The following is a 111,566-nucleotide window of genomic DNA, read 5'->3' on the forward strand; positions in this document are numbered from 1 at the left end:
GTCGGGAAGCGGGAAAAACCGGGCGCGAGTCGATGATGAATTTGCTAGTGTTGCGTGAAAGCGAGTCGATATAAGGTTAGTAACAGCATGATAAATATATTGTTTATGGCTGCTTCCTGGCAGTTTGAACCCCCGGCCCCCCCGGTGAGCGACAAGTTTCCCTCAGTGGTGATCGAGCAGCCGGCGGGTGAGGCGAAGGGGCTGCGTGAGCAGGTGCAGTCCGGTCTGGCGCTGGCCGAGGAGCCCTTCCCGCTGCAATTTTCGGCGCCGCCCCGCTATGAGGGGGAGTCCCCTCTGGTGCGCCATCTTAACGAGAAAGGAGGCGACAACTGGCAACTTCAGTTGGGAAACTAGCCCTTCTGCCGGCCAAAGGCCTGGATGCCGCGTAGCAGCACCAGCAGGCTGAGCCCGAGAAAGGGGAGGGCGGGCAGCAGGATTTGCCACCAGGGGGCCAACGCAGCCCCCTGATTGATAAATTCGATCCAGGCGGCCACCAGGGTCAGCATGCCGGCTATCTGAAAGCGGCGGCGCAGCACCACCTCGACCCCCAGATTGGCGAGGTAGAGGGTCAGCAATATGCCCGCCAGGGCGGTGAGCTGACCGGTGCCGTAGAGCTCCCGATCGGCGTCAAACAGCAGGGCCAGCAGGGGCACAAACCCCTGCTCGGTCGGGAGCAGGGTCAGCAACCAGCTGGCGATGAGCAGCAGGGCCGTCTTCACCGGGCGGGTTTGACCAGGGTGAGGTAGTTGGCGTCCATGGTGAGGAAGACGCCGAGCAGACGGGCGCAGGCACCGTAGAAGCCAAACGCGTCCTTGGCGCGGCATTCGGCCTCGAAGGCGGGCACCCAGGCCAGCAGGTGTTCGTGCAGCAGGCTCTCCTGCTCATCCAGCCACTGCTCGCGGCCGTCGGCGTCCCCCGCCTCGGCGGCGCGAATGATGAGGTTGCCCATCAGATCCAGCTCGATGGCCAGGTGATCGGCCGGCTCCTTGTACTTGTCGCTTACCGAGATGCCAAGGCGTGCCAGACGCGCCTCCATGCGGGCGGTGGGGGCCTGCATCAGCAGCCGCTGGTCACCGCAGAAGAGTGACTCGTAGGGCGGCACCCCCAGCTTGGCGTCGCCGAGGAAGAGGGCGGCGAAGTCGGCGGCCAGCTCCAGTTGGCGGTCGGGGCGCACCAGCAGGCGGGCGATGGCATCGTTGAGTTCGGTGACGGCCTCGCGCATGGGATCCAGGGTGGCGAGGCTTTTCAGGAAGCTGCGCACGTCGTAGCTGTCGTATTCGGCGATCTGCTCGTCGCTCAGTTCGCTGGCAAACAGGGTGGAGAACCACCAGTAGAGTTCGGCCCGGCGTTCGCTGGTGGCCAGAAATTCCTGCATTACTCCTCCGTAGATGCTAATTCGGGAGCCTAGTTGGCTCCCGATTCTAACTGCTTTCCAGGTAAAGGAAACCGTTGCTGGCTTACATGGCGGGGAAGAGGGGATCGATCCCCGCCACCGACTCCGGTGCCCCGAAGGCGGTCACGGCCGGCGCTTGGCCCTTGAACTTCTCCACCTGCACCAGGGCGGTGTGGGCCGTGGTGGCCTGGGAGAGGCGTGAGGCACCGATGTCGGCGGTCAGCACGTTGGGGTCCCCGTAAGTACAGAGCGTCCCCACCTTGCCCCCCTCCTCGGGGCCGTACCAGGCTCCCTCCTGCAGACGGATGACGCCGGGGGCGTAATCCTCGCTCACCACCAGGCCGGCTATCACCTGGCCGCGGTCGTTGAACACCCGCACCAGATCCCCGTCGTTGAGGCCGCGCGCCTTGGCGTCTTGCGGGCTCATGTAGAGCGGCTCGCGCCCCTGCACCGTGTAGCTGGCCCGGTATTGATCCGAGGAGCAGAGCTGGCTGTGCAGCCGCTTGTCCGGATGGCACGACTGCAGATGCAACGGGAAGCGCGCGCTGCCGCGGCCGCCATGGGAGCGCTCGTAGGGCTCCATCCAGACCGGGTGCCCCGGGCAGTCGGCGTAGCCGAAGCCGGCGATGGTCTTGGAGTAGATCTCGATGAGGCCGGAAGGCGTGCCGAGCGGCTCCAGATCCGGCTCGTCGCGAAACGCCTGGTGGCGTACCCAGGATTGGCCGGTCGGGAAGGTGACGAACCCCTCGCCGCTCCAGAACTGGCTGAAACGTGGCAGACGCACCCCGATGCCGCGCCCCTGCAGGCGGGCGTCGTCGTAGATGCTCTGGATCCAGGCCATCTTGCTCTTGCCCCCGGAGAAGGACTCCTCGCGACCGAAGCGGCGGCAGAGATCGGCGAAGATGTCGTAGTCATCGCGCGCCTCGAACAGGGGCTCGATCACCTTGTACATGGCCAGGATGCCGGCGTTGGAGTGGGAGCCCCACTGCTCGATGTCGTCGCGCTCATAGGTGGTGGTGGCCGGCAGGACGATGTCGGCGAAGCGGCAGGTGGCTGTCCACTGGTGATCGACGCTCACCACCGTCTCCAGCTTGCGCCAGGCCGCCACCATCTTGTTGCGATCCTGCTGGTGGTGGAACGGGTTGTTGCCGCAGAAGAGGGCCATCTTCATCTCGGGGAAGACGATCTTCTGGCCGTTGAAGTCGATGGTCTCGCCCGGGTTAAGGATGCAGTCGACGAAGCGGGCCACCGGGATGAATCTGGAGTAGCCCTTGAAGCTGCCGTCGTGGATCGGCTTGACGCCGGGCACCACAGAGCTGAAGCCCGACATGATGGGGCCGGCCGAGGTGATGGTGCCGGCGCCGTTGTAGTGCCAGCCAAACCCGAAGCCGCCGCCGGGCAGGCCAATCTGGCCCAGCATGGCCGCCAGCACCACCAGCATCCAGGCGTACTGCTCACCGTGGTGCATACGCTGCACGCACCAGCCACCGATGATCTGGGTGCGACCGCCGGCCATGGTGCGCGCCAGCTCGCGAATGGTCTCGGCGGGCACGCCACAGATGGCAGAGGCCCACTTCGCGTCTTTCACCTGACCGTCCTGAGTGCCCAGCAGGTAGGGGAGGAACTGATCGAAGCCCGTGGTGTAGTTCTTCAGGAACTTCTCGTCGTGCCGCTTCTCGCTGTAGAGGGTGTGGGCTATCCCCAGCATCAGGGGGAGATCGGTCTGGGGGTAGAGGGCGACCTGCTCACAGCCGAGGAAGTTCTGGGTCTTGGACTTGACCGGATCGACGCTGATGACCCGGATCTGGCCGGCCGCCACCTTCTCCTTGAGCTGCTGCCAGTAGCCGTAGACGCTGTGATCCGGCACCAACCAGCCCACCTGCAGGTTCTTGATGGGATCCGAGCCCCAGATCACCACTGTCTTGCTGTGCTCCAGCACCAGGGGCCAGGAGGTCTGCTGCTCGTACACCTCCATGGCGCCCGCCACGTGGGGCAGGATCACCTGGGCCGCGCCGGTGGAGTAGTCACCGGCCTTGGCCAGGTAGGTGCCGTGCAGGTTCATGGCGCGCCCCAGCATGGCGCCGGCGGAGTGCAGCTTGCCCACCGACTGCCAGCCGGAGTGGCCCGCATAGAGGGCACTCGGGCCATGGGTTTTCTGCACTCGCTCCAGCTCGTGGTAGACGAAGTCCAGTGCCTGGGACCACTTGACCCGCACGAAGCGGTTCTGGCCGCGCTCGCGGGTGTCGGAGCGGTAGCCCTTGCGCAGCCAGTCCAGCCGCACCATGGGGTAGCGCACCCGGGAGGGGTTGTAGACCACCTCGTGCAGCCCCTTGAGCATGTCGTTAGGGTGCTTGTCGTGTTCAAACGGCAGGGTCTCGACCCAGCGGCCATTCACCACCCGGGCGCGGAAGGCGCCCCAGTGAGAGCCCGACTGCACCAGCTTCTCGCCCGATTCGGCGGCCATGGCGGCCCTCCCCAACAGGGAGGGACCGATCAGGGTGGCGGCACTACCGGCCAGCAGGCCACCCAGGAAACCACGACGGGATACGTTGATCATTGTGTTGTTCCTCTCTCAATGGGGTTTCAGTGGTGACCCTGACCACCGGTGTCGGCGGCGTGGCTCTGCAGGTACTTGAGCAGGGTGCGCTCCTCTTCCTTGCTGAGGCGGTAATAGGCGGACATGGCCTTGAGACCCGAGATCCAGCCGTTGGCGCTGAAGTGGGCGGGATCCGGGGCCGCGTGGCAGGAGTTGCAGGTGGACTTGTACATCTCGCCGGCGTAGTCCCAGATGGGTTTGAGGCTGGTCTCGAGCCCCTGGCCGTCGGTCCAGGCGGTCACCTTCACCTGCTGCCACTGGATGTGGGTGGCGCTGTCGGTCTGCTCGCCGAGCAGGGTCTCGGTGGCCTTGAGCTCATCGCGCACGGTGGCGACGAAGACCCGTTTGCCCATGTACTCGCTCAGCACCCGACCGGTACCCTGAGTCTCGCGCCACCCCTCGATGGCCACCTGCAGGCGCTCCCCGTCGCGCTCGAGCACGCTCACCTTGCTGGCGGGCAGCAGCTTGCCCACTGGCTCTGTGCTCGTGGCCGAGGCGAACAGGTCCTTCTCACCCAGGGTGTAGAGGGTCTCGGCCTCGGGGGCCGTCTTGGCCTCGCTCTTGAGCTTGCCGAAGGTGGCGCGAAAGCCGCCGGCCATGTTGGGCAGCTCGTGGGCGATCCCCTTGTGGCACTCGATGCAGTTCATGTTGTTGGCAGCCGCTTCCGTCATCGCCTTGGCGGCGGCGGGGGATTGCTTGGCGTGATCCATGGCGCTGTAGTCGTGGCAAGACTTGCAGGTCTTGGAGCCCTGGCTGCTCATGCGATTCCACACCCGTTCGGCCAGGTGCAGGCGACGCTCCTCAAACTTCTCCTGGGTATCGATGCTGTGGCCTATGTACTGCTGATAGAGGTCGTTGGCCGCCTCCATCTTGCGCGCCACCTTGCCGACGAAGTCTTTCGGCTGGTGGCAGTCGGCACACACGGCGCGCACGCCGGAGGCGTTCTGGTAGTGCACCGACTCCTTGTACTCCTGGTAGACGGTGTCTTTCATGGTGTGACAGGAGATACAGAACTCGAGAGAGCTGGTCTTCTCAAAGCCATAGTGCAGGCCTACGGAGCCGGCCAGGGTCACGGCAACCCCGGCCAGAACCAGCGCCAGCACCGACCAGCGGCGGCTGGGAGTGCGCAGGAAGTGCCACAGTTTCTTCATCGGATGGGTCTCGCATCGCTATTTTGATGGAGGCCATGGTAGGGAGGGGGTGTGAACAGGGCTGCCCCTGGCTATTAACGAATAAGGGGTAATTATGAAAGAATGTGAATAGAATACCCCCCTTCACCGTGCACGAGGTCCCCCATGTCCCATCACATCCTGGTCGTCGAGGACGACATCGTCACTCGCGAGCGTCTCTTGGGCTATTTCGAGCGGGAAGGCTACCGGGTGACGGCGGTGGAGGATGGCGCGGCCATGCGTGAGGTACTGGCGCGCGAGCCGGTCTCCCTCATCATGCTCGACATCAACCTGCCGGGAGAGGATGGCCTGCTGCTAACCCGCGAGCTGCGGGCCCGCAGTACCGTGGGGATCATACTGGTGACCGGGCGCAGCGATGCGGTGGACAGGATAGTCGGCCTCGAGATGGGGGCCGACGACTATGTCACCAAGCCATTCGAGCTGCGCGAGCTGCTGGTGCGGGTCAAGAACCTGTTGTGGCGCATCTCCCTGGCGCAGCAGGCACCGGCTCCCGCTGACGAGGACGATGCCATTGGTTTTGGCCCCTGGCGCTTCGACATCCCCCGTCGCCAGCTCAGTAAGGGCGGGGTGCCGGTGCGCCTGACCAAGGCCGAGTACGAGGTGCTGGTGGCCTTCGTCGCCCACCCGGGGCGGGTGCTCAGCCGCGAGCGATTGCTCTCTCTCATCAGCCACAGGGGCGATGGCCCGAGCGATCGCACCATCGATGTGCTGATCCGCCGCCTGCGCGGCAAGATGGAAGAGGATCCCCGCGATCCGCAGCTGTTCGTCACTGTGCACGGGGAGGGCTATCTGTTCGCCGGGGCCGTTAGCGGTTAGGGCGCTCGAGAACGTGAGGCAGGTCGGCGCCTGTCTCATGCCTCTGAGGCTCTCTATGGTCAGTTCTTTTTGGGTGAGATACGGTAGACGGGGCGAAAGTCCCCGTCGGAGAGGCTGTCCCGGGTGTCGGGTAACGCCTTCTCCAGGGTCAATATGGGGGGGGCGAGGTGGCGTGGGCAGCGCGCCTCACTGGTGTCGGGTTGATTGAGCAGGCAGACCGCCTGGGCCACGGCGAGGCGTCCCTGCAGACGCATCTGATCGCTGTTGGCCACCAGGATGCGCCCGCGCAGCAGCCCCCGCTGCACCCCGTGACTGAAGTAGGTCGCGGCGATGGCGGGTCGGGAGCGGCCGGAGAGCTCGCTCATGGCCACCTCGGCGGCGATGGCGCCCCCCACCAGATAGTCCAAATCCGGATGTTGGCGCAGCACCTGCTGCACCAGGGTGCGCTGAATCTCCCGGCTGTTGTCGCCGCGTCGTGTCGTCACCAGCGTGACCGCGCTCCCCGCGATGGCCTCGGCGAAGGCCGGCTCCACCAGGTTGTTGCCCCCTCGCGCGGCGGGTCCCGGGAAGAGGGCGACCCGCACCGCCGGGCTGCCGGCCGGGTGGCGCCGCGCCAGCCACTGACCGATGCGCGCCCCCATCTCGGCCCAGTCTACCCCTACCTCGGCGACCGCCAGGCCCGGTGCCAGGGCGTTGACCACTCCGAAGACAGGCAACCGGCTGGCGCGGATGGTGCTGGTCAGGGCGTCCGGTGTGACGCTGCCGAGCAGGATGGCATCGGCCCCCTGCGCCTGGCAGCCGGCAATCTGCCGCTCCTGCTCCCCTTGCGCCTCATAGCCCCCTGCCTCCTGCACCTCGAGGTGAACCCCGAGCCGGCGCGCCTCCTCCACCATGCCCTGATTGACCGAGAGCCAGTAGGCGTCGCGCAGGTGCGGGTAGAGGGCGCAGAGTCGATAGGGGCGCGCCGCCCGCTCGGGCGGGGTCCATCCCGCAGAGGCGGGCACGGCCCGGGTGGGGCCCGGCAGCAGGGCGAGCGAGGCGGCAAGCAGGGTCAGCAGGTTTCGGCTTCGCATGGCGGGGGCTTTTGGTAGAGTGTGGGGAGTCATTATCCCCATTCTGTCGACATCGACAATCAAGGTGTGCGTATGTCCCTGCTCTCCAGCCTGCGTGGTCGGCTGCTGATCGCCTTCTCCCTGATGGCGCTGCTCACCCTGGGGGCTAGCCTGCTCGGCTGGCTGGGGCTTGGCCATATCGCCACCCTGGCCCAGCGCATGGAGCGCACCCTGCCGGCCCTCGACAGCGCCCGCGAGCTGGCCCGGGTCGGGGGCGACATCCTCGCCACCTCGCGCCTGCTGGTGGCGTCTGACAGCGAGGCGGAACGTACCCGTCAGGGGCAGCGACTGACCCTGGAGGGGCGTCGCCTGGTGGCCCTGGTGGCGAGTCTGGATCGGGAGGGGGACGAGGCGCGTCGGGTACGGCTCGAGCAGTTGCAGCTCGCCCTCATCGGTAACCTGGGTCGGCAGGGGCTGCTGGTGGGGGAGCGGCTCGATCTGGATCTGCGTGGCAGGCGCCTGCGTGAGTCGCTGGTGCAGGACGCCGGCGAGGTGGCCGAGCTGGCACGCAGCCAGATGGAGAATGCCCAGAGCCTGCTGGTGGCGGGGATGGGGGAGCTCTACGGCCTCTCTGGCGCCGCGGCCAGGGCCCGTCTCGACAGCCTGCTCGACCGGGATCTCGACTGGCTCGAGCAGATGACGGAGCTGCGCCATCGCGCCCTCGCCCTGCAGCAGCGGATCGAGGAGACGGGGCGCGCCGCCAGTGGCGACGAGGTGACCGCCCTGATGGGGTTGATAGACCAGGATCTGGCGGTGATGGGTTTGCGCGCCGATGCCCTGGCCGACCCCGAGCGGCGGGGGGCAGCCCGGGCCGCCCTGACGCGACTGGTACAGGCCGAACGTCTCGGTCGGGTACGCGGTCAGTGGCTCGATACCGAGCGGATGATCGGGGAGCTGAGTGGGCGCAACCAGCAGCTGATGGCGACCATGAATGGTGAGGTGGCCGAGCTGGTGGCGCAGGAGCGTGCCCGACTCGGTGAACGGCAACACCTGCTGGCCGAGCGGCTGCGCCTGCTTACCCGGGCGCTGGCCCTGATCGGCCTCATCTCGCTCGCGCTGATGGGCATACTGATGGGTCGGGTGGTGCAGCGCGGCATTCTGGTGCCACTGCGTGCGGCCACCGGCGCCATCGAGCGCCTCGCTCGCGGCGAGCTGGATGTCACCTTGCCCAATCCGGCCAGGAGCGATGAGCTGGCCGCCATGGGGGCGGCACTGGAGGTGTTTCGGCGCAACGCCATCGAGCTGCGCGGTTATCAGGCCGAGCTGGAGCAGAGGGTCAGTGAGCGCACGCAGGCCCTCAACGAGGCCAACGACCGCCTCGCCCTGGAGGTGGATCGCCAGAAAGAGGCGCGCGCCGAGGCCGAGCAGGCCAACCGGGCCAAGTCGGTCTTTCTCGCCACCATGAGCCACGAGATCCGCACCCCCATGAACGGCATCCTGGGTGGACTCTCCCTGCTCGAAGGCACCCCGCTCGATAGCGAGCAACGCCGTTATCTGGGCGCGGTGGAGCACAGCGGCGAGTCCCTGCTCGAGATCCTCAACGACATCCTCGACTACTCCAAAATCGAGGCGGGTCACCTGGAGGCGCGCCGCGTCCCCTTCAACCTGCACGCCCTGCTCGAGGATCTGGTCGCCCTGTTTGCCCCCAAGGCCGAGGGGCGCGGGTTGTCACTGACGCTCAACTGTGCCGCCACTGTCTCAACCGTGGTGGAGGGGGATGCCGGCAAGCTGCGTCAGGTGCTTGCCAACCTGATCGGCAATGCCATCAAGTTCACCCGCCACGGCGGCGTGACCCTGACGGTGGGGCCGCTCGAGTGCGCCGGCCCCTGTCTGCAACCCTGCCTGCGCTTCACGGTCAGCGACACCGGGCCCGGCATTCCGGCGGGCGAGCAGGAGGCGGTCTTCGAGGCGTTTCGCCAGCGTGGCCGTGATGCGGGTCATCTGGGGGGCACAGGGCTGGGGCTGGCCATCAGTCGTCGTCTGGTACAGGCCATGGGGGGCTTTCTGGCTCTGGAGAGCCAGCCGGGGGAGGGATGCCGCTTCTCGTTTTCCCTGTCGCTCCAGCCGGCCGAGCTGCTGGCGCCCGAGCCGGTGACCCTGCACGTCGGGGGGGCCCACCTGTTGCTGGTGGAGGACAACCCGATCAACCGACTGGTGGCCGAAGGGATGCTGCGCCGCCTCGGCCACCGAGTCACCCTGGCCGAGGATGGGCGCAGCGCCCTGACCTTGGTGACCGAGCGCCCCTTCGATCTGGCGCTCATCGATCTCAACCTGCCCGACACGGATGGCATCACGCTGCGCGAGGATCTCGCGGAGATCAGCCTGGAGGAGCACGGCCGTCCGCTGCCGGCCCTGGCGGTCACGGCCCAGATGTACCCGGAGGATGTGCAGCGCTGCCTCGACGCCGGCTTTGCCGGCTTCGTCGGCAAGCCATTGCGCCTGGCGACGCTCGGTGCGGCGATTGCCGCCCACTGGCAGGGCCCTCTAACGGGGCAGGAGGAGGGGCCCACCTCCCCTCGGCAGGGGTTGGCGAGGGACAGGGCCCTGCTCGGTGAGGAGAGGGGGGCGCGGCTGCTGACCCTGTTCCAGGAGCAGGGGGAGCAACTGGTCGGCGAGCTGCTGGCGAGCGAGCCCGGTGAGGCGCGCCGCCAGCTGGCTCATCGCTTGAGGGGCAGTGCCCTGAGCCTGGAGGTGACCCCCCTGGCGGAGTTGTGTCTGGCCATCGAGCGCGGTGAGAGCGGGATCGAGGGATTGGCCGCGTGTTGGCGCCAGACGCTGGCCGCCCTGAAGTGACTCAAGAAAGGGGCAGGGTCAGCAGCTGGCCGCGGGCGTCGGGGGCGCCGACCGGCTGCCAGCCCAGACGCGCGTAGAAGCTGACCGCCGGCAGGTTGCTCGGCGAGACCCGCAGCCCCGCCCGTTGACTGCCCACGGCGCGGATCCGCGCCAGCGCCTGATCGTGCAACCAGCGGCCGGCCCCCAGACCGCGCCAGTGCGGGCAGAGATAGAGCAGGTAGATGTAGCCCTCTTGCACGCCATCGGGGCGCACCAGGGCCGGGCTGAGCTCGAGCTGGCCGATGATCTCGTCTTCATGCCACAGGTGATGCAGGCGACCGAGCTCCTGCAGGCGGGCGAGCCAGGAGAGGGTGTCTTGTTCATCGAAGGTGTCGAGCTGGCCGAAGCTGATGCGCCAGGCGTCGCGGCGAAACGGCAGGCAGTGGCTCACGTGGGTGGCCGGATCGGCGGGAAGCAGCAGGTACATAGGCACTCCTGAGGGCTGAGGCCGCCATGGTAACCAAGTTGCGCCATGCGACACAATTTACAATTTATAAACAAATTTTTAAGTGGTCGGGCTGTCCCTTTGATCCCGGTCACGTTACAATGCGTTCGCCTTGATTTCACCCACGCGCAAACGATTTTCAGGAGAGAAACGGATGTTGAAACGTGACATGACCATTGCCGGCTATGATCCAGAGCTGTGGCAGGCCATCACAGACGAGACCCGTCGTCAGGAAGAGCATATCGAGCTGATTGCGTCCGAGAACTACACCAGCCCCCGCGTCATGGAAGCCCAGGGCTCCCAGCTGACCAACAAGTACGCCGAAGGTTACCCGGCCAAGCGCTACTACGGTGGTTGCGAGTATGTGGATGTGGTTGAAACCCTGGCTATCGAGCGTGCCAAAGAGCTGTTCGGTGCCACCTACGCCAACGTGCAGCCGCACTCCGGCTCCCAGGCCAACAGCGCCGTCTACATGGCCCTGCTGCAACCGGGCGACACCGTGCTGGGTATGAACCTGGCTCACGGCGGTCACCTGACCCACGGCTCCCCGGTCAACTTCTCCGGCAAGCTGTACAACATCATTCCCTACGGCATCGACGAATCCGGCAAGATCGACTACGACGAGATGGAGCGTCTGGCCGTTGAGCACAAGCCGAAGATGATGATCGGCGGCTTCTCCGCTTACTCTGGCGTTGTCGACTGGGCTCGCATGCGCGAGATCGCCGACAAGATCGGCGCCTGGCTGTTCGTCGACATGGCCCACGTGGCTGGCCTCATCGCCGCCGGTGTCTACCCGAACCCGGTTCCCCACGCTCACGTGGTCACCTCCACCACTCACAAGACCCTGGCCGGTCCGCGCGGTGGTCTGATCCTCTCCGCCGCCGACGACGAAGATCTGTACAAGAAGCTCAACTCCGCCGTCTTCCCGGGTGGTCAGGGTGGCCCGCTGATGCACGTCATCGCCGGCAAGGCCGTTGCCTTCAAAGAGGCGCTGGAGCCCGAGTTCAAGACCTATCAGGCCCAGGTCGTGAAAAACGCCAAGGCAATGGCTGCCACCTTCATCGAGCGCGGCTACAAGATCGTCTCCGGCGGTACCGACAACCATCTGATGCTGGTTGACCTGATTGGCCGCGAGCTGACCGGTAAGGACGCCGATGCTGCGCTCGGCAAAGCCAACATCACCGTCAACAAGAACTCTGTGCCGAACGACCCGCGCTCCCCGTTCGTGACCTCAGGTGTGCGGATCGGCACTCCGGCCATCACCCGCCGCGGCTTCAAGGAAGCCGAGTCCATCCAGCTGACCCACTGGATCTGCGACGTGCTGGACAACCACGACAACGACGAAGTGCTGGCCAACACCCGCGAGAAGGTGCTGGATATCTGCCGCCGCTTCCCGGTCTATGCCTGATAACGGCATTCACCCGGTCTGATACCAATGCCACCTTCGGGTGGCATTGTTTTTTCTGGATTTTCGCGCCCGTGCTACACTGGCGCTCATTTCGTTACAGCCTGCTGCGGAGGCGTCATGCATTGCCCGTTTTGTAGTGCCGTGGATACCAAGGTGATCGACTCCCGGCTGGTGGCCGAGGGGCACCAGGTGAGGCGGCGACGCGAGTGCCTGCAATGCCGCGAGCGATTCACCACCTTCGAGATGGCCGAGCTGGTGATGCCGCGGGTCATCAAGAGCAACGGCTCGCGTGAGCCCTTCAACGAAGACAAGCTGCGCGCCGGCATCCTGCGGGCGCTGGAGAAACGCCCGGTGAGCATTGAGGCGATCGAGCAGGGCATCAACCGCATCAAGTCCTCCCTGCGTGCCACCGGCGAGCGGGAGGTGCCGAGCAAGCTGGTCGGCAACCTGGTGATGGAGGAGCTCAAGGCACTCGACAAGGTGGCCTATATCCGCTTTGCCTCCGTTTACCGCAGCTTCGAAGACATTCGTGAATTTGGCGAAGAGATCGCCAAGCTGGAGAAGTGATGTTTAGCCAAGACGATCATCGCTGGATGAGCCGTGCCCTCGAGCTGGCGCGGCGCGGCGTCTATACCACTGCCCCCAACCCCTGCGTCGGCTGCGTGCTGGTCAACGACGGTGAGGTGGTGGGTGAGGGGTATCATCAGCGCGCCGGCGAACCCCATGCCGAGGTGCACGCCCTGCGGGCGGCGGGTGAACTGGCCCGTGGCGCCACCGCCTACGTGACCCTGGAGCCTTGCTCCCACTTTGGCCGTACCCCCCCCTGCGCCAACGCCCTGATCGAGGCCGGTGTGGCCCGGGTGGTGGCCGCCATGGTCGACCCTAATCCCCAGGTGGGGGGGCGCGGCCTGCGCCTGCTCGCCGAGGCGGGCATAGAGACGGCTCACGGCCTGCTGGCGGCCGAGGCCGAGGCGCTCAACCCGGGCTTCTTCAAGCGCATGCGCACCGGCTTCCCGCGAGTGACCCTGAAGATGGGGGCGAGCCTGGACGGGCGTACCGCCATGGCCAGCGGCGAGAGTCAGTGGATCACCTCCCCCGAGGCGCGCCGCGACGTGCAGCGCCTGCGTGCGCGCCACGATGCCGTGCTCTCCACCGCCACCACAGTGCTGGCGGATGACGCCTCGCTCACCGTGCGCTGGGACGAGCTGCCCGAGAGCGTCAAGGCCCTCTACCCCAAGGAGAGCCTGCGCCAACCGGTGCGTATCCTGATCGACTCGAAAAACCGCCTCACCCCGGCCCAGTCCCTGTTTGGCACGGGCGGCGAGGTGTGGCTGGCGCGCCACACCGCTGATGGCTCGTGGCCCACGTCGGTGCGCGAGACTCTGGTGCCGCGTCTTGGGGAGGGGCTCGATCTGGTGAGTCTCTTCATGGTGCTGGCCAGGCAGAACATCAACTCTGTGCTGGTGGAGGCGGGCGCCTCGCTCGCCGGCGCCCTCATCAATGCCGGCCTGGTCGACGAGCTGGTGCTCTATCAGGCGCCGACGCTCTTGGGCGACGCCGGCCGTGGCCTGTGCCACCTGCCGGGGCTTGAGAAGCTCTCGCGTGCCCCCAAACTCGAGCTGACCGACGTGCGCCGTGTCGGCCCGGATATCCGCATCACAGCCAAGGTGGTTTGACATGTTTACCGGCATCATTGAAGCGGTCGGCACCCTGACCGCCCTGCAGCGCCAGGGGGATGACGTCACCCTGACCGTACACGCCCCCGGGCTCGATTTTTCCGACGTGAAACTCGGCGACTCCATCGCCACCAACGGGGTCTGCCTCACCGTCGTGAGCCTGGGAGAGCGCAGCTACAGCGCCGACGTCTCCCTCGAGACCCTCAATCGCAGCCGCTTCGCCGACGCCAGGGTTGGCGATCGGGTCAACCTGGAGAAGGCGCTGTTGCCCACCACCCGCCTCGGCGGCCACCTGGTCTCGGGCCACGTAGATGGTGTCGGGGTGGTGAAGAGCACCTCATCCAGCGGCCGCGCCATCGAGTACTGGATTGCGGCCCCTGACAGCCTGGCCCGCTACATCGCCGAGAAGGGCTCGATCGCGGTGGACGGCATCAGCCTCACGGTCAACGCCGTAAAGGGGAGCGAGTTTCGCCTGACCATAGTGCCGCACACGGCCCAGGAGACCACCATAGCCCAGTGGAAGCCGGGCACCCGGGTTAACCTGGAGGTGGATCAGATTGCCCGCTACCTGGAGCGCTTGATGCAAGGGGAGCGGGGCACCCAGAGTTCCCTGACCCTGGAGAAGCTGGCCCAATCCGGTTTTTTGTGACCAAGACGGCATTGAAACGCCCCGGTCTGCCCTCATCTTGACCGGGTACCCCGAACGATTCTGGAGAAGCACATGGCACTGAGCAGCACCGCCGAGATTATCGCCGACATCAAGGCCGGCAAGATGGTGATCCTGATGGACGACGAGGACAGGGAGAACGAAGGGGACCTCATCATGGCCGCCTCCTGCGTGCGGCCCGAGGACATCAACTTCATGGCCCGCTATGGCCGTGGCCTCATCTGCCTGACCCTGACCCGGGATCGCTGCAAGCAGCTGGCCCTGCCCCTGATGGTGGACCGCAACAACGCCCAGTTCTCCACTGCCTTCACCGTCTCCATTGAGGCGGCAGAAGGGGTCACCACCGGCATCTCGGCCGCCGATCGCGCCGTCACCGTGCTGGCCGCCGTGGCGCCGGATGCCAAGGCCGCCGATCTGGTGCAGCCGGGCCACATCTTCCCGCTGATGGCCCAGGACGGGGGCGTGTTGACCCGCGCCGGTCACACCGAGGCCGGTTGCGATCTGGCCCGGCTGGCGGGTCATGAGCCGGCGGCTGTCATCGTCGAGATCCTCAACGAAGACGGCACCATGGCGCGCCGCCCGGATCTCGAGCTGTTCGCCGCCGAGCACGGCATCAAGCTCGGCACCATCGCGGATCTTATCGAGTATCGTAACCAGAACGAGACCACGGTGGAGCAGGTGGCCGCGTGCAAGCTGCCGACCGAGTTCGGGGAGTTTGACCTCATCACCTTCCGCGACACCGTCGACAACCAGGTCCACTTCGCCCTCAAGAAAGGGGAGGTGACGAGCGACACGCCGACCCTGGTGCGGGTGCACCTGCACGACGTACTGAGCGATCTGCTGCTGACCGATCGTCATGCGGCGCGCAGCTGGCCGCTGGCCAAGTCGATGGCGCGCATCGCCAGCGAGGGCGGCGTGCTGGTGATTCTGGGGGCCGAGGCGAGTGGCCAGGAGATCATCAACCGGGTGCGCCAGTTCGAGGCGGTGGACAAGGGCGAGCAGCCGGAATGCGCCAAGTGGCAGGGCACCTCGCGCCGGGTCGGCGTCGGCTCCCAGATCCTCAAGGCCTTGGGCGTGCGTCAGATGCGCCTGCTCAGCACCCCGAAGAAGTACCACGCCCTCGGCGGTTTCGGCCTGGAAGTGGTGGAGTACGTCAGCGAATAAACCGGTTTGGCAGGCAATAAAAAGGGCTGACGCCACGGCGCCAGCCCTTTTCTATTGGTTGAACTCGATTCAGGTGCGGCGGCGCAACCAGGCGAGGGGCAGCAGAAGCAGGCCTGCCAGACCGAAGGCACCACCACCGCCACCACCACTGGAGGTCGCTACGGGCTGGGGCTCAGGCTGCGGTTGCGGCTGAGGGGTGGGTTCCGGTGTCACGACCTGCTCTTCTTGCGTCGTGGTACCGACCAGTGCGGCCTCGAGTACAGTGTCACGCCCTGCCTGGGTACTTGTGATACTGACAAACTCTGTTTTCATCGAGTCGACGGCGTAGTTGCCATCGAAGCGCACCCGAATCGTGCAGCCCCGACCCGGTTTCAGTTCGGTTTCACAGTCGCTGGTGGCATCTGGCGCTGTCGTCCACAACCCACTCAGGGTAGTTGGTTGCATGGTTCGGTTCACCAACCGGTACTCTGCCCAGCGGCTCTGTTTAGCGGGGACTTCCAGACCGCGTAGTGACGTCATGGTGACGCTACTCTTTTGTTCATTAATCCAGTCGAGCAGTGCGGGGGCATAGGTATATCCCCCAGCAATGCCTGAGGCACAGGGGAATGCGCCATAGCTGGTGATGCCGACCAGTTCTCCGCCATAGACCAATGGGCCACCGCTATCGCCTTTGCAGCTGTCTTGCCCTACTGTATTGCCGGCAAAAATATGGCTCAGTGCCGGGTCGCCATACCATGTGTCCCTGTTGCCCTGATAGGGCAGCTCTATGGTCTGGAGCACAGGAGAATCAAGGGTTGCGTCAGGATTGATACCACCATAACCATAGGCCCTCAACAGAGTACTTCCGGTACTCCAGGTATCCCTGACGCCTATGGCCGCCATTTTAATCGGGGCTTGGGTGACAGGGTATGCCAGATGCAGCAGCGCGATATCTTTTTCGAAGGTTGGGATCTCTTCCCCGAGCGATCTCAGTCGGTTGATGAGGTACTCGGTATTCATCAACACTTGGTCCACTGAGGGACGGAAGTGGGGCTGAGTGAGATCTGAGACCCCAATGGACACTTCCATCTTGCCCATTTGAGCATCCTCGACACAGTGGGCCGCGGTCACGACCCACTCCTTGTCGATTAGGGTGCCACCGCAATAGTTGATCCACTCGCCGTTGACGCGCTCACCGACCGCGACCATCCAGCTGGGGGCCTTGACTGCATTGCCTCCTATGATGCGGGGGGTTGCTTCATTAGCTGCCGCCGGAAGGGCGGCCAGGCAGGCGAGGGCTATCGCACTTTGTTTAAACAATGACATGCTGAACTCCAAACGATACTCATTATTGATATTTGACGGAGTAGTATGAGGCTTGCTCTTGTTTGATTTAAATGTCAATAAGGGTTCCGTCGGTGCCGAATGACGGAAGTGTTATCTGTCTCTCATGAGAAACGCTTGAGAGAAAGCCAAGGGGTAAGGGATTAAAGGGGGCGAGTGCCCAATACAGGCAAGTCGTTATGCCGGTTTTGGTCCCTGACCCTTTGTGCTAGAATGTGCCCCACTTTGACTCAAGGCCTCTATCACAGGACTGCCCATGAAGGTTATCGAAGGGAATATTGCCGCCCCCGAGGCGCGTGTCGCCATCGTCGTGGCTCGTTTCAACAGCTTCATCAATGACAGCCTGGTAGAAGGCGCCCTTGATGTGCTCAAGCGTCAGGGTCAGATCGCCGATCACAACATCACCCTGGTCAAGGTACCGGGTGCTGTCGAGATCCCGCTGGCGATCAAAAAGCTGGCCAAGAGCGGCCAGTACAACGCCATTGTGGCGCTGGGCACCGTGATCCGTGGTGGTACCTACCACTTCGATCTGGTCGCCAATGAGAACAGCAAGGGCATGGCCCAGGTGATGATGGAGTTCGAGATCCCCGTCGCCTTCGGCGTGCTGACCACAGAGAATATTGAACAAGCCATCGAGCGTGCCGGTACCAAGGCGGGTAACAAGGGTGCAGAGGCTGCACTGAGTGCGCTCGAAATGATCAACGTCCTGAAGCAACTGGACGTGTAACGAGGAGAGAGAGATTGAAACCGTCTGAGCGCCGCAAAGCCCGCCATTTCGCCACCCAGGCCATCTATCAGTGGCAGATGACCAAAGATAACGTGGGCGATATCGAGGAGCAGTTCAAGGTCGAGCAGGATACCAAGGGCGTGGATCTCGCCTACTTCCGCGATCTGCTGTTTGGCGTGTCGCTGTACTGCAACGATCTGGACAAGGTCTTCTCGCCCTTCCTCTCCCGTCCGCTGGAAGAGGTGGACCTGGTGGACAAGGCGATCCTGCGCCTGGCTACCTACGAGCTGACCCGTCGTGACGATGTGCCGCCGCGCGTGGCCATCAACGAGGCGATCGAACTGGCCAAGGCCTTCGCCGCCGAAGACAGCCACAAGTTCGTCAACGGTGTGCTGGATAAGGTCGTCAAATCCCTGGGCAAGCAGTAAGCGCGGCCCGAAACCGAATAAGAGAGGAGCCAGCGCAAGCTGGCTTTTTATTGCATGGGTGAATTCGAGCTGATCGACAAGTACTTCAAGGTGGCCCACCACCGTAAGGATGTGGTGCTGGGGCCGGGGGACGACTGTGCCCTGCTGACCCTGCCGCCCGATACCCAGCTGGCGGTGAGTACCGATACGCTGGTGAGCGGGGTGCACTTCCTGCCCGAGATGGACCCGGTGGATCTCGGCTACAAGGCGCTGGCGGTGAACCTCTCGGATCTGGCCGCCATGGGCGCCGAGCCGCGCTGGGTCTCCCTGGCGCTGACCCTGCCCGCCATCAACGAGAGCTGGGTCGCCGGCTTCGCCGAGGGCTTCCTGGAGCTCGCCGAGTACTACAACGTGGCCCTGGTCGGCGGTGACATGACCCGTGGCCCGCTCTCCATCACTGTCTCGGTCAAGGGGTCTGTGCCCAGCGGCAAGGCGCTGCTGCGCAGCGGGGCCAAGGCCGGTGACGGCATCTATGTCACCGGGACGCTCGGTGACGCCGCCCTGGCCCTGAGCCATCTGTTGGCCAGACGCACCCTGAACGAGAACCAGCTGGCGGCCGTGTTGCCTCGGCTCGATCATCCGCATCCCCGCATACTGGCCGGTCAGGCTCTGCGTGGCATCGCCAACGCGGCGCTCGATCTCTCCGACGGACTGGCTTCGGATCTGGGCCACGTGCTGCGGGCCTCGGGCGTGCGCGCCCAGATCGATCTGGACGCCTTGCCCCTGTCGCCGGTGCTGCAGGATGCGGTCTCCCCCGAGGAGGCGTGGCAACTGGCCCTGGCCGGTGGCGACGACTACGAGCTGCTGTTTACCGTCCCCGAGGAGCACCGCGGCGTGCTCGACACCGCCCTGGCCCACAGCGGGGTCAAGTTCACCCGCATCGGCCGCATTCTGGCGGGTGAGCCGGGGATCGAGTGGCTGCTGGCCGACAAGCCGGTCAGCTTGACCCTCAAGGGATGGGATCACTTCGCATGATCAAACCCGAGCTGAAACGGCTGAACCTGGCCAACCCTCTCCACCTGCTGGCGGTGGGGTTTGGCTCCGGCCTCTCTACCAAGGCGCCCGGCACCATGGGGACCCTGGCCGCCATTCCGCTTTATCTGTGGGTGAGTGGGCTGCCTACGCCCTGGTTTATCGCCTTGCTGGTGTTCGGCTTTGTGGCCGGCATTTATATCTGCCAGGCGGCCACCGATGCCATCGGCATGGCCGATCACGGGGGGATCGTCTGGGACGAGATCATCGGCTTTGGCGTCACCATGATAGCGGCGCCGGCCGGCTGGGTCTGGGTTGTGGTCGGATTCGCCCTGTTTCGCCTCTTCGATGTCCTCAAACCCTGGCCCATCTCCTGGTTCGATCGGCGCATCCACGGTGGGCTCGGCATCATGCTCGACGATCTCATCGCCGGTCTCTTCGCCCTGGCCTGTATGCAATTGCTGGCCCACTGGTGGGGATAGACGAGTCGAGACCATGAGGGGACGCCGAGGCGTCCCCTATTTTTTTCTGATTAATTGTTAATCAGCGAGAGATAGTGCGGTTGAAAAGAATGAGTGAATAAAAATTCACTGCTTAGTCTCGTGGGAATCCGTTTGTGAAAAAAGAGTAAGGTTCTGATTGTTGTGGCAGTGTTGAGCTCAACGTCTATGAATTTGTGATTATGTCGGTATATATCACTGGTTTTGTGCTGTATATATCATTTATACGCTGTTGTCGTGTGCCTTATCACCATCCAGGTGATGGAATTGTATAAATCCATCATTTACACGGAGGGGGGAAACGGTTTAGGTTACAGGCGGGTTATTCCAAAAAAATGCAAAAAACCCGCGCGGATTGCTGGTTTGTCTGTCTCACGGAGTGAGCCTGCCGAGGCTCGAGACCAACCCGGCATCTGCGGATCATTTATGGACGAATTTGTTTGGGACGGATGTCCCCCGCAGAGGTAACCATGTCCTTGCTCGAAGTAAAGAACCTGCGGATCGAGTACCCCTCCCGCTACGGGGTGCACGCCGCGGTAAAGGATCTCTCTTTCTCCATCGAGAAAGGGGAAATTGTCGGTGTGGTCGGTGAGTCCGGCGCCGGTAAGTCCACCATAGGCAATGCCATTATCGATCTTTTGAGTCCACCGGGGCGCATCGCCCGGGGGGATATCTATCTCAATGGTGAGCTCATCTCGGGCCTTGGCCAGGGAGAGATGCGCGCCATCCGCGGATCGCGCATCGGTTTCATCTTCCAGGATCCCATGACCTCTCTGAACCCCCTGTTCACGGTGGAGCAGCAGCTGGTCGAGACCATACTCGCCAACACCGACCTGACCCGCCAGCAGGCTTTCGACAAGGCGCTCGGTCTGATGCAGGCGGTGGGGATCCCAAGCCCCGAGCTGCGTATCAAGCAGTACCCGCACCAGTTCTCGGGCGGCATGCGTCAGCGGGTGGTGATCGCCATCGCCCTGTCGTGCGACCCCGAGCTCATCATCGCTGACGAGCCGACCACGGCGCTGGATGTCTCCATTCAGGATCAAATCCTCCAGCTCATTCGCACCCTGTGCAAGGAGCGTCAGGTGGGCTGCATGCTGGTCACCCACGACATGGGGGTGGTCTCCAATGTCACCGACAAGGTGGTGGTGATGTACCGTGGGGAACTGGTGGAGTTCGGCACCACTGAGCAGGTGCTGGGGGCGCCCGAGCACCCCTATACGCGCAGCCTCATCTCGGCGGTGCCGCGCTCCGACGTCAAGCTGGTGCGTTTCCCGCAGGTCTCCTACATCGAGGACGCCAGCGCTCCCGATACCAGCATCGATCTCAAGACCCACTGGCTTGGTCAGAGTCAGGACGAGCGTCCCTATGAGGGGGCTCTGCTGCGGGTCGAGCACATGGATCTGAAGTTTGTCACCAAGGACTCCCTGTTCCCGAGCCGCCGCCAATATGTGCAGGCGTGCAGCGACATCAGCTTCGAGATCTTCGAAGGGGAGACCTTCGGCCTGGTGGGTGAGTCGGGCTCTGGCAAGTCCACCATAGCCCGGGCCATCACGGGCCTCTATCCGCCCGATGCCGGCAAGATAGTGTTTGAGGGGGTCGATCTCACCGCCCTCAAGGGAGAGCACGAGCGCCGTCCCCTGCGCCGCCAGATGCAGATGGTGTTCCAGAACCCCTACTCGTCGATGAACCCGCGCATGAAGGTGCGTGACATCATCGCCGAGCCGATCCGCTTCCACCGCCTCGCCCAGAGCGAGCGCCAGATTGAGCAGATCGTCGGGGACCTGCTCGATCACGTGGGGCTCGGTCGCGGCGCCGGGGTCAAGTATCCCCACGAGTTTTCCGGCGGCCAGCGCCAGCGCATCTCGATTGCCCGCGCGCTCGCCACCCGCCCGCGTTTCCTCATCTGCGACGAGCCGACCTCGGCGCTGGATGTGTCGGTGCAAGCCCAGATCCTCAACCTGCTCAAGGACTTGCAGCAGGAGCTGGGCCTCACCATGTTGTTTATCAGTCACGATCTGCCGGTCATTCGCCAGATGTGTGATCGCATCGGGGTGATGAAACACGGTCATCTGGTCGAGGTGGCCGAGACCGAGAAGCTGTTTACCAATGCCGAGCATGAGTACAGCCGCAAGCTGATCTCGCTGATGCCGGAGTTCAAGGGAATGTCCCGCGAGGGGCTGGAAATCGCAAGCTAAAACAAAGAGATACGCATGGAGAACAAGATGAAGAAAGGAATGTCCAAGGTTGCAATGGCGCTGCTGGCCGCTGGCCTGGCCTTCAATGTCTCTGCCGCCGATATCAAGGTGGCCGTGGCCTCCGACCCGACCTCGTTGGATCCCCAGGAGCAGCTCTCCGGCCAGACCCTGGAGATGTCCCATTTGGTGTTCGATCCCCTGGTGCGCTGGACGCAAGATCTGCAGTTTGAGCCGCGCCTGGCCGAGAAGTATGAGCGCATCGACGACAAGACAGTCCGTTTCCACCTGCGCAAGGGCGTCAAGTTCCACTCCGGCAATGACTTCACCGCGGACGACGTGGTGTGGACCGTCAACCGCCTGAAGGCCTCTCCGGACTTCAAGGCGATCTTCGATCCCATCGCCGAGGCCAAGAAGGTCGACGACCACACCGTCGATCTGGTCACAGTGAACCCCTATCCGCTGATCCTGCAGACCGTCACCTACATCTTCCCGATGGACTCCAAGTTCTACACCGGCAAGACCGAGGACGGTAAGGACAAGGCCGAGATCATCAAAAATGGCGCCTCCTACGCCTCGACCAATGTCTCCGGCACCGGCCCGTTCACCGTCAAGTTCCGCGAGCAGGGTGTGAAGCTCGACTACGCTCGCAACCCCAACTACTGGGACAAGGGCTCCAAGGGTAACGTGCAGAACCTGACCCTGGTGCCGATCAAGGAAGACGCGACCCGCGTGGCGGCCCTGCTGGGCGGCGACGTGGATGTCATCTACCCGGTCGCCCCGAACGATCTGGACCGTGTCGAGAAGGGGGCCAACACCCAGCTGGTGACCCTGTCCGGGACCCGCGCCATCATCATCGAGCTGAACCAGAACACCAACCCGGCCCTGAAGGACAAGCGCGTGCGTCAGGCCATCGACTACGCCATCAACCAGGTGGGTATCGTCGAGAAGATCAACAAGGGCTTCGGCACCCCGGCAGGGCAATTGAGCCCGAAGGGCTACGCCGGCTATAACGAGGCGTTGACCCCGCGTTACGACCTGACCAAGGCCAAGGCGCTGATGAAGGAAGCGGGCTACGAGAAGGGCTTCAAGCTGACCTTCATCTCCCCGGCCGCCCGCTACGTGAACGACGTGAAGATCGCCCAGGCCGTCTCCGCCATGCTCTCCAAGATCAACATCAAGGTGGATCTGAAGACCATGCCGGTGGCCCAGTACTGGCCGGAGTTTGACAAGTGCGCCGCCGACATGCAGCTGATTGGCTGGCACTCCGACACCGAGGACAGCGCCAACTTCTATGAGTTCCTGACCTTCAGCAAGGACGCCAAGACCGGCATGGGTCAGTACAACTGCTCCGGTTATGCCAACGCCGAGGCCGACAAGCTGGTGACCCAGGCCAACGCCGAAACCGATCCGGCCAAGCGTGCCGCCATGCTGCAGAAGGTCGAGGCCATCCTGGCCGAGGACGCCCCCTTCGTGCCCCTGCACTGGGAAAACCTGGCCTATGGCGCCAAGAAGAACGCCGACATCAAGCCGGTGGTCAACGTGATGAACTTCCCGTACTTCGGCGATCTGGTCATCAAGCAGTAAGGCCGTCAGCCACCAAGGACCCGGCGGGGGCGCGAGCCCCCGCCTTGATCAAAAAGCCTGCACTCATAAAGCAGGCCACGTAGAAGGACCAGCATGTTTACATTTCTCCTCAAGCGGCTCTACCAGGCGATCATAGTGATGTTCGTCATCAGCCTGGTGGCCTTCTCGATCCAGAACAATCTGGGCGACCCCCTGCGCGAGATGGTAGGCCAGTCGGTCTCCGAGGCGCAGCGCCAGATCCTGCGCGATCAGATGGGGCTCAACGATCCCTTCCTGGTCAAATACGCCCGCTTCCTCAAGGGGGCGATACACGGGGATCTCGGTACCTCCTACTTCTTCAAACGCCCGGCCCTCGAGGTGATCCTCGACAAGCTGGTGGCGACCCTGGAGCTGGTGTTCGGTGCCACCCTTATCATCGTCTTCGTCTCTATCCCGCTCGGCGTCTATTCCGCGATTCGCCCGCGCAGCATATTGACCAAGGTCATCATGGGGGCGAGCAGCATCGGCATCTCTATCCCTGTGTTCCTCACCGCCATCCTGTTGATGTACCTCTTCTCGATCCAGCTGGGCTGGCTGCCCGCCTATGGCCGTGGCGAGACCGCCAACCTGCTGGGATGGGACTCCGGTTTCTTCACCCTGGATGGCATCTTGCACCTGATCCTGCCGAGCATTGCGCTCTCCTCGATCATGCTGCCCCTGTTCATCCGGCTGGTGCGCTCCGAGATGCTCGAGCAGCTCTCCTCCGAATACGTGAAGTTCGCCCGCGCCAAGGGGCTCGACGACAATAAGGTCTACTACCGCCATGCGCTCAAGAACACCATGCTGCCCGTGGTCACTGTGGGTGGCGTGCAGATAGGCACCATGGTGGCCTACACCATATTGACCGAGAAAGTGTTCCAGTGGCCGGGAACCGGGTTCCTGTTCCTCGAGGCCATCGATCGGGTCGATACACCGCTCATCACCGCCTACGTCATCTTTGTCGGGCTCATCTTCGTGGTGACCAACACCCTGGTGGATCTCCTCTATGGGTTCATCAACCCGACCGTTAACCTGACAGCCAAGGGGTAAGCATGACTCACGCCGTGACGGCGAGCCGCTGGGCTCGCTTTAAGAACTCTGACTTCGTCTACTACTTCCTGCGCGACAAGGTGGCGATGTTCAGCTTCGTGGTGTTCCTTATCTATGTGGTGGCCGCCCTGCTGGCCCCCTGGATAGCGCCGCACAACGTCTACGATCAGACCAGCTTCGATCTGATGGATGCCGAGCTGCCGCCTTCCTGGCGCGAGGGGGGAGACCCGCGTTTCTGGCTCGGTACCGATAACCAGGGGCGCGACATCTGGAGCACCATCCTCTATGGCTCGCGCATCTCGCTCACCATAGGCCTGTTCGCCGTGGGTCTGCAGATGACCCTGGGGGTGGTGATTGGGCTGCTGGCCGGCTATTTCGGCGGCCGGCTCGATAATCTGCTGATGCGCTTTGCCGACGTGCAGTTGTCGTTCTCCACCATGATGGTGGCCATCATAGTCTCGGCCATCTTCCAGGCGGCCTTTGGCTCAGAGTTCTTCTCCCAATACGCCATCCTGATGCTGGTGGTGATCATCGGGGTGGCCGAGTGGCCCCAGTATGCCCGTACCGTGCGCGCCTCTGTGCTGGCCGAGAAGAAGAAGGAGTATGTGGAAGCGGCCAAGGTGATGGGCTTTCGTGCCCCGCGCATCATGTTCCGCCACATCCTGCCCAACTGCCTGTCGCCGATCCTGGTGATCTCGACCGTGCAGGTGGCCAACGCCATCATGAGCGAGGCGGCCCTCTCCTTCCTCGGTCTCGGTATGCCGGTGGATCAGCCATCGCTTGGGTCGCTTATCAGCGTGGGCTTTAACTACATCTTCTCCGGTTCATGGTGGATCACCGCCTTCCCGGGCATCTGTCTGGTGCTGCTGGTGCTGGTCATCAACCTGCTCGGTGACTGGTTGCGAGACGTATTCAACCCCAAGATCTACAAGGGGTAATGCTTCCAACAGGGCCTGCGGGCCCTGTTATTTTTCTGTCATCTTGAGCGGGTAAGGTGCCTGCCAGCTCCATGACAGAAGGATGTCACCATGAAACGTTCCCTGGCCGTGTTCTGCCTCACTGCCCTCTGCACCGCTCCCGTCCTGGCCGAGGTGCGCCTCACTCTTCCCGATGACGTGGTGCTGCTCAGCGCCGCTCAAGGCCACGCAGAGGGACAGAGCGTGACCCTGCCGGACGGCGTCAATCAGCTGCTGGTGCGCTACGACGGGGTAGAGGAGAGCCGCAGTTCGAGCGAGAGCGATCGCCACTACCGCTCCCGTCCCCAGGTGTTGCGCTTCGAGGCGAGCAACACCAGCCTGCAACTGACGGGATTGCCGGATGGGCGGGGCGACAAGGCGCGCTTCGCCGAGCATCCCACACTGACCCTGCAAGATAGCGCTGGCCGTTCGCTGACCCTGGTGCAAGACGAGATGGCCGTGAGCGGCCTGCAGATCGGGGTGGACTGGAGCGACAAGCTTGCCACCTACAACCGTGGTGCCGGCAAGGCCGCCCTGGTCGCCAGCGTCGCGGCCGCCACACCCTCTGCCACGCTGCCCGCCAGCGCCCTGGAGGCCGAGTTGCAGCGCCTCTTCCTCGGCGCCGATCCGGCGCTCAAACGCCGCTTCATCGGCTGGGCCGCCAATCAGCTTTGAGTTCCCTCATCCTTGGAGTAAGGTGGGCGCAGTCTTGTGTCCACCGGAGTCCTCTCCATGTTTGAACTGCATCCCCGCCTCGCCGCCGATACCCGGGTACTGGGCGATCTCCCCCTCTGCCGCGTGTTGCTGTCGCGCGACAGCCACTACCCCTGGCTTATCCTGGTGCCGCGCATTGCCAACCTGCGCGAGGTGCACCACCTGGATGAAGTCGACCAGCAGCAGCTGATGCGCGAGTCGTGCGCGGTGGCGGCCCTGATGGAGGCGAGCCTGCAGCCGGACAAGATCAACCTGGGGGCCTTGGGCAACCTGGTGCCCCAGTTGCATCTTCACCATGTGGCGCGTTTCACCAGTGACGCCGCCTGGCCTGGCCCCATCTGGGGTGCCAAACCGGCGCAGCCTTACTCCGAGGGGGCGCTCGATGAGCAGGTCGCCTTGTGGCGGGGGCGCTTGGCCGATGTCGCCGGATTCGTGCCGGCCGCTTAATTGATTCAGGTCTCAACTGGGAGCCAGGTCTCGGCCTGCCGATGATCTCGCTCCTGACAAAGCGGGACTATGTTATAGATAGTCCCACCGCAACGTGTTCAGGATGTCACATGATGTTTAACCAAGATGAAGAGTCCCGGGTATTGACCACAGAGGACGTACTGCTCAGTCTCTGCCACTCGGTGACCGATGTACTCAGTGCCGCCACCCAGAGCCAGGTCCGCTTCTCCGGCATGGTGCAACGCATCAGCAAGACGTGCCTCAAGCCCGATATCGGCTGCTTCGTGTTGTTTGACGGGGGCTTCTCCGGGCTGGTGGTGATCAACTTCTCCGCCGCCGCCGCCATGGAGCTCTATCAGAACTACATGTTGAGCATGGGACTCTCCAAGGAGGACCTGGCCATCTCTCACACCTCGGACGAGGTGAGCAACGTGATGGGCGAGCTGATGAACCAGATCGTCGGCAGCTTCACCGGTAAGGTCGGGCGCGAGTTGCAGACCCACATCACCCAGAACCAGCCCAAGATGCTGGCTCTCAACAAGCAGGTGATGCTGAGCGTCGACACCAACCTCGACAACCCCGAGTCGCGGCGCGTCACCTTCTTCACCGGTAGCAACAACATCTTCTATCTCGAGCTGGCCATGGATCGTACCGAGTTCATCAAGATCCACGATGGCGAGGTGCACGAAGAGATCGATCCGGACGAATTGATTGCGCAGGCCAACCTGAGCAAGCCGGCCGCCCCGGCACCGGCCGTCACCAGCGGCAATGACCACGACGATCTGCTCGACTCCCTCGGCATCTGAGCCGCGCACCAGAGAGCAAAAGGCCACCCCAGGGTGGCCTTTTTCATGGAGAGTCGCCTCAGGGGGTGGGGTAGAGTGCACCGAGCACGGCGGCTCTGCTGGCGCCGGTCACGGCCGGCAGGTTGCCGGGTTCGCGTATCAGGAAGCGGTGCGCCAGCCAGGCAAACGCCGCCCCCTCGACCCAGTCAGGATGGATGCCGAGGGCGCTCGTATCGGCCACCCTCCAGGCCGGTAGCAGGGCCGTGAGGCGCGCCATCAGGAGTGGATTGTGGGCGCCGCCGCCGCAGACGAAGAGCGAGCCGGCTTGCCACGGCAGTACATCGGCGATGGAGCGGGCAGTCAGCTCCAGCAGGGTACGCTGCACATCGGCCGGCGCCGAGTCGGGGTGACGGGCGAGCACTTGCTCGAGCCAGGCCAGGGTGAAGGTCTCGCGTCCGGTACTCTTGGGGTGAGGCTGGGCGAAGTAGGGATGGGCGAGCAGCTCCCCAAGCAGCGCCTCCTGCACCTCGCCCTGGGCGGCCCAGGCGCCGCCGGCGTCGAAGCTGCCCCCGCGATGGCGGCGATGCCAGGCGTCGAGCAGGGTGTTGCCTGGGCCTGTGTCGAAGCCGTAGACCCCCTCAGGGGCACCCGGCAGCACCGAGAGGTTGGCGATGCCGCCGATGTTGAGGACCACGCGAGGCTCGGTTGGACTGGCTAGGCAGGCCTGGTGAAAGGCGGGCACCAGGGGCGCCCCCTGGCCACCCAGGGCCATGTCCATGGTGCGAAAATCGGCCACCACGTCGATACCGGTCAGGGCTGCCAGCCGATGACCGCTGCCAATCTGCAGGGTGAAGCCGAGCTCGGGGCGATGGCGTACCGTCTGGCCGTGGGAGCCGATGGCGCTGATCTGGCCGGGGGCCAAGTCTGCCTTGGTCAGCAGAGCCCGGGTGGCGGCGGCGAACTCGTCGGCCACCAGGTTATCGGCAACCCCGAGCCTGTCTATCTCGTTCTCTCCCGGGGTGCACAGGGCGTGCAGGCGGACCACCACCGACTCGGGCCAGGGGTGGCACAGGGCGCACTCCACTGCCCAGCCGGTGGGATCGCGTCGTATCAACACCGCATCGATACCATCCATGCTGGTGCCGGACATGAGTCCGATATAGCGCTCTGTCATGGTTTCTTCCGGTTCATGGCCAAACGATCGTCGTCCGGGCTGTCGAGACGAGCGAGCAGAGGGGCGCTGCTGGCACGAAACGCCGTGAGATCGCGCCCGGTGAGGGCCTCGGCCTTGGGCAGCGCCACGGTGCGCGGGTTCTTGTGAATACCGGCCACCAGGAACTCATAGTGCAGGTGCGGGCCTGTGACGCGTCCGGTGCCGCCCAGCAGTCCGATGGTCTCACCCTGTTTTACCCTCTGTCCCTTGTTGACCATGCGCTTGGAGAGGTGCAGATACTTGGTGACATAGGTGCTGTCGTGACGGATGAAGACGTAGTTGCCGTTGAACTGATTGTAGCCGGCGGCCACCACGCTGCCGGAGCCGGAGGCCAGGATGGGAGTACCAACCGGCGCCACATAGTCGATGCCGTTGTGGGGACGGACCCTACCGGTCACCGGGTGCAGGCGGCGTGGGTTGAAATTGGAGCTGATGTAGCGGAAGTTGACCGGCGCGCGCAGGAAGCTCTTGCGCATCGCCTTGCCCTCCGGGGTGTAGTAGGTGCCATCCTCCCCCAGGATGGCACGATAGCGCTCCCCCTGATTGACGAACTCGGCGGCCAGTATGTCGCCGGCGGCGACCCGCTCGTCATCCCGGTACTTGTCCTGATAGATGACGGTGAAGCGATCATGGGGCTGCAGATCCTGGGCAAAGTCGATATCCCAGCCGAAGATGGTGGCGAGATCCATGATCTGTTGTTCGTCCAGGCCCGCCGCGACGGCGGATCCCCAGAAGCTGGAGCTAATCTCCCCTTGCGTCACTATCTCTCTGGTATCGAGATCGACCTTGAGGTTCCGCGCCGCGAAGCTCTCCCCATCCCGGCTCACCCTGAGGGTCTGATCCAGGCTGTGGGGATAGTAGAGGCTGTGCAGTGTCCCCTTGGCGGTCAACTTGAAGGTGAGCTCGTCGCCGGGTTGCAGACGGCGCAGTGGCTCGGCGGCCGCCAGCTGATCGATGAGGTGCAGATCGGCGGTATCGAGACCCAGGCGTTGGAAGATGACCCCCATGTTATCGCCACGGCGCACGGTGACATTGCGGGTGACCAACTTGGGTTTCGCAGCCGTGGTGGCCTGTTCGGGGGGGACCAGCAGCGGGGGCGGCTCGGCCGCGACCCGCACAGCTTCGGCCTGTTCACCGGGCCAGGCGGCCAGCATCATGGTCAGAATTCCCACGATCAGCACCATTCGGCGGTGCCAATGGGGTAGGTTAATAAAGGCGTTCCAGATAGCCATGAAAAAGGGGGGACAAACGAGCACAATGCCGCGATTTTACAGGCTTTCCAATTGTCCCGCCATTCCAGTAAGATGAGCGGTCTTGTGGAAACGTGATTGGAGAGTCAAAACATGTCCCAGCTCGAGATGGCGCTGGCCGAGATCAAACGCGGAGCGGAAGAGATCCTGGTTGAAGAGGAACTGGTTGCCAAGTTGAAGGAAGGGCGCCCGCTGCGCATCAAGCTGGGGATGGATCCGACCGCCCCGGACATTCACCTGGGCCACACCGTCATCCTCAACAAGCTGAAGACTTTCCAGGACTTGGGCCATGAGGTGATCCTGCTGATCGGCGACTTCACCGCCCTGGTGGGCGACCCCTCCGGCAAGAATGCCACCCGTCCGCCGCTCTCCGAAGAGGCGATCAAGCACAACGCCATGACCTACGCCGAGCAGGCGTTCAAGATCCTCGACCCGGCCAAGACCCGCATCGAGTACAACTCCAGCTGGCTCAAGGAGCTGGGGGCGACCGGCATGATCAAGCTGGCGGCCAAGCAGACCGTGGCCCGCATGCTCGAGCGCGACGACTTCAAGAAGCGCTACGCCGGTGGCCAGTCCATCGCCATCCACGAGTTCCTCTATCCGCTGCTGCAAGGCTATGACTCTGTGGCCCTCAAGGCCGACGTCGAGCTGGGCGGTACCGACCAGAAGTTCAACCTGCTGATGGGGCGCGAGCTGCAAAAGGACGCCGGCATGGCGACCCAGTGCGTGCTGATGATGCCGCTCTTGGTGGGGCTGGACGGGGTCAAGAAGATGTCCAAGTCGGCCAATAACTACATCGGTGTGCACGATGCCCCGAACGAGATGTTCGGCAAGATCATGTCCATCAGCGACACCCTGATGTGGAACTACTACGAGCTGCTCTCCTTCCGTCCCCTGAGCGACATCGAGGGGTTCAAGGCAGGCATCGAGGCCGGTACCCTCAACCCGCGCGACGTGAAGATCTGGCTGGCCAAGGAGATCATCGCCCGTTACCACGACGAAGCAGCGGCCGAGGCGGCCCACGAGGACTTCACCCAGCGCTTCTCCAAGAACGCCATCCCGGACGAGATGCCTGAGCTGACCCTGGCCCTGGAAGGGGAGGGCATGCCGGTCGCCAACCTGCTCAAGGAGGCCGGCCTGGTGGAGACCACCTCCGAGGCCCTGCGCATGATCAAGCAGGGAGCGGTCAAGATCGACGGCGAGAAGCTGGACGACGGCAAGGCGCTGCTGGGTGCCGGCACCGCCGTCTATCAGGTGGGCAAGCGCAAGTTCGCGCGCATCACCCTGGCGTAAGCGACGCTTACCTTGCCAAGAGGCCTCCTTCGGGAGGCCTTTTTTGTATCTGAAGAATGAGCCGGCGCAGGGCCGCGCTGCGCGGGTGGGGGCGGGTGGCGAGGCTCACCTCTGTGGTAAGGCCGCCCCCCAGCACGGGGTGGTAGCTCACCCCTTCCGGGTGCAGGGCCGCCACCGAGCGCGGCACTAGCGTGACGCCAAACCCTGCCTGCACCATGCCCACCGTCGAGATCACCTGGGGGCACTCGTGGCCGAGGCGCGGCACAAAGCCGGCCCCCTGGCACAGACCGATCACCCCGTCGTAGAGGCCGGGGCCTATGTCGCGCGGGAACAGGATGAAGGTCTCATCGCGCAGCTGGTTCATGGCCAGGGCGTCGGCGCCGGCCAGGGGATGCTGTGCGGGCAGGGCGATCACCAGCGGCTCGCGCTCGATCAGGTGATGCTCGAAACCGGCGCTGGCGCTGCACGGCAGTCGCAGGATCGCGGCATCGAGCCGCTCCCCGTGCAGGGCGGCCACCAGGGCTGGCATGTTGCCCTCCTGGGGGGTGAGGATCACCTCGGGGTGGCGCTCGCGGAAGTCGTGCAGCAGGGTCAGTACCGCCGGGTGCAGCACGGTGGAGCCGGCGAAGCCGATGCGCAGTGCCCCCACCTCGCCGCGGGCGATGCGCTCGACCCGCTGGCGTGCCCCTTCCGCCAAGGACAGGATGCGGGCCGCATCTTGATAGAGGCTCTCGCCCGCCTCGGTGAGCTCGACGCTACGGGTCAGGCGGCGCAGCAGGGGGGTGCCGAGGCCGTCCTCCAGCTTGCGGATTTGTTGGCTCAGGGGCGGTTGTGCCATGCCGAGCCGCTCGGCGGCACGGGTGAAGCTGCGTAGCTCCGCCACCGCCATGAAGTATCTGAGGGTTCGCAGTTCCATATCGAAGCCGTCTCGAAGCCGTGAGTCAGGGGTATTGGTCACCAGAGTGTGATCTGGGTCACCATTGACGCCGAACAGTAACAGGATGAGATCGAGAGGTGAAATCCAAATGGAACAGATTGCAGCATCTGACAGTCACGGCGACTGCGCCCTCGAGGTGGGCCGGCAGTTCGCCCGCTGGCGCGAGCAGCAGGGGGGCGGGGAGATCTACCAGAGCTCCCTGATGAGCGCCCTGCTGGCCGGTGTCTATGAGGGGGAGACCACCATGAACGAGCTGCTGCGCCACGGCGACTTCGGACTCGGCACCTTCAATCACCTCGACGGGGAGCTGATCGCCTTCGAGCGGCAGATCCACCAGCTCAAGGCCGATGGCTCAGCGCGCCGGGCCGATCCCTGGCAGAAGACCCCGTTCGCGGTGATGACCCAGTTTCGTCCCTGCCTGGAGCGGCGCTTCGATCACCCCTTGAGTCGGGACGAAATCCACCAGTGGGTCGATCGCCTGGTGGGGTCGGACAACGTCTTCGTGGCCCTGCGTCTGGACGGGCGCTTCGAGTCGGCCGAGGTGCGTACAGTGCCGCGCCAGAGCCCACCCTATAAGCCCATGCTGGAGGCCATCGAGACGCAGCCGGTGTTTCGTTTCGCCGACGTGGAGGGGACCCTGATCGGCTTTCGCTGTCCCCCCTTCGTGCAGGGGATCAATGTGGCGGGATTTCACGAGCACATGATCACCGCGGATCGCAGCGGCGGCGGCCACCTGCTCGACTACACCATGGCGCACGGCACGCTGCGCCTCTCCGTGGTGCGCCATCTCAACCTGGCACTGCCGTCTGACACCGCCTTTCGGGGCGCCGATCTCTGCCCGGCCGATCTGGATCGGGTGATCCGCGCCGCCGAAGGCTGACACACAAGGAGCGATTTGATGGAAAACACACAGTGGCAGTGTGGCGCCCAGTTGGTGGTGCGCCACCTCGAGGCGCAAGGGGTCAGGCAGGTGTTCGGCATCCCGGGCGCCAAGATTGACCGGGTGTTCGACGCCCTGGAGGACTCGCCCATCGAGACCATAGTGGTGCGCCACGAGGCCAACGCGGCCTTCATGGCGGCAGCGGTGGGGCGGCTGACCGGCAAGGCGGGGGTGGCGCTGGTCACCTCGGGACCGGGCTGTACCAACCTGGTGACCGGCCTCGCCACCGCCACCTCGGAGGGGGATCCCGTGGTCGCCCTGGGGGGCGCGGTGCGCCGTGCCGACGGCCTCAAACTCACCCACCAGAGCCTCGATACGATCAACCTGTGCCGGCCGGTCACCAAGTTCAGTGCCCAGGTCAACAGCGGTGCGGCGCTCTGTGAGGTGATGGCCAATGCGTTTCGCGCCGCCGAGCTGGGGCGACCGGGGGCGGCCTTTGTCAGCCTGCCGATGGACATCATCAACAAGCCGGTGCAGGGGCGGGTGCTGGTGCCGCGCGAGGTGCCCGAGCCTGGCTGCGCCGACGAGTGCAACCTGGAGCAGGCGCTCGCCCTCATCAGTGAAGCGGACAATCCGGTGGTGCTGCTTGGCCTGATGGCGAGCCGGCCTTCGACCGCCGAGGCGGTGCGCGCCTTCCTCGATAAGGTGCGTTTGCCGGTCACCGGCACTTACCAGGCGGCCGGGGTGGTCGACAGCGAGCACTTCGACGATTTTGCCGGCCGGGTCGGCCTGTTTAACAACCAACCCGGTGATCAGTTACTGGCGGGGGCGGATCTGGTGATCTGCATCGGGTACAGCCCCATCGAATACGATCCCGTGCTGTGGAACGGGGATCGTTCGCGGCGCATCCTGCACATCGATGTGCTGCCGGCCGAGATCGACAGCTGTTACTGCCCGAGTTGCGAGCTGGTGGGGTCGATCCGCGCCAACCTGCTGCGCCTGGCGCGTACCCTGGGTCACCCCAAGGAGCGCACCACCGAGGTGCAGCGCCTGCTGCACAATGTGCGGCAGCAGCGGCTGCGGTTGGCCCTGCGCGCCGACGATCTGCACGGCATGCCGGTGCACCCCTTGCGCATCGTGCGCGAGTTGCAGGATCTGGTGCGCGGCGACATGACCCTATGCGTCGACATGGGCAGCTTCCACATCTGGATAGCCCGTTACCTCTATAGCTTCCGGGCCCGCCAGGTGCTCATCTCCAACGGTCAGCAGACCATGGGGGTGGCGCTGCCCTGGGCCATAGGTGCGGCCATGGTGCGGCCGGGAGAGAAGGTGGTGTCGGTGTCGGGGGACGGCAGTTTCATGCAGTCGAGCATGGAGCTGGAGACTGCGGTGCGCCTTGGCAGCAACATCTTGCACATCATCTGGGTCGACAACGGCTACAACATGGTGGCGATGCAGGAGGAGCAGAAATATCGGCGCACCTCGGGGGTGGCGTTTGGTCCCATCGACTTCAAGCGCTATGCCGAGTCGTTCGGGGCGGCGGGGTTCGCGGTGAGTTCGGCCGACACCCTGCGCGCCACCCTGAGGGCGGCGCTGGAGGTCGATGGGCCGGCCGTGGTGGCCATTCCGGTGGACTACTCGGACAACCCGAGCCTGATGGCCCAGCTGCGTCCCGAGGTGATGGCCTAGACCACCATGGGGGCGGCGACCCGGCGCGCCAGGTCGTCTCCTCCCAGCTCGGCGAGGATGGCCAGGGCAAACTCAAGGCTGGTGCCCGGCCCCTGGCTGGTGATGAGGCGATGCGTCCGATCGACGACCACCCTATCTGTGCTCAGCTGGGCGGCAGGCAGCCGCTCCTGAAAGCCGGGATGGCAGGTGGCGCGGGCGGCGCCGATCAGATCGTGTTCGACCAGCACCAGGGCCGGCGCGGCACACAGGGCGGCGCGCCAGCGCCCCGCCGCGGCCTGGCGGCGCAGCAGGGCGATAGCTTCCTTGCTATCGCGGATGGCCTCGCTGCCGGGCACACCGCCCGGCACCGCCACCAGATCCCAGGGCTCATCGGGCAGATCGCGCACATGGCCATCGGTCACTATCTTCACCCCGCGCGAGGCGGTGAGGGTGAGCGCACCATCGTGGGCGCAGGAGGCGAGCGTCACCGCCACGCCGCCACGAACCAGCACATCGACCAGGGTCACGGTCTCGATCTCCTCCGAGCCCGGCCCCATCAGGACCACTGCCTTCATCCCTGCCTCCCAGGCGTCAGCCTGCCTTTTGTGAAATCGCCTCAAACAGGCTGCGGTTGACCGGCACGGCGATGCCGTGATGCTCGGCGCGCGCCAGCAGATAACCGGTGATCGCCTCGATCTCGGTGCTGCGGCCTGCCTCTCTGTCTTGCAACATGGAAGAGCTGTTGTCGGCGGTCAGCTCGGCCACCGTCAGGGCGCGTCGCAGCAGCTCGTCGGCCGTGACCGCCATCCCCTCGGCCTGCATCACGTCCGCCAGCTCGACCGAGAGTTGGGTCAGGGCGTCGCTGAAGCGGGGGGTGGAGAGCTCACCATTTTTGACCCGGTAGAGGGCCGTCAGTGGATTGATCATGCAATTGATGGCGAGCTTTTGCCACTGACGGACCGGGATCTGCTCGTCCCACTCGGCTTGTCCCAACGCCTTGGCCAGATCCAGGGCGATCTGGGCATGCTCGCGGCCGGCCTCGTTGAAGGGGCCGATCCAGGTCTCCCCTTTGCCGGTGTGGCGGAAGGTATAGTGACCGCCACGCATGGCGCCATGGCTGGTGACGCCGACGAGCAGAGGATTATCGGGAAACAGCGCGGCGACACGCTCGGCGATCCCCATGCCATTGTGCAGCAGCACTATGGGCACCTCGCGTCCGAGCAGGCCCTGTAGTGGGCGCAGCGCCTCGACCACCTGGCCGGCCTTGGTCATCACCAGCAGGCGTTTGGTGGTGGCGGCGTCGCTGGCGAAGCAGCGCGGGATGGCAAGCAGATGAGCCGTCCCGTCCAGAGCGGTAAAGTCTATCGCCGGATGCAGGCGTGAGCGTTGGGTATCGCGCACCATGAGGCGCACCCCCTGACCGCTTTGGGTGAGCAGGCTGGCGAAGACACCGCCGAGGGCACCGGCTCCTAGCAGGGTCCAGAGTGGGGGGAGCATATTGCAGCGTGGCATCGAATTCTCGTTATGCTGGCGGGGACTCGACTCCTGCCGAGCGCCCGCCTTGTGGTGGTTCCAAAGAGTGAGCAACGGCCCTGTATGAGGCTTATCCATCGTGCTCCGGGCTCGCATTCTAGCAAGGGGATAAAGTGGGGTCAGCTTTTTTGGCCGGATTTTGGTAGAGTGTGCCCCCTGCGATTCAGATTAGATGAGGAGGCCCAGATGCCGTCATTCGATATTGTTTCCGAAGTCCAGATGAACGAGGTGTTGAACGCGGTGGACAACGCCAACCGCGAACTCTCGACCCGCTTCGATTTCCGTGGCGTCGAGGCCTCGTTCACCCTCAACAAGGAAGTGGTCAAGCTGGAAGCCGATGCCGATTTTCAGCTCAAGCAGATGGTCGACATCCTGCGTGAGAAGCTGATCAAGCGGGGCATAGATACCAACTCCATGACGGTGGGTGATTCTGTGCACTCCGGCAAGCGCTTCTCCCTTGAGGTCAACTTCAAGCAGGGGATCGAGAAGGAGACCGCCAAGAAGCTGGTGAAGCTGATCAAGGACTCCAAGATCAAGGTGCAGGCTGCCATTCAGGGCGATGAGGTGCGCGTCACCGGCAAGAAGCGTGACGATCTGCAGGAGGCCATCGCGCTCATTCGCGGTGCCGAGTTGGAGCAGCCCTTCCAGTTCCAGAACTTCCGCGACTGATGTCGGGCCGCGCGGCCTGCCAGTGATGAGAAAACCGGGGCCTGTGTCCCGGTTTTTTGTCTCGGTTTGCCGCCTTTGGGCATAAAAAAACCGGAGCAGATGCCCCGGTTTTTTCGTACCCGACGGTTCGATTAGAACTTGTAGGTAACGGAGAAGTAGTGACCGAAACCGGTGGTCTTCAGTTGACCGCCCGGGAAGATCTCCAGATTGTTCTGGATACCGTACACGTCGTTGAAGTACTTCAGGCCGTAACCGACGGCGTAGCGGTCGGAGTGCCAGTAGATACCGTGGAAGGTGGCAGTACCATCAGTGGAGGTATCCTTGGCATCAAACAGGTGATCCAGGTAACCCTGATAGGACAGGAAAGAACCGTTGGAGAAGAAGTAGAAGGGCTTGAACCAGTTCATGGAGAACTGATAGCCGTTCCAGCCTTGCTCACCAGTACCTTCGTTCACGTGGCGGGCATACAGGTTCATGCCAACCTTGCCAAACCAGGGAACTTCCACATCAGAACCCAGACCGACCATGGACTCGAAGAGGCCATTCGGGCCGCCTACGTTGAACAGAGTCGCGGTGTAAACTTCTTTGACCGGGCCGAAGGAGAGGTCCTTACCAGTCAGGGCATCCAGAGACAGACGCGGGGCGAACTTCATGAACAGGTTGTCGCCGTTATGCTTGTCGCTGTGGCGGCTGTCGAAGATATCGAAGACGTCGACATAGCCGTACAGATCGAACAGGCCGGAACGACCACCGAACTCCATTTCGAAATAGGTGTCGTTGTAGCCGTCTTGGGTGCTGGAAACTACGTAGGGCAGCTGATCGATGGTGTGCATGACGTTGAACTGCACCCACTTGTAGTCGTTCTTGTGGATGTCACCGCTGTAGTCGGCGGCGAAGGCGGGGGTAGCGGCGGCGGCCAGCAGGCCGGCGGCGATCAGGGATTTGGTGAACTTGGCCATCTTCTTATCTCTTATGTCCGTAGTTGAGGATTTCCGTAGCCCGCTCCAGCGAGGGAGCGAGTGGATTCTAGGCCAATCATCCCGGAGGATAAATAAATTGTTGGGAACTTTGTAATGAAGTGTGAGTCTAATCACCCCCGTCATTTCGCAAACGATTATCTTGTGACCGCTCTCTCGTGAGCGCTATTGTTCGTTTGGATACGATTGGGATCAGGCAGAGGGCCGGTATTCCCAGTAAGGCGGTGGCGATAAAGAAGTGGCTGTAGCCGATCTGCTCCACCAGGGCCCCCGAAAAGCCAGCCAGAAACTTGGGCAACAGCAGCATGATGGAGCTGAACAGGGCGTACTGAGTGGCGGAAAAGGCGACGTTGGTGAGGCTCGAGAGGTAGGTGACGAAGGCGGCGGTAGCGATGCCGGCGGCCAGGTTATCCAGCGAGATGATGACGGTGAGCAGCCAGATATTGTGGCCGATCTGCCCGAGCAGGGAGAAGAGCAGGTTGGTGCTGGCGGTGAGCAGGGCGCCGACCAACAGGATGCGCAGGGTGCCAAAGCGCATCACCAGCACGCCACCGAGGCTGGCTCCGACCAGCGTCATGATGACGCCGTAGACCTTGGTGATGGTGGCGACCTCGGTCTTGCTGAACTGCAGATCGACATAGAAGCTGTTGGTCATCACGCCCATCACCACGTCCGAGATGCGATAGCAGGCGATGAGCGCCAGGATCAGCAGCGCCGTCTTGCCATAGCGCTCGAAGAAATCGCTGAAGGGGCGCCAGATAGATTCGATACACCAGGCACCCAGAGCGGCCAGGGCGGGTGAGCACCCCTGGTTCATCAGGCGCTGCTTGCAGGCGGCCTGCTCATCGCTCTGGCGTTTCAAATCGGTGTGCGGCTCGTGGCAGAGCAAGGTGGTGATCACGCCGACACTCATACAGGCGGCCATGATGAAATAGGTGAGCTGCCAACCGCGTTGGGAGTACCCAGTGTCGCTGCCAAACCAGGCGGCCAGCGCCAGGGCGCCGGCGCCGGCCAGGATCATCGCGAGCCGATAGCCGGTCATGTAGGCCGCCGCCATGGCGGCCTGCAACCGCTCCGGGGCCGATTCGATGCGAAAGGCGTCGATGACGATGTCCTGAGTGGCCGAGGCAAAGGCAACCAGCAGGGCGAACAGGGCGAGATGGCTCAGACTGAGCCGGGGATCGCTCATCCCCATGCCGACCAGGGCCACCATGACCAGGATCTGTGAGAGCAACATCCAGCTGCGGCGTCGTCCGAGCAGCGCAGAGAGCAGGGGCAGGGGAAGACGATCCACCAGGGGGGACCACAGCCACTTGAAGCCATACGCCAGGGCCACCCAGCTCATGTAGCCAATGTCGGTGAGGCTCACCTCGGCCTCGCGCAACCAGAACGAGAGGGTACCAAAGACCAGTAGCAGGGGCAGTCCGGATGAGAAGCCCAGCGCCAGCAGGGTGAGCACCCTGGGCTCAAGATAGATGGCCATGGCCTGCAGCCAGCCTGACGTGTTGCGCACCTGCGGATCCTCGTGACAAAACGTGAAGGCGGGCACTGGGCCCGCCTGAATGCTTACTTGCTCTTCTTGCCTGCCTGCTGCTCGGGCAGCAGGGTGACATGGCGCAAGATAACGGGGGTGGTCGGCACGTTGTTGGCGCGCAGTATGCTGCTGTATTGGGTCGGCGTCTGGGACAGCTTGTCCAGCACCTCGATACCGCTCACGACCTGGCCAAAGACGGTATACCCGGCCTGACCCACACCATCCAGATTGGTGTTGTTCACCAGATTGAAATAGAACTGGCGGGTGGCGCTGTCGACCGCCTGAGTGCGGGCCATGGCGATAGTACCCCGTTTGTTGGAGAGGCCACCGATGGACTCATTAACCACGGGATCATAGGTGGGCAACTGCTGATACTGTTGGTTGTATCCCCCCCCTTGAACCACGAAGCCTGGCACTATGCGGTGGAACAGGCTGCCGTCATAGCTGCCATCGGCCACATAACGCAGGAAGTTCTTGACCGTCTGCGGCGCCATCTTGGGCGCCAGCTCGACCACGATATTACCGTGGTTGGTCTCAAACTGTACCCTGGGTGCCGCCAGCAGTGCGGTCGGCAACAGGCTGGCGGCCAGCACCAGCACTCTTATCCATGTTCTCATCGTCTCTCCCCCGTTAGCCCGGTTGGCCCTTGAGGTAGCCACGCAGCTGCTGATCCGCGAGGACCTGTTGCAGCAGTCCGCTCAGTTGCTGGTTCAGGGTGGACTCCAGCTCGCTCATGTCGGGTTGACCCGGCCCCTCTTTGGACGAGGAGGCGTTGTACTGCTTGCTGACCCGGTTGCCCTGGAAGTCGGCGGTGGCGCGCAGGCTCACCTTGGACTTGGTGACATAGGTGAAGGTCTTCTCCTCGACGTTCACGGCCGCCTGCAGCACTTCCAACTGGAGGTTGGTGGTGCCCGTGTTGCCCACATTCAGCCCCTGACTGCGCAGCCCTTCGGAGAGCTTGTCGGAAAGGATCTGCCCGAGAGGGGCGTAAGGGTTGACCAGCACGGGGGCCTTCTCTTTCTTCTTGACCGAGATGACGTAGGCCGCCTCGCGGCGATCGATCCCCTCCAGGGTGATGCTATTGCCGGAGTAGTACTGTTGGTTGGCCGGGATGATCTGGGGATTGATGTAGGCCGTTTCGGGCCAACTGGTCGCACAGCCGCCGAGGGCGAGGGCGGCCATCAGGATCAGAGACTTCTTCATCTGGGGTTCCTTTAACGTTTGATGGCTTTCAAGATAACGAATTTTTTATTGCCTGCAACGAGTTGGGCGTTACCAAACAGGCGCTTGAGCTTCAGGTGGTAGTCGAGATGGCGATTGCCGACTACCCAGAGATCCCCACCGCGCGGGAGCACTCGATGAGCATCCTGGAACATCTGCCAGGCGATGTGGTCTGTGATGGCCTGCAGCTGGTGGAAGGGGGGATTGCAGAGGATGCGATCCGCACTGCCGATCTCGACACCGTCGAGACAGTTATTGACCATAAAGTGGGCCCGCCCGACGGCATCGGGCAGGTTCTCCTGCACATTCTCACGGGCCGAGGCGATCGCCATATAAGACTCATCGCAGAAGGTGACCTCCACCTGAGGATCCCGGGCAAGCAGGGAGAGTCCCAGTACGCCATTGCCGCAGCCGAGATCAACAACCTGGCGGGCGCTCATCACCGGCAGATGCTCGAGCATGAAGCGGGCACCGATGTCGAGGCTGGTTCGCGAGAAGACGTTGGCGTGGTTGCGCAGCACCATGTCGGTTCCCTCCAGCGGCCAGACCGTGGGATAGGGGTCGGCGGCCTTGCAGGGCTCGCCGCGCGGCACACAGTGGATGAGGCGTGCCTTCTTCCAGGCCAGCGAGGTGGTGGTGACCCCTAACCACTTCTCGAACAGTTGCAGGGTTGAGGTGTGGATCTCCTTGGCCTTGCCGGCGGCAAGAATGCGGGTCTGCGGCGTGACGACCCGGGAGAGGGCGATCAGCTGCTGCTCGAGCAGGGCCTGGTACTTGGTCACCTTGATGACCACCAGGGCCGGGGCGGCAGGCAGGGGGGCCAGGGCATCTTGCCAGGTGACGCGCTCGGGCTCGAGCCCGTTGCGTCTGAGGTTTTCCTCGGCGCCGCGGCGGCTGACAAAGGAGTCGCTGGCGAAGACGGGGCCATGGCTGTGCAAGAAGGCGGTCAGCGCCCCAAACCCGTCATTCATGATCACCACAGCCCCTGCAGGAATACTTTCCTCGGCCAGGGTGGTGATCAGGTATTCGTCGGCAGCATCCCAGGCTTGCAACGGATCGTTGGCTTGTGGCGGATAGCGCAGCAGCTCAAACTGGCAGTGGGGATGATCGAGACGGGTCAGCATCAGGGCTCCGATAAGGCATAAACGGGCCGCTATTTTAGCGACTCAGCGCCAGAAGTGGGAGGATAAATGAAGGAGGTTAAGCCGGATGGCGCTGCACTGCGCTATTGGCCCACCTGGCTCTCGGAAGATGAGCAGGTGTGGTGGTGGCGCTGGCTGGAGGAGAATCCGTGGCAGCAATATACCCTGCGACTGTTTGGACGGGCCGTGCCACAGCCAAGACTGAGTCTCTGGTATGGGGATCACGCCTACCGCTATTCGGGCCTTATGCTGCCATCAACCCCTTGGCCCGAGCCCTTGGCCCGGTTGCGAGACAGGGTCAGTCTCGCCACCGGTTATGCCTTTAACAGCGTGCTGCTCAATCTCTATCGAGACGGCAGTGACAGCATCGGATGGCACAGTGACGATGAACCCGAGCTGGGGCCGACACCGGCGGTGGCGACCGTCACGCTGGGGGAGTGCCGGCCTCTTCTACTACGGCGCGTGAGTGACCACAGCTGCCGCGAGGCGCGCTGGTTGCAGCCCGGTTCCCTGTTGCTGATGGCCCCCGGTGTCCAGAGCCAGTGGCAGCACAGCCTGCCCAAGACCCGGCGCAGCGTGGGACCGCGCATCAGCCTTACCTTTCGTTTACTCCATCCGGGCCGGTAGAATGGCCCTCATCGTCAGTCAGCGGAGTCTGTTTATGCAGTTACAAGCCCTTATAGAGAAGAAGCTGCGTGAGGCGCTCACCCCGAGCCACCTCGAAGTGATTAACGAGAGTCACATGCATCGTACCGAGCCGGGGGCCGAGAGCCATTTCAAGGTGATCGTCGTGAGCGAATGCTTTGCATCGGAGCGGTTGTTGGCACGTCATCGCAGGGTCAATGGTCTGCTGGCCGAGGAGCTGGCCGGTGGCCTGCATGCGTTGGCCCTGCATACCTACACGCCGGCCGAATGGCTGGGTCGAGGTGAGGCGCCACGGACCCCCTCTTGCGTGGGAAAACCCGGTCTGTGAGCGAACAGAGACATCAAGGGCGGCGTGCCTTGCCGCCACTGCGGGTCTGTCGTGCGCAATCTATTCATTAAATTTTCTTGACCATGACAGGCATCGAATCACTTTATCCCTTTATGGGTATAAGTGGTTTATCTCCTTGTCTTGTCTGAAAAGTCACGCTGGATCATCTATCACAGTTTGTGGGGAGATTTTTGTGATGTTGCGTGAATTTTCCTGTTTTGACATGGCGGGGAGAATCACCGTGATGATAAACTTAGGCGCTTTTTTTGAATTTCCATGGATGTGGTCACTCAAGACCACATCCCGGAGAGTCAATCCGCGGTCGGGAGCCTCTCCCGGCACTTACCAACCTGTCTTCCCGTAACGGTAGTGCAAGTGAGTATGATTACAATTAAAAAAGGACTGGACATCCCCGTGCTGGGTGCGCCAGAGCAAGTAATCTACGATGGCCCCGCCATCACCCGTGTCGCTACACTCGGCGAGGAGTATGTGGGGATGCGTCCCACCATGACCGTCAAGGTCGGGGATCGCGTCAAGAAGGGTCAGGTTCTTTTTGAAGACAAGAAGAATCCTGGCGTGAAATTCACAGCCCCTGCCGCCGGTGTCGTTGCCGAGATTAATCGTGGTGACAAACGTGTTCTGCAATCCGTCGTGATCGATATCGACGGTGACGAGCAGATCACCTTTGCCGCCTTCTCTTCTGCCGAGCTGGCTCAACTCGATCGCGCCAAGGTCCAAGAGACCTTGGTGGAATCCGGTCAGTGGGTCGCCCTGCGTACTCGCCCCTTCAGCAAGGTGCCCGCCGTTGGCAGCACCCCGCGCGCCATTTTCGTCACCGCCATGGATACCAATCCGCTGGCTGCCAGTGCCGAACTGATCATTCGCGAGCAGGCTCAGGCCTTCACCGATGGTCTGGCCGTGCTGAGCCGTCTGACCGATGGCAAGGTGTATGTGTGCAAGGCCGAGGGTAGCCTGCCTCAGTCCTCCCTGCCGCAGGTGCAGGAAGAGGTCTTCGTTGGCCCGCACCCCGCAGGTCTGCCCGGCACCCACATCCACTTCCTGGACTCTGCCAGCGCTCACAAGATCGTGTGGCACATCAACTACCAGGACGTGATCGCCTACGGCAAGCTGTTCACTACCGGCGAGATCTGCACCGACAAGGTGGTCTCTCTGGCCGGTCCGAACGTGCTCAAGCCGCGTCTGCTGCGTACCCGCGTGGGCGCCAGCCTGGCCCAGCTGACCGACAATGAGCTGCGTGCCGACGAAAACCGCATCATCTCCGGCTCTATCCTGAGCGGTGTGCACGCCAAGGGCGAAGTCGCCTACCTCGGGCGCTACCACAACCAGGTCAGCGTGCTGGGCGAAGGGCGTGAGAAGGAGTTCCTCGGCTGGGCCAACCCCAGTGCCGATAAGTACACCATCACTCGCACCACCTTGTCCCACCTCTTCAAGGGCAAGCTGTTCAACTTCACCACCACCACTAACGGTAGTGATCGCTCCATGGTGCCCATTGGCAACTATGAGCGAGTGATGCCTCTGGATGTCCTGCCGACCCTGCTGCTGCGCGATCTGATCGCCGGTGACACGGACAGCGCCCAGGCTCTCGGTTGCCTGGAGCTGGATGAGGAAGATCTGGCCCTGTGTACCTTCGTCTGCCCGGGCAAGACCGAATATGGTCCGATTCTGCGCCACTGCCTGACCAAGATCGAACAGGAAGGTTAAGCGATGAGTTTTAAGCAACTTCTTGAAAAGATGGAACATCACTTCGAGCCGGGCGGAAAGTACGCTAAGTACTATGCCCTGTTCGAAGCGGCGTACACCCTTTTCTATACTCCGGGTTCTGTGACCCGCTCCGCCTCCCACGTCCGTGATGCGCTCGATCTGAAGCGCATGATGATCATGGTGTGGCTGGCCGTGTTCCCGGCCATGTTCTGGGGCATGTACAACGTCGGTAACCAGGCCATGAGCGCCGTCGCCCAACTGGGCAGCGTCGCCGGTCTCGATGGCTGGCAGTACACCCTGGCCTCCCTGCTGGGCGCCTCGCTGGATCCCGCCGTGGCGGGTATCGGCAGCAAGCTGCTGATCGGTGCCGCTCACTTCTTCCCGATCTATATCACCGTCTTCCTGGTCGGTGGTTTCTGGGAAGTGCTGTTTGCCATGGTACGCAAGCACGAGATCAACGAAGGCTTCTTCGTGACCTCGATCCTGTTCGCCCTGATCGTGCCGCCCGAGCTGCCGCTGTGGCAAGCTGCCCTGGGTATCACCTTCGGTGTGGTGCTGGCCAAGGAAGTGTTCGGTGGTACCGGCAAGAACTTCCTGAACCCGGCCCTGGCTGGTCGTGCCTTCCTGTTCTTCGCCTACCCGGCGCAGATCTCCGGTGATGCAGTCTGGGTTGCCGTGGACGGCTTCTCCGGCGCCACCGCCCTGAGCCAGTGGGCCCAGGGTGGCCAGAGTGCCCTCATCAACGCGGCAACCGGTCAGACCATCAGCTGGATGGACGCCTTCCTTGGCAACCTGCCGGGTTCCATCGGTGAGGTCTCCACCCTGATGATCCTGCTCGGCGGCGCCATGATCGTCTATATGCGCATCGCCTCCTGGCGCATCATCGCCGGCGTGATGATCGGCATGATCGCCACCTCCCTGCTGTTCAACGTGGTTGGTTCCGACACCAATGCGATGTTCAGCATGCCGTGGCACTGGCATCTGGTGCTGGGCGGTTTCGCCTTCGGCATGATGTTCATGGCTACCGATCCGGTCTCAGCCTCCTTCACCAACACCGGTAAGTGGTGGTATGGCGCCCTGATCGGCGTGATGGTGGTGCTGGTGCGCGTGGTCAACCCCGCGTTCCCGGAAGGCATGATGTTGGCCATTCTGTTCGCGAACCTGTTTGCCCCGCTGTTTGACCACTTCGTGGCACAGGCGAACATCAAGCGGAGGATCGCTCGTGGCGTTTAATAAAGATTCCACCATGGGCACTGTCAGCATCGTCGCTGGCCTGTGCCTGGTCTGCTCCATCGTCGTATCGGTGGCCGCGGTCGGCCTGCGCCCGGCGCAGCAAGCCAACAAGGCCCTCGACAAGCAGTCCAACATCCTGTCCGTCGCTGGCCTGGATGTGAGCAATGTGACCAAGACCTATGGCGAGAAGATCGAGGCCCGCCTCGTCGATCTGGCAAGCGGTCAGTTCGTGGAAGGGGATGCCGACGGCTTCGACATGCTGGCCGCCGCCAAGGACCCGTCCAAGAACTTCCTGATCCCCGCCGACGCGGATCGTGCCGGTATCAAGCGCATCGCCAAAACCATGCCGGTGTTCCTCGCCAAGGGCGAAGACGGCAAGGTTGAGAGCGTGATCCTGCCGATCTACGGTCAGGGCCTGTGGTCCACCATGTACGCCTTCCTGGCGGTCGCGCCGGATGGCCAGACCATCAAGGGCATCACCTACTATGACCAGGGTGAAACCCCGGGTCTGGGTGGCGAGATCGAGAATCCAGCCTGGCGCGAGCTGTTCGTCGGCAAGAAGCTGTTCGATGCCGATGGCAAGCCGGCCCTGCGTGTGATCAAGGGTCATGCGCCGGAAGGCTCCGAGCATGAGATCGACGGTCTCTCCGGCGCCACTCTGACCTCCAACGGCGTCCAGCACACCTTCGAGTTCTGGATGGGTTCCAATGGCTTTGGTCCGTTCCTGGCCAAGCTGCGTGCAGGAGAGCTCAACAATGGCTGACAAGAGCGAAATGAAAAAGCTGCTGTTGACCCCGGTGCTCGGCAACAACCCCATCGCACTGCAGGTGCTGGGTGTCTGTTCCGCCCTGGCGGTTACCAGCCAGATGAAGACAGCGTTCGTGATGACCCTGGCCGTAACCGCGGTCACGGCCTTCTCTAACCTCTTTATCTCTCTGATCCGTAACCAGATCCCGAACAGCGTGCGGATCATCGCCCAGATGGCGATCATCGCCTCGCTGGTTATCGTGGTAGACCAGGTGCTGAAGGCTGTCGCCTATGACATCTCCAAGCAGCTCTCCGTGTTCGTCGGCCTCATCATCACCAACTGTATCGTGATGGGGCGCGCCGAAGCCTATGCCATGAAGAGCGCCCCGCTGCCTTCCTTCCTGGACGGTATCGGTAACGGTCTGGGTTATGGCGCCGTGCTGCTGACCGTGGCCACCGTGCGCGAGATCCTGGGCTCCGGCTCCTGGTTCGGTATCGAGCTGCTGCCGCTGGTGAACAACGGTGGCTGGTACGTGCCGAACGGCCTGCTGCTGCTGCCGCCGAGTGCCTTCTTCCTGATCGGCCTCATCATCTGGGCGGTCCGTACCAAGGACCCGAAGCAGGTGGAGGCGAAGGAGTAAGCGATGGAACACTATATCAGTCTGTTAATTCGTTCGATCTTCATCGAGAACCTGGCGCTCTCCTTCTTCCTGGGGATGTGTACCTTCCTGGCGGTGTCCAAGAAGGTAAAAACTGCCCTCGGCCTCGGCATCGCCGTGACCGTGGTGCAGACCATCGCCGTACCGGCTAACAACCTCATCTTCAACTTCGTGTTGAAAGATGGGGCCCTGGTCGCCGGCCTGGATCTGAGCTTCCTGAGCTTCATCACCTTCATCGGTGTGATTGCTGCTCTGGTACAGATCCTGGAGATGGCCCTGGACAAGTACTTCCCGGCCCTCTACAACGCCCTCGGCATCTTCCTGCCGCTCATCACCGTGAACTGCGCTATCTTCGGTGGCGTCTCCTTCATGGTGCAGCGCGACTACAACTTCGCCGAATCCGTCGTCTATGGCGTCGGTTCCGGTGCGGGTTGGATGCTGGCTATCGTGGCCATGGCGGGTATCCGCGAGAAGATGAAGTACTCCGATGTACCGGACGGCCTGCGCGGTCTGGGCATCACCTTCATCACCGCCGGCCTGATGGCGCTGGGCTTCATGTCCTTCTCTGGTATTTCCCTGTAATCGGAAAGGAAATATAGATGGAAATTATTTTGGGTGTGGTCATGTTCACCGTGATCCTGCTGGCGCTGGTGGCAGTCATACTGTTCGCCAAGTCCAAGCTGGTGACCGCCGGTGACGTGACAATCTTGATCAATGATGACGCGGGCAAGGCGGTGAAAACCCCGGCCGGCGGCAAGCTGCTCGGCGCCTTGGCCGGCAGCGGTATCTTCGTCTCCTCCGCGTGCGGCGGCGGCGGCTCCTGCGGCCAGTGCCGCGTCCGCGTCAAGTCCGGCGGCGGTGACATCCTGCCGACCGAGCTGGATCACATCAGCAAGCGTGAGGCCCGTCACGGCGAGCGTCTGGCTTGCCAGGTGACCGTGCGTCAGGACATGGATATCGAGCTGCCGGAAGAGATCTTCGGCGTGAAGAAGTGGGAATGTACCGTCATCTCCAATGACAACAAGGCCACCTTCATCAAGGAGCTCAAACTGCAGATCCCCGATGGCGAGAGCGTGCCGTTCCGCGCCGGTGGTTATATCCAGATCGAGGCGCCGGCTCACAAGGTGGAGTACAAGAACTTCGACATCCCCGAGATGTATCGTGGTGACTGGGATCGCTTCAAGCTGTTCGATCTGGTATCGACCGTCAACGAGCCGATCATCCGTGCCTACTCCATGGCCAACTATCCGGAAGAGTTCGGCATCATCATGCTGAACGTGCGGATCGCGACCCCGCCGCCCAGCAATATGCAGCTGCCGCCGGGCCAGATGTCCTCCTTCATCTTCAACCTGAAGGCCGGAGACAAGGTGACCATTTCCGGTCCGTTTGGTGAGTTCTTTGCCAAACAGACCGACAACGAGATGGTGTTCATCGGTGGTGGTGCAGGTATGGCGCCGATGCGTTCCCATATCTTCGACCAGCTGCGTCGACTGAAGTCCAAGCGCAAGATGAGCTTCTGGTACGGTGCCCGCTCCAAGCGCGAAATGTTCTATGTGGAAGATTTCGACATGCTGCAGGCGGAAAACGACAACTTCCAGTGGCATGTGGCGCTGTCGGATCCGCAGCCGGAAGACAACTGGACCGGCTACACCGGCTTCATCCACAACGTGCTCTATGAGAACTACCTCAAGAACCACGATGCACCGGAAGACTGCGAGTTCTACATGTGCGGTCCTCCCGTGATGAACGCCGCCGTCATCAACATGCTCAAGAGCCTGGGCGTGGAAGACGAGAACATCCTGCTCGACGACTTCGGTGGCTAATCGATGCGTTTTGCAGTAAAGACATGGCTGGCCCTCACCGGGCTGGCCTTTTTCTTGACTGGGTGCGGTCAGGAAAGCGTCAACGCCAAGCCGGAGATCCATATCACCGGCAGCACCATGGGAACCTATTATTCCATCAAGGTCGCCGACCCGATTGGCCCAGCGCCCGAGGCCTTTCAGGCCGAGGTCGATGCGCTGCTCGAGCGTGTCAACGACCAGATGTCCACCTATCGTCCCGACTCCGAACTGTCGCGCTTCAACCAGAGCCGTGACAGCAAACCGATCGTGGTCTCTCGTGACACGGCTCGGGTTGTTGCCGAGTCGCTGCACCTGGGCCGCGAGACCCGAGGTGCATTGGATGTGACGGTCGGTCCTCTGGTCAACCTGTGGGGATTCGGCCCTGACAAGCGTCCGACCAAGGTCCCTACCGAAGAGTTGATCGCTCAGACCCGTCAGAAGACCGGTCTTGGCAACCTGCATGTGGTCACTTCGGTCGATGCCGATACCCTGCAAAAAGACATACCGGATCTCTACGTGGATCTCTCCTCCATCGCCAAGGGGTTTGGCGTGGACAAGGTGGCCGAGTACATCGAGTCGTTGGGTTCGCGCAACTACCTGGTTGAGATCGGCGGTGAGCTGCGTATCAAGGGGCTCAATGGCAAGGGACATCCTTGGCGAGTGGCCATCGAGAAGCCGGTGGCCGGCAGCGCGGAAGGTTCGGTGCAGGAGGTGATCGTCGTTGGTGACAACGGGGTGGCCACCTCGGGCGACTACCGCAACTACTATGAGCTCAATGGCCAGCGTTTCTCCCACACCATAGACCCGGCAACCGGTAAACCTATCACTCACCGTCTCGTCTCGGTGACCGTGGTGCATCCCTCCTGCATGACGGCGGATGGGCTGGCGACAGCCTTGACCGTGATGGGACCGGATAAGGGAATGGCCTATGCCAAGGAGAAGGGATTGGCTATCTTCATGGTCACCAAGACCGATGAGGGTTTCCGTGAGGAGTATTCGGATGCCTTCAAGCCCTATCTGGTGAGAAAGTGATATGCAAATCTTTCTGATAACCTTTGCCGTCTTCTTGCTGTTTGTCGCGGCCATGGCCATCGGCTACATCATCAAGAAGAAGACCATCTCCGGCTCCTGCGGTGGGCTGGGTGCCATCGGCATCGAGAAGGAGTGCGACTGTCCCGAGCCGTGCGACAATCGCAAGAAGAAGATGGCCGCCGAAGAGGCGCGCCGCAAGATGCTGGAAGAGAATCGCATCATCTAGCCGTTACAGCAGCGGGGCCATCGGCCCCGCTCTGTTTTTCAGTAGTCATACTGGCGACACTGTTTTTTCCGAAATTCATGTTTCCAGCGTGCCAACTCTTCCCGTGTTCCCAGCACGTCCCCCTTCTCGATCGCGCTCTCCAGCACCTCGATGCGATCATGGAGCCACTGACACTCCGCCGTGGGATTATTCTTGGCGGCCAGGGGCATGACCAGCATCAACATCAACCAGCCCGCATGTGCGTCCATCTGTACCTCCTCTGCAAATGGCTTACATAGGAATAGACGCATCCTCTCCTGGCAAGGCTGTCAGAAAGCACAGGTGAGCCTGTATACTGTGGTTTTATCCAGTGATGGCGGCGGGGCTGCACGCTCGGGGCGCAATGATGAAGAAGGGGGCTGGATGGGGCGGAAGATTATCCATATCGACATGGATTGTTTCTATGCTGCGGTCGAGATGCGCGACAATCCCGCCCTGCGGGAAGTCCCCATCGCTATCGGTGGCAGCGTGGATCATCGCGGCGTCATCTCAACGTGTAACTATGTGGCGCGCCGCTTTGGCGTTCGATCGGCCATGCCGACGGCCGTCGCCCGCCGTCTCTGTCCACCCTTGGTACTGCTGCCCGGCCGGTTGCCCTATTACAAAGAGGTCTCCCGGCAGCTGCATCACATCTTTGCGCGTTATACCCAGCTAATCGAGCCGCTCTCTCTGGATGAGGCCTATCTGGACGTGACCGAATGCTCCCGGCTGGGGGGCTCGGCGACCCGGATCGCCGCCGAGATTCGCGAGACCATTCGCCTTGAGCTGGGCCTGACAGCCTCTGCTGGCGTCGCCCCTAACAAGTTTCTCGCCAAGGTGGCCTCGGAGCGTAACAAGCCCGATGGCCAGTTTGTCATCGCCCCCCATCAGGTGGATGAGTTTGTGCGCCAGCTGCCCCTCGCCCAGATCCCCGGCGTGGGTCGCAAGAGCGCCGAGCGGATGGCCGCCCTCGGTTTTATCACCTGCGACGATCTGCGCGGCCTCACTTCGGAGGAGGGGAAGGCGCTCTGGGGTAAACAGGGTGAGGCCCTGCTGGAGCGTGCCTGGGGAGTGGATGAGCGACCTGTGACCGTGAGTCGTGAGCGCAAGAGCGTGGGGGTTGAGACTACGCTGGATGAGGACTTGTCCCCTCGAGAGGGGCCTGTCCTCGCCTGTCTGGAGGGGCTCTGGCCTGAACTGCTGGGACGCCTGGCGCGGCATCAGGGGGGGCGTCCGGTACGGGGAATGGGGATCAAGCTCAAGTTTGCCGATTTTCAGCAGACCACCGTCTATCGCAGCTGTGACAAACCCGATGTCGGGTTGTTGCCGACCCTGCTGCGAGAAGGGCTGCAACGGGCACGTGGTCGCGGGATCCGGTTGGTGGGGGTCGTGGTCGGAGTTGGGGATTCGTCTGAGCAGCTTCCTCTTGATTTATAAATATATTATTAAGTTCTGATGCATCCTCGCCGATAGTATTTTGTATTGCATCCAACAAGGCTGTTTCCATGAACGCTCTCTCGGTCCAGTGGCGCATCACCCTTTCTGCCGGTGTTTGCTTGCTCCTGCTCTCGGTTTCCCTTATCAGCTTCTCTCTGTATCAGGGTGACGCGCTCAAATCGCGCATCGATGCCCGTATGGCAGAGAGTGCGCGTACTGCCGCTCAGGACGTGATGCAGTCTCAGGGCGTGGCACAGTCCGCCAGGGTGACCGCCTACCTGGATGAGTCTTTCTATCGAGCCTCCCTGTTGGCGCAGGGGATCCTCTTTCAGCGCAAGAATGCCCAGGACAATTTCATGCATTCTGAGGCGCTGCGCGGAGCCCTCAACCAGCTATTGCATGAGTCTCTGACAGCGGCGCCTAACTTGCTCGGTGTCTATGGGGTGTTTGAACCCGATGCCCTCGACGCAGAGGACGCCAACTATGTGGGATCCAGCGCGTTGGGCTCCAATGAGAAGGGGCGTTTTTCCGTCTATTGGGCCCGTGGCAAGGAGGGGATAGTCGCCGAGCCCATGAGCGAAGAAGATCTCGCCGATGTGAAGCTGGACGAGAACGGCATCCCGGTCAATTACTGGTACAGCTGTAGTCTGAAGAGTGGGCGCAACTGCCTGCTCGAGCCTTATTTAGACGAGGTAGAGGGACAGAATCGTCTGATGACCTCGGTCACCGCTCCTCTCATCGATGAGGGTAAGGTGATCGGCATGGTCGGTGTTGATCTGGCGCTCGATCGTCTGCAGCAAGTAGTACAAAGCATGGATGATGCTCTCTATGGCGGTAGCGGTGATGTGATGTTGCTGAGCCAGGGCGGCATAGTCGCAGGCCAAAGCGGCTTCGAGGTTTCTGTCGGCAAGCCGGTGGGCCAGGATGCGTTGGGCAATCAGCTCAGGGGCTGGCTCAAGGAGGGGAAGGCGCTCTCCCGCTGGAGTGAAGATGGCGCCTGGCTGCAGAGCTTCACGCCGATCCGGGTTGCCGATACGGGGCACACATGGGGGGTCTATATTCAGCTGCCTCGCGCCGTGGTGCTGGAGGGGGCGGATCGCCTCAGTACCGAGCTGGCCGAGCACGCCTCGCGCAGCGGTTGGATGCAGATCCAGATCGGGGCCTTTATCACCCTGTTGGCGCTCGGCGCCATCACTCTGCTGGCGCGTCAGGTGGTGGCTCCCATCCGGGCCGTGGTCGGTCGACTGCGTGATATCGCCAGTGGTGAGGGGGATCTCACCCAACGGCTGCAGATAGCCAGACAGGATGAGCTCGGGGAGCTGGCGCGTTGGTTCAATCTGTTCCTCGACAAGCTGCAGGGCACCGTCTCTCAGGTGGTGGATACGGTGGTGGACACCCGGGAGACGGCCAGCCAGGCTGCGGCGGTAGCCGAGCGCACCCGTGACAGTCTGCAGGCTCAGTTCAAAGAGGTGGAGATGGTGGCCGCCGCGTTTGAAGAGATGAATGCCAGTGCCGCCGAGGTGGCTGGCAGTGCCAATAGCGCGGTGGCCTCGGCCAAGGGTGCAGAGCAGATGGCCCGCCAGGGCCGGCAGACGGTCCATGAGAGCCAGCGCGCCATGGAAGAGCTGATGCAGGTGATCGAGGCAGCCCGCCCTATGGCTGAGCGGCTGTCTGACGAGAGCGACAATATCGGCAATATCCTCGAGGTGATCCAGGCGATCGCCGAACAGACCAACCTGCTGGCACTCAACGCCGCCATCGAGGCGGCCCGGGCCGGTGAACAGGGGCGGGGTTTTGCCGTGGTGGCGGACGAGGTGCGTAGCCTGGCAGGCAGGACCCAGGACTCTGTGGTCCAGATCCGTGAACTCATCGAGCAGTTGCAGGGAGGGACGAGCGGTGTGGTGGAGGCCATCGTCGAAGGCCATGCCAGGGCCGGGCGTACCCGGGAGCGGGTTGAGGCTTCGGTCGCCATGCTGGAGCAGATCCTCGAGGCCGTGGGCTCGATTGAGCAGATGAACGATCTCATCTCACGCGCCGCCGGTCAGCAGAGCGAGGTGATTCACTCCCTCAATCAAAATGTGGCGACCATACGGGATGTGAGCCAGAGCATCAGCCAGGAGGCGGTCACCTCAGCCAGCATTGGCCGGGAGATGTTCACCCTGGCCGATCGCCAGCAGGCCCTGATGGGGCAGTTCAAGGTGTGACCCGCCTGCGGCCGGGAGCCGACGGCGGATAGAAAAAAGGCGCCATCCTGAGGTGGCGCCAAACAATTCAGATGACAGACAGGTCAAATCGTCAGATTTGGACCTTATCTTCCCGGGGGAAGATTACACAACACCACAATCGACAGTCACTGACTCGGGAAAAAGCTCTTCTCACAGCGTTTAATGGAGAAGTGCGAGCCATATGGCAACTGATTGTGCGGCGAATTATGTTTATTCGCTGGTGGCGTCGCAACCGACAATTTATAATGCAGACCATTAGAAAATCTCATCTTTGGCAGGAGTCATGTCGCGTCGTCTTCCTCCCCTCAATGCCCTTAAGGCTTTCGAGGCGGCGGCTCGCCACCTGAGTTTTACTCGGGCGGCGGAAGAACTGTTTGTTACCCAGGCAGCCATCAGCCATCAGATTAAAGCGCTGGAAGAGTATCTGGGGATAAAGCTGTTTCGCCGCAAGAACCGTTCTCTGCTGCTGACCGAAGAGGGGCAGGGCTACTTTCTCGATATCAAGGATATCTTTGCCTCTATCGCCGAGGCGACCGAGAAGCTGCTGGCACGCAGTGCCAAGGGGGCGCTCACCGTCTCCTTGCAGCCGAGCTTCGCGATTCAGTGGCTGGTGCCACGCCTGGTACGCTTTAGCGAGCGTCATCCTGACATCGATGTGCGTATCAAGGCGGTCGATCTGGATGAGGGGTCGCTGACCGACGACGTGGACGTGGCCATCTACTACGGGCGTGGCAATTGGCCGGGACTGCGAGCCGACAAGTTGCATACCGAATACCTGATCCCGGTCTGCTCTCCCATGCTGTTGACCGGGCCCAAGCCCCTGCGCACCCCCGAGGATTTGACTCGTCACACCCTGCTGCACGATACCTCCCGTCGCGACTGGAAGGCTTGGTTCAGACAACTGGGGATCGATGCCCCCAATGTCAATCAGGGGCCCATCTTCAGCCACTCGACCATGGTGATCCAGGCCGCCATTCACGGTCAGGGGGTGGCGCTTGGCCACAGCGTGCTGGCGCAGCCCGAGCTCGATGCCGGTCGCCTCATCTGCCCATTCGAGCAGGTGCTGGTGAGCAAGAATGCTTTCTATCTGGTCTGCCAGGAGCAGCAGTCGGAGCAGGGCAAGATAGTCGCCTTCCGCGACTGGATGCTGGAGTTGGTGGAGCAGGAAGAGGCGCGCCGCCGGGCTCAGGTCAAACCATGATCCTGGCTCAAGGTGCTGCGGATGCGCCGGTTCGCCTCTTGTTGGCTCACGGTGCTGGCGCCGGCATGGAACATCCCTTTCTCGCTACCCTGAGCGCGCTGTTGGCGGGTGAGTCGCTACAGGTGGTGCGCTTTAACTTTCCCTACATGGCGCGCATGGAAAGGGAGGGGGGGCGCAGGCCTCCCGATCGTGCGCCCGTGCTGCTCGACTGCTGGCGCGAGGTGATCGCCGCCCATGCTCACCCCAGGCTCATTCTGGCGGGCAAGTCCATGGGGGGACGGATGGCCGCCGAGTTGGCCGATGAAACGGGGGCTGCGGGATTGGTGCTGCTGGGGTATCCTTTCCATCCCGTCGGCAAGCCTGAGCGCTGGCGTGGTGACGTGCTCAAGGAGATTGCAACACCGACCCTATTGTTGCAGGGGGAGCGAGACGCTTTTGGCTGTCGCGAGGAGCTGACCGATTTTCCCTTCTCTCCTGCGGTGCGGCTGCACTGGTTGCCAGATGGTGATCACAGCCTGGTACCGCGCAAGAGCAGCGGCCTCACCGAGGCCGACAATCTGGCCACGGCGGCTCGCCTGATCCGGGCCTTTGCTGACGAGGTAACAGGATGAGAACACAACGCATCGAGCTCATGCTGGCAGCCCTGATGGGGCTGACCGCCACCCTGTTGGGCGCTTATGGCGCCCATGGCTTGCCGGCCACCGGCATTGCCCAGGATAAGCTTTCCGCCTTCAACACGGCGGTGCAATACCAGTTTTTTCACGCCCTTGCGCTGTTGGCGCTCGGGCTTTCCCCCCTGCGAGGGCGTGGCCTGGCCTGGGTGGCCGGCCTCTTTGCGCTGGGCACCCTGGGATTTAGCGGCAGCATCTACGCCATGGTGTTACTGGGTACCAAGGGGATCGGTCTGCTGACACCGCTTGGGGGAGTCTGTTTTATGTTGGGATGGGCAGCCCTGTTCTGGGTTGGCTGTCGTCTTGGAGGAAAGAATGAATAACCTACTGATTTATTGCCGTCCCGGCTTTGAGAAAGAGGCTGCGGCAGAGATCACCGAGCGTGCCAGCAATATGCAGTGCTACGGCTTTGCCCGGGTCAAGGACGACAGCGGCTATGTGACCTTTGAGCTCTATGAGGAGGGGCAGGCTGATCTGCTGGCACGCAAGCTCCCGTTCCGTGAGCTCATCTTCGCACGCCAAATGCTGGTGCTGACGCACGATCTCGCCGACCTGGATCAGGGGGACCGGATCCGGCCCATCGTAGAGGCGTGCCGTGACTACGCCATCTGCGGGGATCTGCGAGTGGAGACTGCCGATACCAACGAGGCCAAGGAGCTCTCGGCCTTCTGTCGCAAGTTCACCGTGCCCCTGCGCCAGGCCCTGCGCAGCAATGAGATCCTGACCAACAAGGAGACCCCGAACCGCCCGGTTTTCCATGCCTTCTTCCTGGCAACGGATCATGTGCAGCTCGGCTACTCCTATTCGTTTAACAACTCCGAGTTTCACATGGGGATACCGCGCCTGCGCTTCCCCTCCGACGCGCCGAGCCGCTCGACCCTGAAGCTGGAAGAGGCGTTTCATGTCTTTGTGCCCAAGGAGGAGTGGGATCTGCGTCTGACCTCGGGCATGAAGGCGGTGGATCTGGGGGCCTGCCCTGGTGGTTGGACCTATCAGCTGGTGCGCCGCGGCATGATGGTGACGGCGGTGGACAATGGCCAGATGGCCGACTCCCTGATGGAGACGGGTCAGGTCAAGCATCTGCGCGATGACGGTTTCATGTGGAAGCCATCGAGGAAGAACACCTACTGGCTGGTCTGTGACATGGTCGACAAGCCGGCTCGCGTGGTGCACATGATTGCCGATTGGTTCCAGGATGGGCTCTGCCAGGAGGCGATCTTTAACCTCAAGCTGCCCATGAAGAAGCGTTTCGTGGAGTGCGAGCATAATCTGGATGTGCTGCGTGCCCGTCTGGCCGAGATCGATCCCGGTTTCATCATCCAGGCCAAACAGCTCTATCACGATCGTGAGGAGATCACGGTACACGTCTATAACCGCTATGCAATCTCCAAGCTGCAGCCGGCTTAAAAACGGTAGTCGAACCTGAGACTCGACTCGCCGTCGGTGAGCTTCAGCTCGATCTGCATGGGAATCGTCTTGTCGCTGGGGGTGAGCTGGACCTTGAGTCCGTCGCCCCTCAGCTTGACCGAGGTATCCATGGTGCCGGCCCGAAACTTGATTCTGGGTCTGAGGTTTTCAAAGCCGACCGAGACGCGCTTGTCGGGTGTGAGATTGAGTCTGTGGTAGGGGGTGATGACCTCTTCACCACTGGCTTCTCGCTTGACCTCCAGCGAGAGGCTGGAGTAGCGGTTGATCTGAAGCAGCTCTTCCTGGGTCTTGATTTGGGTGAGGGTTTCGTTATCGCTGACACTCTTCCAGCTCGCTGCATCGAGCGCCATGGCCGACAAGACGGGTAAGAACAGCAGTATCAAAACACGCATCGGACATCCCTCCCTTCCCTGTTACAACCATAGAACAGGGTCATAGGGTGAGGGGGCCGAGCTAAAAATAAAAGGAGCCGACAAGGCTCCTTTTGCATCTCTCTGGCGCTTAGAGTCGCGCCATGACCGCTTGGGTAAACTCGTCGGTGCTGGCGGTACCACCCAGATCGCGGGTGACATTCTGGCCAGCCTCTATGGTGTCACGCACCGCGCTCAGAATACGCTCCGCCTTGTCCTGCATGCCGAGATACTCCAGCATCTGCACCGAGGCGAGGATCACCGAGGTGGGGTTGGCGATATTCTTGCCGGCGATATCCGGGGCAGAGCCATGTACCGCCTCGAAGATGGCGGCGCCACTGCCGATGTTGGCGCCCGGCGCCATGCCAAGACCCCCGACCAGACCGGCGCAGAGATCCGAGAGGATGTCGCCAAACAGGTTGGTGGTGACGATGACGTCGAAGCGCTCGGGGTACATCACCAGATTCATACAGGCGGCGTCGACGATCATCTCCTCGCACTGGATCTCCGGATGGCGTGCCGCCACCTGGCGGGCCACCTCCAGGAAGAGACCGGACGTGGATTTGAGGATGTTGGCCTTGTGCACCACGGTGACCTTCTGGCGGCCCTCTTTCTTGGCCAGATCGAAGGCAAACTCGACGATGCGCTCAGCCCCCTCACGGGTGACGATACTCATCGCTTCGGCGCTGTTGTTGTCTTCGCTACGGCGTTGACCGGCACCTGAATACATCCCCTCGGTATTCTCGCGCACCGTGATGATGTCGATATTCTCGTAACGGCTTTTGGTGCCCTTGAAGGAGATTACCGGGCGCACGTTGGCGTAGAGGTTGAACTTCTTGCGCAGGGAGACGTTGATGGAGGTAAAGCCGCCACCGACCGGCGTGGTCAGTGGGCCCTTGAGGGTCACCTTGTTCTGATCGATGAGATCCAGGGTTGCCTGGGGCAGCAGTTCGCCATGTTTTTCGAGTGCGGTCAGGCCAGCATCGGCGTAGTCGTAGTCGAAATCGCAGCCCGCCTTGCGCAGGATCTGGATGGCGGAGTCGATGATGCTGGGGCCGATGCCGTCACCCGGGATGACGGTGATTCTTGTTTTGGACATAGGGCACTTCCGAGGTACAGAAAGGAGTAGAAGTCGGTGCCTCTTATACCATTTTGGAAACATTTACTCCATTTTTCTTTACAACCTGGCGCCATATTGACCGGGTTTAGGTCAGCCGGGAGGGGGCAGTCTCAGGTCTTTGAGGTTAAAACCGAGTTCGATGTCGTCTCGCAGCCGTACCAGTTCAAAGGCCAAGCGTGCCTCATCCCCGTGGGCCTGCACCTTTTTAACCCCTTTATCGTCGCTCTGCAGCGCCAACAGGGCCGCCAGGCTGCCGTGCGCCTGCAGCAGAGAGGCGGCGCTCTTTGGCCCAATGCCGGGCACCCCCTTGATGCCGCTGCCGGCGACACCGGTCAGAGCCCAGTAGTCGACCAGCTGGGTCGGCGTCACGCCAAACTGGCTCTCGACGAAGGGCAGATCGAGCCAGCGTTTGTTGAAGTAGTCGCGGATGCGGATCTCGGGGCAGAGCAGTTGGCAGAAGCCCTTGTCGGTCGACACTATGGTCACACACTGGCCGTGGCGGGCCACCTTGCGCGCCAGGGTGGCGATCAGGTCATCGGCCTCATCGGTTTCTGAAAGCAGGGCATCGATGCCGAGTTCCCAGAAGGCATCCTGCAGGCTCTCCAGTCCCGCACGCAGCTCGGGCGGCATGGGAGTTCTCCCCTCCTTGTAGGCGGGAAAGCGCGCCTTGCGCCAACCGGTGACTTCGGCATCGAAGACGGCGATAGCGTGGGTGGGTGTCGCCTGGTTGAGGAGCTTGCGGGTGGTATTGAGCAGGGTGGCCCTAGTGGCGATAACCGCTTTATCCGGTGTCAGGGACTGACCGGCCTGCACCGCGTGAATGCGGCGGATGAGGTTGAGGGCATCGATGATCAGCAGGTGGGACATGGTCGGCTCGCTCGGTTCGGGCCAGCCATTGTAACAAAAGGGGGCGCCTGGCGCCCCCTTCGGGTCTTCGCAGCTTATCGGACTATCTCGTAACAAGGCACGTAGGCGCTGCCGGGCAGCTTCATACGCTGCTGCTTGACGAAGTTTTGCAGCAACTTGTCCATCAACAGCATCAACTCCTTATCGCCATGGATCTTGAAGGGGCCTTTCTTCTCGATGGCGCGGATCCCCCCTTCCTTGACGTTCCCGGCCACGATGCCGGAGAAGGCGCGCCGCAAGTTGGCCGCCAGGGATTGTGGGGGCTGGTTACGATGCAGATTGAGGCTGCCCATGGTTTCGTGGTTAGGCTCGAAGGGGAGCTGGAACTCAGGCTCTATCTTGAGTGACCAGTTGAAGGAGTAGGCGTCCCCCACCGACTTGCGATATTCGCGGATCTTGGGCATCGCCTCTCTCATGGTGCGAGCCACTTCTGCCGCATCACCGATGATGATGCGATAGAGGCGGGTAGCCGCCTCGCCCAGGGTGGCGCGTACGAAGTCGTCGATGGCCGTGAAGTAGTCGGCGCTCTCTTTGGGGCCCGTCAGTATGATGGGAATAGGCTGACGCTCGTTGGCCGGATTCATCATGATACCGAGCAGGTAGAGCAGCTCTTCGGCCGTCCCCACCCCGCCGGGGAAGATGATGATGCCGTGGCCGAGGCGCACGAAGGCCTCGAGGCGCTTCTCTATGTCCGGCAGGATCACCAGCTCGTTGACGATGGGGTTGGGCGGCTCGGCGGCGATGATCGAGGGTTCGGTCAGGCCTATGTAGCGGCTGTTCTTGATGCGCTGTTTGGCATGGCCCACGGCGGCACCCTTCATCGGCCCCTCCATGGCGCCCGGCCCACAGCCGGTACAGATGTTGAGTTCGCGCAGCCCCAGCTCGTTGCCGACGGCGCGGGTATAGCGGTACTCCACCTCATTGATGGAGTGGCCACCCCAGCAGACCACCAGATTGGGGTCGGCGCCGGGCAGGATCGCCTTGGCGTTGCGCAGGATGGCAAACACCACGTTGGTAATGTGGGTGGAGTTGGTCAGGTTAACCTGGCGATTGGACTCGAGTTGATTCGATACGTAGAGGATATCGCGCAGCACAGAGAAGAGGTGCTCCTGAATACCGCGAATGATCTCGCCATCGACGAAGGCGTGTTCGGGGGCGTTGAACAGCTCCAGCTTGACCCCCCGCTCGCGGCGAATGACATGAATGTCGAAGCTCTTGTAACGCTCCAGTATCTCCTTGGAGCTGTCGGTGTGGCTGCCGGAGTTCAGTACCGCGAGGGAGCAGTTACGAAACAGCTGATAGATATCGCTGGTGGCGGTCTGCTTCAGGCGATCCACCTCGAGCTGTGACAGCAGATCCATGCTGCCAACCGGATTGATGTGGGTGATCATAGGGCCCCCTTAGGGTTGTTCTTATCATTCTTCCTGATTCATCAAAGGGATACCGTTAGGTATCCCTTCAATCCGATACTAGATGCAAGAGGGGGAAAAGGGGAATAGGGGGCGCGCTCGTCTGCTGTTTTTTTGCGCGCCCTCGGTCAGAGCACCACGTTGACCTGATCCCGGCCGGAGTGCTTGGAGTTATAGAGTGCCTGATCGGCACGCTCGAAGGCATCCGTGGGCTGATCTCCTTCCTTGAACAGGGTGGCCCCTATCGAGATGGTGATCTCTACCCGGGCATCCTTGAAGCGGAACGGGATGCTCTTGATGGTGTGGCGCAGCTTGTCGAGCGGTTTCAGGAACTTGTCCGGATTGATATTGGGCAGCAGGATCACAAACTCTTCGCCGCCGAAGCGGGCGATGAAGTCGGTATCGCGCAGGGCGCGTTGCAGCGCCTTGGCCACCACCTTCAGTGCCTTGTCGCCGGCCATGTGGCCGTAGTTGTCGTTGATGGTCTTGAAGTGGTCGATGTCCACCACCGCCAGGCAGAGGGGGGTCTGGTAGCGCAGCCAGCGCTTGTACTCCAGCTCGAGCCGCTCGTCGAGTGCCGCCCGGTTGTGTACCTGGGTCAGGCTGTCGAGAAAGAGCTTGTGCTTTTGGATGGTCAGACGCTTCTTGTATTCGGCGGTCTCATCCTTCATCAGCCGCAGTTTGGCCTCCATGGCGGAGAGTCGGGTCATCAGGCCCCGCTCGCGCTGGTAGAGGGCATCTCGTTCGCTGAGCAGATGAGAGATGGCGTCCATGTGGCGATGGATGGCGAGCTTGAGCTCTTCGACCGTCTGCTGGTTGCCGAGCGTCTTGCCGATCGCCTGCAGCTCCTTGTTGAGCGCCTGACGGCTGAGGGTGGTCTCATCTTGCAGGCTGCGCCCCTCGTCGAGGGTCTCGGTGAAGCTGAAGTGAACGGCGTTGAGGCTCTCGTTGAGGCTGCTGAGGAAGGAGTGAGAGGCTTTGCGCTCCTCACGGGTGCCCTGAATGATAAGACCGATCACCTGAAGGGCGAGGCCCGCCAGGCTCTCGAGCGGTACCCCTTGCAGTAGCTCGCGGCGGATGCTGTCCAGCTGCTCGCCAACCTGGCCGGCGAAATCGAGTTCTGTGATGAGACGTTGCAGCTCGTCGGCCAGCTCGTTGTCGGCGCCCTCTTCGGGCAAGGCGTTGAGCTGGGCGGCAGACTCGGTTATCAAGGGGGTGTGATTGGGCTGGTATTTCAACGCTTGCTGGTAGTACTCCAGCAGCTTCAACACCTTGCGATGGTAATCCCCAAAGCTGTAACCGTCGTCGGCGAGCAGGTGGTCGCGCAGCGCCTGACAGGCCTTCTCGGGAAATTCCCGCACCGGACGGATATTCTTGGCACCGAAGAGGACGGCCTCACGCACCGAGTCGATAGAGTCTTGAACTGCATCGGAGTGGCGTTGCAGCAGGCGCTCAATCAGCACCAGCTCGGCATCGAGTGTGGTGTAGTTATGGTTGACGTCGAGCCTTTGCTTGAGCTTGGCGAGGCGAGTATCGAGTTCACGGTCATGACCCCGGCAGGCCAGCATTAATTTGTTGATGAATTGAGTGATCCGGGTGCGCTCGGCGACCGTCTGCTCTCTCAACTCGCTCAGCTTAACTCTCAGCTCGTTCATCTGTTCTGCCGAAGTGGCCATGTCCTTCATAAAAGAGGTCACCTGTCGTTGTTATTATGCATCAAAAACGGTCTCATCATGGGTGCCCAGATGCCTGCTTCCTGGTCAGCATATGCCACTCAATCCACTGTTTTTCATGTGAAGAATTCACTTTAACCAGTCCTTTGTCAATTGCCATCAGACAGCGTTCCCAGACATCCCCATGGAAGAAGGCGGCTTGCTGGCAATCGACGGCGGCCAGCTCGACCCAGGCCGCCCAGTCATCGTATCGGCTGGCCGAAACGGCGCCAGCCAGAGCCAGGTAGCAGAGGTCAAACAGACGGCGGTGATCGAAGGCGCCGGCGGCCTTGGGCAGGAAGGGATAACTGATGATGCCAAGGGCAATACGGCGATCGAGGTCCAAGTCGCTTGGGAAGGCGTCCAGCCAGGCGATGAGCTCACCGGCCAGGTGGGGGAGGTCAGTCACATGACGCTGGGGAATGACATAGAGCAGGTGTCCCTCGCGCAGGTCATAGATGCGACCATCCTGGGGCTTGCCCTCCTCCAGATAGCGTCCAAATGCCTGTTCCAGCTCGCAGGCCACCTGATGCCCGAATCGTTCGCGGCAATCGACCAGGAAGGGGACCTTGAACAGCAGGTAGTGAAGCTTGTCATCAAACGCCTTCTCCCCCTGCTCGGCCAGATACCAGAGATCCGAGCTCTGCTGGCGTTTGGCCATCTCCTCGGGGGTGCGTTGCAGCAGGCGAAGCCAGTTGGGTAGCCCGGTTCGCGCCTCTCTTTGCAATGCCCGGCCCAGCGCCTTGTTCTGTTGGCGCAGGTTCTGCAGCTTGAGCCAGAGAGTGAAAAACAGCCAGATGAAGAGCGCCAGCGAGAGGCCGGTCAGGATAGAGGTCCACTGGTAGCGCTGGCGAGAGCGCTGCTCTTCCTTGAGGGTCTTGTCGAGCTGGCTGATCTGCTGCTCCCGCTCGACGCGTTGGTAGTGCTCCTCCAGGCCATCCTGATAGAGCTCGGTCTGCTGCTGGCGCACCTGCTCGCTGCTCTGGTGGAACAACTTGTAACTGGCCAGTGCCTGTTGGTAGAAGCCTTTCTGTTCGTAGGCGCCGGCCAAGAGATGATAGAGGGCGATCTGCCGCTGCTTGTCGGCGAGTTGGTTGGCCAGGGTCAGGGCATTTTCGAGCTGCAAGATGGCGATGCCCGACTCCCGCTGGCGCAAGTGCAACTCCCCGAGCAGCTGCAAGGTATCGACCAGGGCTGCCTTATTGCCACCCAACTCGTAGGCCTGGCGGGCGGCGTTGAGGTAGTTGCGAGCCAGCACCAGATTGCCGGCCTGCAGATAGGTCTTGCCAATTTCAAACGTCAACCCGGCGCCCTGCTCCTGAGGCGTCCTGTCGTCTTGCAGATCCAGGGCGTTGAAGAAGTAGACCAGCGCCATGTTGAGATCGCCCAGCTCCCGGTTGAGCTGAGCCAGGGCGATCAGGGCCTGCTGGAGGGGGCGGGGGTCCCCCAGGCTCTGATAGTGATCGGCCGAGGCACTGGCAAACTCGAGCGCCTTCTTGAGGTTACCCTCGTCGCGATAGAGGGCGGCAATCTGGGCGGTCAGCATGCCGAGGAAGAAGTGCTGCTCCATGCCCTCGACGCGCTTGAGGGCCCCCAGATACTGGCCCAGGGCCATCTCGGGTTGGCGTATGGCCAGATAGAAGTCACCCTGTACCGCACCATACCAGGCCAGCTGCACCGGATCGGCGCTCTTCTCGGCCGCCTTCTTGCTGCGTGCGAGCAGCTCTTTGGCCTGCTCACGCTGGTGATGGGCGATAGCGAGGGAGGCTTCCAGCAGGTGAACATAGACCTGCAGCGGGTGGACGCGCAGAACAGGCTCGGCGAGCAGGCGATCGAGCTCTCCCAACAGGGGGCTGATCTCGTGGCGACGGGCCTCATCCCGTGCCAAGAGGCGGGCATGAAGGTAAAGCGTACTGGCACGCTGCCCGGTAAAGCCCTCTTTCTGTGCGACGTCATGAGCCTGAGTCAAGGTGGCCAAGGCAGTGACAAGATCATTGGCCTGGGCCAGGCAGATGCCTTTGAGCATCAGGGCGGCATTGACCTGTTCCTGGGTGCGGTAATTGAGCAGGGGCTCTCGATAGGAGTTGGCCTGACTGCTGCTAAGAACCTGGGTTGGATTGTCGCCGATACGCTGCAAGAAGGCGTCGGTGAGTCGCACGCACTCGCGGGGCTGGCTGAAGGCTTGGGCCTGCGCCGAGATAAGCTCACTGGGCAGGGATGTCTTGGCCAGCTCCAGTTCCGGAGTGGACAGGGAAGACATCATCATGGCCAGAAAGAGCAGTTGGTTCATTATCAGTCACAGCGCGCAAGGGGTCACGGCATGTTAGCCAAGGGGCCCCTTGCGCGTCCAGCGCTGGAAAAGATTACTGGCGAATCAGTCGGATATTCGCGGGGGAGTGCTCAAAATCGCTGCGATATGGATTGATGTCCAGGCCACCGCGACGGGTATAGCGAGCATAGACGGTGAGCCGCTGGCAGCCGCACAGGCTCTTCAGATCGGTAAAGATCCGCTCGACGCACTGTTCATGGAACTCGTTATGCTGGCGAAACGAGATGAGGTAGCGCAGCAGTTTCTCGCGGTCGATGCGTGGCCCCCGGTAATGGATCACCACAGAGCCCCAGTCCGGCTGGGAGGTCACCAGGCAGTTGGACTTCAGCAGGTGGCTGTGCAGGGTCTCTTCCACCTCGTCGCCATCGGCGGCCCCCTCGAGCCAGCGGGTATCGAAGTGATAGTCGTTCACTTCGATATCGAGATCGTCGATGCACTCACCGGGCAGGGTGGCGATGGTGGCGGGGGCCTCATCGAGGCGCCACAGGGTCACGCTCACCGGCGCCCCGGCGCAGGCGCCGAGATCCTGCTCGAGCAGGGCCTGCACGGCGGCCAGACTCTCGCAGCGGGTCTGGTTGAAGGAGTTGAGATAGAGTTTGAATGATTTGGATTCGATCAGGTTCGCGCTGGTGGCGGGGATACGCGCCTCCCCGAGAGCGACTACGGGTTTACCCTTGCCATCGAGCCAGGAGAGCTCATAGAGGGTCCAGATGTCCTCACCCTGAAACGGCAGGGGATCGCTCAAGGCCAGATCGTCGCGATTGAGGCTGCGTGGGACGGGTTGCAGCAGACTCGGGGTGTAGCTGCTGATGTAGTCGGATTTCTGGCCGAGGGAGAGGCCAGCCAGCGCCTTGGCGCCAGCGTAACGGTCTTGGTTGGTCATGGTGTGGTTGTCGCATAAAATGACAGGCTTTGGCGGCAATTGTGGTGAATTTGCATGACGGATCAAGTGTTGTGTGCGCTGGCGGCGCTGTTTGTTCGCTGGCAGCAGGAGGGTGAGAGCCGGGGCAGCCTGCCCCTGTGCGAGTTTGAAGCCGGTTGGCGATCCCCCTGCGAGCTCGGTGACCCCCATGGCGGACAGGTCGCCTGGCGCCCCACCGAGCGCAGCAAACCGGAGGACTTCACTCCCCTAGAGCAGGCCCTCGAGCTCACCCTGCACCCCTCCATCCAAGCCTTCTATGGTCACTGGTTCAGCCGTCCGCTCACCCTCTGGTTCAAGGGGCTGCGCCTTTGCCTCATTCAGCCCTGGAATCAGCAGGATCTCGACCTCCTCAAGGAGAACCTGATCGGCCACCTGCTGATGCAGCGCAAGCTGGGGCGCACGCCGACCCTGTTTTTGGCCAGCTGCCGCGACGAGATGGGCATCATCAGTCTCGACAACGACAGCGGTGAGGTGCTATTCGAGCGTCTCGACAGCAACCGGCGCACCGTCATCAGCCCGGATCTGGCGAGCTTCCTGGGGCGCCTGATCCCCTGAGCTGTTAAGGTTTAATCCTTGAAATCCCAGGAGATGTTGGAGACCAGGCGGCAGGTGTCGCACTTGAAGTCGAAGATCTCGTGCAATGGTTCGGCCAGGCGCCACGGCCCGCCGCACTGGGGACAGGGGCGGGTGAGCTCCTCGTCCCGGTTGCCGCCGACCCGGTAGAGGTAGTAGTAGGTCGGCGTCTTGGTCAGGAATTCGATGCGTTTGCACAGATCCCAGCCGCGGCGATGCAGCCGGCTGCCCACCTCGCCAATCTCGTGCAAGGCCGCATGCTCGGCGATAGAGCCGTTCATCTGCAGCTGATCGCACGCTTCCCAATCCTCCTGCCACTTGATCACCTGCTTGTGATCCCCGTTGGCTATCGGCGGGATGCGGTAGAGCGGGATCGGGGCGAAATGCTCGCCGCAGCGCAGGGGCGAGCAGGTGTGCAGGAAGCTGGTGTAGAGCACCTGCCAGCTTGGGCGCTCGCACGGGTCCGTGCTGTCGGAGAAGAGGTCCGGGCCATCCAGCGTCACTTTCGGGGCGAGCAGACCGGCGTCGCTGAGGCGCCGCTCGGCCAGCTGAACCTGCTCACTGTGATGGCGCGGATGCAGGCTCTCCGGCTCGGGGCAGACCACCCGGCTCTTGAACCACCCCTCCTGTACGCTGGTGGGCAGCTCGCGCCCGATGATCTGGCCGTTGTAGCGCAGGGCATCGAGGTAGCCGAGGATGGCCTGCTCGGCGCGGGAGAGGGTGGTGTCTTCGAAGCACTCGAAGATGAGGTCGACAAGGTACATGAAGGGTCCAACGGGCGGGATGGCCGCCTCTAGCGTGATTGCAGCAGGGTGATCAGGGTGTCGAGTTTGGCCTCGATGCGATCGAGGCGCGCCTCCAGGCTCTCGGCGGGACGCTGGGCGGGCTCGGGGGGCGGCAGGGCGGCGGTTTGCCCCTGCTTCCAGCTGGCCAGCACCGACATCAGTTCGGCCATGGGGACCGGCTCGCCGAGGCGAGCCTTGACCATGGCGGTGGTCGGGGTGGTGCCCCGCTCGGCCAATTCGTTGGCGATACGCAAGATAGCGTCGCGGTGAGACATCGATTTCTCCATGGCAGGGTTAGCGGCGCAGCATTCGATCCAGCTCGTCGATGCAGCTCGACCAGTCCGAGTCGTTATAGAGGGCGTCGCGCAAAAAATCGGCCTGCGCCCGGCTCCAGAAGGGGGCCTCGGGCAACAGCGTGTGTTGGTCGAGGGTGTGGCTATTGATAAAACGGCGGATGCTGAGCTCGTCGGCCGGCAGCCCTAACTGCGCGAACAGGTTGCTCAGGGTATGGTACGGGCTCTCCATGGATCTCGCCTCCAGCTTGACTGGATCTGAGTATAGTTCTGCCTCCATGACCCTCCCCGAGCGGTCGTTGCCGCTCATGCGAAAAGGCGGGAGATCGATCCCCTCGATCTGGTTGCCACGCAGGCGCAGCAGGCCCGTGTAGTGGCTCTCTCCGTCGCTTGAGAACTCGAACTGGTAGCAGTTGACCAGGCCGAAGGGGGCGCGCCGCCAGCGGCGATGGCTCAGGGCGACCGAGAGCAGCTGCAGGCCGTTGGACTTGCAATAGCGGCGCAGCGCCATGGCGGCGAGCTCGCTCTTTTGTCGCTCGCGCCAGAACAGGGCTGCCCCGAGCAGGAGCAGCAGGATCAGCCAGAGTTCGAGGCTCATTGCTCGCGCGCCGCTTTAAACAGCTCGCCGATGGCCTGGCCCAGGACCTCGCTGCGGTTGGGATCGCGCAGTTTGCCCAGCAGCAGCGCACGCAGGGCGGGCAGGGTGACCAGCTCGGCAAAGAGTTGGCCAAAGAGGCGCGTATCGAGCGCGGCCAGCGCCTCGAGGAAGGCGCCAAGCAGGGCCTCGTCCTCCAGATCGCCGGGCAGGCGTCCGGCGACAGCCAGCAGCAGGGCCGGGCTCGGATGGGTGGCGAGCAGGGTCAGCAGCTTGGCCCGGCGCAGGGCCTGGGGCGGGCAGGAGGCCTGAGCACGGCACAGGTGGGCCAGGGTCTCGTCGCTTGGCTCGGCGCGCTCCTGCTCCTGATTGATGCGCTCTATCAGGGCCCCTTGCAAGGCGGGCGGAAGAGCGACCGACTCCAGCGCCTGGCACAGGGCGTGCAGCACGGGCTCGGGCAGGCGCGGCAGGCTCTTGCACACCAGCGGCAGTATGTCCGGATCGCTCACCCGCTCGGCCAGGTCGGCAAACCCTTGCAGACCGAGTTGCTGCCAGCTATCGCCCTGAGGGTCGGCGAGATAGCCGCACAGGGGGGCGAGGTAGGCCGAAGAGGGTTGGGCCAGCTGGCGTGACAGGCGGGCGTGCAGGGCCGCCATCTTGGCTTCGGCCGGGCGGAAGGTCCAGGGGTTGTTGGCCAGCTTTTCGGCCTTGGCCTCGTCGAGCTCACCGGTGAGCTGATAGCCCAGGGTCTCGACCACCAGATCCATGAATTGCTTGGGGCCGGCGCCCATCAGCAGGCCCTGCTCGTCGAGCGGGAAGGTGAGGAACCACAGGTAGTGCTTGCCCCCTTCTTGATAGAAATGCACCGCCAGCCAGGCCTTCTGTTGCAGGGGCCAGGGGTAGGGCTCTTCCTGGCGCTCGATGCGCTCGAAATGGGCACGCTCCAGCGGACGCAGCTGGCGGCCCAGATCGAACAGTTGAAATTCGGTGCCGGCCTGGGTCAGGAATTGGGTCAGGGTGTCGATGGTGGGCATGCCTTGCTCTCGGGTCTGAGGTTTGGTGCCCGATTATAGGGAGCCTGAGGGCCGGCGCAAACCGTTCCCTGCGGTGCATAATCAAAAGAGCCCACCCTGCCGTGCCGAGGCGGCGGCATGGTATAGTAACGCCCCCCTGCGCCCCCGCGCGCCTGGTAAATAAGGAACAACCCATGTTCAACAAGCACCTGCTGGTCTCCGATCTGCTCATGGAGCTGACCGTGGAGATGCAGCGCATCGGTCGCTGGCAGAGTGAGGCACCGAGTGCCGAGGCCCTGGCCAGCCAGCTCCCCTTCTGCGTCGACACCCTCAGCTTCGATCAATGGATCCAGTTCATCCTGATCCCGCGCATGCAGCTGCTGGTCATGCAGGAGGCCGAGTTGCCGAGCAATGTCTCCCTCTACCCCATGGCCACCGAATTCTACAAGGAGGAGCTGGCCGAGGTGGAGGATCTGCTGCGCCTCATCGGTCGCTTCGATCTGCTGCTCTCTGGCAAAGTGGTGGATCGATGACGCTCGAGCTTCTCTATCAGGACGACTGGCTGGTGGCGGTCAACAAGCCCTCCGGCCTCCTGGTACACCGCAGCTGGCTCGACAAGCACGAGACCCGCTTCGCCATGCAGATGACCCGGGATCTGATCGGCGGTCGCCACGTCTATCCGGTGCACCGGCTCGATCGCCCCACCTCGGGGGTGCTGTTGTTTGCCCTCGACCCGCAGACCGCCCGCACCCTGACCGAGGCCTTTGCCAACCGCCAGGTGCACAAGGAGTACCTGGCCCTGGTGCGCGGCTGGGTACCCGAGCAGGGGCTCATCGACTATCCGCTCAAGGAGCAGCTCGACAAGATTGCCGACGCCTTCAGCAGCCCCGACAAGCCGGCCCAGGACGCGGTCACCAGCTATCGCCGCCTGCAACGGGTGGAGTTGCCCCACGCGGTCTCGAAGAAGCATCCCACCAGTCGCTACAGCCTGGTGCGGCTGCACCCGTACACAGGTCGCAAGCACCAGCTGCGCCGCCACCTGGACCACATCTTCCATCCCATCATAGGGGACACCACCCACGGTGACGGGCGCCACAATCGCTTCTTCAAACAGGAGCTGGGCTCGGATCGGCTGTTGCTTATCTCGCGCAACCTGAGCTTTACCCATCCGGTGCTCAAGGTGCCGATGCGCATCCAGGCGCCGCTTGGGCGCGAGGTGCTGGCCCTGTTTGAGCGCCTCGGCTGGCCGGCCAGCGAGAGTGACTATTGAGCCTCCCCTGTGTCATGCTGTGACCGGTTCATAACACGACAAGGAGCGGGGCATGGCGCGGATCGATCTGTTTGTGGGGACTGTGTACGGCTCGGCGGCCCTGGTGGCCGAGCGGTTGTCAGCCGAGCTGGAGGGGCGTGGCCACAGGGTCACCATCAACGAAGAGGCGCGGGCCAAGCACCTCTCGCCGGAGCGCTTCCTGCTGCTGGTGACCTCCACCACGGGGCAGGGGGACATCCCCGACAACCTGGCTCCGTTTGCCGATGATCTGCGCAACAAGGCGCCCTGGCTCTCTCCTCTGCAATACGCCCTGATTGCCATGGGCGACAGCGCCTACGGCGACACCTTCTGCGGCGCCGGCCGCACCCTCGATGGCTTGCTGCAGGAGCTGGGAGCCCGCCCCCTGGTGCCACACCTCGAGATCGACGCCAGTGAAGAGGACGAGCCCGAGCGCCCGGCCCTGACCTGGCTCAAGGGGTGGGCCGCCAGGCTCGACACGCTCTGAGCGCAGCATGAGAAAGGGGCCCGAGGGCCCCTTTTTGATTGCCGATCATCCCCTGGTTGCCAGCCACTCGGGGCGCAGCAGGGCGTAGTGGGCGAGGGAGATGAAGCGATCCCCCTTGCGTTCGACCTCCCGCGCCGTCCCCTCATGGCAAAACCCCCAGCGCTCGAGGAGCCGGGCCGAGGCGCCGTTCTCGAGCTCCACCTCGGCGTGCAGGCGATGCAGGTTTGTGCCGGTGAACACCCGCTCGAGAAACAGCCCCATAGCCTCGCTCATCAGCCCCTGGCCCCAGTATTCGGGATAGAGCCAGTAGCCTATCTCGGCGCGTCTGTGCTCCGGGTCCCGGCCGTTATAGCCGATCGCCCCTATGGTCTCGCCCCGCGCCGGGTGCTCGACGATCCACCAGTGGCCCAGGCCGCTTCGGGTGAGCTCGGCATACCACTGCATCTGGGCGGCGCACTCGTCCAGGGAGGCGTAGCTGATCCCGTAGTGAGCGATGACGCTGGGGTCTGACAGTCCCCGGTACACGGCGGGCAGGTCGGTCGCCACGATTTCCCGCAGGCCTATTCTCTGACGCAGACGTACTCGTGTGTGCATGGTGTTCTCCTTCTCTTGTCGGGGTCACAGGCCGAGGCGCTCGGCCAGGGTTGCCAGCTCGGCGCGCCAGGCGGCCTGCAGGCGCGGGGTCTGATGGCGGGGTTTGCGGGCCAGATCGGCCGCCAGCAGGGCGTCGAGCTCGAGCCAGCGCGCCAACTGGCTCTCCTCATCCTCCGGCGTCACGGCGGCGCAGACCGCCCGCTCGCTGGCGGTTGGCAAGGGGGCCTCTTCCTGCAACAGGGCGTAGGCGCGTTCGGCGCTGTGAGCCTCCTCGATGCGCCCGGCCCGGATCACCCAGAAGCGCTGGCAACTGCGCTCGATGAGATCCCGGTCGTGAGAGACCAACAGCACGCCGCCCGGGAAGGCGAGCAGGGCCTCGGCAAGCTCCTCCTTGCCCGCCAGATCCAGGTGGTTGGTCGGCTCGTCGAGCCAGAGCAGGTGGTGGCTGCCCAGCGACAGGGCCAGAAACAGCAGCCTGGCCCGCTCGCCGCCGCTCAGGCTGGCCACCGCCTGACCGTGGCGCCGATAGGGGAAGCCGGCACGGATCAGCGCCTGACGCCGCGTCGTCTCGGGCAGTGGCGCCAGTGGTTCGATGGCGTCGAGGAGGGGCAGGGCGTCGTCCAGCTGGCGCAGGGATTGATCGTAATAGGCAATGCTGGCGGCCGGGTGGCACTGCCAGCCCTCTGCCGCCCGGTCGGCACGCACCTCGGCCCAGCACTGGCGCAGCAGGGAGGACTTGCCTGCCCCGTTGGCACCGAGCAGGGCCACCTTGTCGCCGGCGCGCAGGGAGAGTCCCTCGGCCCGCAGCAGGGGGGCGGCCTCGGGGGCGGGGCGCACGCTCAGGGCCTCGAAGCGCAGCAGGCTGTCGGCGGGCAAGGCCTGGCCGTGCAGCGTCAGGCGCCAGGGCGCCGCCGTCGGCAAGGGGGTCTGCGCCTCCTGCAGTTTTGCGATGCGCTTTTCCATCGATTTGGCTTGGCGAACCAGCTTCTCGTTGTCGTGCTCGCGTCCCCACTGGGCGAGGCGCTTGCTGCTGGCGGTCAGCCGTCCAATCTCCTTTTGCTCGTCACCGTGGCGCTGGATGGCGCTTGCCTCCTCCTCGGCCAGGGCCCGACGCGCCTGGCTACAGGGGAGGGCGAAGCGGTGCAGGCGCCCCCCTTGCAGCACCAGGGTCTGTTGGGTGACCCGATCGAGCAGGCGGGCGTCGTGGGAGACCAGCACCAGGGCGCCGGACCAGCCGAGCAGCAGGCGCTCGAGCCAGAGCAGGCTGGGTAAATCCAGGTGGTTGCTCGGCTCGTCGAGCAGCAACAGGTTGGGTTGGCGCAGCAGGGCGCGGCCCAGCTGCAGCCGCGTGTGTTGGCCGCCGCTCAGGGTACTTACCCTGTGCTCGGCCTGATCCATCAGCCCCAACTCGGCGAGCTGGCCGTCTACTTGCCAGGGCGTGTCGGGCACCACCTGGGTCAGTACCTCGCGCACCGTCAGGGCATGCAGCTGTGCAGGGAGCTGCTGGGCCACATATTCGCAGCGGCAGTGCTGGGCCCGCTGCACTCGGCCGCCGTCGGGCGTGCGCTCACCGGCCAGCAGCGCCAGCAGGGTGCTCTTGCCGCAGCCGTTGGCACCGATAAGGCCGAGGCGATCTCCCTGGCTCAGGGTCAGGTTCAGGCGTTCAAACAGGGGAAGGGGGCCTGCATGCATGTGCAGGTCTTGGGTACTCATCAGGGTTGTCATGCTCTTGCTCTCTTAATCGTCGGGATCGGAGATCCCTGTCATCAGGAGCGCTGGCGACAACGGCAGAGTCGAGAAAGGTCTCGTTGTGGTGGGCGTTGGCTTTGCTCGAACCCGCTATCGCAGCGCGATGGTATGCAGGCAAGAGCAGGCGTAGGTGCCGAAAAGGCGAGCCGAGAACATCGGGCACGCTGGGATAACCATTTTTTACCTCCTTACATGGGTGATGGCACGGTAGGGGCAGTATACGGGGGGCGCAGTGTGGAATCCATGGGCCAAAAAGGAGCCCTCGGGCTCCTTGTCAGTGCGGGTATGGCATCACAGTGGCGGCGCGGCCAGCGCCTTGAGCACATCTTCATCCGGGGTCAGACCGTCCACGTGGTTGAAGCTCTCAATGCCCTCGTCGCTCACGGTGAAGGCATCGGCCGAGAGGTAGCCGCCGCTGCCGGCGCTCTGGGCGATCACAATGAGCTCGGGGGCCTTGTCGCCGTTGAGATCGGCCAGCTTCACCGCCTTGATGGTGCCGTCACGTGGGAGTACCACTCCGGCGATAAACTCATCCAGAGGGAATCGGGGCTGGCGACCCGTGTAGAGCCGAACATCATAACTGCCGATGGAGGCGGCCTCGCCGGGTCCGCTGGAAACGGTGACCACCTGGCCGGCTGGCAGCGTGAGTTGTTCGAAGAAGGGGGTGGCCTGGGCGCTGCTGGCCAGTACCAGCAGCGCGGGGAGTAGATAGTTCATGGTGCGATCCCGGTTTAAGGGGGGGCGGCGCTGCCGCCCCCGATGATCACCAGATTTTGACTCGTTTTTCCGGTGACAGATAGAGCTTGTCGCCCGGCTGGACGTTGAACGCCTCGTAGAAGGCGGGGATGTTGGGTAACACGCCGTTGACCCGGTACTCGGGCGGGGAGTGTGGATCGGAGCGCAGCAACATCTGCATCAACTCGGGACGGTACTTGCCCTTCCACACCTGGGCCCAGCCGAGGAAGAAGCGCTGATCGCCTGTGTAACCGTCGATGACGGGAGCCTCTTCGCCATCGAGAGAGAGCTGGTAGGCCTTGTGGGCTATGGTGAGCCCCCCCAGATCGCCGATGTTCTCGCCCAAGGTGAAGGCGCCGTTGACGTTCTGTCCCTTGATGGGCTCGAAGCGGTTGTACTGGGCCACCAGACGGCTGGTGCGGAAGCGGAACTCCTTGAGATCCTGCTCGCTCCACCAGTTGGTGAGCACCCCGTCACCGTCCGATTTTGCCCCCTGATCATCAAAACCATGGCCCATCTCGTGGCCGATGACCCCGCCGATGGCGCCGTAGTTGACGGCATCGTCCGCCTGCATGTCGAAGAAGGGGGGCTGCAAGATGGCCGCCGGGAAGACGATCTCGTTATTGCTCGGGTTGTAATAGGCGTTCACGGTCTGCGGCGTCATGTGCCACTCGTCCCGATCGACCGGCTTGCCGAGGCGGGCGAGGTTATCGGCATATTCGAACTCGCTGGCGCGCAGCAGGTTACCCACCAGATCGTCGGCGCGCAGTGTGATGGCGCTGTAGTCTTTCCACTTGTCCGGGTAGCCGATCTTGGGTCTGAACTTGGCCAGCTTTTCCAGGGCCTTGGCCTTGGTGGCTTCGCTCATCCAGTCCAACTCGCGGATGCTCTCGCCATAGGCGGTGCGCAGGTTTTCGACCAGCTGCTCCATGCGTGCCTTGGCGGCGGGCGGGAAGTAGCGGGCCACGTAGCGCTCACCCACCGCCTCGCCCAGATGCTCGTCGAGCAGGCCGAGGGCGCGCTCCCAGTCCGGACGCTGCTGCGGTGTGCCGCTCAGGGTGGTGCCGAAGAAGGCGAAGTTGAGGCTATCGGTCTCTTTATCCAGATACGGGGCCCAGTCGCTGATGAGGTGCCAGCGCAGGTAGGCGCGCCAGTCGGCGAGTGGTGTCTCCTGCATCAGGGCATCAACTCCGGCCAGGTAGTCGGGCTGACCGACGATGAGGCGCGGTTGCTTGGCAAGCCCGGTGTCGTCGAGCCAGCGGCCCCAGTCGAAGCGGCTGGCCAGCTGTCTGAGTTCGGCCTGGCTCTTGGGGTTGTAGCCCTTCTCCCGATCGCGCAGGGTGACATTGTCCCACTGCAGCCTGGCGAGCTTGGTTTCCAGCGCCAGGATGCGCGCCGCCTGGGCTCCCGCCTCTGCCTTGGGGGTGCCACTGCGGGCCAGCATGGCGGCGATATGAGCCTGGTACTTCTGCTGGAGCGCGCGCGCCTCGGCGTCGTCCTTGAGGTAGTAGTCCCGATCCGGCAGGCCGAGGCCGCTCTGATAGAGGGTCACGCTGTAGCTGTCGGGATCTTTCTCGTCGGCTCCGATCCAGAAGGCGAAGGGGGCGCCGCCGCCGATGCGGGCGCTGCGGGCGAAGGCGTGGGCCAGATCGCTGTGACTCTTGACCTTGTCGATCTCGGCGAGCAGCGGCGCCAGCGGGGTCATGCCCAGCGCATCGCGTTGGCTACGATCCATGAAGCTCTGATAGAGGGCGGCGATCTGCTGATCGTTGCCCTGGCTGGCATTGGCCTTGACCGCCTCATCGACCAGCACCTTGACGTCGGCCAGGGAGCGATCGCGCAGGGCGTAGAAGGCGCCGTCGGCGGGGCGGTCGGCCGGGATCTGGGCCGTGCCGAGCCAGTGGCCGTTGGCATAACGGAAGAAGTCATCGCCGGGTTTGACGCCGAGATCCATGTTGGCATCTTGCAGCCCGCTGTGGCGAGGTGGGGCGCTCTGGCAGCCGGCCAACAGGGCCAGGGCAACCAGAGATGCGCTTAAAGTCAGCTTGTGGGTCATTATTGTTGGTCTCTTTGCTATCCAATAGGGTTCAGCCTGTCCATGCTGCCGGGCCGGCATGAGGCCCCACTCTATCAGTGGCCGATCCTGCGACTCAAGTGGTGGTATTATGCGCCGGTCTATTTTGGGGATGCCTTATGACCACCACCAGCGACGACCCTCTGCATCAGGCCTTGTGTCAGGCGCTCGGCGCCTATCCCGATGCCCCTCTGCGCCTGGCCCTGAGCGGGGGACTCGACTCCGCCTTGCTGCTGACCCTGTTGGCGGCCGAGCCCGAGTGGCGCCGCCGACTGGTGGCTGTTCACGTTCATCATGGTCTGAGCCCTCATGCCGATGGCTGGGTAGCCTTCTGCCAGGCTCGTTGTGACGCACTGGGGGTGCCATTGGTGACCGAGCGGGTTCGGCTGGTGCCGGGCAATGGCGAGAGCCTGGAGGCCCAGGCGCGCGAGGCTCGCTATGAGGTGCTGAAAACTCATCTGCCCGCCGGGGGGGTGCTGCTGACGGCGCACCACGGTGACGATCAGCTCGAGACCCTGCTGCTGGCCCTCAAGCGGGGCAGTGGTGTGCGAGGGTTGGGGGCGATGCGCGCCGGCCAGCCGTTCGGAAACGGCGCTCATCTGCGCCCCTGGCTTCCCTTCTCTCGCCAGCAGCTGGTGGCGGCGGCGCAGCGGGCGGGGATAGCCTGGGTCGACGACGAGAGCAACGGCGATGATCGCTTCGATCGCAACTTCTTGCGCCTGCATCTCATCCCCCTGCTGCGTGAGCGCTGGCCCGCCATCTTGCAGACCGCAGGGCGCAGTGCCGAGCTGTGTGCCGAGAGCTCGGTGCTGCTCGACGAGGTGGCGGCCGAGGATCTGCAGCGCACCTTGTGCCAGGAAGGGGTAGTGATTGCCACCCTGGCCGAGCTCTCCCCCGCCCGTCGCCATAACCTGCTGCGTTACTGGCTGCGCCAGTGCGGGGCCGTCGTTCCTTCCCGCGAGCAGCTGCAGCGGATCTGGCACGAGGTAGCCTGTGCCCGTGAGGATGCCAATCCCGCCCTCCATTGGGAGGGGTGGAGTTGTCGCCGCCACGCCGGTGTATTGCATCTGCTGCGGCGCAGCGCGGGGGAGGTGCAGAGGATAAGTTGGCAGGAGGCGCTGACGCCTGGTCAGCCCTTGACGCTGCCAGAGGGGCTCGGTCGCCTGCTGGTGCAGGCAAGTCAGGGAGGGCCACTGCGTTTGCCGTGGGAGGGGGAGTCGCTGTCGGTACGCTTCGACGTGCCGCCCGGATGCCAGCTGCACCCGGTGGGGCGCAGCGGGGGGCGACGGCTCAAGAAGCTGTGGCAGGAGTTCGGCATCCCCTCCTGGCAGAGGGGACGCATTCCCATCCTCTATTACGGTGAGACGCCGGCGGCCGTGCTCGGACTCTTCATCTGCCGGGAGTTTGCCTGCGAGGCCGATACGGGCCTCGCCTGGCAGTGGCCGCTCGACTAGCCGCGCTGCGCCTTACGCAGATAGAGGTCTGCATCGGCCAGTTCATAGAGCTGGGGAACGCTCATGCCAGGTCGCCAGCTGGCCCCCCCCATGCTGCATCCGACCGAGAAGGTGGAGAGCTCCTTGTGAATGGCCAGCTGCTCGTTGAGCCGGAGCCAGACCGGCTGCCAGGCGGTGGGCTCGGCCGGCTGCAGGATCAAGGCAAACTCGTCGCCACCGAGGCGGAAGGCCTGATCCGTGGTGCGGATCACCCCTTGCAGCAGGTGGGCGAAGCGGGTCAGCACCAGATCGCCGACCGGATGCCCCCAGGTGTCATTGATTTGCTTGAAGCGATCCAGATCGATCAGCGCCAGCACCAGCCCGCGTGAGTCACGGCTGTGCTGTTCCACAGCTCGGCCGATGGCCTCGTCAAAGTAGGCGCGGTTGCCGAGCGCGGTGAGGTGATCGAGGCGTACCTGTTGTTGCAGCAACTCCAGGCGCAGCATCAGGCGCAGGGGCTGCACCAGCACCAGGTGGTACTGCTCGAGCATCCTGAGCTGGCCGTGACTCGGCGCCTGATCCAGGCCGTAGTTGATGAGGCCGATCAGGTGGTTGTCGCTACCTCGCAACTCAAAGCTGTGATGCAGCACAGCCCCTTCACTGTTGATGATGTGGCGAGGTTGGCCGCAATCGATAAACAGGGAGCGGATCCGGACAATCTTTGCCGCCTCGCTGGCAAAGGTTGCCAGCAAGTCGCTCAGGCTCTGCTGGGCGAGCAGTGACTCGATCAGCGAGATCCGTTCCGAACTCGAAAGATAGACCAGGCGCTCGCTGTGCCTGACCCAATGGTCTAGCCCCTGGCTTAACATACCGGCCGTCGTTGTGTTGTCCACAGCCTACTCCTTACAACCCGGGGAGTGACAGTTTCCCCGCTTCACCCTGCAGTTCTGCAAACAACATGCCGAAAAGATGATCACTGCCTCCCTAATTGGCTGACTAAACTTAAGTCAATCAAACAGGAGGAAAAATTGTACCGGGAACTGTTGCTGCTACTGCTCGTCGCCGTCCTTCTGGTGGCACTTTTCCGACGTCTCGGGCTGCCGGCGATCCTCGCCTACCTGCTGGTGGGGGTGCTGCTGGGGCCCTATGGCAGCGGTGCGGTCAGCAATCAGGAGGTGATGCACACCCTGGGGGATCTGGGGGTGGTGTTTCTGATGTTCTCTCTCGGCCTTGAGTTCTCCCTGCCCCGGCTCATCGCCATGCGTCGCCTGGTACTCGGGGTCGGCCTGTTGCAGGTGCTGCTCACAACCCTGCTCTGTGTGGCCGTTCTGCGGGCCTGGGAGTTCTCTTTTTCCCAGGCCCTGGTGGTGGGGGGGACCCTCGCCATGTCCTCGACGGCCGTGGTCATCAAGCAGCTGGGGGAGGAGAACCTGCTCCACACCCGTCGCGCCCAGCTGGGGGTGAGTGTCCTGCTGTTTCAGGATCTGGCGGTGGTCCCCCTGCTGGTGATGATCCCCATCCTCGCCGAGCCCGAGGTGGGGGAGGCGGCCCTGTTGCAGTTGGTGCTTATCGCCTCCGGTAAGGGGATGCTGGCATTGGTGGGGCTGCTGGCCGTGGGTAAGTGGTTGCTCCCGAGGCTTTTCTTCGAAGTGGCCCGGGTCCGCTCCGATGAGCTCTTCGTGATGACGACCCTGTTGGTGGCGCTGCTGGCCGCCCTGCTCACCAACTGGCTAGGCCTCTCCATGGCGTTGGGGGCCTTCCTGGCCGGCATGATGCTGGGGGAGTCCCACTACCGGCACCAGCTCGAGGTTGATATTCGGCCCTTTCGCGACATGCTGATGGGACTCTTCTTCGTCACCGTGGGGATGAGTATGGAGTGGCAGCGGGTGGCGCTGCACTGGGCCTGGGTGATGGGGGCCGTGGTCGGGCTCATGCTCTGCAAGGCGGTGCTGGTGATGCTGGCCGGACGCCTGATGGGGGAGCGCAAGCGCGACAGCCTGGCGGCCGGCATCATGTTGAGTCAGATGGGGGAGTTCGGCTTCGTGCTGCTGGCGCTGGCGGCGCAGCATGGCCTGCTGGGCCGCGATCAAACGTCCCTGCTGATCGGGGTCGGCGTGCTCTCCATCGCCATGACGCCCTGGCTTATCAACCGCTCACAGGCCTGGGCCGCCTCATTGACCCGTTCACGGCTGCTCTCCCAGTCCGAGGTAGCCCAGAGTGGTCTTGGCAAGTGCGATCATGTGATCATCGCCGGCTTCGGTCGAGTCGGTCAGACCTGCGCCCGCTTCTTAAGGCTCGAGGAGATACCCTTTCTGGCACTGGATCTCGATCCGGAGCGGGTCAGCGAGGCCAGGCTGGCGGGGGAGCAGGTGGCCTTTGGCGATGCCGGGCGGCGAGAGATCCTGTTGGCGGCCGGCTTGTCACGGGCGCGGCTGCTCATCATCACCTTCGACGACCGACGCCGCATCGAGGCGATGCTGGCCCTGGTCAAGGAGCTGGCTCCCAGCGTCAAGACCCTGGTCCGGACACGGGATGATACTCATCTGGAGGCCTATCTGGCGGCAGGTGCCAAAGAAATAGTGCCGGAGACGCAAGAGGGGGCGCTGATGTTGGTCTCCCATGTGCTGGTCAACTGCGATGTGCCCATCGGGCGCATCATTCGCCGTATGGAGCAGGAGCGGCGGACCCACTACCGATTCTTGCACGGCTTCTACTGGGGGGATCAGAGTGGCGCCGGGATCGAGCGGGAGCTGGTGCTTGAGCGGTTGCACCCCGTATTGCTGGAGGGGCAGGCCTGGGCCATCGGGCGCCGCATCGAGGAGTTGGGGCTGGCGGTGCATATCAAGGAGGTGCTGCGCGAGCAGGAGAGCCTGGAGCCCCTGTCGACCCTGCGGCTGCTGGCGGGCGACACCATCATTTTGTTTGGCAACAGCGCCGACATCGAGCAGGGGGCCCAGCGGCTGCTGGAGGGTGGTTAGGCCGGCTGCTCTTCCCGATAGGGGGGGGCCAGGCCGAGAAAGGCGCAGACGCGCTGCTGGGCGGCCAGAGTATCTTCATAGCCGAGCCGGATCAGGCGTTGGCAGTAACCGGGATGGAACATGAGAAAGCTGGCCAGGGTGCTCGGCTCGTCACCCTTGACGCCGAGGATCCGCAGCAAGCGGCGTATATGGACCGGCAGTTTGGCGAGATAGGGCAGCGCCAGCTCGTCGAGATCCTGGCTTGGTTTGATAAGGCAGGTCTCGACCGACTTGAGCCTGAGTCGCTCACGTTCGCTGCGCGGCAACATGGCGAGGGTCTTGTTGATGCGCCACAACCGCTCGAGATCCGAGTTGAGAGTATCGGTGAAGACGGTATTGAGCAGGTGGCTGGCGATTTCCGAGCTGGTCAGGCTATGGCTGTGGGGCCGCTCCTTATGCGGAGCATCTAGGGAGATCACCAGTATGTGTTCGGCCCCGAGGTGGATGGCCGGGCTTAAGGGACTGAGCTGATGAATGGATCCATCCCCATAATAGTGGCCATCGATCATCAGGGGAGGGAAGACGAAGGGGAGTGCCGCCGAGGCCAGCAGATGGTCTGAATTGATGACGGTACTGATGCCGCGACGCCGGGCCCGCTCCCAGGGGTGATGATCGGGGCGCCCCTGGAAGAAGGTAGTCGACTGGCCGCCGTAATAGTCTGACGCCGTGATGGCCAGTGCCTCCAGGGTGCCGTAGAGGAGGTTGTCGTCGATCCGCTCATAGTCGATGAGTTGATCCAGCAGGCGGCGCAGAGGGTCGTGAGAGAAGAGGTTGAAGGCTGGGTTGGGGGTGGGGCGAATCAGCCCCGCCGATCCCTCAAACAGGAGACGGCGCAGCACCTGGCCCGGAAAGAAGGTGAAGATGTGGCGGGTCTCGAAGCGGCGCCAGACCCACTCCAGCTTGCGTGCCCCGAGTTGGAAACAGGAGGCATAGCAGGCAAGGGCGGTGACATTGATGGCGCCGGCCGAGGTGCCGCAGAGGATGGGAAAAGGGATCCCTATGTTGCGCGGGTAAAGCTCGGCGATGGCCTTGATGGCCCCCACTTGATAGGCGGCGCGAGCGCCACCCCCGGTCAACAGCAGTGCGGTGTTGGGCCTCGACATACGGCGCGTTCCTACGACTTTTTTCTAACTATAAGTCGCTGTCATCCAAGCACGTTTTTTTTTCGTGGCGGTGCTGTCTTGGCTGGCAGAATCGTCGTGGTCGACTACAGGTCGAGCTGCTGCAGGGCGATCACCGCCTGGGTGCGATTCTTCACCCCCAGTTTGCGAAAGATGGCGGTGATGTGGGCCTTGATGGTGGCCTCGGAGACGCTGAGCTCCCAGGCGATCTGCTTGTTGAGGCTGCCGTCGCGCAGCATCAGCAGCACCTTGTATTGCTGGGGGGTCAGGCTCGAGAGGCGCTCGGCCAGGCCAAATCCGTCTTGCTGCAATGAGATCCCCTCCGGCAGCCAGGTATCGCCGCCGAGGACGGTGGAGAGCGCGTCGACCAGCGTCTTCATGGGTGAGGATTTGGGGATAAAGCCGAGGGCTCCCATGGCCATCACCTGACCTATGATGGCGGGCTCTTCGGCGGCAGATACGACCACCACGGGCAGGTCCGGATATTGACCGCGCAGGTGGGCAAGTCCCTCCAGGCCGTTGGCCCCGGGCATCTTCAGATCGAGCAACAGGAGATCCACGTCGTCATGCTCTCTTAGCAGGGTGAGCAGCGAATCGATGGAGTCGGCCTCCAGCAGGTGTGCCTGATTCATGGCCAGGTGTACCGCTTGGTAGAGGGCGCCGCGAAAGAGCGGGTGGTCATCGGCGATGACGATGGTGAGTGAGCTGTCCATAGCCTTGTTAACAGATTGTTTTGTCAGGAAGCTAACACCCTGAGGCTGGGTGGTCAAATGAGGGGAGGGACAAATGTGAGGCGCGTAGAAAAGCGAAACCCCGGCGCTTGGCCGGGGTCTCTGAATAGTGGTGGAGGGAGAAGGATTCGAACCTTCGAAGGCAGAGCCGTCAGATTTACAGTCTGATCCCTTTGGCCGCTCGGGAACCCCTCCACAGATTGTATTCAGGAAAGTGGTGGAGGGAGAAGGATTCGAACCTTCGAAGGCAGAGCCGTCAGATTTACAGTCTGATCCCTTTGGCCGCTCGGGAACCCCTCCACGGGGTACTTCCTGATTTTTGCACTTGGTAGATGGTGGAGGGAGAAGGATTCGAACCTTCGAAGGCAGAGCCGTCAGATTTACAGTCTGATCCCTTTGGCCGCTCGGGAACCCCTCCCCAAGTGCGAGGCGAATACTACCAGAAACTTTTCGCTTGTGAACCCCGAAAAACAAAAAGATTGGTAAAAAAGCCTGCTTCACCCCATTTTTTGGTTTGTTTGCTTATTTTTCGCCCTTTTGTGAGCGTTTCATGACCCGGAATCGCCTTGTTGCGCCATCATCAGGATCGGATCCATGCGCCGTGCCTGCCAGTAGTGCCGCTTCCAGTAGACGTTGTCGAGGCGCGAGCGGATCACTCCCTTGCTGGTGGAGGCGTGGATAAATTCACCGCCACCGGTATAGACACCCACATGGTACTGACTCCAGCCGGTCTTGAAGAAGACCAGATCGCCATGGCGTAGATTCGAGCGAGAGACCGGAACGCCGAGCTCGGCCTGGGATTCGGTGGTGCGGGGGAGAGGCAGGCCGAGCACCTGACGGTAGGCAAGCTGCGTAAACGCAGAGCAGTCGAGGCCAGTGCGCGAGCTGCCGCCCATGCGGTAGGGGACGCCACGCCACTCCTGATAGAAGCCTTCAAAGGCAGAGTGTGTTGACACAGGAGGCGGCGGGGGCGGCGTGGACGAGCAAGCGGCCAGCAGCATCAGGGTTGAGAGAAGAAGGTATCGCATCGGCGTCTCCGCAAGATCCTTATCCCGTCGAGTGTAAGGCAGGGCGGTATTCAAAGAAAACCCGATGCGGCAGGACGATTCAGTCGTGCAACAGAATTGCCCCTTCCTGATGCCATCCGTGGGGCAGGGTGGTGGGCAGCTCTCCCAGTGCGAGCAGGGGGGAGGCGGGTTTAAGCAGGCGGGAGAGGGCCTTCAGATCGGCCTGCCAGTGATGCCGATCGCCGACTCGGCACACCCCGTCGAAGGGAACGACCGAGCTCATACGATGCAAGGGGACGGCCCGTACCGGCACGCCGCCCCGGGCGGATGCCGCCATGGCGGCCGGGATGTCATCGCAGCAGGCACTGACCACCATACCGGCCTCGCGCAGGGCGCTGCAAAGGTGGCCATCATCGCCGCTGATCAACACATGGGCTCCCGGGGTGAGCCGGGTGAGCAGGGGGGCCAGCTCAATCTGGTCCTGATGGGTCATGGGATTAGCCCTCCCGTCGTAAGATGGGCAACAACAACAGCGGCAACATGGGTGGCACCAGCCTCGTTACTGAGAGTGTAACGGGTACCGCCTCGCCCTGTGGGCCATGGAGGCCGTAAAGATCAAGGGGTTAGCACCATGACGATGCTAACCCCTTGATATAAATGGCGCTCCCGACAGGAGTCGAACCTGTGGCCTGTCCCTTAGGAGGGGACCGCTCTATCCTACTGAGCTACGGGAGCTGCGCGTGGGCGGCATTATACAGCAAGATGATCGTAATTAAAGCCTTGATTTCTATTCCAATATGGCGAAGTCACCGATCTGGATATTAAATGGCTCGTAGCGGCTCTGGGTACGCAAGATGGCGCCATCATCGAATACCTGAACCACCTCAAAGAGGCCGGTGGCCGGGTTACGCAGGGCCCGGGCATCGCCATACGCATCTACAAAGTCGGCCCTGTGCTGGATGCGGAACTGGTCCCCTAGCTTGACCCCGTTGCGCCGCCCCAGATTGATGTGAGGACCCCGTTCGTTCTGGGCGATGATCCGGGCCATCACGGGGGCACAGGTGAGCTCGCCCGCCACATCCTGGGCGGCCCGCTCAAGCAGGTGGTCGACCTCCTGGCCATAGCTCGAGCTCCAGAAACGGCTGTCAGTGGTCCCCACCTGCTCGCGCTTGTCAAAGGTCCACAGGGCGGCCCCCTCATAGGACTTGCGGCTGAGCATGGCGCCGTTGATGCCGTCAAAGAGATAGAGCTGGAGGCGGAAGTGGCGCAGGGGATCTTCATACCAGGAGGTGAGGGCGTTACCCTGGCTCTCGACCGAGACGTCGTCGATGCTGCCCAGCAGCAGATACTGACTGTCGGTACGCTGGCTCAGCGCCTTGATCTCTTCCATATAGCTGCGATCCCCCTGCTGTAGATAGAGGGGATCGATGCGCAGGTTTTCATCGAGCCAGCGCCGTGCCACCAGTGCCTTGTCGTTGTCGGCGATCTTCTCGAACAGACGGCGTGACACCGAAGGGGGCAGATCGTTGAGGGCGCCATAGCTGGCCTGATCGGGGTTACGCAGGCGCAGACGCACCAGCGTCAGATCCTTGGCGTAGCGCTGGGAGGGGCAGAGCTGACGCTCGGCACGAATATCGGCCCGCAGCGTGATGAACATGCGATTGTTGCGTACCTCTTCACGCAACAGCTGATATTGGCGGATCTCGCCCCCGGAGCGAACCTGAAAGCGATCCTGCCTTATGCTGCCATTTTCCAGCCGCTGCAGACTGGAGACAGAGGCGCCGCTGTCGAGCAAGGCCTGGCGCAGGGCATCCCGGGTGGCCTGCTCGCGGGCATAGGCTTCATCGCCACCCGTGATGGCGGCACTCCCCCTGGCCTGGATCCAGGCGGCCTGGGCAGGGAGGGCGAGCAGCAGGGCGAGCAACAGGGGGCATTTCATGGCAATAACCTTTGCTTGGGAATGGGGACTTCGGCGCCGTCAATCCGACGGAGGCGAAGCGAGCTATCCCTCTGCTTAGCAAGAATCATGCAAAAATCCCACTCTCTTTGCCAATCATGAAATGAACTCAAGGGTTGGCGCCGTGCGCCGATAACCGGGCATGACCTCTTTCAGGATGATGTTCATGAAGCGTGTGATGATGACGGCCCTGCTCTGCATGAGCCTGCTCGGCTGCTCGGCAGATCCTATCGATCGGGCGGTGGGCGATCCCCGCCAGGCGGCGCCGGGTATGGAGCTCAACTGGCTGACGGCGCGCATGGCCGATCAGATGATGGAAAAACGCTCTCCCTCGACCCTGACCGAGCCCATTGCCGTGGCCTCCTTCGTCGATCTCGACACGTTGCAGGACACCAACTGGATGGGGCAGCAGTTGCAAGAGAGCTTTATTCATGAGCTCAACCGGCGTGGCGAGGTGGTGGTGGACTTCAAGCTGACCGGTGCCATCAAGGTTACCCCCCAGGGGGACTTCGTCCTCAGTCGCAACTACAAAGATCTGGCGAGTCGCCTGCCCATCTCCCGCATTCTGGTAGGGACCTTCAGCCGTAACAAGCAAGGGGTACTGGTCAATGCCCGCATCATCGACATGCGGACCAAGATGGTCGAAACCACGGCGCAGAACCTGATCCCTCAAGCCTACCTGAATGGTGCCGGCAACTCCTTCGGCCGGGCCTCTCCAAACCGGGGTTATGTCTATCGCAGCAATATCGTCGGCCCGAGTGGGCGGTTGGTCAATCCTGTCTATTGAGGAGATGGTCATGAGAATGTTTTGGATCCTGTTGGGGGCCCTCCTGCTGACCGGTTGCAGCGGCAACCGGGTGGTGGATTATTCCAATCAGAAGCCGGACGATTTTCCGGTGATCCGGGCCGTCGGTTATGCGGTGATCAGCATTCAGCCCGGGCCGAGCCAGGATGAGAAGATGCTGCAGGCGATCCGCGCCTCCAAGATGGATGCCTATCGGGAGTTGGCCGAGTCGCTCAATGGTCAGCAGGTGGTGGGGCGCTCCAGCTATAAGGATCTCACCCAGGCCTCTAACTCCCTCGATGTCTCGGTGGAGGGGATCGTGCGCGGTGCCAGGGTGGTACGCAGCTACCCCAACGGCAACACCTATGCCACCGAGATGGAGCTCGATACCCGAGATCTCTACAACATCAATCAGCTGGCCTATGGCTACTGAGGGAGACGGATAAAGAAAGAGGCGGGGTGACCCGCCTCTTTCTATTTTGTTTACTGCCCCAGCAGCACGGGGGGCACATCGGTCGGTTTGACGTCTTCACTCGGGTAGCAGCCGAGCACCTTGATGTGGCGGGTGATCTTGGTCAGCTCGACCAGGGCGGCCTGCATCTGGGGGGTTTGCAGATTGGCCGAGACATCCAGATAGAACATCTCCTCCCAAGGATTACCCTGCACCGGGCGGGACTCGAGCTTGGTCATGTTGATCTGATGGCTGCGCAGTACCAGTAGCGCCTCGACCAGGGAGCCCGCCTGTTGGGAGGTGGACATGATGAGGGTGGTCTTGGCCGGGATCTGGGGGGCTACCTCGATGGGCTTGCGGGCAACCACGATGAAGCGGCTGTAGTTCTCTTTCTGGTTCGCCATGTTGGTGGCGACCACTGACAGGCCGTAGAGCTCGCCGCCGGCGGCACTGCCGATGGCCGCCGCTTCGGGGCTCGCCAGCTCACGCACCTTCATCATGGCGCTGGAGGAGGAGTCGCAGATCTCGTGGCGCACCCCCTCCAGCTTGCCCAGATAATGGGAGCACTGCTGGAATACCTGGGGATGGGCGTAGAGGGTCTTGATCCGCACCAGCTCGGTCGGCACCGCGGTGAGGATGCAGTGCTCTATGGGGTAAGTGAGCTCGCCGACGATGGAGAGGTTGGTGTGCTGCATCACGTCGTAGACCTCGTTGATGGAGCCCGAACTGGTGTTCTCGATGGGCAGCACTCCGTAGGCGGCCTGCCCCGATTCCACCGCATCGATCACCTCGCGAAAGTTGTGACAGTTGACCTCGATGACCTGATCCTTGTAACGGGCGAGATAGCGGCGAGCGGCCAGACTGGAGTAGGAACCGCGCGGGCCCAGATAGGCGACGCTGGTCATGGGCTCTTGCTGGCTCGGGTTGAGCAGCCCTTGCAGGTAGGCCTGCTGGGAGAGCACCGAGTCTTCGATGATGGTGTGGTAAATGCGGGTCACGTACTGGGCATCGAGGCCGAGCGGGCGCCCCTTCTGGATCAGATTGACCAGCAGATCTTGTTCGCGCTGGTGGTCCCGAATGGGGCGTGGGTTGGCCTGCTTGGCCTTGGCCACCTCTATGCTGAGGCTCTTGCGCCGCGCCAGCAGGGCCAGCAGCTCTGTGTCGAGTTGGGTGATCTCTTCTCTGATGTGCTCGAGCAATGCCATTGATTGTTCCCTGTAATGTGCCGCCATGGGCTTATAAAAAACAGAGCCTCCGCGGGGGAGGCTCGATTCGTCTTTGGTCTCGTTAGCAACGACGCGCAGCCACCCTCAGTCAGGCTGAGTAAAAAAGAAGAAACCAAAGAGGAATAGGGTCTGCATGGGGAGGTCTCCCTGTCGTCAATGTCCTAACCATTAAGGGATTTGCCGGTTGCTTGCAAGTAAAAAATGGCGTGTTCGGCTCAGGGGGGCAGCCGTTTTGCCGATAGTGACACTGGCTCTTGGGGCCCATGCGCGGCATCATGGTTGACTGGCGTGACGGTAGGGAGAGGTATCATGGCGTTGATTTTCGATCTGGGGCGGGTGATCGTCAGTTGGGAGCCCGAGCGCATAGTGAGTAGGGTGCGAGGTCCGGAAGGCGCCGCCGAGCTGGCCCGCGTGCTGTTCGATCATCCCGACTGGCTGGAGGTGGACCGGGGGACCCTCTCCCTGCACACCATGGCCCGCCGCGCCGAGGCACGAACCGGCCTCTCCATGGCCGAGAATCTGGCCATACTGGAGGCCGTGCCCCCCTCCCTGGTGCCCGATCCCGCCATGCTCTCCCTGCTGGCCGAGCTGCATGCCCGGGGTCATGCCCTCTATGCCCTCTCCAACATGGGGCACGCCAGCATCGACTATCTCGAGCAGCACTGCGACTTCTGGCGTTTCTTCAAGGCTAAGGTGGTCTCGGCCCGGGTGCGTATGATGAAGCCCGAGCCTGACATCTATCGCTATCTGCTGGTGGCTCACGACCTGAAGGCTCAAGATTGCCTCTTTATCGATGACAGTGCCGCCAATATCGAGGCGGCGGCCCGAGTGGGGATCCACGGGGTCCTCTTCACTGGGCCGACCCAGTGCCGCAGCGAGCTGCAGGCGCTCGGCCAGCTGTAAGGGAGCCCTCATGTCCGACAATATCGTCTCTCTGAGCCCCGTGCGCGATCAGCTGTTTCTGGCCCGGGAGCAGCGACTGATGGCGCAGCTTGCGGCCCATCCTCGCCTCATCGTCTCCTTCTCGGGCAGGATGGAGTCCTGTTATGCCATGGAGCTGTGCCGCGCAGCCGGTGTGTCGGTGCGGGCCTTCACGGTGGACAGCCCCAATCGCAGCCGGCGCGATATCGTCAGGGCCCGGCGCTACTGCGAGCACTATGGTATCGATCAGGTGCTCCTCAAGAGCGACGAGATGATCTTCTTCGACCATGATGGTCTCGCGACCCAGGCACCGGATCCCATTCGCTGGTTGAGTCGGTTTCGTGACGCCCACCCGGGGCTGGCGACCATCCCGCTGCTGGTGGCCGCCTCGGTGGAAGATGCCGAGGCCTACCGCGCCCATTTCGGCTCGCCGCCGAACAATACGCTCTGGACCTTCGCCGATGAGGGGATGACCACGCGCGATTTTCGTTACGGGTTTCACCAGCGCCAACTGGCCGTCTGGGGGAGCAACGAAACCGGCTGCCTGAGTCTGCGTTTCTCCAGCGAAGAGGACATGGATGGCGATCGGCTGCGTATGGTCGACATGGCGGAGCAGATCCTGGCCGACATGGGGTTACCGGCGGCGCGGGTCTTCTTTCATTACCTCTCGGATGGGGAGACCATGCTCGGCCGGGTGCGCGTGGATGAGCGGGAGCTGGCGGTCGCCTTCGATCGGCGAGAGGAGATCCTCGGCGCCCTGCAGGCGTGCGGGTTCGATCTGGTGACTCTCGATCTGCATCGGATGGGGGCGGGTCTTCCTCTCGAGCAGGTGCAGCCATAGGCAGTGTGATCCCGGTCGTGGGCAGAGGGACGCGGCGCGATTATACTTGCCACCCTTTGCCCATGATGGAATCACCCGATGAATCGTCTTCTCCCCGCCCTGCTGCTGGCCCCGACGCTCTGCCTGGCCGCCCCCCTGACTCAGGTCACCCTGCCCGATGGCACCCAGATCCAGCTCAATGACGATCACACCTGGGAGTACCTGGTGGTCAAACCGGCCGAGCCGGTTGTCGCGACAGGCGCGTCCGCATCCGCTGTGCCGGCCGCCGCTGTGCTGACCGAGCAGGCCAAGGCTCGCCCCGAGCTGTTGAGCCAGGTGACTCGGGATGGCATCGGCATCGCCCTGAGCGGCATCGAGGGCGATGAGACCCTCACCCTCCACTTTGAGGCGCACAATCAGGGGAGTCGCAACGCCATCCTGGTTACCGGCTGGGTGACGCTGTTCGATCAGGAGGGTCGCCAGCTGGTGCGCGAGCCGGCCCGCTTCTGGGTCGCCGAGACCCGCATGCCCGATACCTACCTGCGTAAGGGGGAGACCCGTGCCGCCCGTGAGATAGAGCTGCCCCGTCCGGCTGGCCTGAGCGGTAAGCCCCTGGTGCGTGTCGAACTCGACGAGGTAGTCTTCCGCTGAGACACGGCTGCTTACCGGCGGTAAACATTGCTTACAACTGCAATGCTTCGGTAACAGCTTGCGGTTCGGTCGAGTCGCCGGGGAGAGGCACAATGGTTTCCGTTCCAATCCATCCTTGAAACGGAGTTTGATACCATGAAGAAGATCACCCTCTCCCTGCTGGCTCTCTCTGCCCTGACAGCCCACAGTGCCTTCGCGGCCGATGCGTTCAGCTATGCCAAGGGCGCGGCCACCTGGGCACACACCAAGTCCGACTATCTCAAGGACTTGAATTCCCCCCGTGACAGCGAGTCGACCCGCGATTTTGGCGGCCTGACCCTGGATCTCTCCAAGTCCTTCGCCGGTAACTTCTATGGCCGTCTCGGCAGCGAGTACACCTCTCGCCAGAACGGTAACGATGGCATGGGCATCTACAACGCCGGTGTTGGTCTGTTTACTCCCCTCAGCACCGGGCTGAATCTCTACGGAGAGATGGGTGCCATGGGTTACACCCTGGAGCGCGAGCTGGCCCATGACGTGAAAGGGTGGGATGCGGTCAGTCGCAAGAGTGGCGGCAGCCTGTACGGTGAAGTGGGTCTGCGTTACGACGTGGGCAATGTGGAGCTCTCAACCGCCTACCGCTACGCCAACATGACCAAGGACATGCACGACTTCAAGGTCGGCGCCGCCTACAAGCTGAGCCCGGCCTGGGCCCTGACCGCCGACTACACCTACCGTAACTGGGATCTGCAGAAGGGCTCCATCTCCAGCCTGGGCGTAAAATACAGTTTCTGATCCCCTGTCTGGCTTCCCCCTCCTTTGGCCCGGTGCTTCTGCCCGGGCCTTTTTCATGGTTGTACCGTTAACTTGTACAACTTGCATTCTCTTGTACAACAGTTATAAAGAGAATAGTTGTGCAAGGAGGTGGGTCATGTACAAGATTAAGGTCGGGATCAGCGCCTGCTTACTGGGTGCTCAGGTTCGTTATGATGGCGGCCACAAACGCTCTCCCTTCTGTGAGCGCGAGCTGGCTCAACATTTTGAGTTTCATCCCGTGTGCCCCGAGATGGCGATTGGCCTGGGGGCGCCTCGTCCCACCATACGCCTGGTGCGCCGCGATGGTGATATCCGGGCCGAGGCCAGCAACGGCGCCTTCGATGTGACCGAGCGCCTGATCGCCTTCAGCGAGCAGAAGGTGCGCGAGCTCGACTTTCTCAGCGGGTACATCCTCTGCGCCAAGTCCCCCAGCTGTGGCATGGAGCGGGTGAAGGTCTACGGTGGGGAAGGGGCTGCCAAGGAAGGGGTGGGGCTATTTGCCCGAGCCCTGATGGAGGCTCACCCCCTGTTGCCGGTCGAGGAGGAGGGGCGGCTCAACGATCCTATTCTGCGCGAGAACTTCGTGCTGCGGGTGTTTGCCTACCATGACTGGCAGCAGCTCGCGCATCAGGGGTTGAGTGCGGCACGCCTCATCGCCTTTCACTCCCGTTACAAGTATCTGGTGCTCTCCCATGCCCCCGAGATCTATCGCCGTCTCGGCAGCCTGCTCGGACGTGTCGGCGAGCGCCCGCTCGATGAGGTGGCCGATACCTATATCGCCGGCCTGATGGAGGCCTTGACCCGGCGTGCCAATCGCAAAGGGCACTCCAATGTGCTGCAGCATCTGCAGGGCTACTTCAAGCGTCACCTGAGCTCACCCCAGCGCCAGGAGCTGGCCGAGGTGATCCACAAGTATCGGGTTGGCCTGTTGCCGCTGCTGGTGCCGCTGACCCTGATCCGCCACTACCTGCGTGAATTTCCGAACCCCTATCTGGCGTCGCAGGTTTATCTGCAACCCCATCCCGAGTCGTTAAAGTTGAGGTACAGCCTGTGACCGAATCTCCCCTCTATCCTATCCGTGACGTGGCTCGCCTGACCGGGGTCAACCCGGTCACCCTGAGGGCTTGGCAGCGCCGCTATGGGCTGGTGGTGCCGCGCCGTACCGAGAAGGGACACCGCCTCTACAGCGAGCAGGACATCGCCCTGATCCGGCGCATTCTTGCCTGGCTCGAACTGGGGGTCAGCATAGGTCAGGTGAGCTCGTTGCTGGAGCAGGAGCCCCCAACTGCAGGGGCGCAGCCGGATCACTGGCAGGAGAAGCTGGAGTCCCTCGACTCGGCCCTGCTGGCCCTAAACCAGCGCCAACTGGAGTCACGTCTCGGCGAGCTGACCGCCAACTACCCGCTGCCCCTGCTGCGCCGCCAGGTTTTCAACCCCTGGCTGGAGCGCTTGGCCCGCCATCTGGAGCGCCCTGACGGCGCGGCTCTGCACGCCTATGCCCTCAATTTTCTCGAGACCTATTTCGGTCGCCGCCTGATCGCCCAGGATAAGGGGCAGCCCCTGACCCTGGCCGGGGTGGGGCGCCTGCCCCCCCTCGAGTTGGCGCTCTGTGCCATGGAGGCCCGTGAGGCGGGGTTCATGGTGACCCTGTTGCCGCAGTTGACGGCCCGTGAGGCTCGCCTGATCGCGCCACGTCTGGACGGCCCCCTGCTGGTGTTGGTGGGCGCCGGGGTGAGCGGCGAAGTGAGCGACACCTGGCCCGAGGGATGCGTGCAGCTTGGGGAGATGCTCTCCCTCTATCCCGACTACACTGGTGGTGCCTTCCCCGGGATCGGGGAGTGGTTAGCCGCGAGAGAGGAGGCCTGATATGCAGCTCGTCTGGTTTCGACAGGATCTACGGGTCGTCGATCACCGCGCCCTGACTCAGGCCCGTCAGCGCGCTCGCGAGCGCGGCGAGGCCGTTGCGGGCCTCTTTATCATCAGCCGTGAGCAGTGGCGCCACCATCATATGGCCGCCGTGCGCGAGCGCTTCTTGCTCGAGCGGGTCAACCAGCTCGGCGCAGAGCTGGCGCGCCTCGGGATCCCGCTGCACCTCATCGAGGTACCCTGGTTCAGGGAGATCCCCAGCGCATTGGCAAGCTGGGTGCGAGAGAGGGGGGTGAGCGAGCTGCACGCCCATAGCGCCATCGAGATTGATGAGCGGCGCCGGGATGAGGCCGTCGCGGCGGCCCTGCCCATCCCCAGTCACTTCGTGCCCGGTTGCTGCGTCTTCGCACCGGGGGAGATCCGCACCGGCAAGGGGGAGCCCTTCAAGGTGTTCACCCCCTTCAGTCGCGCCTGGCTTGGGCAACTGGCGTCGCGTGGATTCAGCCTGCTGCCGACTCCCCGGCCTATCGCTGCCCCGCTGACGTGGCAAGCCTGGCCCCTGCCCGAGCGCAGTGAGCACGAGCAGAGGGTGCTGGCCGATTGGCCGGTGGCCGAAGGGGAAGCCGAGGCGCGCCTGCGTGAGTTTGTCGAGGCTGAGGTGACCGCCTACGCAGAGCGGCGCGACTTTCCCGCACGTCAAGGCACCTCGCGTCTGTCGACCTATCTGGCCGCAGGAGTCTTGAGCCCCAACCAGTGTCTCGCGGCAATCCAGTCTGGACTCGGCGTCCTTCCCATGGAGAAGGGCGCCCCCGGTTTTGCCTGGCTCAATGAGCTCATCTGGCGTGAGTTTTACCGGCATCTGCTCTATCTGGAGCCGCACCTCTCCATGAACCAGCCGTTCCAGCGGCACACCCGAGCTCTCGCCTGGAGCCATGACGAGAAGCACTTCACCGCCTGGTGTGAGGGACGCACCGGCTACCCCATCGTCGATGCCGCCATGCGCTGCTTGAAGCAGACCGGCTGGATGCACAACCGACTGCGGATGATAGTGGCGAGCTTTCTCACCAAGGATCTGCACATCTCCTGGCGCCGGGGGGAGGATTACTTCATGAGCCAGCTGATCGACGGGGATCTGGCCGCCAACAACGGTGGCTGGCAGTGGGCAGCCGGCACGGGGGCCGATGCGGCGCCCTATTTCCGGGTGTTTAACCCCACCACTCAGGGGGAGCGCTTCGATCCCGAGGGGACCTTTATTCGTCGCTGGATACCCGAGCTGGCGGCTCTGCCCGCCGCTCGCCTGCATCAGCCGGGCCCCCTGGGTAATTATCCGGCTCCCATCGTCGATCACGGCGCGGCCCGGTTGCGCGCCATCGCCATGTTTAAAGAGCTGGGGTGAGTCATGGGTTCAGCTGCGCCTTACCCCTTCCGGCTAGCTATCGGTAGTGTCTCACGGGACTATTTCCTCTTCTGGGTGGCATAGACTTGCCTACAGGGGAATGAGCAAGCCGATGAGGCTGGCGTCCCCCCAAATGACACCATCACCCTGCCAATCAGGGCAACTCGATGTAGAGGCGAAGCCATGGGCCATAGCGAGACTCTGCTCTTTACCAAATGGACTCGGGAGGCGGACCCTCCCGGCGTTGGCGTCATTGCGGCGGATCGCTTTCTGGTGGTCGCTTGTCGCCGCAATGCGACCGGCGTGGTGGAGCGCGTTACCTTGCAAAATGTGAACGATCTCTCCGAGATGGAGGTCGAGAGCTATGAGTTGCAGGGCTCGGGGCGCTGGCATCGCGGCTGGGATTAGGTCTTTTTCTGGGGAATGTCGCCCTGTTGATAGTCAGCGGCTATCAAGCCCCTAGGCAGCAACGATTATCCCTCCACTTCCTGAGTGATTATGCTGACCCTGTTCTCAAGATTTGGAGGTGTTCCATGAAAAATGCGATCGGTCTCGATGCGGCTCAATCCCAGGCGCTGGCCGCCGAGCTCAACCAGCTCCTCTCCAGCTATCAAATTCTCTACATGAATGTGCGCGGTTTCCACTGGAATATCCGCGGCAACCACTTCTTCGAGCTGCACCTGAAGTTTGAGGAGATCTACAACGACCTGCTGCTCAAGGTCGATGAGCTGGCCGAGCGGATCCTCACCCTGGGTGCCGTGCCCGAGCACAGCTTCAGCCGTTATCTGACTCTCTCATCTATTGCCGAGGCGCAAGGGGTCCACGAGGGGCGCACCTGTATTGAGTCCCTGCTGGCGGGTTTTCGTGAGCTGCTGATGGCCCAACGCACCATATTGAACCGGGCTGCCGAGGCCGGCGACGAGGGAACCAGCTCCCTGCTATCCGATTACATCCAGCAGCAGGAGAAGCTGGTGTGGATGCTGCGAGCCTATCTCGACTAAGACGTTTTTTCCTTTCTTGCCATACCGTTATCCACCCTTTACCGCCCTCTGGGCGGTTTTTTTGTAGGGTGTTGAATTGATCGAGATCAAGGGACATTAAACTAACAATCAGAATGCCTATTAAGTCCGCGTAGGGAGGCATAGAATCGCCGCAAAACAAACAAATAGAATGTCAATTAGGAGTGGCATCATGTTTTGTGTGCAATGTGAACAGACCATCCGTACCCCGGCCGGCAACGGCTGCGCCTTCGCCCAGGGCATGTGTGGCAAGACTGCCGAGACTTCAGATCTGCAGGATGTGCTCATCTATACCCTGCAAGGGGTGAGCGCCTGGGCCGAGCTTGCCCGCGAGCACGGCATCGTGGATCGCGCCATCGACGCCTTCGTCCCCCAGGCCTTCTTCGCCACCCTGACCAACGTCAACTTCGACTCCGATCGCATCATTGGCTATGTGCGTCAGGCCCTCGCCTTCCGTCAGCAACTGGCCGAGCGCATCGGCGCCTTCGCGGTGGATCTCGCCGCCTTGCCTGCCGCGGCCACCTTCGAGCCGGGGGAAGAGAAATTGAGCCAGCTCGCCGTGGCTCCCCAGGCCGCCGTCAATCGCGGCAAGGATCAGGTTAGTGAGGATGTGATGGGATTGCGCCTGCTCTGCCTCTATGGTCTCAAGGGCGCCGCCGCCTACATGGAGCATGCCCGTGTGCTGGGGGAGCAGGACGACGCCATCGGTGCCGAGTTCCACCGCATCATGGCCTGGCTGGCCACAGACCCGGCCGAGGTCGCCCCCTTGCTCCAGTGCGCCATGGACATCGGCTTGCTCAACTTCCGTGTCATGGAGATGCTCGATCGCGGTGAGACCAGTGCCTTCGGCCATCCGGAGCCGACCCGGGTGCGTGTCACCCCGGTGCCGGGCAAGTGTATCCTGGTATCCGGTCACGACATGGTGGATCTCAAGCTCATCCTGGAGCAGACCGCGGGCACCGGCATCCTGGTCTACACCCACGGTGAGATGCTGCCGGCACTGGCCTACCCCTTCTTCAAGCAGTATCCGCACCTGGTGGGCAACTATGGCTCTGCCTGGCAGAACCAGCAAAAAGAGTTCGCCAACTTCCCGGGCGCCGTGGTGATGACCTCCAACTGCATCATCGACCCGAACGTGGGCAGCTACAGCGATCGCATCTTCACCCGCTCTATCGTCGGTTGGCCCGGTGTCACCCATCTCGAAGGGGAGGATTTCTCAGCCGTCATCGCCAAGGCGCAAACGCTGGATGGCTTCAAGCATGAAGAGCTGGAGCACTTCATCACCATCGGCTTTGCCCGCAACGCCCTGATGCAGGCGGCGCCGGCCGTCATCGACAGGGTCAAGAGCGGCGATATCAAGCACTTCTTCCTGGTGGGTGGCTGTGACGGCGATCGCGCCGAGCGCGCCTACTACACCGAGTTTGCCAAGGCGGTGCCTCAGGACAGCCTGCTGCTTACCCTGGGCTGTGGCAAGTACAAGTTCAACAAGCTGGAGTTTGGTGACATCCAGGGCATTCCACGCCTGCTCGACGTGGGTCAGTGTAACGATGCCTACTCCGCCATCCAGCTCGCCCTGGCTCTGGCCGATGCCTTCGAGTGCGGGGTCAACGACCTGCCCCTGACCCTGGTGCTCTCCTGGTTCGAGCAGAAAGCCATCGTCATCCTGCTTACCCTGCTGGCACTCGGTGTGAAAAATATTCGCACCGGCCCGACCGCGCCCCCCTTCCTCACGCCTCACCTCATTCAGGTGTTGGAGGAGCAGTTTGGCCTCAAGGGGACCACCACGGCCGAGGCCGATCTGGCCGAGATCCTGGCGGCCTGATCGCCTTTCATATCTGCGTTTGGCGAGCCGTCCGGCTCGCCGTGTTCACCTCGCACCGAGGAGCCTGACCATGACCCCACTTATCCTCACCTGCATTGGCCGCCGCGCCGAGACCCACGACGTGGTGACTTGGCAACTTGCCCCCCTGGAGGGGTGCCTGCCGCCCGTGCTCGCCGGCCAGTGTGTGACCCTGCATACCGAGATTGACGGTGTCTCCCACAGCCGCGCCTACACCCTGTCGTCGGCCCCCCATGATCCCTTCTGGACTGTCACCATCAAGGCAGTGGGCAAGGTTTCCCACCACCTGCACCAGAGCCTGCAGGTGGGTGATACCATTCGGGTCGACGGCCCCTTCGGGGAGTTCAACCTGAGTGCGTTGCCCTGCGATCGTCCCCTGCTGCTCAGCGCCGGCTCTGGGATCACCCCCATGTGGGCCATGCTGCGTGACGAGCTGGCCAAACGGCCGGATGCCGATATCCGCTTCATTCACAGCGCCCGCTCGTCCGAAGATGTCATCTTCGGCCATGAACTGGCCTCCCTGGCCGAGGCTCATCCCGGCGTGCGCCACGCCCTGGTGCTGGAAGAGGCGCCGGTCGATCACCCCTGGGTGGGGCGCCTCACGCCGGATATGCTCAGAGAGCTGGCGCCCGACCTGCTTGGCCGCCACGTCTACCTGTGTGGTCCAGCCCCCTACATGGAGGCGGTCGGCGCCATGCTGATCGAGCTGGGACTGCCTGCCGGGCAGCTGCATCAGGAGTCTTTCGGCCTGCCGGCCACAGAACCGACTTCGGCCCCGAGCGAGCACTTCTGGCTGACCCTGAAGAAGAGCGGCAAGCGGGTGAAGATTTTGCCGGGGCAAACCCTGCTCGCGGCGCTGGAAGAGGCCGGGGAGCACATGCTGGCAGCCTGCCGCGCCGGTGTCTGTGGCGCCTGCCGCTGTACCACTGTGGGTGCGATAGAGCGCCAGAGCCTGATGACGCTGAGTGCGCACGAGTTGGAGAGTGGTGTGGCCCTGGCCTGCTCCTGTACCGTCCGAGGGGATGTCAGCGTCGACTATTGAGGTGCCACTCGTATCTTTATCTTTTACCCGCTGAGTCAGCGGATTAGACTCAGCCTAGGTTTATCGGGTACGGGATAACAAGATGACCATTTTGGTAACGGGGGGCGCCGGCTATATCGGCTCCCACACGCTAGTGGAGCTGCTCGGCGCTGGGCAGCAGGTGGTGGTGCTGGACAACCTCTCCAACTCTTCGCTCGAATCCCTCAAGCGGGTTGAGCAGATCACCGGCAAGGGCGTCACCTTCGTCGAGGGGGATGTGCTGGACAGGGCCTGTCTGCGGCGCCTGTTTGCCGAATATGACATCGCGTCGGTGATTCACTTCGCCGGCCTCAAGGCGGTGGGGGAGTCGACCCGGATCCCGCTGACCTACTACCAGAACAACGTGACCGGCACCCTGGTGCTGTGTGAAGAGATGGCCAGCGCCGGGGTGTGTCGTCTGGTGTTCAGCTCGTCGGCGACCGTCTACGGGGACCCTGCCTCGGTGCCCATCCGCGAGCACTTCCCGACCGGTGCCACCAACCCCTATGGCCGCTCCAAGCTGATGGTGGAGGAGATGCTGCGCGATCTCAGCGCCTCCGATCCCCGCTGGTCCATCGTGCTGCTGCGTTACTTCAACCCGGTCGGCGCCCACGAGAGCGGTCTCATCGGTGAAGACCCGAGCGGCATCCCCAATAACCTGATCCCCTACATCAGCCAGGTCGGGGTCGGCAAGCTCAAGGAGCTGGGGGTGTTTGGCAACGACTACCCCACGGTCGATGGCACCGGGGTGCGCGACTACATCCACGTGGTGGATCTCGCCATCGGGCACCTCAAGGCGCTGGCTCGCATCGCCGGCGATACGGGCGTCTTCACCTACAACCTGGGGACGGGTCAGGGTTATTCGGTACTGGAGATGGTCAAGGCGTTTGAGGCGGCGAGCGGTCGCCCCATACCCTACCAGATCAAGCCTCGCCGGTCGGGGGATATCGCCGAGTGTTGGGCCGATCCGGCCCTGGCCCGTGACGAGCTGGGCTGGCAAGCCGAGCGAGGGCTCGAGCAGATGATGGCCGATACCTGGCGGTGGCAGAGCCGTAATCCCAACGGCTATCGTGACTAATGGAAGAGGCGCCCCATGGGGCGCCTCTTCCATCTCGACCTGTGAGGCGTGTCACAGTTCAAGATTCTGAAAAGCCTACCAAATTTGCGATCTTATGCGGTTGGTGTGAGAACAGGGGCTCATCACTCTGGTTAAGGCTCGTCACCATGTCGGCTGCATCCGCGCCCCTGCATCTCTGGGCTCATCTCGGGGCCATCTCTCATCCTCACAAGGCGATGGACGGCCTGCCGCCGCGTCTTGCCCGAGCGCGTGCTCTGGGGATTGAAGGGGTGGTGGTGCCCGTCTTGTGGCGCCACGTCGCGCCAGACTCTCCTCGTCAGATGGAGTCTGCGGCAGCCTGGCAACCCTTGTTGCGGCTGTGCCAGACCATCATCGAGAGCGGACTTGCGGTGATCCCGGAGCTGCATCTGGCGGCAGGGATCGGGCATGACAGATTATTACCGGATTGGCTGTGGGGATGGGCGGGTGAGCGTCTGCCGGACGACGCCACGCCGGATCTGCTGAAATACTGCGACGCGGATGGGGTCGGCAGCGCCCTGAGCGTCAGCTGGTGGGGCGAGCCGCTGATCGCCCCCCTGATAAGCCAGTGGTTCTCCCTCTTTGCCGAGCAGCTCTCCCCCCTGGCCCATGCCATCCCCCATCTACAGCTGGGGCTGGGGCCGGCCGGGGAGTGGCGTTATCCGCAGCGCGAAGGATGGCCTCTGTTCGGTGCGGCAGGCCTGGCGGCCCTGCGGCGGGATATGCTTCATCGCCACGGCTCACTGTCCGATTGGCTGTCCGCCTGGCGAGTCCTGTCTTTGCAGGGGGATGCCCTGAGAGCACACCTCCTGGCGCCAGGTGAGAGTGCCAAGGCCGAGGTGACGCACTGGCTCGAGAGTGGGTTGGCGCAGCAGGGGGCCGGCTGGCTGTCGCACGCCAATAGCCTGTTACGGGGGCCATGGCAGCACACCACCCTCGGGGTACGCCTGGCCACGGCGCGGCCTCCAGTTGCAAGGCTGGAGGCGATAGGCACCTGGCTCGATCCGGCCTTGCCTGGCTCCATCCCCAGAGAGCGGCTGCGAGTCTGGCTGGCGGGAGGTGCGACGAGCCAAGCCCTGAGCGACTGGAAAACGGCATGCGAGGCGCGGGGCATAAGGACTCTGGTCGAGAATCAGGCGCCCCTGCCGGCGGACGATCACCCCTGTTGGGAGCGTTATCGAGACGCCGCCTTGCGTGGAGGCAGGTGTGAGGGGTGGGTGTGGCGCGATCTGGACCGGCTCGAGGACGTGGCCGAGCGGGTGCGGCATCTGGCCAGGCTGCGCCACACCAAGGGGCAGGGTGAGCACCAGCGCCGCAAGGAGTTTCGCGTCATGGGCCCGCTGCATCTCAAGGTGGGCAATCAGCGCCATCTGCTCAGCGAGCTGGAGTGGCAGCGTTTCGAGGAGGAGGTGGCCGTGCTGCGCAGACTCGGCGTCACCGCCATCTCGACCGATATCTGGTGGGGGCTGGTGGAAGGGCGCCAGCCAGGACTCTTCGACTGGAGTTACTACGATCGCCTGGTTGAGCTGCTCGAGCGTCAGCAGATGCGCTGGGTACCCATCCTCTCGTTTCATCAGGCCGGCGGCAACGTCAACGACGACTTTACCCAGACCATACCGCTCTGGCTCTGGGGGGCGTTGCTCGCACGCAACCCTGAACTGGGGTCGGTGCGTGAGCTGCAATATGTGAGTGAGACGGGGGATGCCTCCATGGAGTATCTCTCCCTCTGGGCCGATGAGTGGGTGCTGCCCTACTATCGGGCCTTCATGGAGGCGTTTCGTGAACACTACCAAAACCGCGCCGCCTTGATGGCCGAGATCAACGTCAGCCTGGGGCCGGCGGGTGAACTGCGCTATCCGAGCTACAACGCGCACGATTGGGGAAACTATCCGAATCGGGGCACCCTGCAGTGTTATAGCGAGTTGGCGAGGGCCGACTGGTGCCGCCATCTGGCGCGGCGTTATCAGGATATCAGAGTGCTGAACTATACCTTTGGCACTCGCCATGAGGTGTTTGAGCAGATCCCGCTGCCGCAGGCCGAGACCCTGTTCGAAAACCGGGCTTATCAGTACACCGCCTGGGGGCGCGAATATCTGGGGTGGTATCAGGATGCCCTGGTAGGCCACGGCCGGCGGATCATCGCCTGCGCCCTCTCGGTCTTCGCCGGCCAATCCTGGTCAGGTGTGCCCGTTGGCATCAAGATCCCTGGCATTCACTGGGAGATCGGCGATCCGCAGCAGCCAAGGGTGGCCGAGATCACCGCAGGCCTGCTGCGTCCGCATCCGACCATGGGGCCTCACAATCAGCGAGAATATGTGCAGCTCCTCGACGCCCTGGTGCCGGCCGAGCAGCGTGGCCGGGTGGTGGTGCATTTTACCTGTCTCGAGATGCAGAACCGCCCCTACGAGGGCTACTCCCAGGCCGCCGATCTGGTGGGCTGGTTTGCGGCGGCTGCCCATGAGCTGGGGATACGTCTGATGGGGGAAAACGCCCTGGCCGGCGAACTCTTTAGCGAGAGTGGCTGGGGTCAGATGGAGAAGGCGCTGGCAGACACGCCGGGGTTTGGCGGATTGACGCTGCTGCGCATGCAGCACTTCTTCGATGAGGACCGCACCCCTCTCGAACAGTTACAACGCCTCATCACCCGCTTTCAATGAACACACCCCGCCGAGGCGGGGTGTGGATTATTGGCGGTAGAAGCGGTTGAGCTCGTTCATCACCTGCACCAGCATGCCCATGTCCGGGTTGGCGTGGTTCAGGGGGGTGTAATCACGTCGGCGCAGCAACTCGAAGTCACCCCGCTTGTCGAAGTGGGTGATCACATCGCCCTGATAGATGGCGAACTCCTGGCCATCACCGCTCAGTGTCCAGGGCCTTTCCCCTGGCGTGAAGAGTGAGTGACCGCTGGCATAGTCCCGGGGGGCGTTACGGACCCCCAGCATCCCCTGCATCAGGGTGGGCGCCAAATCCAGGTGGCTGGTATCCCGGTTAACCACGCTCGGCTGCATGCCGGGCCAGGCGATCACCAGGGGAACTTGCACCTGATAGGGGGAGAAGTTGTTGCCATAACCCCAGTTGTTGCGCCCGGAATCGTTAAACTCGAGCCCGTGGTCGGCGGTGATGACCACGACCGTATTGTCGAGCATCCCCCGCTGCTGGAGCCCGGCGGTGATCTGCTCGAGCAGCTGGTCTACGTAGAAGACCGCGTTCTTGTAGCTGTTCTCGAGCTTCTGGCGATGCTCCTTGCGGTAGGCGGTGGCCGGATTGAACTGTTTCAGGGTCGGTTGGAACGGGCCCTGGAAGCCGGCCGGTGTCGCATAACTGCCCACCGAGTTGAGGTAGAGCAGGGAGAACCAGGGGCGCTCGCCACTGCGCTCACCCAGCCACTGGCTCCACTGGGCGATCAGGGCGCCGTCGTCGGACTGGTCGGAGACAAAGACTTGCTTGCGCAGTCCGGAGAGCAGGGTATTGCGATAGAGAGGATCGCCCTTGAGGGGGCCAAACAGGCCGAACTGATAATCCTGCCGCTGCAACTCGTCAAACAGGAGCGGTGAACGCTTCTCGCGCCCCATGTCGGCCATGTAGTGACCCGGCAGCCCGTAGAACAGAGTGAACAGGCCGCTGAGGGCACCGTTACCACCGGAGAGGTGGGAGCGGTAGAGCTGGTGCTGATCGGCAAAGCGCTGCAGATTTGGCATGTTGATGTTGTTGAGCATGTCAAAGCGCAGTGAGTCGACCACCACCACCTGCAGGTTATAGCGCTGCTCGGGGAGCTCGACGCTCAGAGTTCGCAGCGGATAGCGCAGCCGTTCGCCGCCCTCGCTCTCCTGCTGGCTCTTGGCGGCTTTCTCATACTCGGCCAGATCCAGCCAGCCATGCTTGGCCAGGAAGGTGCGGGCCGTCATGGGGTAGGAGAGGGGGAAGTTGGCCTTCTGAGCCGTGATGGGCTGATAGAGGGTGGCATCAGCCCAGCTGTTGACCAGGTGGGTCAGCACGAAGCAGGACAGCAGCAGCACGCCCACCTGATTGCCATACTGGCGGCGTTTGCGCTTGTTGATCTTGCGCCAGGTGTAGGCCGAGAGCAGCAGTTCGACGAGCAACAGGCTGGGCACGGCGATGAACAGCATGCTCCAGCTGGTGCCCTCCTCGGTCTGGGCCTGCTCCAGTAGCAGCGGCCACATCTGACCGTTGAGGTGAAACTTGAAGAGCTGGAAGATCTGGGTGTCGAGCAGCAGTAACAGCAGTGCGAGCGTGCTGACCAGCACGGCACTGAAGCGCAGCACCTTCTCTTTGGGCAGCACGAAGCTCAACGGGAAGATGGTGAGCAGATAGGTGATAAATCCCAGGAAGGAGAAGTGACCAATCCAGCTGACCACCAGATAGGCAACCCCAAGGGTGGTCGACGGCCAGGGAATCGCCCCCAGATAGCGGGTAGCAATCAACATGGCCAGCAGAATATTGAAGAAGCAGAACCAATGTCCCCAGGTGATCAGGCGAGAGACATTATCACGATAGGGGTTGCCGGTTTCGACCATACTCGTCCATCAGGTTCAGGTTGGAAACGGACCGGATACTCAGTGAGGCTGGTTGCCTTTGTCCACGGAGGCGGTCAGGGCCTGCACGAACTTCTCGGCGATGGCCTGGCGCTGTGCCTGGGGCAGTTCGTTGATGATGTTGGTGGCGAGATTGCCCAGCACCATGAGGCTGAGATCCACCGGCGCCTTGCTCTGTTCCAGCACGGCGATGAGCTCGTTCATCAGGGCGTCAAACTGCTCGTTTTTGTACTTTGATACGATGGGCATAATCTTGGATTCATCTCGGTTCAAAGCGCCTTATAATACCCCACCCTCTTGGCTAACACTATGGCTTTGTGACATGAGTCTCGATATCGACAAGATCATTCTTCACTCCCTGCGACTGGACGCCGAAGGCCGTCCCCAGGCGGATTCCCATTCCCAATTGCTGGCGGTGGACGATGCCGTACAGGGTCTGATGGCAGAGCTGCACCGCATCTACAACGGCAAGGGGGGCAAGGGCTTTGGTTACTTCGCCGAGCCGTCCGACGGGGAGGAGAGCCCGGATCTCCGTTTTCGCGATGGGCTGACTGCCCTGCGTCAGGGGTCGCTCGATTTTGTGCCCTTCTCCGAGCAGCTGACCAACCAGCTGGTTGAGACCCTGGTCCGGCACGGTCTCGATGAGCACGGCGTGCTGCTGGTGGCGCGCTATCAGTATGTGGGGGTCGACTATCTGCTGCTGGCCCTGCTCGACAGCAAGGAGAGCGTGACCGTGAGCGATACCCTGGAGCTGCGCCACATCCAGTATCTCGATATCGGCAAGATGAATCTGGTCGCCCGGGTCGATCTCACCGAGTGGCAGACCCAGAGCGATTCGCGCCGTTATGTCACCTTCAGCAAGGGGCGGGTGGGCCGTAAACTCGGCGATCTCTTCATCGAGTTGTTTGGTATCCGCGAGGGGATGGATCCCAAGATGCAGAACAAGGGGCTGCTGCAGGCCGTCGAGCAGTATTGCGAGACCAGGCAGCTGCCCGCCGAGGAGAGCCGCGAATACAAGAAGCAGGTATTCAAGTATTGCAGCGAGCAGGCCAGTGCCGGTGAAGAGATAGAGCTGCGCGAGCTGTCGGCCGAGTTGCCCGCCAAAGATGATCTCGACTTCTATAGCTTCGTCGGGGACGAGTACCAGCTCGAGGAGCGTTTCCCGGTCGATCGCAGCACCCTGCGCGGCCTGACCAAGTTTGTCGGCTCAGGCGGCGGCCTGACCATGAGCTTCGATCAGAAGCTGCTCGGCAGCCGCGTCTTCTACGATCCCGATACCGACACCCTGACCGTCAAAGGGGTTCCCCCCAATCTCAAGGACCAGCTGCTGCGCCATAGTTGATGACGTGATCATTATCACAAATATATTAAAAGCCCCCGTCTGGGGGCTTTTTCATCGTGGCGGCGGCAGGAGTTGGAAATTCATCAGCGGCTTTTAGTAACAAAATACGCTCCGCGCACATCTGAAAGGGTTTTCATTTATTTGAAAGCCCTTTCATTGCTGTGGCTAAATTTCACTATGGTAATTATTTTTCATGTTTCATTTTGTTACGTGAGATCCCTGTCACGATATCGGGCTGCTGTTGAAAATGCTTTCATAAGTTATTGGAAGAAAAGACGTAATTGCATTTCAAAAAATGCGAGTTGCGTCATGTGAGCCAAAATAGGCATCGGCTACTATGAGCCCCGCACACACAGTTATTTACAGCGTTGACACTCTTCGCTGTCCCACGACAAGGAAAGGCTCATGAAAAAGAAATTGCTCTCCTCCCTGATTGCTCTGGCCACCCTGGGTGTTGCCGGTACTGCTTCTGCCGCCATCGAAGAGGGTCAGCTGACCATCTGGATCAACGGCGACAAGGGCTATAACGGCCTGGCCGAGATCGGCAAGAAGTTCGAGGCCGAGACCGGTGTCAAGGTGACCGTGGCTCACCCGGATCAGGTAGAAGTGAAGTTCCAGCAAGCCGCCTCCACCGGCAACGGTCCGGACATCTTCTTCTGGGCTCACGACCGTTACGGTGAGTGGGTCAAGGCCGGTCTGCTGGTGCCTGTCACCCCGAGCGATGCCGAGAAGGCCAAGTTTGAACAATTCGCCTGGGATGCCATGACCGTGGATGGCAAGACTTACGGCTACCCGGTCGCCGTCGAAGCCGTGAGCCTGATTTACAACAAGGATCTGCTGCCCGAGCCGCCCAAGACCTTCGAAGAGATCGCCCAGATCGACGAGAAGATGAAGAAAGATGGCAAGCGCGCCATCATGTGGGCCTATGACACCCCCTACTTCAGCTACCCGCTGGTGGCCGCCAACGGTGGTTACGCCTTCAAGAAGACCGCCACCGGTTATGACGTGAAAGACACCGGCGTGGCCAATGCAGGCGCCAAGGCGGGCGTGAAGTACATCTCCGAGATGATCAAGAACGGTCACCTGGAGAAGGGCATCGACTACGGTGTGATGGACGCCAAGTTCAACAAGGGCGAAGTGGCCATGATGATCAACGGTCCTTGGGCCTGGAGCAACCTGGACAAGACCGGCATGAAGTATGGCGTGGCGCCGCTGCCGACCCTGAACGGCAAGCCGGCCAAGGCCTTCGTGGGCGTGCTGGGTGCCACCATCAACGCCGCCAGCCCGAACAAGGACCTGGCCATCGAGTTCCTCGAGAACTACCTGCTGACCGATGGCGGTCTGGCGCCGGTGAATGCCGACAAGCCCCTGGGCGCCGTGGCGCTGAAGTCCTTCCAGAAGACGCTGGAGAGCGATGCCCGCATCAAGGCCACCATGGCCAATGCCCAGGCAGGCGAGCCGATGCCGTCCGTTCCGGAGATGAGCCGCTTCTGGTCTTCCTTCGAGACCGCACTGAAGAACGTGACCTCCGGTCGTCAGGGTGTTGATGAGGCCCTGGATACTGCTGCCAAGCGTATCGTTCAGTAATTGCACCACCCAGCGGGAGGCCAAGCGCCTCCCGCACTCTCTACTCTCTTGGCGTTATAAAGGTTAATTGGCATGGAAGTAGTACCTTCTATCGAATCCTATGCCGGTCCGAAGAAAGACAAGTATGTCTGGCTGAAGTGGACCATGGCGGCGCTGGTCGCCGTCCTCAATGGTTATGCGGCAGTCATGATGTACGCCAGCGGTGAGTGGGTATTTGCCCTGCTCGACCTGGTGGTCGTCTCTGTCGGACTTTATGTCTTCATGAACAAGAAGACCTATGCCCACCGCTACATTTTCCCCGGTGTGGCTGGCATGGTTGTTTTTATCATCTTCCCTCTTGCCTACACGATCGGCATCGCCTTCACCAACTACTCGGGCGCTAACCTCCTCTCCATGGAGCAGGCTCGGGAGTATCACCTTAAAAAAACCTACAAGGTGCAGGGCGGTGAGTACGATTTCACCCTGGTTAGTGGTGAAAACAATCAGTTTCAGCTGCTGCTGAAACAGGGAGACCAAGCCTTTATCAGCCATCCGCTGAGCCTGATGGATAACAAGACGCTGGATCTGGCCACCAAACAGGGCGTCGCCGCCGGCGAAGCCAAAGAGGTGTCTCTGCAGCCGGTGACCGATGAGGTGACCGCAGCGGCAGCCCCGATCCGCGAGATTGTGGGCCATCGCAGCGATCTTAACCGTCTTAACCTGCGTCTGCCGGACGGCGTCATGCTGACCATGAGCAGCCTGCGCAAGTTCGCGGCTCAAAAGAGCCAATACAGCCGTTTGACCGACGGCGCCGTGCTCAAATCCGGCGTGGTCATCAAGGATGGCAACCTGCTGCGCGACAACCAGAGCGGTCAGCTGATGCTGCCCAACCAGGAGACAGGTTTCTACCAGTACATCGATGAACAGGGTCAGTTTGTCGGCAAGAGCGTCGCACCCGGTTTCGTGGTCGCCGTGGGCTGGAAGAACTTTGCCCGTATCGTCACGGATCCGGGTATCCAGGGACCCTTCCTGCAGATCTTCATCTGGACCGTCATCTTCTCCGCCTGCTCGGTCGCCTTCACCCTGGCCATCGGTATGGTGCTGGCCTGTCTGGTGCAGTGGGAAGAGCTCAAGGGACGCGGCTTCTATCGGGTCATGCTGATCCTGCCCTATGCGATCCCGGCGTTCATCTCGATCCTGGTGTTCAAGGGCTTGTTCAACCAGAACTTCGGTGAGATCAACCTCTTCCTCGAGGCGGCCTTCGGCATCAAGCCGGACTGGTACACCAGTCCCATGCTGGCCAAGACCATGATCCTCATCGTCAACACCTGGCTGGGTTACCCCTACATGATGATCCTCTGCATGGGTCTGCTCAAGGCCATCCCGGAAGACCTCTACGAGGCCTCCGCCATGGACGGAGCCGGTCCGGTGCAGAACTTCTTCAAGATCACGGTACCCCTGTTGATGAAGCCGTTGACCCCCCTGCTGATTGCGTCGTTCGCCTTCAACTTCAACAACTTCGTGCTGATCCAGCTGCTCACCAACGGGGCGCCGGACATCATAGGTGCCACCACCCCGGCCGGGACCACGGATCTATTGGTGAGCTACACCTACCGGATCGCGTTCCAGGGGTCGGGCGGTCAGGACTACGGTCTGGCCAGCGCCATCGCTACCGCCATCTTCCTGATTGTCGGTGCACTGGCCCTGCTCAACCTGAAGCTGACCAAAGCGGACAAGATCTAAGGAGAGACCCATGGCAATCGTACAACCCAAATCGGTGAAGTATCGGGTCTGGGCCACCCATCTGGTGATGTGGTGTTTCGTGGCGCTGATCATCTTCCCGCTGATCATGGTCATCGCCATTTCCTTTAGAAACGGCAACTTCTCGGTGGGGGAGATCATCCCCACCAATCCGACCCTGGATCACTGGCGGCTGGCGCTGGGCATCCCGGTCACCAACCCGGACGGCAGCATCACTCCGCCGCCGTTCCCGGTGCTGACCTGGCTGTGGAACTCCATCAAGATAGCGGGCCTCACCGCCCTGTTTATCGTGGTGCTTTCTACCACCTGCGCCTACGCCTTCGCCCGTCTGCGTTTTCGTGGCAAGGCCACCATCCTCAAGGGGATGCTGGTGTTCCAGATGTTCCCGGCCGTGCTGGCGCTGGTGGCCATCTACGCCCTGTTTAACAAGATTGGTGAATACATCCCCTGGCTCGGGCTCAACACCCATGGCGGCCTGATCCTGGCCTACATGGGGGGGATTGCCCTGCACGTGTGGACCATCAAGGGCTACTTCGAGACCATCGACTCCTCCCTGGAAGAGGCGGCGGCCATCGACGGCGCCACGCCGTGGCAGGCGTTCCGCCTGATCCTGCTGCCCCTGTCGGTGCCGATCCTGGCGGTGGTCTTCATCCTCGCCTTCATCGGGTCGATCACCGAGGTGCCGATGGCGTCCATCCTGCTGTCGGATGTGAACAGCCTGACCCTGGCGGTCGGTGCCCAGCAATACCTCTACCCGCAGAACTACCTGTGGGGTGACTTCGCCGCGGCGGCCGTACTCTCCGGCTTCCCCATCACAGTCGTCTTCCTGCTGGCCCAGCGCTGGCTGGTGGGTGGTCTGACGGCCGGCGGCGTCAAGGGCTGATGCATTCACAGGCGGCGGGGGCGCCCCGCCGCCAGGTTAAAACGATTTTTGAGCGGAGCCTGTCATGGCAGAAGTTGTACTTAAAAGCGTTCGCAAGAACTACGATCCGGCGGTCCACAAGGACACCTTGCGTAACATCAACCTGGACATCAAGGAAGGGGAGTTTATCGTCTTCGTCGGCCCGTCCGGCTGCGGTAAGTCCACCCTGCTGCGGATGATCGCGGGTCTGGAGGACATCACCAGCGGTGAGCTCTCCATCGGCGGTCGTTACATGAACGACGTCCCGCCGGTTGAGCGTAACGTGGGCATGGTGTTCCAGTCCTACGCCCTCTATCCGCACATGAACATCTACGAGAACATGGCCTTCGGCCTCAAGCTCAAGAAGATGGACAAGGAGACCATCCACAAGCGGGTGATGCGCGCCGCCGAGATCCTCGGTCTCGAGCCGCTGCTCGAGCGCAAGCCCAAGGCCCTCTCCGGCGGTCAGCGCCAGCGGGTGGCCATCGGCCGCTCCATCGTGCAGCAGCCCCAGGTGTTCCTGTTTGACGAACCGCTCTCCAACCTCGACGCCGCCCTGCGGGTCAAGATGCGTATCGAGATCGCCAAGCTGCACAAGGAACTCAACTCCACCATCATCTATGTGACCCACGATCAGGTGGAAGCCATGACCCTGGCCAACCGCATCGTGGTGCTGAGCCCGCTCAAGGGTGAGGCCGAGAGCAACCTGGAGCAGTTCGGTACCCCGCTCGAGCTCTACCACAACCCGGACAACAAGTTCGTGGCCGGCTTTATCGGCTCCCCCAAGATGAACTTCCTCAAGGGGACCCTGAGCGAGATCGGTGAGCAGGAGTGTGTGGTGACCCTGACCACGGGCGACAAGGTGCGCGCCCGGGTCGATGCCCGCCGTGGCCAGGTAGGTGATGAGGTGGAGCTGGGGATTCGTCCCGAGCACCTGGTGCCGACTGACCACGACCACGCCGACAACCTGGTGACCGGCACAGTGCAGGTGGCCGAGCATCTGGGGGCCGAGTCCTTCGTCTACATGGAGGTCGATGGTCACGACTTCACCGTCAAGGCCAATGCGGATCTGGTGGTCGAGGCGCGTCAGCAGTTCAGCGTCGGGATCCCGGCCGAGGCCTGCTATCTGTTCGATGCCAAGGAGCGGGCCTTCCCCCGCACCGCACGCTACAACCGCACCTAAGGTGCAAGCTCCCGGCCAGGATGGCCGGGAGATCGGATTTCCAATGCAGTGTTATCACTTTTGCCGGCCCTCTGGGCCGGCTTTTTATTGCAGCTCTGCCGTGATGTCCGGCACGAAGGTCTGGCTGGTGATGGGGGGGCGCTCGTAGCCCTGCTTGTTGATAGGCGGTAGCTTCACCTGCTCGTAGTGAATCGCCTGGTAGGGGATCTTGGAGAGCAGATGGGTGATGCAGTTGAGCCGGGCCCGCCGCTTGTCGTCGGCATCCACCACGAACCAGGGGCTGTCCTGGGTGTCGGTGTAGGTGAACATATCGTCCTTGGCGCGCGAGTATTCGGCCCAGCGGGAGCGGGACTGCAGATCCATGGGGCTGAATTTCCAGCGCTTGATGGGGGTGTTGATGCGCTCCTTGAAGCGCTTCTCCTGCTCCTCGTCGCTGACCGAGAACCAGTACTTGATGAGGATGATGCCGGAGCGGATCAGCATGCGCTCAAACTCGGGGCAGGCGCGCAGAAACTCCCGGTATTCCTCGTCGCTGCAAAAGCCCATCACCCGTTCGACCCCGGCCCGGTTGTACCAGGAGCGGTCGAACAGCACCATCTCGCCGGCGGCCGGCAGATGGGCCGCGTAACGCTGAAAATACCACTGGGAGCGCTCCCTGTCCGAGGGGGCGGGCAGGGCGGTCACCCGACAGACCCGGGGATTGAGCGGCTCGGTGATCGCCTTGATGACGCCCCCCTTGCCGGCGGCGTCGCGCCCCTCGAACAGCACCACCACCTTGAGGTGTTCCTGTTTGACCCACTCCTGCAGCTTGACCAGCTCCTCCTGCAGATGCGCCAGGTGGTGCTCGTAGAGCTTCTTGTCGAGTCGTTTGATCTTCTCTTTGGCCATCCTTTGCTCTCCTTGTCGGTCTCTGATGAGCATGCACTAGTCGGAGCAGGGGTGGCTAGTCTGTCTGTGTTAAACTGCCGCTTCTGTTATGAGAATGGATCTATCGATGAAACAGCGGATCGAGCTCGGCGGGCGCAGCCTCGCCTATCTGGATGAGGGTCAGGGCCCCGTCATCCTGTTTGGCCACAGCTACCTGTGGGACAGTGCCATGTGGGCGCCCCAGGTGGAGGCCCTCAAGGGGCAGTATCGCTGCATCGTACCCGAGCTGTGGGGACACGGGGACTCCGATGCCCTGGAGGCCGGTCGCCTCACCCTGGCGGAGCTCGCCCGGGATCATCTGGCCCTGCTCGATGCGCTTGGCATCGACGAATTCATCCTGGTGGGGCTGTCGATCGGCGGCATGTGGGGTCTGGAGCTGGC

General features: G+C 62.5%; 109 protein-coding genes, 4 tRNA genes and 1 pseudogene (1 of these 114 only partly in view). 66 read left to right on the forward strand and 48 right to left on the reverse strand.

From position 1 onward, the window contains the following. Positions 1-87 precede the first annotated feature (87 nt). Entirely contained in the window at positions 88-354 is a 267-nt protein-coding gene (locus BN1121_RS09670) for a hypothetical protein (RefSeq protein ID WP_005349024.1), read from the forward strand. Here the strand turns inward: BN1121_RS09670 and BN1121_RS09675 are convergent. The 4 genes from BN1121_RS09675 to torC form a co-directional block, all read right to left on the reverse strand. Then, positions 351-719, reverse strand: coding sequence for a hypothetical protein (locus BN1121_RS09675; protein ID WP_005349027.1), 369 nt, complete (start codon positions 717-719; stop codon positions 351-353). The two genes, BN1121_RS09670 and BN1121_RS09675, sit on opposite strands and share 4 nt — an antisense overlap. Beyond that, entirely contained in the window at positions 716-1,375 is a 660-nt protein-coding gene (gene torD / locus BN1121_RS09680) for a molecular chaperone TorD (protein ID WP_005349030.1), read from the reverse strand. The genes BN1121_RS09675 and torD overlap by 4 nt, the downstream gene beginning before the upstream one ends. An 82-nt stretch (positions 1,376-1,457) precedes the next feature. Beyond that, entirely contained in the window at positions 1,458-3,950 is a 2,493-nt protein-coding gene (gene torA, locus BN1121_RS09685; protein ID WP_005349034.1) for a trimethylamine-N-oxide reductase TorA, read from the reverse strand. Between the two features lie 26 nt (positions 3,951-3,976). Next, positions 3,977-5,140, reverse strand: a complete 1,164-nt coding sequence (gene torC / locus BN1121_RS09690; protein ID WP_005349037.1) for a pentaheme c-type cytochrome TorC — start codon at positions 5,138-5,140, stop codon at positions 3,977-3,979. 144 nt (positions 5,141-5,284) lie between these two features. Between torC and torR the strand changes: the two genes are divergently transcribed. Continuing rightward, positions 5,285-5,995: a two-component system response regulator TorR gene (torR, locus tag BN1121_RS09695; protein ID WP_005349040.1), complete on the forward strand. Its 711-nt coding sequence runs from the start codon at positions 5,285-5,287 to the stop codon at positions 5,993-5,995. A gap of 59 nt (positions 5,996-6,054) precedes the next feature. On the opposite strand, the gene torT is transcribed toward torR, so the two are convergent. Next, entirely contained in the window at positions 6,055-7,068 is a 1,014-nt protein-coding gene (torT, locus tag BN1121_RS09700) for a TMAO reductase system periplasmic protein TorT (RefSeq protein WP_005349041.1), read from the reverse strand. A 72-nt stretch (positions 7,069-7,140) separates the two neighbouring features. On the opposite strand from torT, the gene torS reads away from it, so the two are divergent. Continuing rightward, positions 7,141-9,900 carry a TMAO reductase system sensor histidine kinase/response regulator TorS gene (gene torS / locus BN1121_RS09705; protein ID WP_005349042.1) on the forward strand — a complete coding sequence of 920 codons (2,760 nt, stop codon included), beginning with the start codon at positions 7,141-7,143 and terminating at the stop codon, positions 9,898-9,900. 1 nt (position 9,901) lies between these two features. Here torS and BN1121_RS09710 read toward each other — a convergent pair whose 3' ends face one another. Beyond that, positions 9,902-10,366 (reverse strand): GNAT family N-acetyltransferase, encoded by a 465-nt coding sequence (locus BN1121_RS09710; RefSeq protein WP_005349043.1) that lies wholly within the window; start codon positions 10,364-10,366, stop codon positions 9,902-9,904. A gap of 172 nt (positions 10,367-10,538) precedes the next feature. Here BN1121_RS09710 and glyA point away from each other — a divergent pair, with 172 nt between their 5' ends. From glyA to ribBA, 5 genes are all read left to right on the forward strand, one after another. Beyond that, positions 10,539-11,792: a serine hydroxymethyltransferase gene (gene glyA, locus BN1121_RS09715; protein ID WP_005349044.1), complete on the forward strand. Its 1,254-nt coding sequence runs from the start codon at positions 10,539-10,541 to the stop codon at positions 11,790-11,792. A 117-nt stretch (positions 11,793-11,909) separates the two neighbouring features. Beyond that, a complete protein-coding gene (nrdR, locus tag BN1121_RS09720) occupies positions 11,910-12,359 on the forward strand; it encodes a transcriptional regulator NrdR (protein ID WP_005349045.1) in 450 nt (149 codons plus the stop codon). Beyond that, the gene (gene ribD / locus BN1121_RS09725; protein WP_005349046.1) at positions 12,359-13,468 is read left to right on the forward strand and encodes a bifunctional diaminohydroxyphosphoribosylaminopyrimidine deaminase/5-amino-6-(5-phosphoribosylamino)uracil reductase RibD; all 1,110 of its coding nucleotides are present in this window, start codon (positions 12,359-12,361) and stop codon (positions 13,466-13,468) included. The genes nrdR and ribD overlap by 1 nt, the downstream gene beginning before the upstream one ends. Before the next feature lies 1 nt (position 13,469). After that, complete coding sequence (locus tag BN1121_RS09730; protein ID WP_005349048.1) at positions 13,470-14,117, forward strand: riboflavin synthase; 648 nt, start codon at positions 13,470-13,472, stop codon at positions 14,115-14,117. 72 nt (positions 14,118-14,189) lie between these two features. Continuing rightward, positions 14,190-15,299, forward strand: a complete 1,110-nt coding sequence (gene ribBA / locus BN1121_RS09735; protein ID WP_005349049.1) for a bifunctional 3,4-dihydroxy-2-butanone-4-phosphate synthase/GTP cyclohydrolase II — start codon at positions 14,190-14,192, stop codon at positions 15,297-15,299. Between the two features lie 69 nt (positions 15,300-15,368). On the opposite strand, the gene BN1121_RS09740 is transcribed toward ribBA, so the two are convergent. Continuing rightward, positions 15,369-16,604: a S1 family peptidase gene (locus BN1121_RS09740; protein ID WP_043157218.1), complete on the reverse strand. Its 1,236-nt coding sequence runs from the start codon at positions 16,602-16,604 to the stop codon at positions 15,369-15,371. A gap of 274 nt (positions 16,605-16,878) precedes the next feature. Between BN1121_RS09740 and ribH the strand changes: the two genes are divergently transcribed. From ribH to BN1121_RS09795, 11 genes are all read left to right on the forward strand, one after another. After that, positions 16,879-17,349, forward strand: coding sequence for a 6,7-dimethyl-8-ribityllumazine synthase (ribH, locus tag BN1121_RS09745; RefSeq protein ID WP_005349053.1), 471 nt, complete (start codon positions 16,879-16,881; stop codon positions 17,347-17,349). A gap of 14 nt (positions 17,350-17,363) precedes the next feature. Beyond that, positions 17,364-17,777, forward strand: a complete 414-nt coding sequence (gene nusB / locus BN1121_RS09750; RefSeq protein ID WP_005349055.1) for a transcription antitermination factor NusB — start codon at positions 17,364-17,366, stop codon at positions 17,775-17,777. A gap of 54 nt (positions 17,778-17,831) precedes the next feature. After that, entirely contained in the window at positions 17,832-18,791 is a 960-nt protein-coding gene (thiL, locus tag BN1121_RS09755) for a thiamine-phosphate kinase (RefSeq protein ID WP_005349058.1), read from the forward strand. Continuing rightward, a complete protein-coding gene (locus BN1121_RS09760) occupies positions 18,788-19,270 on the forward strand; it encodes a phosphatidylglycerophosphatase A family protein (protein WP_005349060.1) in 483 nt (160 codons plus the stop codon). Before thiL ends, BN1121_RS09760 begins: the two co-directional genes overlap by 4 nt. Positions 19,271-19,758: 488 nt before the next feature. Next, positions 19,759-21,483 carry a dipeptide ABC transporter ATP-binding protein gene (locus BN1121_RS09765; protein WP_005349062.1) on the forward strand — a complete coding sequence of 575 codons (1,725 nt, stop codon included), beginning with the start codon at positions 19,759-19,761 and terminating at the stop codon, positions 21,481-21,483. Between the two features lie 27 nt (positions 21,484-21,510). Further along, positions 21,511-23,067 carry an ABC transporter substrate-binding protein gene (locus tag BN1121_RS09770; protein ID WP_005349064.1) on the forward strand — a complete coding sequence of 519 codons (1,557 nt, stop codon included), beginning with the start codon at positions 21,511-21,513 and terminating at the stop codon, positions 23,065-23,067. Between the two features lie 93 nt (positions 23,068-23,160). Beyond that, a complete protein-coding gene (locus BN1121_RS09775; RefSeq protein WP_005349066.1) occupies positions 23,161-24,135 on the forward strand; it encodes an ABC transporter permease in 975 nt (324 codons plus the stop codon). Positions 24,136-24,137: 2 nt separating this feature from the next. Further along, on the forward strand, positions 24,138-25,073 hold the full coding sequence (locus BN1121_RS09780) for an ABC transporter permease (RefSeq protein ID WP_005349067.1): 936 nt from the start codon (positions 24,138-24,140) through the stop codon (positions 25,071-25,073). A 90-nt stretch (positions 25,074-25,163) separates the two neighbouring features. Next, a complete protein-coding gene (locus BN1121_RS09785; RefSeq protein WP_005349070.1) occupies positions 25,164-25,766 on the forward strand; it encodes a DUF2057 family protein in 603 nt (200 codons plus the stop codon). 57 nt (positions 25,767-25,823) lie between these two features. Next, complete coding sequence (locus BN1121_RS09790) at positions 25,824-26,252, forward strand: HIT domain-containing protein (protein WP_005349071.1); 429 nt, start codon at positions 25,824-25,826, stop codon at positions 26,250-26,252. A gap of 110 nt (positions 26,253-26,362) precedes the next feature. Beyond that, complete coding sequence (locus BN1121_RS09795) at positions 26,363-27,058, forward strand: DUF3334 family protein (RefSeq protein WP_005349073.1); 696 nt, start codon at positions 26,363-26,365, stop codon at positions 27,056-27,058. 58 nt (positions 27,059-27,116) lie between these two features. Here the strand turns inward: BN1121_RS09795 and BN1121_RS09800 are convergent, their stop codons facing one another. Both BN1121_RS09800 and BN1121_RS09805 read right to left on the reverse strand, forming a co-directional pair. After that, on the reverse strand, positions 27,117-28,211 hold the full coding sequence (locus tag BN1121_RS09800) for an anhydro-N-acetylmuramic acid kinase (protein ID WP_005349074.1): 1,095 nt from the start codon (positions 28,209-28,211) through the stop codon (positions 27,117-27,119). Beyond that, positions 28,208-29,482, reverse strand: coding sequence for a peptidoglycan DD-metalloendopeptidase family protein (locus BN1121_RS09805; RefSeq protein ID WP_043157208.1), 1,275 nt, complete (start codon positions 29,480-29,482; stop codon positions 28,208-28,210). The genes BN1121_RS09800 and BN1121_RS09805 overlap by 4 nt, the downstream gene beginning before the upstream one ends. A 111-nt stretch (positions 29,483-29,593) precedes the next feature. On the opposite strand from BN1121_RS09805, the gene tyrS reads away from it, so the two are divergent. Further along, the gene (gene tyrS / locus BN1121_RS09810) at positions 29,594-30,793 is read left to right on the forward strand and encodes a tyrosine--tRNA ligase (RefSeq protein ID WP_005349086.1); all 1,200 of its coding nucleotides are present in this window, start codon (positions 29,594-29,596) and stop codon (positions 30,791-30,793) included. Between the two features lie 7 nt (positions 30,794-30,800). Here tyrS and BN1121_RS09815 read toward each other — a convergent pair whose 3' ends face one another. Beyond that, positions 30,801-31,709 (reverse strand): LysR family transcriptional regulator, encoded by a 909-nt coding sequence (locus BN1121_RS09815; protein WP_043157210.1) that lies wholly within the window; start codon positions 31,707-31,709, stop codon positions 30,801-30,803. A 109-nt stretch (positions 31,710-31,818) separates the two neighbouring features. Here BN1121_RS09815 and budA point away from each other — a divergent pair, with 109 nt between their 5' ends. Next, positions 31,819-32,610, forward strand: coding sequence for an acetolactate decarboxylase (budA, locus tag BN1121_RS09820; RefSeq protein WP_005349091.1), 792 nt, complete (start codon positions 31,819-31,821; stop codon positions 32,608-32,610). An 18-nt stretch (positions 32,611-32,628) separates the two neighbouring features. Further along, the gene (alsS, locus tag BN1121_RS09825) at positions 32,629-34,299 is read left to right on the forward strand and encodes an acetolactate synthase AlsS (protein ID WP_005349094.1); all 1,671 of its coding nucleotides are present in this window, start codon (positions 32,629-32,631) and stop codon (positions 34,297-34,299) included. Here the strand turns inward: alsS and BN1121_RS09830 are convergent. Together BN1121_RS09830 and BN1121_RS09835 are read right to left on the reverse strand one after the other, a co-directional pair. Continuing rightward, a complete protein-coding gene (locus tag BN1121_RS09830; protein WP_005349097.1) occupies positions 34,296-34,853 on the reverse strand; it encodes a DJ-1 family glyoxalase III in 558 nt (185 codons plus the stop codon). The genes alsS and BN1121_RS09830 overlap by 4 nt on opposite strands. Before the next feature lie 16 nt (positions 34,854-34,869). After that, positions 34,870-35,790, reverse strand: a complete 921-nt coding sequence (locus BN1121_RS09835) for a ketopantoate reductase family protein (protein WP_005349101.1) — start codon at positions 35,788-35,790, stop codon at positions 34,870-34,872. A 207-nt stretch (positions 35,791-35,997) separates the two neighbouring features. Here BN1121_RS09835 and BN1121_RS09840 point away from each other — a divergent pair, with 207 nt between their 5' ends. Beyond that, the gene (locus tag BN1121_RS09840) at positions 35,998-36,480 is read left to right on the forward strand and encodes a YajQ family cyclic di-GMP-binding protein (protein WP_005349103.1); all 483 of its coding nucleotides are present in this window, start codon (positions 35,998-36,000) and stop codon (positions 36,478-36,480) included. Between the two features lie 131 nt (positions 36,481-36,611). Here the strand turns inward: BN1121_RS09840 and BN1121_RS09845 are convergent, their stop codons facing one another. The 5 genes from BN1121_RS09845 to BN1121_RS09865 all read right to left on the reverse strand — a co-directional run bounded on the left by BN1121_RS09845 (position 36,612) and on the right by BN1121_RS09865 (position 41,336). Then, the gene (locus tag BN1121_RS09845; protein ID WP_005349104.1) at positions 36,612-37,439 is read right to left on the reverse strand and encodes a nucleoside-specific channel-forming Tsx family protein; all 828 of its coding nucleotides are present in this window, start codon (positions 37,437-37,439) and stop codon (positions 36,612-36,614) included. Positions 37,440-37,566: 127 nt separating this feature from the next. Beyond that, a complete protein-coding gene (locus BN1121_RS09850; protein WP_043597856.1) occupies positions 37,567-38,940 on the reverse strand; it encodes an AmpG family muropeptide MFS transporter in 1,374 nt (457 codons plus the stop codon). 83 nt (positions 38,941-39,023) lie between these two features. Beyond that, a complete protein-coding gene (locus tag BN1121_RS09855; RefSeq protein ID WP_152424619.1) occupies positions 39,024-39,608 on the reverse strand; it encodes a peptidylprolyl isomerase in 585 nt (194 codons plus the stop codon). Positions 39,609-39,621: 13 nt separating this feature from the next. Beyond that, complete coding sequence (locus BN1121_RS09860) at positions 39,622-40,194, reverse strand: YajG family lipoprotein (protein ID WP_005349107.1); 573 nt, start codon at positions 40,192-40,194, stop codon at positions 39,622-39,624. An 11-nt stretch (positions 40,195-40,205) separates the two neighbouring features. Next, positions 40,206-41,336 carry a methyltransferase gene (locus BN1121_RS09865; protein WP_005349108.1) on the reverse strand — a complete coding sequence of 377 codons (1,131 nt, stop codon included), beginning with the start codon at positions 41,334-41,336 and terminating at the stop codon, positions 40,206-40,208. 66 nt (positions 41,337-41,402) lie between these two features. On the opposite strand from BN1121_RS09865, the gene BN1121_RS09870 reads away from it, so the two are divergent. The 10 genes from BN1121_RS09870 to nqrM all read left to right on the forward strand — a co-directional run bounded on the left by BN1121_RS09870 (position 41,403) and on the right by nqrM (position 49,787). Then, a complete protein-coding gene (locus BN1121_RS09870) occupies positions 41,403-41,981 on the forward strand; it encodes an alpha-ketoglutarate-dependent dioxygenase AlkB family protein (RefSeq protein ID WP_005349110.1) in 579 nt (192 codons plus the stop codon). Between the two features lie 34 nt (positions 41,982-42,015). Next, positions 42,016-42,327 (forward strand): BolA family protein, encoded by a 312-nt coding sequence (locus BN1121_RS09875; RefSeq protein ID WP_043597859.1) that lies wholly within the window; start codon positions 42,016-42,018, stop codon positions 42,325-42,327. A gap of 381 nt (positions 42,328-42,708) precedes the next feature. Beyond that, positions 42,709-44,049, forward strand: a complete 1,341-nt coding sequence (locus tag BN1121_RS09880) for a Na(+)-translocating NADH-quinone reductase subunit A (protein ID WP_005349120.1) — start codon at positions 42,709-42,711, stop codon at positions 44,047-44,049. Positions 44,050-44,052: 3 nt separating this feature from the next. After that, a complete protein-coding gene (locus BN1121_RS09885; RefSeq protein WP_005349122.1) occupies positions 44,053-45,282 on the forward strand; it encodes an NADH:ubiquinone reductase (Na(+)-transporting) subunit B in 1,230 nt (409 codons plus the stop codon). After that, the gene (locus tag BN1121_RS09890; protein ID WP_081606398.1) at positions 45,272-46,045 is read left to right on the forward strand and encodes a Na(+)-translocating NADH-quinone reductase subunit C; all 774 of its coding nucleotides are present in this window, start codon (positions 45,272-45,274) and stop codon (positions 46,043-46,045) included. Before BN1121_RS09885 ends, BN1121_RS09890 begins: the two co-directional genes overlap by 11 nt. Next, positions 46,038-46,670: an NADH:ubiquinone reductase (Na(+)-transporting) subunit D gene (locus BN1121_RS09895; protein WP_005349126.1), complete on the forward strand. Its 633-nt coding sequence runs from the start codon at positions 46,038-46,040 to the stop codon at positions 46,668-46,670. The genes BN1121_RS09890 and BN1121_RS09895 overlap by 8 nt, the downstream gene beginning before the upstream one ends. A 3-nt stretch (positions 46,671-46,673) precedes the next feature. Next, entirely contained in the window at positions 46,674-47,270 is a 597-nt protein-coding gene (nqrE, locus tag BN1121_RS09900) for an NADH:ubiquinone reductase (Na(+)-transporting) subunit E (RefSeq protein WP_005349128.1), read from the forward strand. A gap of 17 nt (positions 47,271-47,287) precedes the next feature. Next, on the forward strand, positions 47,288-48,511 hold the full coding sequence (gene nqrF / locus BN1121_RS09905) for an NADH:ubiquinone reductase (Na(+)-transporting) subunit F (protein WP_005349130.1): 1,224 nt from the start codon (positions 47,288-47,290) through the stop codon (positions 48,509-48,511). A 3-nt stretch (positions 48,512-48,514) separates the two neighbouring features. Then, complete coding sequence (locus tag BN1121_RS09910; RefSeq protein WP_005349131.1) at positions 48,515-49,561, forward strand: FAD:protein FMN transferase ApbE; 1,047 nt, start codon at positions 48,515-48,517, stop codon at positions 49,559-49,561. A gap of 1 nt (position 49,562) precedes the next feature. Further along, a complete protein-coding gene (nqrM, locus tag BN1121_RS09915; protein WP_005349134.1) occupies positions 49,563-49,787 on the forward strand; it encodes a (Na+)-NQR maturation NqrM in 225 nt (74 codons plus the stop codon). 38 nt (positions 49,788-49,825) lie between these two features. Here nqrM and BN1121_RS09920 read toward each other — a convergent pair whose 3' ends face one another. After that, positions 49,826-50,035 (reverse strand): hypothetical protein, encoded by a 210-nt coding sequence (locus BN1121_RS09920; RefSeq protein ID WP_005349136.1) that lies wholly within the window; start codon positions 50,033-50,035, stop codon positions 49,826-49,828. Between the two features lie 154 nt (positions 50,036-50,189). On the opposite strand from BN1121_RS09920, the gene dinB reads away from it, so the two are divergent. The 6 genes from dinB to rlmM all read left to right on the forward strand — a co-directional run bounded on the left by dinB (position 50,190) and on the right by rlmM (position 56,746). Further along, complete coding sequence (dinB, locus tag BN1121_RS09925; protein WP_005349138.1) at positions 50,190-51,242, forward strand: DNA polymerase IV; 1,053 nt, start codon at positions 50,190-50,192, stop codon at positions 51,240-51,242. Between the two features lie 68 nt (positions 51,243-51,310). Further along, on the forward strand, positions 51,311-53,446 hold the full coding sequence (locus tag BN1121_RS09930; RefSeq protein ID WP_005349141.1) for a methyl-accepting chemotaxis protein: 2,136 nt from the start codon (positions 51,311-51,313) through the stop codon (positions 53,444-53,446). A gap of 304 nt (positions 53,447-53,750) precedes the next feature. After that, positions 53,751-54,668, forward strand: a complete 918-nt coding sequence (locus BN1121_RS09935) for a transcriptional regulator GcvA (RefSeq protein ID WP_005349144.1) — start codon at positions 53,751-53,753, stop codon at positions 54,666-54,668. Continuing rightward, positions 54,665-55,279: an alpha/beta family hydrolase gene (locus BN1121_RS09940; RefSeq protein WP_005349148.1), complete on the forward strand. Its 615-nt coding sequence runs from the start codon at positions 54,665-54,667 to the stop codon at positions 55,277-55,279. The genes BN1121_RS09935 and BN1121_RS09940 overlap by 4 nt, the downstream gene beginning before the upstream one ends. Further along, positions 55,276-55,662: a DUF423 domain-containing protein gene (locus BN1121_RS09945; protein WP_005349150.1), complete on the forward strand. Its 387-nt coding sequence runs from the start codon at positions 55,276-55,278 to the stop codon at positions 55,660-55,662. Before BN1121_RS09940 ends, BN1121_RS09945 begins: the two co-directional genes overlap by 4 nt. Next, entirely contained in the window at positions 55,655-56,746 is a 1,092-nt protein-coding gene (gene rlmM, locus BN1121_RS09950; RefSeq protein ID WP_005349152.1) for a 23S rRNA (cytidine(2498)-2'-O)-methyltransferase RlmM, read from the forward strand. Before BN1121_RS09945 ends, rlmM begins: the two co-directional genes overlap by 8 nt. Here the strand turns inward: rlmM and BN1121_RS09955 are convergent. From BN1121_RS09955 to queF, 7 genes are all read right to left on the reverse strand, one after another. Then, entirely contained in the window at positions 56,743-57,159 is a 417-nt protein-coding gene (locus BN1121_RS09955) for a hypothetical protein (RefSeq protein ID WP_005349154.1), read from the reverse strand. The two genes, rlmM and BN1121_RS09955, sit on opposite strands and share 4 nt — an antisense overlap. A 109-nt stretch (positions 57,160-57,268) precedes the next feature. Further along, positions 57,269-58,276, reverse strand: a complete 1,008-nt coding sequence (locus BN1121_RS09960) for an isocitrate dehydrogenase (RefSeq protein ID WP_005349156.1) — start codon at positions 58,274-58,276, stop codon at positions 57,269-57,271. A 111-nt stretch (positions 58,277-58,387) separates the two neighbouring features. After that, positions 58,388-59,164 (reverse strand): flap endonuclease Xni, encoded by a 777-nt coding sequence (gene xni, locus BN1121_RS09965; protein ID WP_005349159.1) that lies wholly within the window; start codon positions 59,162-59,164, stop codon positions 58,388-58,390. A 74-nt stretch (positions 59,165-59,238) separates the two neighbouring features. Continuing rightward, positions 59,239-60,594, reverse strand: a complete 1,356-nt coding sequence (gene ppnN / locus BN1121_RS09970) for a nucleotide 5'-monophosphate nucleosidase PpnN (protein ID WP_005349161.1) — start codon at positions 60,592-60,594, stop codon at positions 59,239-59,241. A gap of 146 nt (positions 60,595-60,740) precedes the next feature. Next, positions 60,741-62,297 carry a GGDEF domain-containing protein gene (locus BN1121_RS09975; RefSeq protein WP_005349163.1) on the reverse strand — a complete coding sequence of 519 codons (1,557 nt, stop codon included), beginning with the start codon at positions 62,295-62,297 and terminating at the stop codon, positions 60,741-60,743. Between the two features lie 46 nt (positions 62,298-62,343). Further along, on the reverse strand, positions 62,344-64,614 hold the full coding sequence (locus BN1121_RS09980; protein WP_005349166.1) for a tetratricopeptide repeat protein: 2,271 nt from the start codon (positions 64,612-64,614) through the stop codon (positions 62,344-62,346). 73 nt (positions 64,615-64,687) lie between these two features. Then, on the reverse strand, positions 64,688-65,536 hold the full coding sequence (gene queF / locus BN1121_RS09985; RefSeq protein WP_005349182.1) for an NADPH-dependent 7-cyano-7-deazaguanine reductase QueF: 849 nt from the start codon (positions 65,534-65,536) through the stop codon (positions 64,688-64,690). Positions 65,537-65,590: 54 nt separating this feature from the next. Between queF and syd the strand changes: the two genes are divergently transcribed. Continuing rightward, positions 65,591-66,130 carry a SecY-interacting protein gene (syd, locus tag BN1121_RS09990; protein ID WP_005349184.1) on the forward strand — a complete coding sequence of 180 codons (540 nt, stop codon included), beginning with the start codon at positions 65,591-65,593 and terminating at the stop codon, positions 66,128-66,130. An 11-nt stretch (positions 66,131-66,141) separates the two neighbouring features. Here the strand turns inward: syd and BN1121_RS09995 are convergent, their stop codons facing one another. The 5 genes and pseudogenes from BN1121_RS09995 to BN1121_RS10015 all read right to left on the reverse strand — a co-directional run bounded on the left by BN1121_RS09995 (position 66,142) and on the right by BN1121_RS10015 (position 68,855). Continuing rightward, positions 66,142-66,912, reverse strand: coding sequence for a Zn-ribbon-containing protein (locus tag BN1121_RS09995; protein ID WP_005349186.1), 771 nt, complete (start codon positions 66,910-66,912; stop codon positions 66,142-66,144). Between the two features lie 29 nt (positions 66,913-66,941). Beyond that, entirely contained in the window at positions 66,942-67,208 is a 267-nt protein-coding gene (locus BN1121_RS10000; RefSeq protein ID WP_005349187.1) for a hypothetical protein, read from the reverse strand. A gap of 19 nt (positions 67,209-67,227) precedes the next feature. Beyond that, positions 67,228-67,458 (reverse strand): DUF2789 domain-containing protein, encoded by a 231-nt coding sequence (locus BN1121_RS20310; protein WP_043157225.1) that lies wholly within the window; start codon positions 67,456-67,458, stop codon positions 67,228-67,230. 96 nt (positions 67,459-67,554) lie between these two features. Then, positions 67,555-67,824 (reverse strand): annotated as a pseudogene (locus tag BN1121_RS20315) (DUF3301 domain-containing protein); the annotation flags it as partial. Then, complete coding sequence (locus BN1121_RS10015; protein ID WP_005349190.1) at positions 67,821-68,855, reverse strand: DUF3549 family protein; 1,035 nt, start codon at positions 68,853-68,855, stop codon at positions 67,821-67,823. The gene BN1121_RS10015 and the pseudogene BN1121_RS20315, both read right to left, overlap by 4 nt. A 173-nt stretch (positions 68,856-69,028) precedes the next feature. Here BN1121_RS10015 and BN1121_RS10020 point away from each other — a divergent pair, with 173 nt between their 5' ends. Genes BN1121_RS10020 through BN1121_RS10030 form a run of 3 tightly spaced genes read left to right on the forward strand, consistent with a single transcriptional unit; the run spans position 69,029 to position 70,609 of the window. Beyond that, complete coding sequence (locus BN1121_RS10020; RefSeq protein WP_005349191.1) at positions 69,029-69,367, forward strand: YqcC family protein; 339 nt, start codon at positions 69,029-69,031, stop codon at positions 69,365-69,367. Then, positions 69,364-70,104, forward strand: coding sequence for a tRNA pseudouridine(65) synthase TruC (gene truC / locus BN1121_RS10025; protein ID WP_005349193.1), 741 nt, complete (start codon positions 69,364-69,366; stop codon positions 70,102-70,104). Before BN1121_RS10020 ends, truC begins: the two co-directional genes overlap by 4 nt. Before the next feature lie 52 nt (positions 70,105-70,156). After that, on the forward strand, positions 70,157-70,609 hold the full coding sequence (locus BN1121_RS10030; RefSeq protein WP_005349195.1) for a flavodoxin: 453 nt from the start codon (positions 70,157-70,159) through the stop codon (positions 70,607-70,609). A gap of 45 nt (positions 70,610-70,654) precedes the next feature. Here BN1121_RS10030 and BN1121_RS10035 read toward each other — a convergent pair whose 3' ends face one another. From BN1121_RS10035 to BN1121_RS10050, 4 genes are all read right to left on the reverse strand, one after another. Further along, the gene (locus BN1121_RS10035; protein ID WP_005349213.1) at positions 70,655-71,203 is read right to left on the reverse strand and encodes a GNAT family N-acetyltransferase; all 549 of its coding nucleotides are present in this window, start codon (positions 71,201-71,203) and stop codon (positions 70,655-70,657) included. A gap of 24 nt (positions 71,204-71,227) precedes the next feature. Next, positions 71,228-72,928 (reverse strand): ABC-F family ATP-binding cassette domain-containing protein, encoded by a 1,701-nt coding sequence (locus BN1121_RS10040; RefSeq protein WP_005349217.1) that lies wholly within the window; start codon positions 72,926-72,928, stop codon positions 71,228-71,230. Positions 72,929-73,243: 315 nt separating this feature from the next. Then, complete coding sequence (locus tag BN1121_RS10045; RefSeq protein ID WP_005349218.1) at positions 73,244-73,669, reverse strand: PliI family lysozyme inhibitor of I-type lysozyme; 426 nt, start codon at positions 73,667-73,669, stop codon at positions 73,244-73,246. 46 nt (positions 73,670-73,715) lie between these two features. Then, entirely contained in the window at positions 73,716-75,743 is a 2,028-nt protein-coding gene (locus BN1121_RS10050; RefSeq protein WP_005349220.1) for a M13 family metallopeptidase, read from the reverse strand. A gap of 137 nt (positions 75,744-75,880) precedes the next feature. Here BN1121_RS10050 and tilS point away from each other — a divergent pair, with 137 nt between their 5' ends. Further along, positions 75,881-77,215, forward strand: a complete 1,335-nt coding sequence (tilS, locus tag BN1121_RS10055; RefSeq protein ID WP_005349222.1) for a tRNA lysidine(34) synthetase TilS — start codon at positions 75,881-75,883, stop codon at positions 77,213-77,215. Here tilS and BN1121_RS10060 read toward each other — a convergent pair. Then, positions 77,212-78,063: a GGDEF domain-containing protein gene (locus BN1121_RS10060; RefSeq protein WP_043597755.1), complete on the reverse strand. Its 852-nt coding sequence runs from the start codon at positions 78,061-78,063 to the stop codon at positions 77,212-77,214. The two genes, tilS and BN1121_RS10060, sit on opposite strands and share 4 nt — an antisense overlap. A 159-nt stretch (positions 78,064-78,222) precedes the next feature. Here BN1121_RS10060 and BN1121_RS10065 point away from each other — a divergent pair, with 159 nt between their 5' ends. Further along, positions 78,223-80,172, forward strand: coding sequence for a monovalent cation:proton antiporter family protein (locus BN1121_RS10065; protein ID WP_005349227.1), 1,950 nt, complete (start codon positions 78,223-78,225; stop codon positions 80,170-80,172). Here BN1121_RS10065 and BN1121_RS10070 read toward each other — a convergent pair. The 9 genes from BN1121_RS10070 to BN1121_RS10110 all read right to left on the reverse strand — a co-directional run bounded on the left by BN1121_RS10070 (position 80,169) and on the right by BN1121_RS10110 (position 85,009). Beyond that, a complete protein-coding gene (locus BN1121_RS10070; protein ID WP_005349230.1) occupies positions 80,169-81,314 on the reverse strand; it encodes a patatin-like phospholipase family protein in 1,146 nt (381 codons plus the stop codon). The genes BN1121_RS10065 and BN1121_RS10070 overlap by 4 nt on opposite strands. 104 nt (positions 81,315-81,418) lie before the next feature. After that, positions 81,419-82,045: a response regulator transcription factor gene (locus BN1121_RS10075; RefSeq protein WP_005349233.1), complete on the reverse strand. Its 627-nt coding sequence runs from the start codon at positions 82,043-82,045 to the stop codon at positions 81,419-81,421. A gap of 128 nt (positions 82,046-82,173) precedes the next feature. Continuing rightward, a tRNA-Tyr gene (locus BN1121_RS10080) sits at positions 82,174-82,258 on the reverse strand. A 20-nt stretch (positions 82,259-82,278) separates the two neighbouring features. After that, positions 82,279-82,363: transfer RNA gene (locus BN1121_RS10085), tRNA-Tyr, on the reverse strand. A gap of 33 nt (positions 82,364-82,396) precedes the next feature. Then, positions 82,397-82,481, reverse strand: a tRNA-Tyr gene (locus tag BN1121_RS10090). 130 nt (positions 82,482-82,611) lie between these two features. Next, entirely contained in the window at positions 82,612-83,091 is a 480-nt protein-coding gene (locus BN1121_RS10095; RefSeq protein WP_043597758.1) for a C40 family peptidase, read from the reverse strand. A 79-nt stretch (positions 83,092-83,170) separates the two neighbouring features. After that, positions 83,171-83,563 carry a hypothetical protein gene (locus BN1121_RS19020; RefSeq protein WP_052450252.1) on the reverse strand — a complete coding sequence of 131 codons (393 nt, stop codon included), beginning with the start codon at positions 83,561-83,563 and terminating at the stop codon, positions 83,171-83,173. A gap of 165 nt (positions 83,564-83,728) precedes the next feature. Further along, positions 83,729-83,805, reverse strand: a tRNA-Arg gene (locus tag BN1121_RS10105). Positions 83,806-83,857: 52 nt separating this feature from the next. Next, positions 83,858-85,009: a flagella assembly protein FlgT gene (locus tag BN1121_RS10110; protein WP_005355596.1), complete on the reverse strand. Its 1,152-nt coding sequence runs from the start codon at positions 85,007-85,009 to the stop codon at positions 83,858-83,860. Positions 85,010-85,193: 184 nt separating this feature from the next. Here BN1121_RS10110 and BN1121_RS10115 point away from each other — a divergent pair, with 184 nt between their 5' ends. Both BN1121_RS10115 and BN1121_RS10120 read left to right on the forward strand, forming a co-directional pair. Further along, the gene (locus BN1121_RS10115) at positions 85,194-85,814 is read left to right on the forward strand and encodes a FlgO family outer membrane protein (protein WP_005355594.1); all 621 of its coding nucleotides are present in this window, start codon (positions 85,194-85,196) and stop codon (positions 85,812-85,814) included. 10 nt (positions 85,815-85,824) lie between these two features. Then, a complete protein-coding gene (locus tag BN1121_RS10120) occupies positions 85,825-86,244 on the forward strand; it encodes an LPP20 family lipoprotein (RefSeq protein ID WP_043157728.1) in 420 nt (139 codons plus the stop codon). Positions 86,245-86,294: 50 nt separating this feature from the next. Here BN1121_RS10120 and pheA read toward each other — a convergent pair whose 3' ends face one another. Then, positions 86,295-87,467, reverse strand: a complete 1,173-nt coding sequence (gene pheA, locus BN1121_RS10125; protein WP_005355589.1) for a prephenate dehydratase — start codon at positions 87,465-87,467, stop codon at positions 86,295-86,297. Positions 87,468-87,797: 330 nt separating this feature from the next. Between pheA and BN1121_RS10130 the strand changes: the two genes are divergently transcribed. The 13 genes from BN1121_RS10130 (at position 87,798) to BN1121_RS19025 (ending at position 101,609) form a co-directional block, all read left to right on the forward strand. Beyond that, positions 87,798-88,391 (forward strand): HAD family hydrolase, encoded by a 594-nt coding sequence (locus BN1121_RS10130; protein ID WP_005355587.1) that lies wholly within the window; start codon positions 87,798-87,800, stop codon positions 88,389-88,391. Positions 88,392-88,401: 10 nt separating this feature from the next. Further along, positions 88,402-89,250, forward strand: coding sequence for an adenine nucleotide alpha-hydrolase family protein (locus BN1121_RS10135; protein WP_005355584.1), 849 nt, complete (start codon positions 88,402-88,404; stop codon positions 89,248-89,250). A gap of 78 nt (positions 89,251-89,328) precedes the next feature. After that, positions 89,329-89,880, forward strand: coding sequence for a DUF3157 family protein (locus BN1121_RS10140; RefSeq protein ID WP_005355581.1), 552 nt, complete (start codon positions 89,329-89,331; stop codon positions 89,878-89,880). A gap of 135 nt (positions 89,881-90,015) precedes the next feature. Then, positions 90,016-90,654, forward strand: coding sequence for an outer membrane beta-barrel protein (locus tag BN1121_RS10145; protein ID WP_005355579.1), 639 nt, complete (start codon positions 90,016-90,018; stop codon positions 90,652-90,654). 136 nt (positions 90,655-90,790) lie between these two features. Then, on the forward strand, positions 90,791-91,729 hold the full coding sequence (locus tag BN1121_RS10150; protein WP_005355574.1) for a YbgA family protein: 939 nt from the start codon (positions 90,791-90,793) through the stop codon (positions 91,727-91,729). Beyond that, a complete protein-coding gene (locus BN1121_RS20035; protein WP_005355564.1) occupies positions 91,726-92,541 on the forward strand; it encodes a MerR family transcriptional regulator in 816 nt (271 codons plus the stop codon). Before BN1121_RS10150 ends, BN1121_RS20035 begins: the two co-directional genes overlap by 4 nt. Before the next feature lies 1 nt (position 92,542). Then, entirely contained in the window at positions 92,543-93,937 is a 1,395-nt protein-coding gene (phrB, locus tag BN1121_RS10160; RefSeq protein WP_005355561.1) for a deoxyribodipyrimidine photo-lyase, read from the forward strand. 183 nt (positions 93,938-94,120) lie between these two features. Continuing rightward, complete coding sequence (locus tag BN1121_RS10165; RefSeq protein WP_005355556.1) at positions 94,121-94,345, forward strand: TIGR02450 family Trp-rich protein; 225 nt, start codon at positions 94,121-94,123, stop codon at positions 94,343-94,345. A 125-nt stretch (positions 94,346-94,470) separates the two neighbouring features. Continuing rightward, complete coding sequence (locus tag BN1121_RS10170; protein WP_005355554.1) at positions 94,471-94,938, forward strand: Dps family protein; 468 nt, start codon at positions 94,471-94,473, stop codon at positions 94,936-94,938. Positions 94,939-95,128: 190 nt separating this feature from the next. Next, positions 95,129-96,778: a hydroxylamine reductase gene (gene hcp / locus BN1121_RS10175; protein WP_005355552.1), complete on the forward strand. Its 1,650-nt coding sequence runs from the start codon at positions 95,129-95,131 to the stop codon at positions 96,776-96,778. Positions 96,779-96,848: 70 nt separating this feature from the next. After that, positions 96,849-97,838, forward strand: coding sequence for an FAD-binding oxidoreductase (locus BN1121_RS10180; RefSeq protein ID WP_005355551.1), 990 nt, complete (start codon positions 96,849-96,851; stop codon positions 97,836-97,838). Positions 97,839-97,920: 82 nt separating this feature from the next. Next, positions 97,921-98,934 carry a UDP-glucose 4-epimerase GalE gene (gene galE, locus BN1121_RS10185; protein ID WP_005355549.1) on the forward strand — a complete coding sequence of 338 codons (1,014 nt, stop codon included), beginning with the start codon at positions 97,921-97,923 and terminating at the stop codon, positions 98,932-98,934. A 146-nt stretch (positions 98,935-99,080) separates the two neighbouring features. Continuing rightward, positions 99,081-101,609, forward strand: coding sequence for a family 14 glycosylhydrolase (locus tag BN1121_RS19025; RefSeq protein ID WP_005355546.1), 2,529 nt, complete (start codon positions 99,081-99,083; stop codon positions 101,607-101,609). Between the two features lie 27 nt (positions 101,610-101,636). On the opposite strand, the gene BN1121_RS10195 is transcribed toward BN1121_RS19025, so the two are convergent. Continuing rightward, complete coding sequence (locus BN1121_RS10195) at positions 101,637-103,487, reverse strand: DUF3413 domain-containing protein (protein WP_005355543.1); 1,851 nt, start codon at positions 103,485-103,487, stop codon at positions 101,637-101,639. Between the two features lie 39 nt (positions 103,488-103,526). Next, positions 103,527-103,754 carry a YejL family protein gene (locus BN1121_RS10200; RefSeq protein ID WP_005355541.1) on the reverse strand — a complete coding sequence of 76 codons (228 nt, stop codon included), beginning with the start codon at positions 103,752-103,754 and terminating at the stop codon, positions 103,527-103,529. Between the two features lie 73 nt (positions 103,755-103,827). Here BN1121_RS10200 and yejK point away from each other — a divergent pair, with 73 nt between their 5' ends. From yejK to BN1121_RS10225, 5 genes are all read left to right on the forward strand, one after another. Further along, positions 103,828-104,847, forward strand: coding sequence for a nucleoid-associated protein YejK (gene yejK, locus BN1121_RS10205; RefSeq protein WP_005355540.1), 1,020 nt, complete (start codon positions 103,828-103,830; stop codon positions 104,845-104,847). Positions 104,848-105,252: 405 nt separating this feature from the next. After that, positions 105,253-106,434, forward strand: a complete 1,182-nt coding sequence (malE, locus tag BN1121_RS10210) for a maltose/maltodextrin ABC transporter substrate-binding protein MalE (RefSeq protein WP_005355538.1) — start codon at positions 105,253-105,255, stop codon at positions 106,432-106,434. Between the two features lie 72 nt (positions 106,435-106,506). After that, positions 106,507-108,156, forward strand: coding sequence for a maltose ABC transporter permease MalF (gene malF / locus BN1121_RS10215; RefSeq protein WP_005355536.1), 1,650 nt, complete (start codon positions 106,507-106,509; stop codon positions 108,154-108,156). 10 nt (positions 108,157-108,166) lie between these two features. Beyond that, on the forward strand, positions 108,167-109,057 hold the full coding sequence (gene malG, locus BN1121_RS10220; RefSeq protein WP_005355524.1) for a maltose ABC transporter permease MalG: 891 nt from the start codon (positions 108,167-108,169) through the stop codon (positions 109,055-109,057). 64 nt (positions 109,058-109,121) lie between these two features. After that, positions 109,122-110,258: an ABC transporter ATP-binding protein gene (locus tag BN1121_RS10225; RefSeq protein WP_005355522.1), complete on the forward strand. Its 1,137-nt coding sequence runs from the start codon at positions 109,122-109,124 to the stop codon at positions 110,256-110,258. Positions 110,259-110,342: 84 nt separating this feature from the next. Here BN1121_RS10225 and ppk2 read toward each other — a convergent pair whose 3' ends face one another. Then, on the reverse strand, positions 110,343-111,146 hold the full coding sequence (gene ppk2 / locus BN1121_RS10230; RefSeq protein ID WP_005355520.1) for a polyphosphate kinase 2: 804 nt from the start codon (positions 111,144-111,146) through the stop codon (positions 110,343-110,345). Positions 111,147-111,252: 106 nt separating this feature from the next. On the opposite strand from ppk2, the gene BN1121_RS10235 reads away from it, so the two are divergent. Further along, positions 111,253-111,566, forward strand: the beginning of a protein-coding gene (locus tag BN1121_RS10235) for an alpha/beta fold hydrolase (protein WP_005355518.1). It continues 487 nt past the right edge of the window; only the first 314 of its 801 coding nucleotides appear in the window; it begins with the start codon at positions 111,253-111,255; its stop codon lies beyond the right edge, outside the window.

This window comes from Aeromonas diversa CDC 2478-85, from assembly GCF_000819805.1.
GTDB lineage: Bacteria > Pseudomonadota > Gammaproteobacteria > Enterobacterales > Aeromonadaceae > Aeromonas > Aeromonas diversa.

Bases quoted from the DNA above. Each gene is read 5' to 3' on its own strand.
- BN1121_RS09670 (WP_005349024.1), top strand. From the start codon at position 88: ATGATAAATATATTGTTTATGGCTGCTTCCTGGCAGTTTGAACCCCCG.
- torD (WP_005349030.1), bottom strand. From the start codon at position 1,375: ATGCAGGAATTTCTGGCCACCAGCGAACGCCGGGCCGAACTCTACTGG.
- torA (WP_005349034.1), bottom strand. From the start codon at position 3,950: ATGATCAACGTATCCCGTCGTGGTTTCCTGGGTGGCCTGCTGGCCGGT.
- torC (WP_005349037.1), bottom strand. From the start codon at position 5,140: ATGAAGAAACTGTGGCACTTCCTGCGCACTCCCAGCCGCCGCTGGTCG.
- torR (WP_005349040.1), top strand. From the start codon at position 5,285: ATGTCCCATCACATCCTGGTCGTCGAGGACGACATCGTCACTCGCGAG.
- torT (WP_005349041.1), bottom strand. From the start codon at position 7,068: ATGCGAAGCCGAAACCTGCTGACCCTGCTTGCCGCCTCGCTCGCCCTG.
- torS (WP_005349042.1), top strand. From the start codon at position 7,141: ATGTCCCTGCTCTCCAGCCTGCGTGGTCGGCTGCTGATCGCCTTCTCC.
- BN1121_RS09710 (WP_005349043.1), bottom strand. From the start codon at position 10,366: ATGTACCTGCTGCTTCCCGCCGATCCGGCCACCCACGTGAGCCACTGC.
- glyA (WP_005349044.1), top strand. From the start codon at position 10,539: ATGTTGAAACGTGACATGACCATTGCCGGCTATGATCCAGAGCTGTGG.
- nrdR (WP_005349045.1), top strand. From the start codon at position 11,910: ATGCATTGCCCGTTTTGTAGTGCCGTGGATACCAAGGTGATCGACTCC.
- ribD (WP_005349046.1), top strand. From the start codon at position 12,359: ATGTTTAGCCAAGACGATCATCGCTGGATGAGCCGTGCCCTCGAGCTG.
- BN1121_RS09730 (WP_005349048.1), top strand. From the start codon at position 13,470: ATGTTTACCGGCATCATTGAAGCGGTCGGCACCCTGACCGCCCTGCAG.
- ribBA (WP_005349049.1), top strand. From the start codon at position 14,190: ATGGCACTGAGCAGCACCGCCGAGATTATCGCCGACATCAAGGCCGGC.
- BN1121_RS09740 (WP_043157218.1), bottom strand. From the start codon at position 16,604: ATGTCATTGTTTAAACAAAGTGCGATAGCCCTCGCCTGCCTGGCCGCC.
- ribH (WP_005349053.1), top strand. From the start codon at position 16,879: ATGAAGGTTATCGAAGGGAATATTGCCGCCCCCGAGGCGCGTGTCGCC.
- thiL (WP_005349058.1), top strand. From the start codon at position 17,832: ATGGGTGAATTCGAGCTGATCGACAAGTACTTCAAGGTGGCCCACCAC.
- BN1121_RS09760 (WP_005349060.1), top strand. From the start codon at position 18,788: ATGATCAAACCCGAGCTGAAACGGCTGAACCTGGCCAACCCTCTCCAC.
- BN1121_RS09765 (WP_005349062.1), top strand. From the start codon at position 19,759: ATGTCCTTGCTCGAAGTAAAGAACCTGCGGATCGAGTACCCCTCCCGC.
- BN1121_RS09770 (WP_005349064.1), top strand. From the start codon at position 21,511: ATGAAGAAAGGAATGTCCAAGGTTGCAATGGCGCTGCTGGCCGCTGGC.
- BN1121_RS09775 (WP_005349066.1), top strand. From the start codon at position 23,161: ATGTTTACATTTCTCCTCAAGCGGCTCTACCAGGCGATCATAGTGATG.
- BN1121_RS09780 (WP_005349067.1), top strand. From the start codon at position 24,138: ATGACTCACGCCGTGACGGCGAGCCGCTGGGCTCGCTTTAAGAACTCT.
- BN1121_RS09785 (WP_005349070.1), top strand. From the start codon at position 25,164: ATGAAACGTTCCCTGGCCGTGTTCTGCCTCACTGCCCTCTGCACCGCT.
- BN1121_RS09790 (WP_005349071.1), top strand. From the start codon at position 25,824: ATGTTTGAACTGCATCCCCGCCTCGCCGCCGATACCCGGGTACTGGGC.
- BN1121_RS09795 (WP_005349073.1), top strand. From the start codon at position 26,363: ATGATGTTTAACCAAGATGAAGAGTCCCGGGTATTGACCACAGAGGAC.
- BN1121_RS09800 (WP_005349074.1), bottom strand. From the start codon at position 28,211: ATGACAGAGCGCTATATCGGACTCATGTCCGGCACCAGCATGGATGGT.
- BN1121_RS09805 (WP_043157208.1), bottom strand. From the start codon at position 29,482: ATGGCTATCTGGAACGCCTTTATTAACCTACCCCATTGGCACCGCCGA.
- tyrS (WP_005349086.1), top strand. From the start codon at position 29,594: ATGTCCCAGCTCGAGATGGCGCTGGCCGAGATCAAACGCGGAGCGGAA.
- BN1121_RS09815 (WP_043157210.1), bottom strand. From the start codon at position 31,709: ATGGAACTGCGAACCCTCAGATACTTCATGGCGGTGGCGGAGCTACGC.
- budA (WP_005349091.1), top strand. From the start codon at position 31,819: ATGGAACAGATTGCAGCATCTGACAGTCACGGCGACTGCGCCCTCGAG.
- alsS (WP_005349094.1), top strand. From the start codon at position 32,629: ATGGAAAACACACAGTGGCAGTGTGGCGCCCAGTTGGTGGTGCGCCAC.
- BN1121_RS09830 (WP_005349097.1), bottom strand. From the start codon at position 34,853: ATGAAGGCAGTGGTCCTGATGGGGCCGGGCTCGGAGGAGATCGAGACC.
- BN1121_RS09835 (WP_005349101.1), bottom strand. From the start codon at position 35,790: ATGCCACGCTGCAATATGCTCCCCCCACTCTGGACCCTGCTAGGAGCC.
- BN1121_RS09840 (WP_005349103.1), top strand. From the start codon at position 35,998: ATGCCGTCATTCGATATTGTTTCCGAAGTCCAGATGAACGAGGTGTTG.
- BN1121_RS09845 (WP_005349104.1), bottom strand. From the start codon at position 37,439: ATGGCCAAGTTCACCAAATCCCTGATCGCCGCCGGCCTGCTGGCCGCC.
- BN1121_RS09850 (WP_043597856.1), bottom strand. From the start codon at position 38,940: ATGGCCATCTATCTTGAGCCCAGGGTGCTCACCCTGCTGGCGCTGGGC.
- BN1121_RS09855 (WP_152424619.1), bottom strand. From the start codon at position 39,608: ATGAGAACATGGATAAGAGTGCTGGTGCTGGCCGCCAGCCTGTTGCCG.
- BN1121_RS09860 (WP_005349107.1), bottom strand. From the start codon at position 40,194: ATGAAGAAGTCTCTGATCCTGATGGCCGCCCTCGCCCTCGGCGGCTGT.
- BN1121_RS09865 (WP_005349108.1), bottom strand. From the start codon at position 41,336: ATGCTGACCCGTCTCGATCATCCCCACTGCCAGTTTGAGCTGCTGCGC.
- BN1121_RS09870 (WP_005349110.1), top strand. From the start codon at position 41,403: ATGAAGGAGGTTAAGCCGGATGGCGCTGCACTGCGCTATTGGCCCACC.
- BN1121_RS09875 (WP_043597859.1), top strand. From the start codon at position 42,016: ATGCAGTTACAAGCCCTTATAGAGAAGAAGCTGCGTGAGGCGCTCACC.
- BN1121_RS09880 (WP_005349120.1), top strand. From the start codon at position 42,709: ATGATTACAATTAAAAAAGGACTGGACATCCCCGTGCTGGGTGCGCCA.
- BN1121_RS09885 (WP_005349122.1), top strand. From the start codon at position 44,053: ATGAGTTTTAAGCAACTTCTTGAAAAGATGGAACATCACTTCGAGCCG.
- BN1121_RS09895 (WP_005349126.1), top strand. From the start codon at position 46,038: ATGGCTGACAAGAGCGAAATGAAAAAGCTGCTGTTGACCCCGGTGCTC.
- nqrE (WP_005349128.1), top strand. From the start codon at position 46,674: ATGGAACACTATATCAGTCTGTTAATTCGTTCGATCTTCATCGAGAAC.
- nqrF (WP_005349130.1), top strand. From the start codon at position 47,288: ATGGAAATTATTTTGGGTGTGGTCATGTTCACCGTGATCCTGCTGGCG.
- BN1121_RS09910 (WP_005349131.1), top strand. From the start codon at position 48,515: ATGCGTTTTGCAGTAAAGACATGGCTGGCCCTCACCGGGCTGGCCTTT.
- nqrM (WP_005349134.1), top strand. From the start codon at position 49,563: ATGCAAATCTTTCTGATAACCTTTGCCGTCTTCTTGCTGTTTGTCGCG.
- BN1121_RS09920 (WP_005349136.1), bottom strand. From the start codon at position 50,035: ATGGACGCACATGCGGGCTGGTTGATGTTGATGCTGGTCATGCCCCTG.
- dinB (WP_005349138.1), top strand. From the start codon at position 50,190: ATGGGGCGGAAGATTATCCATATCGACATGGATTGTTTCTATGCTGCG.
- BN1121_RS09930 (WP_005349141.1), top strand. From the start codon at position 51,311: ATGAACGCTCTCTCGGTCCAGTGGCGCATCACCCTTTCTGCCGGTGTT.
- BN1121_RS09935 (WP_005349144.1), top strand. From the start codon at position 53,751: ATGTCGCGTCGTCTTCCTCCCCTCAATGCCCTTAAGGCTTTCGAGGCG.
- BN1121_RS09940 (WP_005349148.1), top strand. From the start codon at position 54,665: ATGATCCTGGCTCAAGGTGCTGCGGATGCGCCGGTTCGCCTCTTGTTG.
- BN1121_RS09945 (WP_005349150.1), top strand. From the start codon at position 55,276: ATGAGAACACAACGCATCGAGCTCATGCTGGCAGCCCTGATGGGGCTG.
- rlmM (WP_005349152.1), top strand. From the start codon at position 55,655: ATGAATAACCTACTGATTTATTGCCGTCCCGGCTTTGAGAAAGAGGCT.
- BN1121_RS09955 (WP_005349154.1), bottom strand. From the start codon at position 57,159: ATGCGTGTTTTGATACTGCTGTTCTTACCCGTCTTGTCGGCCATGGCG.
- BN1121_RS09960 (WP_005349156.1), bottom strand. From the start codon at position 58,276: ATGTCCAAAACAAGAATCACCGTCATCCCGGGTGACGGCATCGGCCCC.
- xni (WP_005349159.1), bottom strand. From the start codon at position 59,164: ATGTCCCACCTGCTGATCATCGATGCCCTCAACCTCATCCGCCGCATT.
- ppnN (WP_005349161.1), bottom strand. From the start codon at position 60,594: ATGATCACCCACATCAATCCGGTTGGCAGCATGGATCTGCTGTCACAG.
- BN1121_RS09975 (WP_005349163.1), bottom strand. From the start codon at position 62,297: ATGAAGGACATGGCCACTTCGGCAGAACAGATGAACGAGCTGAGAGTT.
- BN1121_RS09980 (WP_005349166.1), bottom strand. From the start codon at position 64,614: ATGAACCAACTGCTCTTTCTGGCCATGATGATGTCTTCCCTGTCCACT.
- queF (WP_005349182.1), bottom strand. From the start codon at position 65,536: ATGACCAACCAAGACCGTTACGCTGGCGCCAAGGCGCTGGCTGGCCTC.
- syd (WP_005349184.1), top strand. From the start codon at position 65,591: ATGACGGATCAAGTGTTGTGTGCGCTGGCGGCGCTGTTTGTTCGCTGG.
- BN1121_RS09995 (WP_005349186.1), bottom strand. From the start codon at position 66,912: ATGTACCTTGTCGACCTCATCTTCGAGTGCTTCGAAGACACCACCCTC.
- BN1121_RS10000 (WP_005349187.1), bottom strand. From the start codon at position 67,208: ATGTCTCACCGCGACGCTATCTTGCGTATCGCCAACGAATTGGCCGAG.
- BN1121_RS20310 (WP_043157225.1), bottom strand. From the start codon at position 67,458: ATGGAGAGCCCGTACCATACCCTGAGCAACCTGTTCGCGCAGTTAGGG.
- BN1121_RS10015 (WP_005349190.1), bottom strand. From the start codon at position 68,855: ATGCCCACCATCGACACCCTGACCCAATTCCTGACCCAGGCCGGCACC.
- BN1121_RS10020 (WP_005349191.1), top strand. From the start codon at position 69,029: ATGTTCAACAAGCACCTGCTGGTCTCCGATCTGCTCATGGAGCTGACC.
- truC (WP_005349193.1), top strand. From the start codon at position 69,364: ATGACGCTCGAGCTTCTCTATCAGGACGACTGGCTGGTGGCGGTCAAC.
- BN1121_RS10030 (WP_005349195.1), top strand. From the start codon at position 70,157: ATGGCGCGGATCGATCTGTTTGTGGGGACTGTGTACGGCTCGGCGGCC.
- BN1121_RS10035 (WP_005349213.1), bottom strand. From the start codon at position 71,203: ATGCACACACGAGTACGTCTGCGTCAGAGAATAGGCCTGCGGGAAATC.
- BN1121_RS10040 (WP_005349217.1), bottom strand. From the start codon at position 72,928: ATGACAACCCTGATGAGTACCCAAGACCTGCACATGCATGCAGGCCCC.
- BN1121_RS10045 (WP_005349218.1), bottom strand. From the start codon at position 73,669: ATGAACTATCTACTCCCCGCGCTGCTGGTACTGGCCAGCAGCGCCCAG.
- BN1121_RS10050 (WP_005349220.1), bottom strand. From the start codon at position 75,743: ATGACCCACAAGCTGACTTTAAGCGCATCTCTGGTTGCCCTGGCCCTG.
- tilS (WP_005349222.1), top strand. From the start codon at position 75,881: ATGACCACCACCAGCGACGACCCTCTGCATCAGGCCTTGTGTCAGGCG.
- BN1121_RS10060 (WP_043597755.1), bottom strand. From the start codon at position 78,063: ATGTTAAGCCAGGGGCTAGACCATTGGGTCAGGCACAGCGAGCGCCTG.
- BN1121_RS10070 (WP_005349230.1), bottom strand. From the start codon at position 81,314: ATGTCGAGGCCCAACACCGCACTGCTGTTGACCGGGGGTGGCGCTCGC.
- BN1121_RS10075 (WP_005349233.1), bottom strand. From the start codon at position 82,045: ATGGACAGCTCACTCACCATCGTCATCGCCGATGACCACCCGCTCTTT.
- BN1121_RS10095 (WP_043597758.1), bottom strand. From the start codon at position 83,091: ATGCGATACCTTCTTCTCTCAACCCTGATGCTGCTGGCCGCTTGCTCG.
- BN1121_RS19020 (WP_052450252.1), bottom strand. From the start codon at position 83,563: ATGACCCATCAGGACCAGATTGAGCTGGCCCCCCTGCTCACCCGGCTC.
- BN1121_RS10110 (WP_005355596.1), bottom strand. From the start codon at position 85,009: ATGAAATGCCCCCTGTTGCTCGCCCTGCTGCTCGCCCTCCCTGCCCAG.
- BN1121_RS10115 (WP_005355594.1), top strand. From the start codon at position 85,194: ATGAAGCGTGTGATGATGACGGCCCTGCTCTGCATGAGCCTGCTCGGC.
- BN1121_RS10120 (WP_043157728.1), top strand. From the start codon at position 85,825: ATGAGAATGTTTTGGATCCTGTTGGGGGCCCTCCTGCTGACCGGTTGC.
- pheA (WP_005355589.1), bottom strand. From the start codon at position 87,467: ATGGCATTGCTCGAGCACATCAGAGAAGAGATCACCCAACTCGACACA.
- BN1121_RS10130 (WP_005355587.1), top strand. From the start codon at position 87,798: ATGGCGTTGATTTTCGATCTGGGGCGGGTGATCGTCAGTTGGGAGCCC.
- BN1121_RS10135 (WP_005355584.1), top strand. From the start codon at position 88,402: ATGTCCGACAATATCGTCTCTCTGAGCCCCGTGCGCGATCAGCTGTTT.
- BN1121_RS10140 (WP_005355581.1), top strand. From the start codon at position 89,329: ATGAATCGTCTTCTCCCCGCCCTGCTGCTGGCCCCGACGCTCTGCCTG.
- BN1121_RS10145 (WP_005355579.1), top strand. From the start codon at position 90,016: ATGAAGAAGATCACCCTCTCCCTGCTGGCTCTCTCTGCCCTGACAGCC.
- BN1121_RS10150 (WP_005355574.1), top strand. From the start codon at position 90,791: ATGTACAAGATTAAGGTCGGGATCAGCGCCTGCTTACTGGGTGCTCAG.
- phrB (WP_005355561.1), top strand. From the start codon at position 92,543: ATGCAGCTCGTCTGGTTTCGACAGGATCTACGGGTCGTCGATCACCGC.
- BN1121_RS10165 (WP_005355556.1), top strand. From the start codon at position 94,121: ATGGGCCATAGCGAGACTCTGCTCTTTACCAAATGGACTCGGGAGGCG.
- BN1121_RS10170 (WP_005355554.1), top strand. From the start codon at position 94,471: ATGAAAAATGCGATCGGTCTCGATGCGGCTCAATCCCAGGCGCTGGCC.
- hcp (WP_005355552.1), top strand. From the start codon at position 95,129: ATGTTTTGTGTGCAATGTGAACAGACCATCCGTACCCCGGCCGGCAAC.
- BN1121_RS10180 (WP_005355551.1), top strand. From the start codon at position 96,849: ATGACCCCACTTATCCTCACCTGCATTGGCCGCCGCGCCGAGACCCAC.
- galE (WP_005355549.1), top strand. From the start codon at position 97,921: ATGACCATTTTGGTAACGGGGGGCGCCGGCTATATCGGCTCCCACACG.
- BN1121_RS19025 (WP_005355546.1), top strand. From the start codon at position 99,081: ATGTCGGCTGCATCCGCGCCCCTGCATCTCTGGGCTCATCTCGGGGCC.
- BN1121_RS10195 (WP_005355543.1), bottom strand. From the start codon at position 103,487: ATGGTCGAAACCGGCAACCCCTATCGTGATAATGTCTCTCGCCTGATC.
- BN1121_RS10200 (WP_005355541.1), bottom strand. From the start codon at position 103,754: ATGCCCATCGTATCAAAGTACAAAAACGAGCAGTTTGACGCCCTGATG.
- yejK (WP_005355540.1), top strand. From the start codon at position 103,828: ATGAGTCTCGATATCGACAAGATCATTCTTCACTCCCTGCGACTGGAC.
- malE (WP_005355538.1), top strand. From the start codon at position 105,253: ATGAAAAAGAAATTGCTCTCCTCCCTGATTGCTCTGGCCACCCTGGGT.
- malF (WP_005355536.1), top strand. From the start codon at position 106,507: ATGGAAGTAGTACCTTCTATCGAATCCTATGCCGGTCCGAAGAAAGAC.
- malG (WP_005355524.1), top strand. From the start codon at position 108,167: ATGGCAATCGTACAACCCAAATCGGTGAAGTATCGGGTCTGGGCCACC.
- BN1121_RS10225 (WP_005355522.1), top strand. From the start codon at position 109,122: ATGGCAGAAGTTGTACTTAAAAGCGTTCGCAAGAACTACGATCCGGCG.
- ppk2 (WP_005355520.1), bottom strand. From the start codon at position 111,146: ATGGCCAAAGAGAAGATCAAACGACTCGACAAGAAGCTCTACGAGCAC.